Source organism: Sphingobium sp. FG11, from assembly GCF_057809915.1.
This window is the reverse complement of record NZ_JBMDKW010000003.1, coordinates 168,266-266,426: the sequence shown is the minus strand read 5'-3', so window position 1 is coordinate 266,426 and position 98,161 is coordinate 168,266. Positions and strand designations below refer to the sequence as shown.

Here is a 98,161-nt window from a genome sequence, read left to right as displayed (position 1 = left end):
TCCTACCGGCCATCATAGTCGCCGCTCAACCGGCCATCGTAGTTGTCGCCGCGCAAGCGCCGGTTCGATTCCTTCCGTGCCATAGGGAATGCGTTCGGTGATGAGCAGGCCCGTCTTGGTGTCCGCGCTATAATCGCCGAACATGCAACGCGGCACGCGGACCGGAAAGCCGGGGCGGCGCGATAACAGCGCAAAGCGCACTTCGGGGTCCATCACCGGCGAAAACAGCTCGCGCAACGGATCGCCAAATTCGCGGGTGAACTTGGCGAACAGGCGGGTCGGCAGCCCCTCGTCCTTCGCATAAGCGACGTCGATCGCGATCTTGCGGCCCATGCCGCCGCCGAAAAACTCCTTCCAGTGGAGAATGTCTGTCACGCGATTGTCGGCGCCCATCGCGCCGATGTCATGGAACAGCTTCGTCAGCGCCGCCGCCCCGCCTTCCTCCAGCACCGCATAGCTGACCGGAAACGCGATGCCGCTATGGTCTCCGGTCACATATGTAGGATGGCTCATCCGCTCCCTCTCTTCATTGGTTGTCCAGCCCGGAACCGAAAATTTCAGTCTCGCGCCCCGGAGACCGGCTGACTTGAGGTTCGACGGGCGGCAGCCGTGTGAACCCTCTCGCCAAACGGTTCATATATGGTTATCAAGCATATCGTATATCAACAGACCTTATGTCGATCAACGAGGTTTCGCACATGGCCCGTATTCCCCTGTCCGATATTCCCGACACCGGGTCGCATATCGTCGAGATTGCCGGAAAGCGGATCCTGCTATGCCGCGCCCCGGCCGGTATCCGGGCCATGGACGAGATATGTCCACACCAGATGCTGTCGCTGGAAGGCGGTCGGGTGCGCGGCAATTTCATCATGTGCCCGCATCACGGTGCGCGCTTCAGCCTGGACGATGGCAGGTCCCTTTCCCCCCTGACCGCCAATGGCCTTAAACTGATCGACACATATATTGACGGGGATGAACTCGTCGTGGACCTTTGATCCACGAGGGGGACGTTCGGCCCCATTGTCCTTTCCCTACTTGGCGCGCCAGCCCGTTCCGGTTATACGGTATGTCAGCATATGATATATCTGCGGTCTTTAACGCGGCAAGTCATGAACTGGTGAGAGGAAAGCGAATCGTGCCCACGCCCCCCGTCGACGATTATCCCTGGAAGGGTGAATTTCCAGCAACCCCCAACTGGAGCGAGAATTTCCTGCTCGCAGGTGACGACCCGAAAGCGGGCGTCGGTTTCTGGCTGCACCTTGGCCGCTGGCGCAAGGACCTGACCATGTTCCGCGAGACGACCAACGTCCGCCTGCCCGATGGCACGGTGATCGGCAATCGGGCGATCGGCAATGCACGTTCGGCCGTCGAAGGTCCGGGCGGGCCGCATTATGCGATCCGCGTGATCGAGCCGGGCCGCAAGCTGACCTACAGCTATGCGGGCGGCGTCAGGCGTGTGCCGGCCCAGTCGATGCGCGACGGGCTGGTGCTGGAAGGATCGCGGACGCCGATGACCTTCGAACTGACCTTCGAATCCGATGCGGGCATATGGGATATGCACAAGGTCGGCGGGCTTCAGGACTTCCTGCCGGCGGGCCATATCGAACAGATCGGCCATGTCACCGGATGGCTTCAGGTCGGCACGGACAGGTTCGACATCGACACCATCGCCAACCGCGATCACAGCCTCGGCCCGCGCGATAATAAGGACCTGCTCAATCATCAATGGCATCAGGGCTATTTCGAAAATGGCATCCGCTTCCTGCTGTTCGACGCGATGACGCGCGGCGACGGCAAGGTCGTTTTCTCCGAAGCGGTGGTCTATGAGGGCGACAGGCTCTTCGAGGCCAGGCTGGAAATGGGCTGGCGCTGCGATGACGCGACCCGCGATGAAGAGCCGATTGCTTTCAGCATCATTTATGAAAACGGCCGACTCGATATCGAAACTGTGGCCTATACCAGCAATTCCTATTCCTCGCTGACTTCGCCCAACGACCAATATGTCGGCGTCTACCCGTCCGATACGGACGAGCCGACGCTGGTGCTGCTGGAACAGTCGGTGAAGCTGCGTCTCAACGGATCGATCGACGGTTATGGCTGTTACGAGCGGACGGTGAACGGGCGGATCGCCCCGGAGGCATGAGGCAGGCCGGGGACCCGTAGCGCGGCGGGTCCCCCTCCCCGGTCAGCGATCGCCGAGCGGCTTGCCCGATCCGAACGCTTCCGCTCCCCCCGGCAATTCATCCAATCGCGGCATGCGCGTCAGTTGGTTGCCGCCATTCACCTGTAAATTGAGGCCGGTAACGTAGGACGGCCCGGCAAGCCACAGCACGGCGTTTGAAAAATCCGACGGCAGGCCGACGCGGCCAAGAGGGATCTCCCGCTCGAATATCGCGGCGTACGCCGGATCGGCAAAGGCCTCCTTGGCCATGTCGGAATAGATCGCACCCGGCAGGAGTGAGTTCACCCGGATGTTGCGGCCCGCATATTCGAGGCCCGCATAGCGCACGATGCAGTCGGCCGCCGACTTCGCCGCGGCATAAGCGATGTGCGGAAAGACCGGATGGGTGGTCGACATCGATGAGATGAAGATGATCGACCCGTCCTGCCCGATCGCTTCGGCCATATATTTGATGAAGAAGGTCGCGCCGTAAAAATTGACGCGGGCGGCAGTCTCCAGATGGTCGATCGTCATGTCGGAAATCATGCTCATCACCGGCAGGCCCGCCGAATTGACCGCAATGTCGAGCCGTCCATAGGTGTCGATCACCGCCTTTGCGAGCGCCTTGATATCGGCTTCCTCGCCCGCGTCGCAGCGGATCGCCGTGCCGCCGATCTTCGTTGCGAGCCGTTCGAGCGCGGGCAGGGTGCGCGCCGCGACCACGACCTTGGCCCCGTTTGCGGCCAGCGTTTCGGCAATGTCCCAGCCGGTGCCGCCTTCGGCCGATGCGCCGAGTACGACTGCGACCTGTCCGCTCAGATCGATCTTCATCTGCGGCGATAGGGGGACTTTCGTCATTTCAACCTCTCCATTTTATATGCGGATCATATGCTAGCGCACTGTTATGGGACTGGTCCAGCCGTCATTATGTCCGCTCGGCACCGACCGTCATTCATGATGTGGCGGGAGCGGCGGCGACGGGGCATCCCGTCCGTCACGACGAGCCTCAGCTCCGACGCAGACACTGCGTGCTCCTTCTCCCGCTCCATTGCCCCTTCACCCCTTGCGTAATTTGCTGGACGTAATCGGTATGCATGATTACCATATGCTTGCAAGACAAGCCCGACGAGGCATGAGCGCGGGGAATCAGAGGACTGAAATATGGCGACGGAAGTCATTCTGCCAAAGCTTGGATTTTCGATGAACGAAGGCGAACCGCTGTTCGCGCTGGAAAGCGACAAGTCTACGAAGGAGGTCGAAGCACCCGCGCCGGGCACGCTGAAGATTCTGAAACCCGCCGGCGAAACCTATGAGGTCGGGACGATCCTCGCGGAGATCGTCTGACGCTGTCAGCTATCGAACAAGGCGCATATCGCCCATATATACCAACAGGAGGGGCGTGACAGGCGCCGGAAACATATGAAGCGTACTGACAAGGTCATCATCACCTGCGCCATCACCGGGTCGATCCACACGCCCACCATGTCGCCGCATCTGCCGATCACGGCCGACCAGATCGCCACCGACGCGATCGAGGCGGCACAGGCCGGCGCGGCCATGCTGCACCTGCATGCGCGCAATCCGGAAACGGGGCAGCCTTCGCAGGACCCCGAACTGTTCCGCGCCTTTTTGCCGCGCATCAAACAGTCGACCGACGCCATCCTCAACATCACGACCGGCGGCGGGCTTGGCATGAGCCTGGACGACCGGCTGGCCCCGGCCAAAATGTTCCAACCCGAAGTCTGTTCGATGAACATGGGGTCGGTGAACTTCAACATTTCGAGCGCGGGTGCCAAGATCACGCAATGGCAGCATGACTGGGAAAAACCCTATCTGGACATGACGAAGGATTTCATCCTGTCAAACAGCTTCGCCCAGATCGAAGAGGCGATGACCCAATTGTCGGACCAGGGCACGCGCTTCGAATTTGAATGCTACGATATCGCGCATCTCTATAATCTCGCCCATTTCGTGGACCGCAAGCTGGTCGAGCCGCCTTTCTTCATTCAGGGTGTATTTGGCATATTGGGCGGGATCGGCGCAGATCCTGAAAATGTGATGTATATGAAAACCACCGCCGATCGCTTGTTCGGGGATGATTTCATTTTCTCGCTGCTGGCGGCGGGCAAGCATCAGATGCGGCTGACGACCCTATCCGCGCTGCTCGGCGGTTCGGTTCGCGTCGGGCTGGAGGATAGTCTCTACGCCGGCAAGGGGCAGATGGCGACGTCGAACGCGGTTCAGGTCGTGAAGATCCGTCGTATATTGGAGGAACTGAGCCTGACCGTCGCCACGCCCGATGATGCGCGGGCGATGATGCAGACCAAGGGCGGCGATAATGTCGCCTTCTGAGGTCGGCGCTTCGTCGGCGGGGCTGGCCGAAGGCATGGCCCTCGCCCGGGGGCTGCCGCTCGACGATAGCGGCCTCATACTGCCGTCTGAATATGCCAATGTCTTTGCCGCGCAATCGCCCGACAAGACCGCGCTCGTCTTCGGGCCGCACCGCTGGACTTATGCGCAGCTCGATCGCGGTTGCAACGCCGTCGTCACCCTGCTGCGCGACCATGGCATCGGCGTCGGCGGGCGCTTTGCCTATATCGGCAAGAATAGCGATCTGTACTTCCTCATGTTGCTGGGCGCCATGCGCGCCGGGGCGGTGATGGTGCCGGTCAACTGGCGCAACACCGCGCCCGAAACCGGCTATGTGCTGGAGGACGGCGATGTCTCGCTGATTGTCGCGGACGCCGAGTTTACGGACCTGCTGGATGAGGCCGACCGCCGCGGCCTGCCGCGCCTGGTCGTGGACGATGACGGGCCGCTGGGCTTGCGTGCCCGGATCGCCGCCGCGCGCGCCGCCCCGCGCGAACCGCTCGATCCGCATGCGCCCTGCCTGCAACTTTATACCAGCGGCACGACAGGCCGGCCCAAGGGCGTCGTCACGTCGCAATATAATTTCGGCATCCACCGCCATATCGAAATCACGTCGGGCCATTTCGACGACTGGGGTGATGACGAGATTTTGCTCTCGCCGCTGCCATCCTTTCATATCGGTGGCATGTCCTGGGTCTGCACCGCGCTGGTTCGGGGCGGCACCGCGCATGTGATAGCGGATACCAACCCTGCCGTCATTCTCGACAATTGCCTGGACCATGGCATCACCCGCACCTTCATCGTGCCGACGCTGGTGCGCGCGCTGATCGGCGAGATGGACGCGCGCTGCGTGCGCGCACCCAGCCTGCGCGGCATTCATTATGGCGCGGCGTCGATGGACCCGGCGCTGCTGGAACGATCGGTCGACCGGCTCGGCTGCCGCTTCCTGCAATATTATGGCATGACCGAGATTTCGGGCACGATGACCATATTGGGGCCGCGCCAGCATGATGCGAGCCATTCCGCGCTGCTACGCTCGGTCGGGAACCCCCTGCCCGGTTTCGAGATTGCGATCCGCGATCCGCAAGGCGAATTGCTGCCGGTCGACACCCCCGGCGAAATCTGGGTCAAAGGCCCAAGCCTGCTGATCGAATATTGGAAAAAGCCCCAGGCCACGGCCGAGGCGCTGATCGACGGCTGGTATCGGTCGGGCGATGGCGGGCGGCTGAACGCGCAAGGCTATCTGTTCCTGACCGACCGCATCAAGGACATGATCGTGTCGGGCGGCGAGAATGTCTATCCGGCCGAGGTCGAATCCGTACTGCGCGATCATCCTGCCATCCTCGATTGCGCCGTGTTCGGTCTGCCCCATCCCAAATGGGGCGAGGGCGTCACCGCCGCGCTGGAAATCCGGCCGGGCCACAGCATCGATCCGGACGAGGTCATCGCCTTCGCGCGTAAATCGCTGGCGGCGTACAAGATTCCCCGGCGGCTCGAAACCGGCGTCCCCCTGCCACGCACCGCGTCGGGCAAGGTCCAGCGCGCGCTCATTCGCAAGCATTTCGTGGAACGGGACCAGGGCTGACCCATCGGCCCTGGCCTTCGCCACCACTGGAGACACCCATGTATCTGATCGCCCGACTTGAACTATCCTATGCCGGCGTCCTGGATTTCCTGGCCATCGCACCCAAGGTGCGGCAAAAGATGGAGGTGAACGGATGCCGGATGCTGCATGCGATGATCAGCGAGATCGACCGGCTGAACACCGTCACTCACATCTGGGAGGTGCCCGACGCCAACAGCTATTTCGCGGCTGTCGAAGCGCTCAAGGCCGATCCCGATTTCCCGGAGATCGTCGCGGCGCTGGCGAAGTCCGTTGTCAACGAAACCCTCTCCTTCGCATCCGACGCGCCCTATGCGCCGGCGCGTGGCTGAAACCAAAACCGACATGATAGGAGGATGCCGATGGGCAGGCTGAACGACAAGGTCGCGATCGTGACCGGCGGAGCGCGCGGACTGGGCGGCGGTGCTGCCAATGCGCTGTGCGCGGAAGGTGCGAGCGTCGTCATCGCCGACATACTGGACGATGTGGGCCAGGCGCTGGCGACCGATTTGCAGGCGGCCGGGCATCGGGCGCGCTATGTCCATCTGGACGTGCGCGACGGGCAATCCTGGACCACCCTCGTCGATGGCGTCATGGCGACCGAGGGCCGGATCGACTGTCTCGTCAACAATGCCGGCATCAACATCCCGATCGATATCGAGGAAGCGACGGTCGAACAGTTTCAGGCCATCCTCGACGTCAATCTGATCGGCGCGTTCCTGGGCATCAAGGCCGTATTGCCGGCGATGCGCAGCGGCGGCGGTTCGATCATCAACGTCGCGTCCAATTCGACCAAGATGGCGCTGCCGACGACATCGCTCTACGGCGCGAGCAAGGCGGGCATCGCGAACCTCACCAAGACGACGGCAGTGCATTGTGCGCTCAGGGGCGATAATATACGCGTCAATTCGATCCATCCCGGCGCGCATCTCACCGAAATGCTCGAAAATCCGCAGGTGCAGGCCATGCCGCAGGTGCGGGCGCTGGTCGATGCGATCCCGATGGGGCGGATGGGCCTGCCCGCCGAATTCGGCAAGGTCGTGGTCTTCCTCGCATCCGAGGATTCCAGCTATATGACCGCGGCCGAACTGTTCACCGATGGCGGCCTGACCGTCGTGTCCTTCGCCGATCCCGCGCGCGGGTGATCGGTAGAATGGCCGTCATGCAAGATACCCCCGCCTGCGCTATGCGCTCATCCTGCTTAACAGCTGCGATGTGAATGCCGGAATGCGGGCGACCGCTTCGTCCGACAGGCCATACCGCGGCAGGGGCAGCCCGAACAGCCGGCGCAAGCCCGAATCGGACCTGTGCAGATAGCTGATCGTCTGAATAAGGCTGCCGATCTGCCCGCCCGGATGCATGAAGGCTTCGCCGTCCACGAACCGACCGCCGGCCGCTTCCCCCAATGTCCGCACGATGTCGAGATTCTTGCGCCACAACCGGCGGCAGATCACATAGACGCCGAAATCGCTATCGTGGAGCAACGCTTTGCCCTGCGCGCTTTCCAGGAAAGACCGCATCGGCACGCTCGGGTGATCGCCCCATGTGTTGGAGAACAGCAGCACCGCGTCATAGCGATGCGCCATGGCTTCGGGCGGATCATAGGCGAGCGGGACCGTCAGCCCCTTTTGCGCGCCCTGCGTCCATTTCTTCGAATCGACGATCCGCATCGGCCGCACCAGCGCATCCTGCGGCGCGGGCATGGTGATGCGGCACAGCACCGGCTCCCATCCCGCCCTGCGCGCCGCCTTCGCCGCCAGCCCGGCCGCCTTTTCGGCCTGCCCGGTCAGTGAATAATAAAGGAGGAGGCAGCGTTTGCCGCTCATCGCTCCTGTCCCCACGCGACACTCGCGGAACAGCGGTCGAGCACGACATCGTCACGCTCGACGGCGATCGCGCGGAACCGCAAACTACCCTCGCCTTCTTCGAAAAATTCGACGCGGATGGTCTCGCCGGGCATGACGGGCTTGCTGAAGCGCACGAACATCGATTTGAAGCGGGCGACGTCATTGTCGCAATAGGCTGACAAGATCGCGCGATTGGCGATGCCCTTGGTGCATAACCCGTGGAGGATGGGCTTGGCGAAACCCGCCCGCGTCGCGATCTCCGGTTCGGCATGCAGCGGATTCCAGTCGCCGCTCAGCCGATAGATCAGCGCCTGACGGGGCAGGGTCGCGATCTCGACAACCTTGTCAGGCGTCCGCTCCTCGATCGGCTGCGCGGGCGCCATGGGATCGCCAAAGCCGCCCTCGCCGCCATTGCCGCGCATGAACAGGGTCGACCGCACGGTGGCGAGATGATCGCCGGTAGCCACGTCGAACAAATCCTTTTCCTGATGCAGCAGAGCGCCGCGTCCTTCGCCCTTGTCCTCGATGCCCGCCACACGATATTCGCCGCGTACCGTTCCCGTCGCCGGTAGCGGCCGGTGCATCGTCAGATGCTGTTCGGCATGCAATATCTTGACCCAGTCGATGCCATATTGCGGGTCCTGCGCCCAGAAACCGGGATGGCACAGGATATTGGCGAAGGCCGGCACGCAGCGCAGATCTTTTTCATAGACGAACGGCAATTCCGATTCATCCAGCGGATCGGCCCCATATCCCAGCCCCAGCGCGTGCAGGATCGTATCGCGCTTGTCGTAGGCGTGGACGATCGGCTCCATCGCCATGCCGCGAATTTTATCGATATCCATGTGCCTGTCGTTTCCCCCCGCCGGCGCGTAGCCGATTAATAGTTACTCTCCACATGATATGCTAGCAATCTTCCTCCGCGCAAGCCCGGTTGAAATACTATGCTAGCATACGATATTGACTCAAGGACAGGCTGAGCTATGATCCGGCCAGCAAACGACCCGCCGTGACGGGGCAGGCGATCCGAGGAGAAGGATGATGGGAACGGAATTGAAAATCGCGCCCGCATATCGGGACAGCCATCTGCCGCTTTATCAAGAGGTGATCGCGGGCGACCCGGTCGCCGCGCCGTCCGTACTGCGCGAATATTCCGAGACCGACGTGCCCGTCGCCCGCGTGTCGCGCGACGAATATCGCAGCCCCGCCTTCGCCGCGCTCGAAGAAGAGCGGATGTGGCCGCGCGTCTGGCAATTCGCCTGCCGCGAGGAACAGATACCCGAGATCGGCGACTGCGTCGTCTACGAAAGCCCCGGCGCGTCCCTCATCATCATGCGTAGCGCGCAAGACGAGATCCGCGCTTATTATAATAGCTGCCTGCATCGCGGCATGAAATTATGCGCCGGTGACACCAGCGTGACCAAATTATCCTGTCCGTTCCATGGCTTTACCTGGAATCTCGACGGGACGCTGGCTCATGTGCCGTCGCGCTGGGATTTTCCGGGCCTCAAGGATGCGGACATGAACCTGCCGCAAGCTCGCGTCGGACGCTGGCAGGGTTTCGTCTTCATCAACCGCGACCATGACGCTCCACCGCTGGAAGACTATCTCGGCCATCTGCCGGGCCATTTCGCCGACTGGTCCTATGCGGATAAATATCTGGCGACGGTCATCAAGAAGACGGTCGATGCGAACTGGAAAACCGCGGTCGAGGCGTTTCTCGAATCCTATCATCTGGCCGGCATCCACGCGCAGGCATTGCCTTTCGGCGGCGACGCCAGCACCCAATATGATGTCTGGGCCGACGATCCCCATGTCACCCGCTTCCTCGAACCGACAGGCGTGATGAGCGATCAGTTGCCCCGCGCCCTGTCGGAGCAGGAGATATTGAACGCGGCGCTGTCCCTCGTGTTCGCGGGCACGGAACCGCCGGAGCTGGAAGCGGGCATGAAAGCGCGGCATTATATGGCGGCGGGCATGCGCGCGGCCATGTGCGAAGCGGACGGTATCGATTATTCGACCATGTCCGACGCGGAAGCTGCCGACGCGGTACAATATTCCGTCTTTCCCAATATGATCATCTTCCGTTCGCTCGGCTATCCTTATGTCTATCGCTTCTTGCCGGTGCGCGGCGACGTCAACCGCGCGACGTTCGAATTTCTGATCTTCAAGCCCAACCCCCGCGACGGCGGCCTGGTGCCGGAGGTGAACGTCGTAGACCTTGGCGAAGACGATAGCTTCGCGGGCGCGGGCGTGCTGCCGCCATGGCATGGCGAAATCTACGACCAGGACGTCTATGGCCTGCGCCAGTGCCAGGCAGGCATGCGCGACGGCGGTGACAGGGACATCATCTATTCCGCCTATCAGGAAGTGCGTATCCGCCATCTGCACCAGACGCTCGCCCGTTATTTGAGCGACGATCCCGCTCAGGCACCGGGAAGGGCACGGGCATGACGGAAAGCCGCATCCACACCCGTCCCAACCTGTTCATTTCCCGCTGGACGATCGATCCCGCGCGTCGCGACCGGTTTCTGGAAATCTGGGACGGCATGTGGCGCGCGCATGTCGACGCGATCGAGGTGATGACGCATTTCGTCTATTATGGCTGGGCGCGCGATCCGAACCAGTTCGTCGCGATCGAATCCTACCGGGACGAAGCGGTCGTCAGCCAGCTGCGCAAGGATGAGAATTTCCGCAGCGCCGTGCGGGCCATGCTCGACTGTTCGAGCGCGCCCATGACGATGGAATATTTGAGCGGGCTGGACGGGGAAAGGTCGATCTTCGACATATATCCCGCAGGCCCGTCCACCGTCCATCCCACCGACGCGCGCGAACAGGCCGTGTTTCTTTGAGGATTGACGCCGGACCAAAGCCTGCCTAGCATTTGGTAATATAGCGTACCAACTGGACCGGCTCCATGACACATTTCATTCCCGCTTTCACCACGCCTTCGGCAAACCGCCAGATCGTCCTGGCTCGCCGGCCCGCCGGCACCCCCGGTCGCGACGATTTCGCGTCTGATACCGCTCCGGTTCCCACGCCAGGCGACCGCGCATTCCTCGTGCGCAATCTCTATTTGTCGGCCGATCCGGTGCAGCGCGGATGGGCGGCCAACCCCGCGCTTACCCCGGTGGGCGCACCGATGCGGGCGCTGGCGGTGGGCGTCGTGGTCGATAGCAAAGACCCGCAGATCAAGGCTGGCGAAATCGTCTACGGCTTTTTCGGATGGCAGGATTATGCGGTCGCCACCCGCGCCGATCTGCTCTCGCACATCCCCGCCCCCCGTGCGCCGCTGTCCACCTATGCCGGCGTGCTGGGCATGCCGGGTGTCACCGCCTGGCTCGCGCTCCACGACATCGCGCCGCCATCCGCCGGTCAGGCGGTGCTGGTGTCGACCGCCGCCGGAACCGTGGGCAGCGTCGTCGGCCAGATCGCGCGACAGGCGGGCGCATATGTCGTCGGGCTGACCGGCAGCGATCAGAAGGTCGCCGCCTGCATCGATCGCTTCGGCTATCATGAAGCCTATAATTACAAGACGGGCAACCTCGCCGACACGCTCGCCAGGGCGCGGCCGGAGGGATTCAATACCTATTTCGACAATACCGGCGGATGGATATTGGACACCGCCATCCGCGCCATGGCGCGCAACGGGCGGATTATTCAGTGCGGAACCGCCGCGACGCCAGGCTGGACCCCGCCGCCCACCGGCCTGCGTAACGAACGTGAAGTATTGATGCGCGTTTTGACGTGGAGCGGCTTCATCATCTTCGACCATGCGGATCGTTTCAGCGAAGCGGTCGAGAAGCTGAGCGACATGCTGATCGCGGGCCAGCTCGACCGCGACGAAACGGTCGAGGCCGGACTGCCCAATGTCGTGGGCGCGCTGGAGGCGCTGTTCACCGGAGCAAACAGGGGCAAGACGCTGATCTATATCGGCGAGGATTGATGGGCCCGAACGGGCCGGAGATCAATCCCCGCGCCACACGCCGATTGCGGGCCGCACCGGCTGAACCTGAAAGTCGCCGGAAAACACGCCTTCGGTCATGAACGGATCGGCGGCGAGCAGCGCACGGGCTGCCGCTTCATCCGGCGCCTCGATCAGGAAGGAGCTGCCCACGGGGGTGGCGTCCGCACCATCATCACTCAGCATCGCGCCCGCGACCTTGAGCGCATCCCCCTGTCCCACCCAATAATCGACATGCCGCTGGCGATGTTCCAGCCGCCGGTCGAGCATGCCGGGCTTGTCGGGAGCGAGGACCAGAAAAAACATACATAATTGCCTTTATCAGTGGGACGGACGATGTGCGGTCAGGCCAGCGGGTCGTCAACCGCATTATGATGCGGCATCTGCTCGGCCAGGATGGTCTTGAGCTGCTTTTTGGCGCGGCCCAGCACGCGCTCGCACACCTCGATCTCCTCTGGGGTGCAATCCGACAGGATGCGCTGGTTCACCTCCGCCGACACCTCGATCATCAGGCGGATCACCCCATATCCCTGATCGGTGATAAAAACGCGCTTGGCCCGCCGGTCCGTGGCGTCCGCCCGCCGCTCGACCTGGCCCGACGCTTCGAGGCGATCGACGAGCCCGCCGACCGTGACCTTGCCGACCTCCATCAGGCGCGCGAGGTCGACCTGCGTCATGCCGTTATTGCCACCGCGCGACAGCGCACTCAGCACCGACCATTGCGATCGGGTGATGCCATAAGGCCGCATGATCAGATCCATGACGGTCCGGCGGATGCGCGACACGTCATGGACGATATATCCGAAGGTGAATTTCTGTGCGGACGGCAGGTCCAGAGCCGGGTCGGGCTGCGGCGACGGAGCAGCGATGTCGGTCATTGTCGGTTACTTTCATCCATCTTCATGAAGCGAGGATGCGGATACCCGAACATGCCGCACCCCAATCGACATTGCATCAACAATCTACGGCGACGTACGATATCTCAGCTTACTAATGGCGATATCAGCGGAGTTGGCGAAAACAGGTCCTGATTTCGTCGACGAACAGTGCGGGCTGCTCGAACGCCGCGAAGTGCCCGCCCTTGTCGAGGCTGTTCCAGTGGATGATGTTGCTGAACACCGCTTCCGCCCATTTGCGCGGCGGCGCCATGATCTCGGCCGGAAACTGGCTATAGCCCAGAGGAAGGTCGATCCTGTGCGGGCGAAAGCTGCCCATGCTTTCCCAATATAACCGCGCCGAAGACGCGCCGCTGTTGGTGAGCCAGTAGAGCATGATGTTATCGAGCACCTCGTCGTCGGTGAAGATTGTCTCCACCTCGCCGTCGCAGTCGGACCATGTGCGCAGCTTTTCGTAGATCCAGCCGGCCTGCCCCACGGGCGAATCCGCGAGCAGATAGCCGATCGTTTGCGGGCGCGTCGCCTGAAGCCGGGCATAGGCCGATTCCACATCGGCGAAATGCTTCGCTTTGGCGACAGCGGACTTTTCCCGCGCGTCGAGGTCGCTGCCCAGATCGGGCGGCATGACCGTGATCATGTTGAGATGCACACCCGCGAGTCCGGGGGGAGCCTGCACGCCGAGCGACACCGTGACCGCCGATCCCCAGTCGCCGCCCTGCGCGACATAGCGGTCATAGCCGAGCCGTTGCATGAGTTCCGCCCACATCCGCGCGACCGTCTCCACGCCAACGCCGCTATGCGCGGGCTTGCCCGAAAAACCATAGCCGGGCAGCGACGGCACGACGAGGTGAAAGGCGTCTGCCGCGTCCCCGCCAAAGGCAACCGGGTCGCTCAAGGGGCCGATAACCTTGTGAAACTCGATGACCGACCCCGGCCAGCCATGGGTCAGCAGCAGCGGCATGGCGTTGGCGTGGCGCGATCGGATATGCAGGAAATGGACGTCGATAGCATTGATCTGCGTCTTGTACTGGCCAAAACCGTTCAGCATCGCTTCGCACCGCCGCCAGTCATAGCCGTTGCGCCAATAATCGACGAGGCGACGCAGCCGGTCGGTCGGCATGCCCTGTTCCCAGCCATCCACCGTCTCGCGCTCGGGCCAGCGCGTCTGGTCGATCCGCCGGTTCAGGTCGTCCAGCTCGCCCTGATCGATCGCAAGGGTGAAGGGCCTGATATCGGTCACGCCGCGTCCTTCAGGACCGAATCAAGCACGATGGCGATGCGATGCATCAGGCGCTGGCTGAAATGCGCGCCGGCGCTCGCCACCAGCACATCGTCGCTCAGCCCGCCTTCGAACGAATCCCGCCCGCCGGCCACGACCAGACCCATGAGGCGCAGGCCGGCCCGAAGCGCGAAAAACTGGATCTGCCGCTGCGTTACGTCCGCGCCGCCGGCGGCACGATATGCTTCCATGAACTTGGCCCAGTCGGTGACCGCTATCACGACGGGGAAGCAATAGCCCAGATCCTCGCCAGGATGCCCAATGGCGCTCTGTTCCCAGTCGAGCACCGCCGTGATGCGATCGTCCTGCGATAATATATTGTGGAATATCATGTCATTATGCACGATAGTCCGGCGATCGTCGATACATTCCACATTGTCGCGGAGCCAGGCGATGGCAGCGGAGATGTTGATCGAGGGCCAATGAGCGCGGTCGTGCCAGGCCGCGGCGAAACCCTCAATCTCCTCGCGCCAGCTTTGCGTATCATAGCGCTCGCGCGCCTGCGGCAGGCTCCGGCCCACGGTTTCGACGGGCTGGGCGTGCAACAGCGCCATCTGGCGGGCCAGGTCGAGCACGACCGGCTCGCTTGTCGCGGGCAGCCAGTAATCGGGCTGAACCGGCGATCCGGGGGCCTGTTCCACCAGCATGAACGCAGCGTCGAGCCAGTTGACATCCTGTTCGACCAATATCGGCCGCGGCACCTGCATGCCCACCGCAAAGAGTTGTTCGAGCAGATCGAACTGCCTGACCTCGTCGAGGAAGACCGAGGCGACGACCTGTCCCGGAATGCCACGCTGAATGACCATGTCGGCCGGCAGATCCTGTCCGCCCGTTATGGAAAAGAGCGCGGTCTGGCGCGACCGGCCGCCGACGATCAGGCGAAAGGCGGTGACGTCCACATCGGCGCATCCGGGGCGCTGGCGCAGATAGGCCTGCAAGCGCAGTGGATCGATATTGTCGCCGCCCGCGCCCTCTTCCACCGGCGCCGCCCGTTCGACCGCATCGATCCGCGCGATCGCCTGGTCGAGCAGCGTCTTTTCCCAGCGCACGGCGTCCAGCAGCGCGGACGGTTTCGCGCCTTGGTCCAGTTCCCCCGCAAGACGAGCGATGGCCGGGCCGGTCGAGCGCCAGGCGGCGACATTTTCCGGTGGCCCGCCGAGCCGGTCGGTATCGGCGAGCGCCCCCTCGGTCGCAAAGGCGGCGGGAACGTCCGGCCCCGGCTCCAGCGCGTTGGCCATGGTGGTCAGCACACGAATGCCATTGTCGAGCGCATCGCGCGCCGCATTGTCCGTCACATGCGGACGGACACGGCTGCGCATTGCGGTCGCGACGCTCCATATATATCGGGCATTCGACACGATGACTCACCTCTCCGATTAATTACGCATGCTTATCGTCATATTGCGCCCTTGTTCAATGGGCGTCTCTCAGGAAAACGCGCTCTATCCGGCGGTTGGATCGAACAATCGGGTTTTTCCATCCCACGCCGCGCCCGCTGCCTTGATCGCGGCGAACAGCCCCAGCACTTCGGGCTTGAGCGCCGCGACTTCGAGGATGATGGCCTCGTCGCCCGACATGTCATAATAAGCGAGTTCCGATCCATCGCCGAAGCGCGCGCCCTGCAACCGGGCGCCCCCCTTCGACAAAATCCATTCCTCCGTTGCCGCAAGGTCTTGGGTAAAGACGCAGAGATGGTGCACGCCCCTGCGCCCGTCGGCCAAAAACTCCTGAAAGATGGAAGGGCCGCGCGGCTCGATCAGTTCGACCATGATCTCGCCCGAATAGGCGATCGCCGCGCCGAATTGCGCGACATGGGCCTGCCCCCGATAATCGCCCGCCGCCACATCGAAGGCAGGAAAAACGAAGAACGGGCCGACGCCCATCACCTGCGTCCACCAGTCGATCGCCATGTCCAGATCGGGCACCATATAGGCGACCTGATTTAATGCTCCATAGGGGGCCTTGCCCATCTTCCGCTCCTGCTTTTTCACGCTTGCAACGCACTGGTTATGATCGCAACCATATGCTAGCATCCTATCTATGCAACCAGAATCGCGCGGGCGGTCGATATTTGCAGGAGAGACGATGCACGCATCACGACCCACGCGCCGGACGGATCGGTCAGCATGGGGGCTGCGCAGGTCGAACTGTTCATTAACGGCGCTTATCGCCCCTTGTATCGAGCAGTTGCGCCCGATCCGGCGGGGGGCATCAGCTTTTCCAGTCGCGGCCTTGACTAAATACAGTTAGCATATAGTAATGATGCATACCAAGATTGCCGGCGTTTCGCCACGATCACGCATGACCCAGGCGGAGGTCCCATGGACATCAAATTTACCGAAGAGCAGGACGCCATTCGCGAAGGCGTCAAGCGGGTGTGCGACCAGTTTACCGACGAATATTGGTCGAAGCTGGATCAGGAAAAAACCTTTCCGTTCGAATTTCACAAGGCGATGGCCGACGCCGGATGGCTCGGCATCACCATGCCCGAAGAACTGGGCGGCGCCAATCTGGGCGTGACCGAGGCGGCCATCATGATGCATGAAGTATCGTGCAGCGCGGGCGGCTATTCCGCCGCATCCACCCTCCATCTCAACATTTTCGGCCCGCATGCCGTCGTCGTGAATGGCACGCCCGAGCAGAAGGAGCGGATGCTAAAGCCCCTGATCGCCGGCACCGATCGCGCCTGTTTCGGCGTGACCGAGCCGGACGCCGGGCTAGACACCACCAGCATCACGACCTTCGCGACCAAAGTGGACGGCGGATACCGGGTCACCGGGCGCAAGATCTGGACGTCATCGGGGCAGGTCGCCAACAAGATGCTGCTGCTGACCCGCACCACGCCCAAGGACCAGTGCAAAAAGCCGACCGACGGCATGACGCTGTTCTACACCGATCTCGACAAATCGCAGATTGAAGTGCGCCGCATCAACAAGATGGGCCGCAACGCGGTCGATTCCAACGCGACCTTCATCGACGATTATTTCATACCTCAAGAAGACCGGATCGGTGAGGAGGGCAAGGGATTCCACTATATCCTGCACAGCCTTAACCCCGAGCGCATCCTCGTCGGCGTCGAGGCGGTCGGCCTTGGCCGGGGCGCCTTGGCGCGGGCGTCGCAATATGCGCGCGAACGCAAGGTATTCGGCCGCTTCATCGGCGAAAATCAGGGCATTCAGCATCCGCTCGCGGAGAATTGGGCCTATCTGGAAAGCGCTTTCTGGATGATCATGCGCGCCGCCAATCTCTACGACAGCGGACTACCCTGCGGCGCGGAAGCCAATGCCGGCAAATTCCTGGGCGGTCGCGCCGCGTTCGACGCCTGTACCCGCGCGGTCATGACGCATGGCGGCATGGGCTATTCGACCGAATATCAGGTCGAGCGCCTGTTCCGCGAATCCATTCTTCTGCGCATCGCGCCGATCACCGAGCAGCTCATCCTGAGCTTCATCGCCGAAAAGGTGCTCGACCTCCCCAAATCATACTGATCCCCCTTCAAAGGAGGCACTTGTGTCCAATTACCCAAAGCCAGATGCGGCGACGCTTCTGGCCATATACAAAAGTGCCGCGCTCATTCGGCTGAATGACGAGCGCGTCATCAAGGAAATGACCGCCGGGCGGCTGATGATGCCCTTTTATTCCACCCAAGGTCAGGAGATTATTCCCTCGGCGGTCGCGGCGAACCTGACCGACGAGGATTACATCTGCACCATCTATCGCGGCACCCACGACATGCTGGCCAAGGGCTTTCCGCTGGAAGCCCTGTGGGGCGAACTGGCCGGTCGCGTGAACGGATCGTGCAAGGGCAAGGGCGGCCCGATGCATCTGACCTACCCGCAAAAGGGAATGATGGTCACGACCGGCATCGTCGGTTCCTCCATGCCGATCGCGGTCGGCCTTGGCTGGGGTGCAAAGCTCAGGGGCAAGGGTCAGGTGTCGGTCGCCAATTTCGGTGACGGCGCGGCCAATATCGGCGCATTCCATGAATCGCTGAACCTGGCGGCACTGTGGGATCTGCCGGTGATCTTCCTGTGCCAGAACAACCGTTATGCCGAACATACCAGCTTCGCCAATTCAACGAGGGTCAAGACCATCTCCATGCGCGCCGCCGGCTATGGCATGGAAGGCGTGACGGTGAACGGCAACGATCCGGACGAAATCTATGGCGCGGTCAGGATCGCGGTCGAGCGCGCCCGCGCCGGCGACGGCCCGACGCTGATCGAGGCGATGACCTTCCGCTTCAACGGCCATCTGGTCGGCGATGCGGCGGGTTATATCCCGCGCGACGAACTGGCGGATTATAAGGAAAACGACCCGGTGCCCGCCCTACGCAAGCGCCTGATCGCCGACGGCATCGCCAGTGACGCCGATCTGTCGGACATCGAAGCGGAGATCAAGGCCGCGATCGAAACGGCGGTGGCCGCCGGTTATGCCGGCGCGCTGCCCGATATCGCCGAACTGAAGCGCGACGTTTTCGCGTATGAACTCGCCTGAGGCCCGCCATGACGAACCCCAAGAAAATGAATATGATCGAGGCCGTCAACGCGGCGCTCCATGCCGCGTGCGAGGCCGATTCCAATGTGCTGGTGCTGGGCGAAGATGTCGCGGATCGTGAAGAAGGCGGCGTCGTCGGCGTCACCCGTGGCCTGTCGACCACGTTCGGCGACGACCGCGTCAAATCAACCCCGATTTCCGAACAGGCGATCATGGGCGCGGCGATCGGCGCTTCGCTGATCGGCTTTCGTCCGGTCGCCGAGATCATGCTGATGAACTTCGTCACCGTCGCGATGGACATGATTACCAACCACGCCGCCAAGCTGCGCTTCATGTCCGGCGGGCAGACGAGCGTTCCGATCGTCATCCGCACGATGACCGGCAGCGGCTTTTCGCAGGGCGGACAGCATAGCGACTTTCTGGAGGCCTGGTTCGCCCATACCCCCGGCATCAAGGTGGTCATGCCGTCCAACCCGTCGGACGCCTATGGCTTGCTGTTATCGGCGATCCGGGATGACGACCCGGTGATGTTCGTCGAGCCGATGGCACTCTACTGGACGCCGGGCGAGGTCGACTTCCAGCCGGTGCCGCTCGGCAAGGCGCGCATCGTGCAGGAAGGCGCGGATGTGACGATCATCTCCTATTCGATCGGCGCTGTGCACGGTGCCGCCGCCGCAGCGGAACTGGCCAAGGAGGGCATCGCCGCCGAGGTCATCGATCTGCGCACGGTTTCGCCCTGGGATCGCGAAACGGTTCTGGCCTCGGTGAAGAAGACGGGCCGCGCGGTCGTCGTCCATGAGGCGGTGAAGGAATATGGCGTCGGCGCGGAAATCTCGTCGGTGATCCACGAGCAATTATGGAGCGACCTCAAGGGTCCGGTACAGCGCGTCGGCGGCGCCTATTCGCCGGTGCCTTTCGCCAAGCCGCTGGAACAGGCGTTCGCGCCCAATGCGGCGTCGATCGTCGCTGCCGTCCGGGCCGCTCTCGCCTGAACCGGATGAGGAAATACACATGATCGAATCGGCCGAAGACGGCAGCTATCTGGTCGAATTGGCCGATGGCGTGCTGCGCCTGTCCTTCAACCGCCCGCAATTTGGCAACGCCATTCCCAAGACGGCGGTGCCGGGCCTGACCGACCTGTTCCGGGTCGCGCAGGCGACGCCGCAGATACGCTGCATATTGGTGCGCGGCGAGGGGAAGATCTTTTCCGCCGGCGGCGACGTCGCCAGCTTTTCCGAATCGATCAAGCAGGATGTCGCAGCGCGGCAGGCCGATTTCGCCCGCCGCCTGCCGCTCGCGCGGGGCCTGATCGAAGCGATCGCCGCGTTCGACCGGCCGATCGTCGCATCGGTGCGCGGCGCGGCGGCGGGGGCGGGCCTCTTCTATCCGCTGGCCGCCGACTATGCGATCGGCGACGAGACGGCGGCTTTCATATTCGCGCACCAGCGGGTCGGCCTGACCCCCGATGGCGGCGTGACGGCGGTGCTGCCGCAGGTGGTCGGCGTGCGCATGGCGCGCATGTTGCTGATGACGGCGGCCAGGGTCGACGCCGCCGAGGCGCTGCGCCTTGGCATATTGCACCGCATCGTCGCGGCCGACGCGCTGGAGGATGAGGCGCTGAAGGTCGCGAAAAGGCTGGCGCGCGCGCCGCAGACCGCGATCCGGCTGGCCAAGACGATGGTCAACGCCTCGCCCGCCCGCACCTTGAGCGAGATTCTCGACAGCGAAACGAACGGCATCGTCGCCTGTGTCGGTGACGATGATTTTGCCGAGGGCGTTACCGCCTTCATGGAAAAGCGCGCGCCCGACTTTCCCTCGACGCGCTGATCGGGCCGGCGAAGGTCGCTTTAACCTTCGAGCAGATACATGGTCGTACGCGCCCCCGCCCGGCGCGCTTTGGCATAGGGCGCATATTCGGGGCTGGCCATGAACTGCCGCACGATGTCGGCGGATGGAAATTCGAGTATCGCCAGCGTGTCCGGGCCGTCACCCTCCCCCTCCAGCCGCTCGGGCAAAAGCGACTTTGCGAGATAGCGCCCGCCCCAGGCGGCGATCATCGCGGGTACGTCGCGGCGATAGGCCCGCGCCCAGCCCATATCGCCATAACGGACTTCGACGACCAGATATGCCGGCATGATGCCTCAAGCCTCGACCGGTTCGAGACGGACGACGGGAATGCGCCGGTCCGCGCGCTTTTGATATTTGGCATAGACGCGATCCTCGGCCACGACCTTGGCCCACGCAACAGCGTAGTCATCGCCATCGAGGATACGCGCGAACGCCCGCACCAGCGGCGCGCCCACGCGGATTTCGCAGGCGGGGTCCGCTTCCAGGTTCAGGAACCAGATCGGATGGTCGGCATTGCCGCCCTTGGACGCGATCACCAGATAGCCGTCGCCATCGTCCAGATAGCGCAACGGCACATGGCGCGGCTCGCCGCTCTTGCGGCCGGTGCTCGTCAGCAGCAGCGTGGGAACCAGCCGGGGCGTGCCGACCGGCGTCGCGTCCCACATATGGGCGGCCGCCGGATCGGTCAGGTGCAACTTGATATGCGCGGCGATGATCCGGTTGATGTCGGCCGGGATGTCATTGAATGGGGGTACGGACATGGGTTTGGCAAATTTATCGGGCTGGAGCGGGCCGCGCGGGAAGCGCCAGCAGCACGAGGGTCAGGACGATCGGCGCAAAGCCCAATGTGAGGCCCATCGCGGGAATGGGGGCGAAACCCGTCGCCCTGATCGTCAATATGCTCCAACTCGCTACCGCCAGTGCAGCGAGGGCCGCGAACACCCGCAACGGCGCGGGGATCGTCACCGGGGGCAGGCTCCCCGCATGCCGTCCGAGGAAGAAGCGATGCCAGTCGCCATCGGACTGCCATACGGCGCGCAGCACATAGACGCCGACGATGATATTGCCCCACCACATCACCATCCACACCCAGGCGATGGTGTCGATCACCCGTCCGCCCCGTTCGCGCAGGATGATCCACCCGCACATGAAGAACAGGCCGGTGACGAGGTCATTATTGATGAACAACTGCCAAGGGTTCGACGCTCCGGCGGCGAACGTGTCGAAGCCGACGCCATGATCCATGCCGTCATGGATGAGGATATTGGCCATCAGCATGCTCATGATCGCGATCACGAGCCAGCCCAATATGCGCGGCGCCGTCATGTCTTTCCCCTCGATACTTTACGGGCCTATGTGCGGCTTTGCCCCATCCGCCAGACATAGTCGTTCCAATGGACTTCCTGGCTTTCGCCAAAGCCGGTCCGACCATTCCAGTCCCATTTCACAAGGCCCAGGTGACAGGTAGTGTTCGACCAGCCGCCCCATTCGGTCTGCGCGATCAGTTCGCCGGTGATATGATAGGCATCGCCCCGGTCGTCCTCGAAACTATAGTCGTGGGTAACCGGGCTGTTCCGGTCGCCGCGCCGCGTGGTCAGCTTCGACGATTTGACCACGCGCCGCTGCTCGCCGTTCACCACGACCCAGCCATCGTTGAAGATGCGCGCCGGAACCGGCATCACGCCGATCCAGTCGGGATGGCGATCGGGGTCGTCATGCGACCCGACGTTGAAGGCGAAATCTTCGCCGAACGTGCCCGTGACCCAGGTATAAGGCGGCGCGGGATTATGATTTTCCGGGCGCGGTTCGGCCCAGCTACGGTCGCGGACCGGCAGACAGTCGACCTTGTAGCTCTTGCCGCGCAGGATCAGTTCGCCGGTGGCGTGCATCACCTGTTCGAAATGCTTGTTGTTCGCGCGCATGATCGGCACGCCCACCGCGCGCAGATCGACATTCACGCTGGTTTCGCGCTGCGGATCGTCGAAGGTCAGGCGGACATGGTTGAGCGGGTCGACGGCCTGTGCGCGGAAACTGTTGGGAAGATGGATGTCGCTGCCATCGCCGACGACGCTCATCGACATATAGTCGCGATATTCGAACAGCTCGCATTCCAGATGGCTGGCTTTGAGCCCCTGATAGATGAACAGCCCCGACGACACGACCTTGAGCGTCGGGTGGACCCAGCAATAGGCGAAGCAATTGATCGCGGCCTCGGCGACGTGGAAGTTCCAGAACCATGTTTCGGTGAGCGAGTCGACCGGCTCACCGGTGCCGTGGAAAAACTCGTCTCCCGGCTGGTGCTGGCCGAAGCCCAGGCCCAGATTGCTGTTCCAGTCGGTATCCGACATCCACTTCTCCATCCTGCATGCCGCTATTTTCTTAATGCGATGATAGGATGCTCGCACATGATATGCTAGCAAATTGTGACGATGGACGCAGCCCCGGCGATCGGCACGACCGTTTTAAAAACTGGCCCTCTTGAAACAGTCGGGCGACCGGCGTAACGTATTCTAGCATACGAATAAGCTTCGAGGAGAGCATCATGGCAACCGGCTCGCGCGACAGATTGCGCGGATATGGCAGCGCTGACCGTCCGCTGCTGAGCGAATTGTGGGAGCGCGATTCGATGGGCCCGAACGCGGCCATGGCCGAGCGCGGCGATTATGAGCCGGACAACCGGCAGATCGACTATAAATGCTATCATGATCCTGCTTTCTTCAAGCTGGAGCTGGACAAAATCTGGTCGAAACAATGGCTGTTCGCCTGCCGCGAAGAGGATATTCCGCAGGTCGGCGATCGCGTGCCGTTTCAGGTTGGTCCCCACGGCTATTTCATCGTGCGGTCCGCGCCGGAGGATTTCCGCGCTTTCCATAATAGCTGCCTGCATCGCGGCACCACATTATGCGCGAAAAAGGAGTCCGCCGAAACGATCCGCTGCCCCTATCACGCGTGGGAATGGAATATAGACGGGCGCTTGAAGCGCATCCCGAGCCACTGGGACTTTCCCGACATCACGCGCCTGAACGGATCGCTGCCGGAGGTGAAGCTGGAGCGCTGGGGCGGGTTCATCTTCATCAACGCGGACAGGAATGCGCCCCCGCTGGCCGACGCGCTTGGTCCGATGCCGGAGCATTTTCGGGAGTTCGCACCGGAAAAACGCTATACCAAGGCGCGGTTCCGCAAGCTGGTGCACGCCAACTGGAAAACGACGCAGGAAGCCTTTCAGGAATCCTACCATGTCTACGCCACGCACCCCGAAGGCGTGCCGTTCACCGGGGACAGCCAGTCGCAATATGATATCTTCATGACGCCGATGGGCGCGGTCGGTCGCGAGGCAGTGCCATCGGCGGTGCCGAGCATGCATGCAGAAGCCTCCGCCACCGCGGCGGCCGCCGGCATGGCCTTCGCGCAGGTGCAGCAAATCTGGCACTATCCCGATGCGACCATGCCCGAGATCGATCCCCAGGGCGATATCCGCGCTCAAGTCGGCCAATGGGCGCGCGAGACTTACGAAGGGGCTTATGGCCGACCCACGCGCCAGCCCGACGCGGTGATGGTCGATAGCTCGCTCTATTTCCTCTACCCGCACTTCACCCTGTGGCTGTCGGAAGCAGTGCCGTTCGTCTACCAGTTCCTGCCGCACGAGACGGACCCCGATTATTGCTATTTCGATGTCCGTCTGCTGATGCCCTATGCCGAGGGGCAGCCCCGGCCCCCTGCGGCCGAAGCGATCGAGATCGGCGAGCATGAAAGCATCGCGCAGATGGCGCCCGCCTATAGTTTCCTGGGGCTGATCTTCGATCAGGATATGAGCAACCTGCCGCTGGTGCAGCGTGGCCTGAAGGCCGCCGACCCGGCAGCGCCGCATTCGCGGCTGGGCTCCTATCAGGAGGGGCTGATCCAGACCTGGCATGCACTGATCGATCGCGACATCGCACTCTGATCGTCATGCTTTTCAGGAAGGGCGCGGTCTGTTCCGCCGCGCCCTTCCTGTGTCAGCGCATGACGCGTCGGGCGAAATTCTCGACATATTTTTTCTTGTCGTCGAAGGACGAGCGCAGCACGCCCAGCGCATGGTCGATCGGCCCGACATGATGCTGCGTCACGCCAAGATCGGCCGCGCGCTTATACTCGTCCAGCGACGGTAACGAGCCGTCCGCGTTACGGGCAAGGCCGACCATATAGTCGAAGGGTTCATCCAGCCGTCCCGCCTGCGACCGCCCTTCGTCGATAAGCGCGATCTGGCCGGGCAGGTCGGCGAGCTTCGACGTCATGCCCATCCAGCCGTCGGCGATCTGGCCGGTTCGCCGCAGCGCCGCCGGGGCGATCGACCCCATATAGACGGGGATCGGCTTTTCGGGTCGCGGCTCGGCGAAAGTGGCGGGGAAGTCGAAGAAGCGGCCATGATAGTCGACCGGACCCGGCCCCCAGAGCTTGCGCAATATATCGATCATCTCGACGGTACGTGGCACGCGGGTTTCCCATGGCACGCCTGCCAGATCATATTCATCGCGCATCCAGCCGCTGCCCACGCCCATGACGAAGCGGTCCCCGCTGATCCGCGCCAGCGTGCCCGCCGCCTTCGCGACCAGGAAGGGGTTGGTGCGGTTGGCGAGAACCATGATGCAGCTGCCAAAGCGCAACCGGCTGGTGCGCGCCAGCACCGCGCCGCCGAATGCGAAGAGGTCCGGGAAGACATAGTCCATCGGCAGCGGCGCGCGCTCATTGGGGTCCTGATTGCCCGAACCCGTCGGCATGAACCAGTGGTCGTCGCCCAACACGCCCTCGAACCCGAGCCGTTCGGCCATGACGGCCAGTTCCAGCCCCTGTTCTGGCGGCGTATTATGAATGTGCAGCCAATAGTTCATGCCCGTCTTTCCATAAAAAAGGGGGCGGCCAGCAACTGACCGCCCCCATCGCGTTTCATGCGAATTTCAGCTTTCAGAACTTGAAGACCAGCTCGCCGCCATAGGTGCGCGGCGCGCCCGGAGCGGAGGAGAAGGCCGAACCCGAAGCCTGGGCATAATAGTTGAGGTTATATTTGCGGTTCGTGAGGTTCTTGACCCAGGCGCGCAGCGTCACATGCTCAAGCGAAGCAGGCGTGAAACCGATCGCTCCGTCGACCAGGATACGAACAGGTTCCTTGATCAGATTGTCGGCATCCCAGTTGAACTTGCTGGAATAGTTGAGGGATGCGTCGAAATCGAAGGTTCCGGTGCCATCGACCTCATGCGTGTAGTTGACCGCAGCGGTGCCCTTCCACTTCGACGCATAGGGCATGCGATTGCCCGAGCAGTTGGCGACAAGCTGGTCGAGATTGCCCGGCGCGACCGTGGAGTAGGCATAGGTCGGGCAACCCTGGAAGTCGCGGAAGCGCGCGTCGAGATAGCTGCCCGCAAGCCGAAGCGTCAGCCCCTGCGCCGGCGCCACGGTCAGGTCGAACTCCGCGCCCTTGGTCCGCGCCGAACCCGCGTTCGTCAGGAAGACGAGGCCGTTGCGTTGCGCCTGCACCTGCGGATTGGAAATATCATTCCAGAACAGGGCGACGTTCAGACGGACGAGTCGATCGAACAGCTCCGACTTGATGCCGACTTCATAGGCGTCGATGACCTCGGGCTGGAGCGCCGCATTGTCCAGCGGCAGCGTGTTGAACGTGCCCGCCTTATAACCGCGGCTGATGTTCGCATAGACCATCGCGTCCTCGCCGAGCTTCTGATCGATGGTTCCCTTGAAGGTGAACTTCTTGAACTTCTTCTCATGGTCGGGGTTGACGCCGTCGACGATGGTGCGGCCACGCGCTCCGCCAAAGTCATTGGTCGCATCGAACTTCTGGGTGTTCAGGGTGACGGCGCCGGGACCGAATACACCCGGCAGGAAGGTGACGTTGGTCTCGCCATCGCCCCGCACCTTGTCGATCGTGTAGCGAGCGCCCAGCGTGATATTGGTCGTCTCGGTCACCGGATAGGTCAACTGACCGAAGGCGGCGTGAGAAATGACCTTCTGCTTGCCAATGATGTCGATCTGTCGAATACCCAGGCCCTCGACGGCCGGTCCGTGGATCGTCGTCGGGTTAAAGCCGCCATCGGCATTCAGATAATAGAGACCGGCGATCCAGTTCACCTTCGAACTTGCCTTCGATTTCAGCTGGAACTCCTGCGAGATCTGTTTGTCGATAACGTTCAGGTCGTAGCGAGCCCAGTCATAGGGGGAATAGTTACCCGCGGACGCATAAAGCTCATCCGCCTTGCGATAGGCCGTGATGCTGACGATGTCGGCGAAGCCCATTTCATAATCGACGCGGCCCGAGAAGCCATAGCCTTCCGAACTGTCATACATTTTCTGCGTATCGCCCAGGGCGACGTCGTAAAAGCCGAGCGGCGGCAGGACCTGCGACGGGATCGGGAAGACTCCCGGCAGGTTGGCGAAACCGTTGTGCGCGCCATCGGGCGTACCGCCGACGGTGCCGGGGAAAGGCCGGCTGTAGATGCCGATCTCGCTCCGGCTTTTCTCATAATAGCCAATCAGCTTGAGCGACAGCGTGTCGGTCGGCTGCCACAATATCTTGCCGCGCGTGCTAAAGCTGCGGCCCTTCCAATAATCCTCGCCGCCTGCCTTATAGCCCTTGGACGTGTCGAGCGGATCGACCAGGCGCTTGTTCCGGCCCCATCCCTTATCCTGATTATGATAGCTGACCGACAGGTTTGCCGCCAAGCTATCGGTAATCGGCATGTTGCCGTAGAATTTGCCATCCATGGTCTGGAAATTACCGTAGCCCAGGCGCGCTTCCATCGCGGGCGTGAATTCGGGGTCCTTGGTGTAGATCGAGATAACGCCGCCGCTGGCGTTACGGCCGAACAGCGTGCCTTGCGGGCCTTTCAGAACCTCGACGCGCGCAATGCTCGCAAGATCGAAGAAAGGAAAAGCGGCGCGCACGAAGTAGACGTCGTCGATATAAACGGGAACGCTGGCTTCGTTGCCGGCAGTGGTCACGGGGTTGCCGATGCCGCGGATGAAGGTCGTGACCGTCCCGGTCGAATGGCCGATCTGGAGCGCGGGATCGACGCGGTTGAGTTCCTGAACCGTCCCGATGCCCTGCGACGCCAATTTCTCGCCGGAAATGGCGGTCACGCTGAGCGGGGTATCCTGAACGTTTTCAGCGCGTTTCTGGGCGGTGACGACGATATCCTCGAGACCCACATTCTGGGCCTGCGCAGACTGGGCGACGCCGGTCACAGCGGTGAGCGCCGCGCATGACAAAAGAGCTGCGCGGAATCCGCGATAATGCTGAAGCTGGAACATGTGAGACATTTTTCCTCCCCTGTGATCGGGTAAACTGACACGCACTTGAGGGCGCTTTATTATCGGGCGAACAGGCCGGGCCGATGACCGGACCGGCCGCGTTCGCCTGTCGAACGACAGAAACTATGCCTACCATATGTATGAATATGGGCCTGCATGTTACCGTATGCATGCACACTTATATCCGATGATTTTCCCGGTCAATGGCGTCGTGGGAATATCGCCGTTTTACGATAAAATTTCGGCCCCCGTGGCTCAAATGCCGCACAGGTGACGGCGTCACGTCCTGCCCAATATGTCCAGCCACCAGCCCGGAAGGTCCGGCAAGTCCTTACTGACCGAATCAGGGAAGTCGGGCGCGCGCTTGTCGAGAAAACTGCTGACCCCTTCGCCCACATCCTTGGCACGGCTGCGCGTATAAATACCGCGGCTCTCAACCCGATGCGCGTCGAACGGATGCGCCATGCCAAGGCCTCGCCAGAGCATCTGACGAGTCATCGCCACTGAAACGGGCGCCGTATTAAAGGCAATCGCGCGCACCAGTTCATGCGCGGCGGGCAACAGATCGTCGGGTGCATGAAGGCTGCGCACCAGCCCCGCCTCCAGCGCCGAAACCGTCGCGCCGGTGTCGTCCATTCGAGCGCGCGGGCGATGCCGACAATGCGCGGCAGGAACCAGGTCGACGCCGATTCGGGCACGATGCCCCGCCGCGTGAAGGGCAGGACGAATTTTGCGGTGGTCGAGGCCAGCCGGAAATCCGCCGCCAGCGCCATGGTGACGCCCATCCCCGCCGCTGGCCCGTTGAACGCGGCAATAATGGGCTTGTGGCTGTCGAACAGACGCAGCGTGATCAGGCCGCCGAAGTCGCGTGTTTGCGGGTCGGACCAGTCGACCGGACCTTCGTCCGTACCGCCCGCCGCCCCGCCCGACAGCGAGGATTGCCCCGGCGACAGGTCCGCCCCGGCGCAGAAAGCGCGACCCGCGCCCGTCAGGATGATCGCCCGCACGGCGTCATCCGCATCCGCCGCGTCGAGCAGCGCGACCAGATCGCCGGCCATCGATCGTGAAAACGCATTCAGCCTGTCGGGACGATCGAAGGTGATGACTGCGGCGGAACCTTCGCGCTCATAACGAAAACCATCGGGTGCCACGGTCATTATTCAGGCGCCAGCAACTTGCCGATCTCGACATTGGCAAGGCCCTCCTCCCCCGTCGCCTCGCAGCGGACATGGCACATATTCTCGACATTGAGGTAGGTTTGCGCACCCGGCTTCTGCGATTGCAACGGCAGGCGGGCAAAGGCGCCGCCGACATCGGCGACCAGCGTGAAAGGCTCGTTGCTAAAGGTCGTGGTGCGAAAGATCACCTTGTCGGGCATCCCCTCCGGCCCCTCGCCGACATTCTCGATTTCAAGTGTGCGGATCGCCTCATTGCCTTCCGGCAACGCGATATAGCCTTCGGCGGTCATGCTGCCCGGACGCAATATATTGCGCACGCGGAACAGGTGAAAGCCCTTGGTCGGGAAGTTGAAGAAGGACCAGTTGTGGTCCAGCGTCATATGGTCGTTGCGCATGCCCCAGCTATGGTCGCGATAGCCCGAACCGTCGACATCGATGGATGTACCGGCCCATTCCCCCGACTTGAAGCTCACATTGCCCGTGGCGTTCATGCACTGGCCCTGATGGCGGAAGCTGTTGCGTTCGAACGCGGTGTTTTCCGACACCGAAAACCAGTCGGGATTGACGTCGGCGCACGCCTGAAAATCGAACAAATGCATCCGGCGGCTGAAATTGAGGACGGCCGAGACATGCTCGTCCTCATATTCGATGCGAAATTCCGCCTGGGGTTTCAGGAAGTTGAGCGTCAGGCCGCCATATTTCAAGATCTTCTGATGTTCGAAGGGCGACGGCAGCGGCACTTCCTTGCCGGCGATCAGCTTTTGCCCCTTGTGCAGCACGACGAACGACATGAACGCGCGGTCATAGGTCGGCTCGGCTGTGCAGTGCGCGAGGCAGCAGATATCCCGCTCCGGGTCCATGAAAACCCAGAAATAATTTTCCTTCCAGCGCAGCCATGCGCGCGTGGGGACGGTATGGGGGTAATCCTCGTGCAGCAGCATGGCTTGCTCTCCTGACCTGTCGTCGCTATATCATTTAGGTATACTAGCATACGATGTGAATGCAATCTTAGTTCCGCTTGCTGTCGGGCGGTTTGATCCCTTAAGATGCGCCAAAATGGTAGGAATGAATATGGCGCGCAAAAAAGTTGACGAAAACAGCGAACAGGTAAACCGGCCGGTGGTGAAGCCTTTTCGCTTTGGGTTTTTGGTCCATGACGTATCGCGGATGCGTCGGACTTTGTTTGACGAGGTGATGAAATCGCGCGGCGTCACGCGGTCGCAATGGTCGGTGCTGGCGAACCTGACGCGCGCCGAACGCAATGACGGCATGATGCAGGTCGATCTGTCGCGCATCATGGATGTGGGCAAGGTGACGATCGGCGGGCTGATCGACCGGCTCGAAAGCGCGGGGCTGGTGGAAAGGCGGCTGGACGCCAACGATCGCCGGGCGCGCCGCGTGTTCATCACCGACAAGGGGTATGAGGTGATCGCCGAAATGCAGAAGGCGGGGACCAAGCTGAACAAGTCGATCCTCAAGGGCGTGTCGGCCGAACATATGCGCATCACCGAAAATGCGCTGGCGACGGTCAAGGCCAATATCCGGCAGCTGCTGCTGGAGGAATAAGCCGTTTCCGCGCCGGCCGAAAGGAAGTCCGTGTCTCAAGGACGATATTACCGACTGGACATCGACCGCGGCGTCGCAACGGTCGTCATCGATCGCCCTGACCGGATGAATGCGCTTCATCCGGCCGCGCATCATGAATTATCGGACCTGTTTGATGATCTGCCGACCCGGCCGGACGTGCGGATTATCATCGTCACCGGCAGCGGCGACCGCGCCTTTTGCGCCGGCTATGACCTCAAGGACAATCTGGAAACCGGCGTGATGGAGATTGCGTCTACCGGCTTTGCGGGTTTCAATGGCCGCATGCGCTACCCGCTGCCCGTCATCGCGGCGGTGAACGGCATGGCGCTGGGCGGCGGTTTCGAACTGGCACTCGCCTGCGACTTCATCATTGCGGCCGATACAGCAACGTTCGCGCTGCCCGAACCCAGGGTCGGCTGGGCAGCGCTGGGCGGCGGTATCCAGCGCCTTCCCCGCGCGGTGGGTATGAAGCGGGCGATGGACATCATCCTGACCGGACGGACCGTGGCTGCCGCCGAGGCGCTGGCGATCGGGCTGGTGAGCGAGGTCGTCCCCGGCGCGGAGTTGATGGCGGTCGCACGGCGCTGGGCGGCCGACATCGTCGCCTGCGCGCCGATCGCGATTCGTGCGTCGAAAGAGGTCGCCTATGGGGCGTTCGACCTGCCGGACCTGGCTTCCGCGCTGGACATGGACAATTTTCCGATCTCACACGCGGTCATGCAGAGCCGGGACGCCATCGAAGGCAAACGCGCCTTCCTCGAACGACGCGCGCCATGCTGGACCGGAACATAAGGGAGGCAGCGCCTGTGGCAGAGAATATCGAGATCGTACGAGACTTCATCGCGCTGTGGGGCACGCGCGATCTCGAAGCGATCCTGGCGGCGTTGGCAAAAAATTTCAGTCATAGGGGGCGGCAGCAAGGTTGAGGAAGCTCTCGAAGGACAGGATGGTCTTGTCGTAGCGGGTAGGGATGTGGCGCTGTTGCTTGAGTTTACCGAACATCCGCTCGATGCGGTTGCGGTCCCTGTAGCGTCGATAGTCTGGATGGATTGGGGCTTTCCGGTTCGATCGAGGTGGGATGATCGGCAGGATGCCGCGCATGAGCAGGTTTTCGCGGAAGCGATCGCCGTCATAACCCTTGTCGCAAGCAGGGCCTCGGGCTTGGGTAATGGCAAGGCCATCAGATCATCGACCGCTGCATACTCCGAAGCCTCGCCGCCGGTCAGGATGAACCCGACAGGCAGTCGCTGATTGTCGCAGCAGGCGTGACTTTGCTCGTAAAGCCGCCGCGTGATCGACCAAAAGACTGCGCAAGTCCCCCCTTTCCGACCACCGCGGAGACGTGCCGCGAACCGTGGTGCTTTCGATCATGTGCTGCCAGTCATCGGTCAGGCCAGGATCGACCAGCATCTGCAGCAGGGCATCCCAGACGCCCTGTTCGGCCCAGCGCCGGAACCGCACATAGACCGAGTTCCACTTGCCATAGCGCTCGTGCATGTCCCGCCAGGGGCATCCGACCCGCAGAACGTGCGCATGCCGTTGAGAAAACGCCGGTTGTCGCCGGCCGGGCACGCCCATCTTCCGCGCTCGGACAGCAACAGAGGCCCGATCAATTCCCATTCCTCGTCGGATAAATCGCCCGGCCCATGGCTGCTCTCCAAAGAGCAGCCTTGAATCAGAGCCTCACGCGTTTGGGAATCCCTTTTGTCAACGCGATCTAATGACCAGTAAGGTCCAGATCGAGAAGCTCTTCCGATCAGCTCCGCGCCGATGATTCAGATTGCAAACGTCCTAGCCCCTTCCGTGCAAATTCTCAAATCGCGCATTCTCGAGGCGCGCGACCGCTTTGAGGCAATGGACGCGACCGATGATCAGTTAGCGCGTATCCTCGTTCGGGCCGAGCGGCTCGCCGTGCGCATGGCGGCGGCCTTCTCCAAAGCCAAAGTGGCCGATTGGGAACCGCTTGAGCCGACGATGACGATGACCCCCAAGGATCGTCATTTGGCTGCGGCGGCGCTGCAGGCCGAGCGCAGTACATCGTGACGGAGAATGTTAAGGATTTCACATCGCTCCCTGGGGCATGGAAGCATGCACGCCCGATGACTTCTTGCTCGGCCGTCTTCAGGCGATGCCGACGTGCTGGCGGCGCTAAGGAAGCAGGCGAACGGTTATCGCAACCCGCCGACGTCGATCGATGAGCTCGTGGCATGGCTGGAACATGACCTTCGGGACTTCGTCAACGCGGTGCGCGCTACGCTGGCAGTGGAGGGTTCGCGATGAACGCGGATCATCTTTGTCGGTCGGCTGCGACACGGTAGGGCTGACTGATGTATCCTGGGGCATCGCGGACAAATCCGGCAATCGCTTCGAAGCGCGGCAGCTCACGCGCGAGCTGCTTGGACTGATCGATGGCAGCGCCTTGTCGATCACGATCGAGAAAATCGGCGACGACGATGAAGGATTCGAGTACGTCGTCGAGCGCCGGGATATATCCGAATGGCACCAGTGCAAACGCCAGACGTCGGCTATGAGTGGATGATCGCCGCGCTCGGGTGCCGGTGTCATCGGCAATTTCGGCGCGAACTCGCGCCGTCATCTGCGCAGTGCTGCGTTTTTGCGTCGACCGACACCGTCACGCAGATCAAGCTCTTGCAGGAGAAGCGCCAGGTCGCACCGACTCTCAACGATTTTGAGAAAGTTCTCTCCAAGGGCGGAATACCGCACTGGCAGGAATTACAGGCGCAATTGGCCGCAAGGGGCGAGCTGGCGCTCGACTGGCTGGACCGCTGCGATTTCCATGCCCTTTCCGAAGACTTTCTCGAACAGACCGTCGCGGCAGGAATTGCCTATTGGTTCCAGGGCAAGTCCGATCTGATCGTCAGCGCGATCCGCACCTGGGTGGTGGAGGACCGGGCATTCAATAGCCCGATAGATCGGGCCGTGTTCCTGGCGTTCTGCTGAGAAGCAGTTCAAACTCAAGCAATATGAGGTGGACCGAACTTTACCTGGCGTATCGCCGCCCCGACGACTTCCTATACGGCAAGTTATGTACGGGTCGGCGGCGGACTGTTTGCGATCCCACGGCCCGAAACCGACCAGCTGATCGAAGCACTGCTAACCGATCCGACGTCAAGACGGTCGCGCTGGTCGGCCCGGCGGGTTCGGGTAAATCGGTCGTCATCCGCGATGCGGTTGCGCGGATCGGCGCGCTCCACCACGCCCAGTTGGCATTTCGCGTCGATCAGGTCGGCGAGGGCCGACATCATGGACAATATGCGTGTCATCGTGGTATAGAAGCGTAGCGAAATCTGGTGGAGCGACCTTCGGTATGCAGGGTCGCGCCGCCGTGATTATTAACGGCGCACGTAGCCGATGAAGAACGCGCCGAACCAGATATAAGAATGTCGCGGCGAACAGAGGAAGAGAGATGAGAGGACGCCCCCAAGGATGCGCCGATCGGAATTTATCCGATTCGTTGCTGATGGCCGCCGAAAGTCAGCTGCGCGATAAAAGTCATCTCGACCTGACGTCTCGCGAGATAGCGGAAGCCGCAGGAACGCATGCGGGAATGGTGAACTATTATTTCCAGGGCAAGGACGGATTGCTGCTGGCGTTGCTCAAAAACGCCGCCAGGGACGTTGATAAACACCTGGATGCGATGGAAGCCGATATAGAAAGCAGCGATGACGATCCCACCGAACGCATCGTGCGCGGGCTTATCGCTGCCTATCAGCAAAAAGCGGCGGTTATCTCGATATTTTACATCGAACTGTTTCGCGTAGGCACGCCCGTCAACACCTTCTATTCGCAGCACCGCCAGTTCAATTCCGTTCGTATCGAGGGGATGATACGCAAACTCGTCGCCAAGGGCATCTACCGGGCGGACCTTGATGCTGTGGCGGTGACGTGGATTTTGTTGAGTCTGGTGATCGGCCCTTCAATGCCCATGTGTCCGGTACAGCTGAGCGGTTCGATCGGGACCTTGCCAACCGAAGTGTGGATCGAGAATATAGTGTGCATGTTGCGCAAGGATCTCCTGGCGAATGTCGCTGAACACTAGAGCATTTTCGAAGCAGCTAGAATGATCTGCTGATTCTGAGGCGCGGGCGAGCGCTGCTAAGATCCGGGACATAAGACAAATGTCGCATGATCCGATTCAATCGGATTGAATCATGCTCCAGACCCCGCGGACAAATTCAGTCGAACATATCGATGCTACGACTTCGATGCCGCCGTCGAATGCCCAATGCCGGCGTAAATATTGTCCGATAAATTTTCCATAAATTATCACCTCCAGATTGTGATCGCTTCGACAGCAAGCCCCGGTGAAGTGGTGCACCGCTTCCTCGCTTTCTGCGGGAGCCCATGGCTCTCCATTGTGATGCGATATGCCAATGAATTTGAAGCACTTTATCCAGAAATTCGCCTTCGTTTACCAGGCTCGCGGCTCGACAGCGGGCGGGCGGGAAATAGGAACTTGATCGAGGCGCTTTTAGCCGGGAACGCGATAGTGGCGACGTTCGCGAACACGTCGCAGCCGCTCCCGATCCATCTCCACGACCGCATGGCCACTTCTCAGTACAAACGGACCCGCCCTTAAAACGGCGGTTCAATTAATCTGCTAGACCGCCTCAGCGTTGCGGCACATATTTCCCTAATGAAGCCTTGTGGTGGTGATCGGAATCGAATCCATCGGCACAAGTATCAACAAGATTAGGGTGGAATCGTGGCAATAACATTCGATGACCTGTATGAAGATCCGGAGAATTTCATTCGCCTCAGCAGCGATGAACTTTATGCGCTTGATTATGATGAAGTCTCCAAAATTCAGCTGCATCATTTTAAGAAGCGGTTCGATAAGTTGCGCTCGGAACTTAAGTCGCTGGATCGGCTGGCTGACGATGTTGATATCGATTCCGTTACCAGCTTCGATGATCTGGCGAGTCTTGGCTTCCCCCATACCATGTATAAATCCTACGCCACTGGCGACGTCGACAATGGTCGCTACGAGCGCATGACGCGCTGGTTGCAGGGTCTGACCACGCATGATCTTTCCGGCGTCAATCTTGAAGGCGTCGAATCGCTGGACGACTGGCTGGACGCGATCGAGGCGCAGACGCCGCTTCGCCCCGCCGCATCGTCTGGCACCAGCGGGAAGATTTCGCTGTTCCCGCGCAGCACGGTGGAAGTGCCGTTTTTCCTGGAACATGTGCTGCGCATGTACGGTCCCCATCGCGATATGCTGGAAAGCGGCAAATATCCTTTCATCTGCGGCTATCCCGGCCGTAGCGGTCGGCAGGGCACTGCGATCATGCTCGATCTGATGCGCAAGCATATCTATGGCGACCGCGAAGAGATGATCATCACGCTGAGCGACGGTTTCGCCGGCGCCAACGAACTGTGGCTTGCCGGCAAGCTGCGCCGTGCCGAAGCGCTGGGCGAGAAGCTGGAACTGACGCCGCGCGAAGTGGCGCTCGGTAGAGAGATTGCCGCCAAGGCCAAGGACAGCGCCAAGCGCTGGGACGAGTTCATCGAACGCGCCGTGATCGCCCAGAAGGGCAAGACCGTCATTTATAACGGCTTCTGGGTGCAGCTTTATCAGATCGCGCTGGAATGCATCAAGCGCGGCATCAAGGTCGAATGGTCGCAGGATTCGGTGCTGGTCGCGGGCGGCGGCACGAAGGGCTACACCTTCCCCGAAGACTGGATGGATACGGTTCAGAGCGTGTTTCCGTTCAAATATCCGAGCCAGATCCGCGAAGTCTATTCGATGACGGAGACGAATGCCGTGTCGTTGCGCTGCGACGAGGGGCATCTGCATCCGCTGCCCTGGGGCATTCAGCATGTTTCGGACCCGGAAACCGGCTTGGCTTTGCCGCGCACGGGTGTGCAGCGGGGGCGTATGCTGGTCATGGACCTGCTGCCGACCACCTATTGGTCGGGCACCGCGACGGGCGACGATGTCACGATCAATTGGGACGGCGGATGTGCGTGCGGACGCAAGGGTCCTTACATTCTCAACGAGATCAAGCGCTTGGCCGACACGCGCGGCGGCGATGACAAGATCACCTGCGCCAAGACGCCGCAGGCCTTCGATCGGCTCGAAGAATATCTCACGGCCTGACTCGCCATGACAAGGAATTTGTGATGCTTGAATATACCATCCCCCTTATCATCCGTGGCCGGATCATCGAAGATAATCTGGTGCGGTTCGAGGCACGTCGCGGCGTGGTCGCGTTCCAGACGCCGGACGTCAATCAGTATATCGACGAGATCGTCCTGAAGGATCCGTCGAAGATCGGCGACCTGTACGACATATCGCTCGCGGAGATCATCGACTATCTGGTCGAGCTGGGTCCGCGCCTCTCGCCCGACACCAACCCCTATATCGCCCAGTCGCTGGACATCGCGGTGCAAACCGCGGGTCTGAAGCGCGAGCAGCTCTATGGCGCCTATCTGGCGCTGAGCGCCAGCCTCAACCGCGAATTCCTGATGGACATCGTCGAACAGAATATCGGTTCGCGCTATCTGGAAGGGTGGGACACATATAAGCTCCACGATCGCGAGATCGCGGTCCGCGCCTTTGGCAGCCGGATCGTCCATCTTAATGCGGGCAATTCGCCGATCCTCACGCTGTTCGCCGTCATCAACGGCTCGATCCTGCGCTGTGACAATATCGTCAAGAGTCCGTCCAACGACCCTTTCACCATGTTCGCCATCGTAAAGACCATGATCGATATGGCGCCCGATCATCCGATCACCCGCCATTTCACCGTCGGCTACTGGAAGGGTGGCGATGTGGAGTTCGAAAAGCGCCTCTATGGCGGCGGCGCGATCGACAAGATCGTCGCCTGGGGCGGGATGGCCTCGATGAAGAGCATCCGCGGCTATATCGGCCCCGGCCTCGATCTGATCGCGCTCGATCCCAAGATCAGCGCCTCCATCATCGGCCCCGAGGCGCTGGCTTCGGAAGCGTCGATGGACGAGGCGGCAAGGCGGCTCGCCATGGATGTCGGTTTCTATAATCAGGAAGGCTGTGTCAGTTCGCGCGTCGCCTATATCGCCAGCGGCACGCAGGACGACGACATCGACCGGCTCAACAAGTTCGGCAAGAAGGTACAGGCCGCGCTCCAGGCGCTGCCGTCCAACCTGAGCACGCCCCATCCTTCCTTCGACGCGCATCTCAAGGACGAGATCGACGGCATTCGCTACAGCGATTCCTATCGCGTCTTCGGCTGCAAGGCGAACGAAGGCGGCGTCATCGTTTCGCAGACCAACGACCCGGTCGATTTCCGCGACTATCTCGCCTGCCGCGTGGTCAATCTGGTGCCGCTCGACCATGTCGAAGAGGCGCTCGATCATGTCACCGTCCACACCCAGACGCTTGGTGTGTATCCGGCGTCGCTGAAAGCCGAAATCAGGGATCGCTGCCTGCTGCATGGCGCACAGCGCATTACCGATCTTGGTTGCGCGGTCGCGGAGGGCATGGCGAACCCCCATGACGCGATCGAGCTGCTGCGGCGCATGGCGCGCTGGGGCATGATGGAAACCTTTACACCCGAAATGATCGAGGCGGGCGCCGGCTGGGCCATCAGCGATGCACAGCGCAACCCGCAAAATGATGACAAGCATCCGGCTGCGGTCGTTCACCAGATGGCTGAGCACTGATGGACATATGATTTCGTTATCAAGGTCATAAGTCACTGAGGTTGTTCAGCAACATTCCTGAGCAACTTTGAAATAGAGTCCAATAAAACTGGGCCTGCAAATAAAAAGGGGAGGATTTTTCCATGAGTATATCTACCAGCAGATCCGCGCTGCTCGCCACCTGTGCGCTGGTCGCCTGCGTGCCGGGCATGGCCGCAGGACAGGAGAGCGCCGGCGCGCGCAGTTCCGTATCCGCCGAAGACATCATCGTCACAGCCCGCCGGCGTGACGAAACATCGATAGCGGTTCCCGTCGTGCTGACGGCGGTGACGGGCGAAGAGCTGGGGCGACGCGGGATCAACAGCCTCGACGCGATTGGCCAGATTGTCCCCGGCCTGACGATTTTCGGTTCCGGCGGCAGCAGGCAGGGCGGTTCGATCGCGCTGCGCGGTGTGGCGGGACCCGAAACCAACGCGCTCGGCGACCAGGCGGTGTCGTTCAACATCGACAGCGTCCAGGTGGCGAAGGCGACCGTTCGTCGCCTGGCCTTCATGGATCTCCAGCAGATCGAGGTGCTCAAGGGACCGCAGTCGCTGTTCTTCGGCAAGAACAGCCCCGGCGGCATCATTTCGCTGCGCACGGCCGACCCGACGCCGCAATTGGCGGCCAAGGCATCGCTGGGCTATGAACTCAACGCCCATGAGTGGCGCGGCGAAGGCTTCGTGGCCGGTCCCCTGACCGACACGCTGGGCGCGCGCCTTGCCTTTTTTGGTTCGGACATGCGCGGCTGGGTGAAGAGCATCGCGCCCGAAAATGGCATTTTGCCGCCATTCCATCGCTACGGTCCGCGCAATCGCGAATATGCGTTGCGTGGCACGTTGAAGTTCGACCCGAGCGATTCCTTCAGCGCGCGGCTCAAATTGTCCTACGGCAATATCAAGGGCTCATCCAGCAACACCAATGCCCAGACCGTCAACTGCCCCACGGGAAGCTCGCAATATCCAGGGGTGGTCAGCGACTGTAAGCCGGACAACCGGACCAATCGCACCGATAATATCGGTACGGCTTTCACCCCATATGACGCGCGGTTCGGCAACGGCCAGACTTATGGAAAGGGGCACCAGATTCTCGCCGGGCTGGAACTGAACTATAAACCCAGCGACACGATCGATCTGACATCGGTGACGGGATTCTATCAGAGCAGGTTTGAAAATCTCGATCATTTCCTGGTCTATCCTGTCGTACCGATGACCTTGTTCGGCAGCTTTGGTCTGCCGCAGGTCGCCGCCTTCACCCTGTATAAAAACCGGGAGATTTCGCAGGAACTTCGCGCGAACAGCAGCTTTGACGGTCCCTTGAACTTCACGGTCGGCGGTATCTATTCGGATACCAAGTCATCGCTCGAAACCCATACCTTCATCAATCTCAGCAACCCGACCGAGTTTCTTCAGTCCGTGGTCGGCCAGGAAGGCACCGCCTATTCGGTGTTCGGCCAGGCTCGCTTCGACGTGACGCCGCAATTCGAACTGTCGGCGGGCGGCCGCTATTCGCACGAAAAGAAACGGCTCCCCGTCACGCTCGCGGATTTCGGGCGTTCGCTCGTCAACGGGATGACTCCTTACACGACCCCGGTCGACAAGATTTCGTTCAACGATTTTTCGCCGGAACTGACGGCGACCTACCGGCCCACGGACAAGCTGACCCTGTTCGGATCATACAAGAAGGGCTTTTTGTCCGGTGGCTTCAACGGCAGCGTCGCGACTTCCGTCGTCCCGCTCAATTATGGCCCGCAGAAGATCAAGGGCTTTGAAGGCGGTGTGAAAGCCTTGTTGTTCGATGGCAGGCTGCGTGCCAACCTGTCCGTCTACGACTATAAGGTGACCGGCCTTCAGATCACCGCGTTCGAAGCGAACGGAACAGGCACGATCCGCAACGCCGGCGCGGCGCGGACCAAGGGCATCGAGTTCGACATGAACTACCGCGCCCCGATCGACGGACTGACGCTCAGAGGTGCGATCGCCTATAACAAGGCACGCTACGGTGAATATTTCGGGCCATGCTGGGCGGGTCAATCGCAGGCGCAGGGCTGCGATTTCCGGGCGCTGGGCGGCGGTGCTTCCCGTCCGATCCTGCCGGGCGAGACCGGCAACAATCAGGACCTCGCAGGAGGACGCCTCATCAACGCGCCCGACTGGTCCGGGAATGCGGGCGCAAGCTACGAAACCCCGCTGGGTTCGTCGCTCAAGCTTGGCCTCTCGGCGGACATGACCTTCGCCAGCAGTTCGCCCACCGATGCGTTCCTGACCCCGGCGCTGACTTCGCCGAAGCGCGTGCTTCTCGATGCCACCGCGCGCATCGCCGAAGCCAAGGATCGCTGGGAAGTGGCGCTGATCGGTCGCAATCTGACCGACAAATTCTACTGGACCGGCGGGCAGCAGTTTATCGGCACGGGAGGAGCCTCGGGTACGCCAATCGCCAATACCCGTGCTGATACCTACGCCGTCCTTAATCGCGGACGGGAGATCATGATCCGTCTGACGGTCGCCTTCGGGCAGTAGCATCGGCGCGCCAGCGGGGGGCGTTTGAGGTCTGGTAATCAGGCTTCGATGCGTACCCGGACCTCCGCTGGCGCGGTTCGGTTGGTTGCACCGGCTTATATAAGCTGGAAGAATGGAATGAATTGACCATGGATAGAGGAATAGGATGACCCGTTCGCTTGAGAGTAAGACAGCCCTTGTCACCGGCGCATCCGGGGGCATCGGCCGCGCAATCGCTCAGCGTCTGGGCGCCGCTGGCGCGACCGTGGCCGTCCATTTCAACAGCGGCGAAGATCGCGCGCGCGAGACGGTCGACCTGATCGAGCAGGCCGGGGGCGAGGCCTTCATCCTGCAAGCAGATTTGACGAGCGTCGCCTCCATCGGGGCGATGTTCGATCAACTTGATGCCGGGCTGGCCGAACGCGGGCGCTCGGGTCTCGACATCCTCGTCAACAACGCGGGCCAGGGCAATGGCGCGTCGATCACGGACATCGACGAGGCCCTCTTCGATCACATCGTCGCGTCCAATATGAAGAGCGCGTTCTTCGTCACCAGGGCCGCCCTGCCGCGGATACCCAACGGCGGACGGATCATCAGCCTCTCGTCGATGGTCTCGGTGTCCGCCACGCCGCAGGGCATCGTCTATTCTCTGGCGAAGGCGGCCTTGAATGCCTTCACCCGGTCGCTCGCCGCCGAACTTGGTCCCAGGCAGATCAGCGTCAACGCCATCGCGCCGGGCGCCACGGATACGGCGCTGATGGCGCCCATCATGGCCGATCCGGCGATGGCGACATGGATCGAGCAGATGACCGCCATGGGCCGGATGGCCCATCCCGACGAGATCGCCGCTGTCGCGTTCTTCCTCGCGTCGGAGGGCGGGTGGATAACCGGACAGACCATCCAGGCGAGCGGCGGAATGCATCTTTAAAATATCCGCGATGATCGAGCGCGAGTTGCGGCCCAAAGCGACCGGCTTGAGGAGATAATCTAGAGCATTTTCTAAGCAGATGGGATCATCTTCTGGCTCGGAAAATGCGGAAAACAAAAGACAAATGAGCATGATACGACTCAATCTGATCGGATCATGCTCTCATCACTGGAAATGTCGGCATGGACGCATTCATGGCCCGCACCACATAATGGGAACGACCAGATGTCAGGCAAAGTAACCTTCGGTTACCATTACGACTTCCGCAATCCGCAGCAGTGGCACAAGCCCTGGGAGCATGTGTACGAAGAGACGATCGACGTCGCGGTCTGGAGCGAACAGGCCGGTTTCGAGTTCGCCTGGGTGCCCGAGCATCATATGTTCAGCGACGGCTATATGCCCTCGCCGCTGGTGGCGCTCGCAGCGATTGCCGCGCGCACCAAGACCATCAGGATCGGCTCGTGGGTTGCGCTCGCCCCGTTATATCACCCGACCCGCTTCGCCTCCGATTGCGCGGTGCTCGACATCATCGCCAAGGGGCGGCTCGAACTGGGCCTCGGCATCGGCTACCTGCCGCAGGAATATGCGGCGATGGGCGTCGATTTCACCAAGCGCGGCCGGCTGTTCGATGAATGGCTGGAGATCGTCACCCGGCTTTGGGCGGGCGAAACGCTCGATTATGCGGGTCAGCATTATCAGCTGGACAGCGTCCGCATGATGCCGCCGGCTCCGCGCGGCCGGGTCCCGCTTTACATCGGCGGCTTTGCTCCGAAGGCGATCGAACGCGCCCTGACTTATGGCGACGGCTATGTCGGCACTCCCGAGGGGGCTGACATCTATGTCGAGCAACTGCGTGCGTCCGGCAAGGATGTCAGCCAGGGCAAGGTGCGGATCGGCGATCTCTTCGCCGTGGTTGCCCGCGACCCCGAAAAGGCGATGGAAGAACTGGCCCCCCATTATTACCATGTCCTCAAAGTCTACGCCGAACTGGGTGGTGAAGGCATGGAGGCGATGAGCCTCGAAGAATTCAAGGCATCGGGCAAGATGCAGGTCATGACGCCGGAGGGCGCGATCGCCAAATATAAGGCGATGCAGCAACGCATGCCGCTGGAGCATGTATCGATGATCATGCCGCCGGGCATCTCCGCCGAACAATTCATACCCTATGCGCAGTTGTTCGCGGATGAGGTGTTGCCGGCGTTCAGCTGAGTGGGGAGGCCATTGGGCGTTCACACGCGCCCGGCCCTCGGCAAGCTATATGTAAAGAAACGGGTCGGTCCGCGTGCTGCCCACGGGAGAATATCATGAAAGTCGGCACACTTGCGGTCTGGGCCCATATCGATGGACCGATCAGCTTTTTCGAGAATGAAAAGTCCGGCGAACTGGGACCGGCTACGGCGCAACGCCTCGCCCACTTCGCCCGCCGGGTTGAGGAAATGGGCTATGATTCGATCTGGATGCCGGGGGCCTTCGGGCGCGACCCGCTGATTCTGTCGTCCTGGCTGCTCGCGAACACGAGCAAGCTGAAAATCGCGACCGGCATCGTCAGCATCTATACGCGCGATCCGATCGCCATGCGCGGCGCGGCCGATGCCCTGAACGAGCAATCGGGCGGACGCTTCATCCTGGGCCTGGGCGTGTCCCATCGCGAAACCGTGGAAGACCGGCGCGGGCATGAATATGGAAAGCCGATTCCGACGATGCGGGCCTATCTCGATGCCATCGCGCAGGCGCCCTATATGGCTGCGGCGCCGGCCGCGCCCACTCCGATCGTCCTGGCCGGTCTGCGCGAAAAGATGATCGGGCTGGCGGGCGAGCGGACGCAGGGTGTGCATAGCTATCTCGTGACGCCCGGACATACCGCGCAGGCGCGCGCCATTCTTGGCCCCGACAAGCTGCTGTGCGTCGAACAGCCGATGGTGCTGGAGACCGACCCGGTAAAGGCGCGGGCGATCGGTCGCGCCGAAGTCGAATATTATCTTTCGAAGCCGAACTATCAAAATTCGTGGAAGGCACTGGGCTTTTCCGACGACGATGTCGCCAATGGCGGCTCGGATCATTTCATCGACTCGATCGTCGGCTGGGGAGACGAGACGGCGCTGCGCAAGCGCATCGATGAACATCTGAGTGCGGGCGCGACCCAGGTCTGCATCAAGGCGCTGGCGCCGGACGGCGGCACGGATATGCGCCTCCTCCAACTGCTCGCCCCCGGCGCGTAGGTCTTCGTCGGCCAGATGCCGTGGATTGAATAGGAGTAATGCCCGTGCGTGCAGTGATCGCCGATTTCGCCAATGTTGCCAATTCGCCCCGCATTGCGGATATAGATCAGCCGCAGATATCTAATGACGAAGTGCTGGTGGCCATTGCCTATGGCGGCATGAATGCCGCCGACTGGCAATATTCACAGGGCATGACGAAATCTATCCCTGCCGGCGATATCAACATTGTGGGCTTCGAGGCTGCTGGCGTGGTCGCGCGCGTGGGGGCTAACGTCACAAACTGGCGTGCAGGCGATCGCGTCATGTTCGCGCGTCCTCACACGAGCGGAGAGGCGGGGACCTTCGCGGAATATGTCCCCGTTCCCGCCAATCTGTTGTGCCGGGTTCCGGACTGGATGTCGATGGAAGAGGCGGCGGCGACGCCCATCTGCTTCCTGACCTCCTATATCGCGCTGTTCGCCGATGATCTGGGCAATGCGAAGCCGGGCAACAAGATCTTGATCCATGGCGGCTCCGGCGGCGTCGGCAGCTTCGCCATCCAGCTTGCGAAATTTGGCGGGCTTTCGATCGCCGCGACCGGCCGGGCGGTCAATCGCGACTATATGATCGACATGGGCGCCGATCTCGCCATCGACTATACCGATCCGGACAAAGGGATCGTGGCCCAGACGCGCGCTTGGGCGCCCGAGGGTGTCGATATCGTGTTCGACGCCGTGCGGCAGAATACCCTGCCCGATGCGCTGGCGGCCTTGAAGCCGGGCGGAACGCTGGTCAGCATCTCGACGGGTCTCGACACCAGCAATCTGGACGAACAGATGCTTGCGTCGCAAGCGCGCGGTTTCAAGCATGTGCGTTGCTTTGCCCATTGGCCCGAGCGGATCGGGAAATTGCCGCTGGTCACTATTCTGGAGCGCAAGGGCATCCGCATTCCCCCCGTCGAGGTGGTGGAACTGGCCGATCTTCCATCCGCGATAGCGCGGCTGAAGGGCGGTCATAATCGCGGCAAGCTCGTGCTGAAGATGGCGAGCGCATAAGGCTGCACCGGCGGGACGAGGCTTACCCGCCGCAATCGGATAAATCGGGTTCGGCACCATCGATTAGGAGGCTCGCGTCGCCTGGCGGGTTTCAAAGATACCTGCCGCCCGGAGTTCGATACGGTGGCGACGACCGGCAAAAGGAAGCGCGGTTAAAACGGCGGTTCAATTAATCCGCTAGGTCGTGCGCGCCGAGTCATACATTGTCCGTGGATCAAGCTACCGGGCGAAAATGGCCAGACCGGCAGGAGGCCGATGCAGCGATGGATCATATCAGGCGGAAAATCTTGAGGCGGAACACCGCGATACCCCGTGTGACGGCCTGGTAAACGGTTCCGGAGCATCCCCGGATATATTGGTCGTTATACCGTCACGGAGAAACGACCCCGTACAGATAAGGGCGTGCCAACAGTTTCGGCGAAGCCTCATAGGATCATCATAAGACTGCGAATGCAGCTAGGGAGAGAAGAGAATGCACGCATCAATCGCCACTCGTGCGTCCAGGTCAGGGGATGCCGGCGTTGGACCATGGTTGGTGCTCGCAATGTTGTCGGTCCTTTATACATTTTCGCTCATCGACCGGAATATTCTCGTTCTGCTGATCGGCCCGATCAAAACGCAGTTTCAGATCAGCGACGTACAGATCGGCTTACTGGTCGGCACCGCCTTTGCCATCGTCTATGCATTTCTGGGGATACCGGCGGGTCGCCTTGCCGATCGGGGCAACCGCAAAATGCTTGTCGCCGCAGGGGCGATCATCTGGTGCCTTTGCACGATCGCATCGGGTTTCGCCGGCAGCTACGTCCTGCTGGTCCTGTTGCGACTGGGCCTCGCCGCCGGTGAAGCGGTGCTGACGCCAGCCGCGCATTCGATGATCGGCGATCTTTTCCCCCGCGACAAGCGCAGTCTGGCCGCCAGCCTGTATACATCCGCCGGCCTGCTCGGCCCGTCATTGGCGTTTTCGGGCGGCGCTCTTGTCATTTCGGGCATCGAAGCGGCGAAGGCCGGCGGTGTTCAAACCGATATGCAAACCTGGCAACTGGTGCTTTTTGCGGTGGGCTTGCCATCCCTGGCGTTGGCCATCCTCTTTTTACTGACGGCGCGGGAACCGAAGCGGACGAGCGAACCCGGCCACGCCGCTGCGCTTGTAAAAGGGGACGTGCTGCGCCAGATATTATCCCGCAAAAAACTGTATTTTGGCCTTTTTTTCGCCTGCGCGTTTGCAGGTGGATGCTGCTACGCGCTCAATTACTGGACGATCGAATCGCTCATGCGGGATTTTGGCTGGTCTGCGGTAAAGGCCGGATCGGCACTGGGACCTGTCAACCTGGTGGCGAGCGTGATCGGGGTGATGGGCGCGCCGTGGATGACGGCCCGCCTGAAAGCACGCGGGCGCATGGATGCCGTCATCCTGGTCTGCCTGGCATTTATGGCCATAGCCCTGTTCTCATTGGCCATCGGCCCGCTCCTGTCCCCTCCCCCGCTTCGCCTGGCGTTGATCGGATTGGGTGTGGCCGCGGCGTTGGGTGGCACCACGAACATCGTCATTTCCATGCAGGAGGTAGCGCCCGCCCGGATGAGGGCCACCTTTGTGGCGTTGTTATACATGGGCATCACATTGCTGGGCGCAGGCGCGGTTCCGGTCGCGGTTCCGATGGTCGGCGATATGATCGGATCGACCGGCCTGAGCGGGGGGCTGGCAATCGTCTGCGCGTCGCTCAGCGGACTGAGCATGTTGCTGCTCTGGTGGATACGCGCCGATTTCGAACGGGAAGCGCTCGCCGGATTCCCTGTCGTCGGTGCCGCGTCCGCCGGATAGCACGGGACGATTGGATCGGGGAATTTCCGGCAGGCTGTGCTGACGATGTAAGCCCCTGCCCGTCGTCCCGCGCGCGACACAGGCGTTAGTCGGATATCCCTTTCGCCATTCACTCAGGCGAACTGATCGGCCGCACTTTCACCGGAATCGCCGACATGCGCGGCATGGCGTTGATCGGTTCTACGTTTCGATCGGTGCCGATAAGCAAATTCGTGTTGGCGCCGACCTGCGTATAGGGGCTCTTGTCCTCGGGTAATCCGCCCCAGCACTGCGTCATCGATATGGCCCCCGCACGCATGGTATCATCAGGCTTCGCGATCGCCTGAAGTCGGCCATGATCGGATTCGATCTCCACCCAGTCGCCCGATCCGATGCCGATCGCCGCCATGTCCTGCGGATGGAAATAGGCGGGATTATAGGGTTCGCGCGTCCGGCATACGGGGAAATTCTGGCCCACCGTATTGAGCATTTCCCGCATTCTGCGCGAGATCAGCCGATAGGGATATTCCGATGTCGCCACTCGTTCGGCCCGCACCGCTGCCAGCTCCTCGATGACATCGGCGGGCGCGACCTCGAACCGGGCGGCAGGATCGTCGCCGCCGGGCTGAACCACGGTCGGCGGTACGTCGATGAACGTACCGCGCGGATGCTGTTTCAGATGATCGAGCGACAAGGGGCCATCTGCGATGATCTGTTCGATCAGCGCTTCGGTGCTCGGCGTCACCTCCATATCCATCGGACTGCCGCAGAACTGGAGTGGCGTGCCGAGCCGCTTCGCCAGCTCATAAAACACGCGCCAATCCTCGATCAGGTCCGACCCCGCCGGAGGCGTTGCGACCGCCGGCAGGAATTGCTGATAGGGTTCGGGGTTCATAAGCTCGCTCTCCTGCCCGAAGAGCAAGTCCCACCGCTCATATTGCATCGTGGGGGGCAGGATATAATGCGCAAGCCGCGCGGTCTGCGTCATGAAAGGTTCGACCGTCACCAGCAGATCGAGCGCCTTCAACGCCGTCACCGTCTTTACATGATCCGGAAAAGCCGCAGCCGGATTGCCCCCGACCACTATCAGGGAGCGGACGCGGCCGACGCCGGGCGTCAATATCTCGTCCGGCAACGCGGCCGTCATCATCTCGCCATTCAGCGTGCCATAGCCCGTCGCGCGCATCTTCGGCTCGCGCTGCCAGCTGCGACGGGGCGGATACACCTGCGCCACCATCGTGCGCGGGCGCATCAGCCCCGCGCCGCGCACGATGTCGCCCTCGCGATTATAGCGGCCGCACACGACGTTGAGCACCTGCATCAGATGTTCCGACAGGTTCGAATGCGGCGCCATCGACGGCCCCGTGCCGCTGAACGCGCCGCCTCGGCTGGCGTCATGGGCGAACATGCGCGCGGCGACGCGCAGGTCGTCGGCAGACAGGCCGGTCCGGTCCGAAACCATGGCGATGGTGAAGGGTTCGACCGCGTCGCGCAAGGCGTCCATCTGGATGACATGAGCCGCGCAAAATTCCTTGTCCTCCCATGCGTTGGCCAGGACTTCCCGCAGCAATCCCGCAAACAGCGCCACATCCTCGCCCGGCCGGATCTGAAGGTGCAGATCGGCCAGCACCGCCGTTTCCGACCGCCGGGGATCGACCACGATCAGCTTCATGCCCCGCGCCTTGGCGGCCTTGAACTGCTTGGTGACGTTGGTGGGGGTCACGCCCATCATACCGATCGAGACGAGCGGGTTACCGCCGACGAGCATCATCACGTCGGATTCGAGCATATGATGGGCATCGCCGCCCCAAAAGCCCAGTCGTTCTGCGGCGACAAACTTGTTCGACTGGTCGATCGTCCAGGTCGTGAACATGCAAGGCGACCCAATCGCCTCCAGAAACCGCCGCACGATCTCCAGCAGCGGCGCATGGGTGAAGCCTTGCGTGCCCTTGTACACCGCCACCGACTTCGGCCCATCCTCGGCGATGCAGGCTTGCATCCGCGCGGCGATCTCGTCCAGCGCCTGTTCCAGCGGAATCTCGTCGAAGCCGCCCTCCTCATTGCGTTTCAGCGGACGTAAGACGCGGTCCGGCGCGTTCAGGGCATAGACGCCCTGTAGTCCCTTGATGCAGGCATAGCCCTTGGTCAGCGGATGGTCGCGGTCGCCGCGCAGCCCCACCGCTCGCCCGGTCTCGGCATCCACCTCGACGATCACGCCGCAATTGCCCACGCAATAGCGACAGGCGGAAAAGCGGTGCTCGACCTTCTTGTCCAGAAGCTGATCCAATTCCCTCTCCTATCTTGTCCGGCGGGCTACTCAGTCTCCGTGGAGACCCTGACATTATCCTGCCGAAATTTCGCGATTTGCCCGCGTCTGGCCCCGGCCGGGTCCCACCCGCCCGCCTGCGGTCTTTGCGCATGTCATGGGCGTGATCGGGTGATCCGACGTTCGATTGTGGTCACGAAGCTATGCCCCGGCGCCAGCGAGGTCAAGACGAATGAACGTTCACAACTTTGCGGGATATGTCCGGGTGCCGCTGCCCTAAAAGCTTACCGGCCCTGACCGAAGGGCGTCGCCGTAGAAAACGATCGTCGCGCAACGCAGACTTTGATCCTTCAGTCGTCCCCGGTCCGGGCAAACGCGTCGTAGAAGTCGTAGAAATCGATCGCCCACATCATGCCCGTTCAGCGCGACCGCGATATGCCAGAAAAGGCGCATGTCTGCGCCGCAACAGCCCACTTCAGAAGCAGCGGCGCAGAAAATCGAGACACCCGTCGTTAAAGGCATCATTGCTGTCGCCCACAACCATATGCCCTACGCCCGGCACGTCCATGATCTCCAGTTGCGGCAGGGCTTCGATCATCATGTCGACGCCGCGATCATCGACGATATCGCTGCGCCCGCCGCGTAACAGCAGTATGGGCAAGGAAATCCCGCCGCTCAAATGGTTGAGCTCGTCCAGCCAGCCTTCGCCGGTCGCGTCCAGAACGCGCGGGTCCCAGTGCCAGTAGAGCCGCCCGTCAGCCCGCTTCCGCAAATTCCGGGCCAGGCCGTTCGGGTTGGCGCGTCCGGGCCGGCCGGGCTTGAACGCGGTGACTGCCTGCGCCGCCTCTTCCAGCGTGGCGAAGCCGTCGAGATGGGCGGTCATGAACCTGTTGATCTTTTCGACCCCCTCATCCGCCGGCTGCAAGGTGATATCCACCATGACCAGCGCCTGCGCCACCGGCCCCGCCGATCCCACCGCATGGAAGGCGGTCAGCCCGCCCATCGACGCACCGATCAGCGCCGCCGGCTGATCGAGCGCCGACAAGATCAGCAGCAGATCGTCCGACAGCGTCGAAATCGCATAATCGCCCGTCGGCGACCAGTCGCTGTCGCCATGGCCGCGCGCATCATAGGCGAGGACGCGATAGCCATTTTCGACCAGCACCTTCAGCGTCTTATTCCAGGAATGCCGGGTCTGACCGCCGCCGTGCAACAACAACACGGGCCGCCCGTGCGACGGCCCGGCCACCACGCCCCGCAAGGTCAGGCCATCCTTCGTGACGATCTCATAGGGGGTGGAATTTGGCACGACATCTCTCCAGGCGACGATGCCACTCCCGATCCTGTAGACCGCGCATGTCAGAGCGGGCACTAGATAGCCCGTGATCGCGCTATCGCAACTGCCAATCGATCGGCAAATGCTCCCATGCACTCCGGGGCCGACCGCCTAATTCCCGATCAGCGACCGCGCGGCGTCCCGGCCCGCGCGCAAATGCCCTCGCCTTTGTCGCGCTTCCGGCGCTACCCCTCTATTGCGCGACGAAGGCGGCAGTGCCTTCCAACACGCAGTCGTTGCGGTTCCAGGCCGAAAATGCGGGCGCGGAGGTGATCGAGATCAGGCCGGGTCAGGCGAACCTTCTTGCCCGGATGCGCCGCATCGCCCCCGGCTTCATCCACCGTCCGTTCTGGAAGGTATTCAAGGGGATGGTCCCCGCGCGATGAGCAGGGCGGCCGTGGCGTCGCCCTTCAGCGTCGCCTACGGCCTACTACCCAGCATGGTTCCCGCTCAGCGCAACAGGCCGGTCAACCGGGCGAGGCCGTCCCAGTCGGGGTCGACGTCCCGTTCGCCGCCGACCGGCTCGCCTTCCGCCGCGCTGATCGGGTTGATGATGACGCGGCTGGCCCCGGCGGCGACATATTCATCCACGCGCGCCTGAATCTTTTCCGGGCTGCCCCATGCGACGATCGCGTCGATCAGCCTGTCGCTGCCGCCATTTTCGAAATCTTCGGGGCCAAAGCCGATTTTGGAATAGGCCGCCTGATAATAGGCGATGGGGATGTAGAAGGTCAGGAACGCGCGCGCGATCCTGCGTGCTTCGGCGGGATCTTCATTGAGGATGACCGGGAAATTGGCGGTCACTTCGAAATCGGGGCCGACATGCGCGCGCGCCTGACGGACATTTTCGACCGGCAGGATCCAGGTGAGGATGCCCTGACCATGTTTGAGCGCCAGATTCTGAAGGCCCGGCGCGTGAGCGGCGAGATGAAGCGGTGCAAGATCGGCCGGCTTGGGATGGGCGAGTTCGACCGCATCCATCTCCGCGAGATAGGCGGTCATCTTGGGCACCGGCGGCACCCACTGCCCGTTGCGCATGTTGACGATGAACTCGTTCGATGCACCAAGACCCATCAGGAACCGGCCGGGATAATATTCGGACAAGGTTTCGCGCGCCTGCGTCGCGGCCATGGCGTCACGGCTAAAAACGGTGGCGACGCCGGTGCCTACCTTGAGGGTCGTCGTGTTGCCCAGGATGAAGGACGCGGCGAGAAAGGGATCGCGGCTGAAGGAATCGAGCAGCCACACGCTTTCATAACCCAGTTTCTCGATCGATTGCGCCAGCGCCGAAAGCGCCGGAGCGTCCAGATCATAGGCGTGCTGGCTGAGAAGAACCCCGATATGCGGCATGGCGGACTCCGATAGGCTCGATGTGAAAGATCAGACACGTGGGGCCGAAACAGATTGGCCCGGTAATAAAGGTGCGATCGGCGCCGGCAACCGCCAGCGCCGATCGCGCCGCTTCCATCAGAAGCGATATTCCGCACGCACACCATAGGTGCGCGGCTTGGCCGCGTTGAAGTTCACGCCATAAGGCGCGCCCGTCGTGCGGTTGGTAGCATATTGCTTGTCGAACGCATTATCCAGGTAGAAGCCCAGACGCAGCGATTCACCCGGAGGGCTGACATAGCCCGAGAAGTTGGCGACGACATAGCCCTTCTCCTGATCCAGGCCCAGCGGACCACCGGCGCCCGGCCAGAACAGGAAGCGCGAACGATATTGCGCAACACCCGCCAGATTGGCGCTCCAGCTGCCGATATCGAACGTATAGCTGCCGTTGAGCGACGCGGTGATGCGCGGCGCATGCGGCACCCGCGTGCCGGACAGGTCGATCGAGCAGGGAAAGAGCGTGGCGCCCGGCGAGTTCACGTTGGACGTGCCGGTCGGATCGAAGCAAATCTGCGAAGCGCCCTTATAGCTTTCATATTTGGCGTGCAGATAGGCGAACGACGCGCCCATGACGAGGCCGCGCATCGGATCGCCATTGATTTCGAGTTCCGCGCCATAGCCTTCGGCCGCGCCGACATTCTCGGTCCTGGTGCCAGCGCCGGTCGCATCGATGATCTGCTGCTGAAGGCCCTTGTTCTTATAGTAGAACACCGCGAGGCTGCTGCGCAGCTTGCCACCGAAGGCAGAATTCTTGACGCCGACTTCGTGGTTGAACACCTTTTCCGGGTTGATCGGATCAGCCGGCGATGGAGCGGGCGTCGAGAAGCCGCCCGCCTTGAAGCCGCGCGTGAAGCTGTAATAAAGGTTCAGCGGCCCATTGTCCCATGCCAGCACGAAACGCGGCGTGAAGGCGCGGAATGCGGCGGAATTGCTGAAAGCCGCCGGGAATCTCTCGGGATGGCCGGTAAAGATACCGAATGCCTGGAAGCCCGTGCTGTTGGTCACAGACAGATCGCGCTCATCATAGGTATAGCGGCCACCGGCCGTTATCTTGATCTGGTCGGTCACCTTGTAGGTGCCCTCGACGAACGCGGAGACGGACTGCGTCGTAACATTGGCATTGTTGCGCGGATAGGATCCCGCGAACGCCTTGACGCCATCATAGTCGCTTCCGGTCAGTTCGATGTCGAGGAAGCTTTTGTCGAAGAAATAATTGACGCCGAACAGATAGTTGAACGGGCCTTCCAGATTCGATGTGGCCTGGAATTCCTGCGAGTAGGACTTGCCGCCATTCCGCGGTACGCCGAACGTGAAGGCGTTGGACGATACGAAATCGTTATCGGCAAATTGTTCGCTGTAATTGGTGAAATAGGTGGTCGTGCTGCTCAGGTCGAAATCGCCCAGTTGCAGCGTGGCGCGCAGGTCGGCCCGGAACACACGGTTATAATAGGGTCCGGTATCGGTCTGGATCGCCTCGTAGAAGCCCGGAGGGGTTTCGCCGCTGGTCTGGCACACGTAGCAGGTTGGCGCGCCCAGCGCGAGCGCGTCATTATAGTTGCGCGCCTTGCTGCGCTGCCATTCGACACCGCCCGTCACGCTGAACGCATCGCTCGGGTCCCATTTGAAACGGCCCCGCGCCGTGTAATTATTCTGCGCGGCCAGCTTCGTCCCGTCGACATTGGTGACGTAGCCGTCTTCCTTCTTGTACCGGCCGGCAAAGCGGACGGCCAGCGTGTCGGAGATCGGCACGTTGAGCATGCCGTCGAACTGCTTGTGATCGAAACGGCCATATTCGGCGAGAAGCTTGCCCTCGAACTTGTCCGTGGGCGCGGCGCTGTTGATACGGACGACGCCGCCGGTGGCATTGCGGCCGTATAGCGTACCTTGGGGACCGCGCAGCACTTCGATCGTGCCGGGATCGACGAGGTCGAGCAGCGAATTCACGCCGCCCGCGCGCGGAATATAGGCGCCATCAAGATAGATCGCGACCGGCGATTCAAGGCCGGGCGTCGAATATTGAATGCCGACGCCGCGAATGAACAGCGACAGGAAGCCGCTCGCCTGCGTGAAATCGGTGCCCGGCATCGCCAGCTGAATGTCGCGCATGTTGCGCAGGCCAAGCTGCGTCGCCGCTTCGGGCGTGACTGCGGTGATGGCGAGAGGAACGTCCTGCAAGCGCTCGGAGCGGCGCTGCGCGGTGACGATGATGTCGCCCGACACCGGCGCCGCATCGGCCGCCTGTGCGTCCTGGGCGTGAGCCGGTGCGATCGCGGCCGTATACAGAAGCGCGGAAACACCGCACCACAATGTGGATTTGAATTTCATGTCCATGACATCCCTTAATGATCATTATCAATGCCGGCGTCTTGGTGACGCCAGGATGATCCTCTCCACGGCAGACCGCGCCCCATTCCGGGGTGTTCTCCCTGCCTCTAGTCAAGCGCCGGGGACGCTTGCCGCGCCCATACAGTGTCCGGTATCTAAATCCTAGCCATTAAGGCCAGAACCAAAAAATTCATCCGCAACTCCCTCAACTGTTGCAGACCTGTCACAGAAACGCTCTTCATCTTCCGTGATGAGGCGCTGAAATTCTGGATCCTGACCGATTTTAATTAGTTCTTCCAGCGCTTGTTCGTCTTTGATCGTGTAGACCGCAACTGCGTCATAGCGCGTACCACCTTCACGGCCCGCCGCCGCATCAGGTCGCCCGTGATAGAGATTATTGAGATTCTGGGGATAATAGCGCCGGAAATCCTGAATGAGATGCCCGATCCGCTCGCCGCACAGCGGCACATGCACATTCTCATAATGATCGCGGAAGTCCTCGAACGACATTCCCTCTTTCTTCTTGATGAACAGGATCATTTTTTTCATGAGGAACTCCGTTGATAGCATGGCGCGATAGGCTGCATGGCAGCCGGTGCGCTCATCCCGATAGCGACCCTATGGCGACGCCCTCTTCTTCATCCGGCGACCAGTCCTGTTGTGCGGCCCATGCGCGCATCGTGATCAGAGACACGGGAATCTCGGCCAGCACGGCTTTCATATCCACCTCGAACGGACGATGGGGCGATTCATTGTTGAAAGTGTAGAAAGCGCCCATCGCCTCGGCATAGACATCGCGCGGCATCAAGGCCGCCAGGCCCACTTCTTCATGGACCCGCGCGCCCCATTCATAAGGATCTTCATATTGATAGCGGATCGGGCGGTTCAGCGTATCGGACAGGATTTCGACCACTTCCTCCACGGCCAGGGTTTCGGGGCCGCCAATCGCGATGCGCCGGCCGGCGAGGTCGTCACGAAGCACCGCCGCGACCATGAATTTCGCGACATCGTCCATCGCAATCCAGTCGGCCAGCATACCGGGGCGCTGGCAGTAACGATAAAGGCCGTGACGGAGCAGATTGGGTTTGGCAAAGCGCGTGAGCATATTATCCATGAACAGGACGGGACGAAAGATCGTCACATCAAGGCCCGAGCCGGCGATGATATTTTCCAGGTCGAGCACGGCATCGTAAAAGGGCTGACCACAAGGGGAATCCGGCGCCCACATCATCGAATTATGGATGATGCGCCGAACGCCCGCCTGCTTCGCCGCCTCAACGAGATTATGGGCATATTGGGGCGACTTTTCGCCTGCCAGCGAAGGAATGGCGCTAAAGATCGCATCCGCGCCGGCAAAAGCTTCGGCGAGGGCGGCCACGTCGGAAAAGTCCGCGCTGACCACTTCCGTCCCGCGAAACTCGTCGCGCTCGAAGATAGCGCTGGTCCGCGAGATCGCGCGCGGCGCATGGCCTGCCGCAAGCAGTTCGCGTACCTGCGCCTGACCCATCCGGCTGCTCGCGCAGAGAATGGCGATTGTCTTTCCTTGGGTCATGACTTGCTCCTTTGACCGATCAGACCGTCGCGCCCGCGAGAAAACCTTCCCGGATCGCGGTTTGAAGATAGCGGGGCGAACCGGCGTCGCCGACGAGATGAAGATCCGCGACGCGATCGCGCAGGCCGTCGAAGACGTCGCGGATCTGGCGGTTGCTGGACACCAGCACCACCGTATCCGCTTCCAGCACGGTCGAATCCTGCAAGGTGGCCTGAAGATGGGCAGGGCCGACGACGACCCGCCCTTCCTCGATCGCGATGCCGCGCGTGCGATCCATATAGCGGAACGGCTTGCCCTGCATCCGCTGCAGGAACGGGTCGAGCATCAGCGTCGGCCAGACGTGCGGCGAAAGTTCGCGCTTGGGCGTCACCAAAGTGACCTCCAGCCCCTGATTAATCAGGAACTCTGCCGAACCCAGCGCTTCATGATGACCGACATCGTCGATGACGACGGCGGTCCGTCCAAGATTGGCGGGGGTCATCATGAACAGGTCGGTCGAGGAGATGACGCCCTTGCGGTCAACGCCGCTGATCGGCTCGCCGGGATGCGAAATCTGCATGCCGTCCATCCGCTCCATTGCCCCGGTCGCGACGATCACGGCGTCCGCGCCGATGGCGAGAACGTCGTCCGCATCGACATAGGTGCTCAGCTGAACATCGACGCCGAGGCGATAGACCTCTTCTTCCAGCCAGGTGACGATGTCGATCAGCTGATGCCGGGTCGGCGCTTTGGCCGCTGCACGCATGGCCCCGCCCAACTGGGAGTTGGCTTCCATCAACGTCACCGCATGCCCGCGCAGCGCCGCGACCCGTGCCGCTTCCAGCCCCGCCGGGCCGCCGCCGATGACGACGACCTTGCGCGCGACTGGCGCGGGTTCCAACAGATGCTCGCCGCGCTCCAGTTCATGCCCCGCGCCGGCGTTGACCGCGCATTCGATGGGCAGGCCGAACATCTGGTTCGCGGTGCACGACTGGTTGCAGGCGATGCAGGGGCGCACCCGGTCCGCCTGACCCGCCAGGCTCTTGGCCACCAGTTGCGGGTCGGCGATCGTCGCGCGGACCAAGCCGACCATGTCGGCATCGCCCGCACGGATGACCTGATCACATTCCTCCAGCGTCCGGAACCGGCCGGTGACCAGCGTCGGCACCTTGACATTATGAGTGATCGGAATGCTGGTCGGCAGCTCATATCCCGCCGGCTCGTTCATGCCGCCGATCATCTTGTCGTTGCGGTTGTAGCTGCCCACCGACAGGTTCACATAATCGATCAGGCCCGCGTCTTCGAGCATATGCGTCAGCTTCAGATAGTCGTCGATGCTGAGGCCGTTCTCGATCAGATCGGTGCCGACGCGAATGCCGACGACGAAATCCTTCGACACCGCGCCGCGGATCGCCTGCATCATTTCCATGATGAAGCGCGCGCGGTTTTCGAAGCTCCCGCCATATTCGTCTTCGCGCTTGTTGCTGTTGGGGGAAAAGAACTGGGCCGGCAGATAGCCATGCGCGCCATGGATATCGACGCCATCCAGCCCATATTGCTCCATGCGACGCGCGCACTCGGCATAAGCGCCGATAACCTCGTCGATCATGCCTTTGGTCATGGGGGTGGGCACGATGCCGATGGCGACATTGGGAATGTCCGAAGCGCTCCACGGCGGCGACCTGTCGTGCGTGGGGAAAGCGGCGCCGGCGTGCCAGAGCTGCTGGAACACCTTCGTACCGTGCACATGCATGCGATCGGCGAAGGCGCGCATCCCGTCCTCGATCTCGGGCTTGTAGATGTTGAGGGTATGCTGGCTCGAGGGGTGGACCGACCCGATTTCGCTGATGATGAGGCCGACGCCGCCACGCGCCCGCTCCTCATGATAAGTGATCAGCGCCTCGGTCATCGCGCCCCAGCCGATTCCGGTGCCGTGCGCCGGCCGGAACGTGCGGTTCTTGACTTCGATATTGCCAAGCCGGATCGGCTTGTCGACATGCGTATAGCTCACCATGCTCTCCTAATCCTGCTTTTTGGGCGGTCAGGCCGAAAAGCCGCCGTCGATCGTCAGCGTCGCGCCTGAAATATAAGCCGCGGCGGGACTGACGAGAAAATCGATCAGGCCGGTCATTTCATCCAGCTCGCCAAAACGCTGCACTGGAATGCCGCCCCTGATCCGCGCCTTGTCGGCTTCGGGCATGCCATGCGCCATTTCGGTGCTCATCATGCCCGATTCGACCACATTGACGGTGATCTGGCGTGACGCGAGATCATGCGCCGCGCCGCGCGAATAGCCGCCGATGGCGGCTTTGGAGCCGCAATAGTCGGCCGCTCCCGGCATGCCCGCTTTTCGCCCGCTGACCGAACCGATCGTGACGATGCGCCCGCCGTCCGCCATCACATGGGCAGCGGCCCGGATGGTGGCGACGACGCCCAGCGTATTGACGGCCCATACCTGGTCGAGCGCAGCATAATCATGCCCGTCGCCCAGACGCCCCAGATTCGCGATGCCGGCATTATTGATCAATATATCGAGCCGCCCGAAGGCCTCGATAACCGCGTCGACCAGTCGAGGCGCCGCAGCGGGATCGCCCTGTTCCGACTGGATGGCCTTGCCGCGCACGCCCAGCCGTTCGAGTTCCCCCAGAACCTCTTCGGCCTGCGCGATGGACGAGTGATAGCTGAACGCCACGTCGGCGCCCTTGGCGGCCAGAGCCAGCACGATAGCCCGCCCAATGCCCCGCGTTCCGCCTGTCACCAGCGCGCATTTGCCCTTCAGTCCGTCCATTGCCTCTCCACCCACCTTGCGCCTGCTGGCGATCATCGCGTCGCCGCCTGCCATTTTAAGGCATATACCCTAAAATCGCGCATAGTCTCGGTTCAGGCAGGAGTCAATGTCCAACGCGTGTCGAGCTGCGCCTTTCGTCAGCAGTGTAACCCGCCTACATGCCGATCAGCTATCGAGAAATATCATATATACCGAGGTGCGCAGCGCATCTTCGAACAACTGCTCTGCCAGAACCGTATCGGGACCAGCAGCGGAGGGATTGTCATCCTGATCGGTAGCCGCACCGTAGCAGATTTCGTTCACAAGCCTTATCCGGGCGTCGAACAAATTCTGCGGCAGATGGGGGACCAGTTGCCGCAACAGGCCCAGCACATAGAAGGCGAGCGGCGCATGTTCCTGCATCGCGCGTTGGCCATCCCACAGGGAATAATGGTTTACGGCGCGCAGAAGCGCGGCAAAGCGGTGGCGACCATCGCCGTCGACGGCATGGAACACCGGCGCAAATGTGATCCGCAGCAGCGTGACGGGGTCGTCGAGCCTGCCCTCCGCCCTGGCGGCGGCGAGAAGCGGCTCGCGATGTTCTTCAAGCGCCGGAATGCGCGCCTTGAAGATCGCGCCGATCAGGCCATGCTTGTCGCCGAAATGATAGCCGATCGACGATTTGTTGGCGGAACCGGCGGCGATGCTGATCTCGCGCAACGACGCGCCCTCCATGCCATGGTCGCCCCACAGGCGCTCGGCCGCATCGATGATCGCCTCGATCGTCCCGATGCCCCGCGTGGGCGGGGTCAGTACCGGCGACTCCTCATCGGCCGGCTTTCGTCTCCGGCGCGACTTTGCCTCCGTCATTGCGCGTTCACCATCCATGCCCCCCATTTATACCGCCCGATCACCATGCATTCAAAAGGACGGCACCGCCACCGGCCCGGAATAATCATAAAAGCCCTTGCCGCTCTTACGCCCGAGCCAGCCGGCCTCGACCATCTTGAGCAGGATCGGCGCCGGGCGATATTTGGGATCGCCAAAATCGCTTTGATAAACCCGCAGGATTTCCACGATGGTGTCAAGGCCGACAAGGTCCGCCAGCGTCAGCGGACCCATGGGATGCCCCAGACCAAGCTTGATGCCGGTGTCGATGTCGGGGATCGAGGCAAGCCGTTCGCCCACGGCGAAACAGGCCTCGTTCAGCAGCGGCAGCAGGATGCGGTTGACGACGAAGCCGGGGCTGTCGGCCGCGACGATGATCTGCTTGCCGATACGTTCGCCAAAGGCGCGCGCGACGGCCACGGTCTCATCGGCGGTGGCAAGGCCGCGGATCAGTTCGAGCAGCGGCATCAGCGGCACGGGATTGAAGAAGTGCATGCCGATGAAGCGCTCAGGCCCCACGATCGACTGCGCCAGCCGAGTAATGGCGATGGACGACGTGTTGGTCGCCAGCACCACATCCTGGCCCACCGCCTCGCAAAGCTGCGCGAAAATCTTGCGCTTGACCGCCTCCTGTTCGGTCGCGGCCTCGATGATGATCTGTGCGGACGCCATGGCGGAAAGGTCAGCGACCGGCTCGATCCGTTGCATGGTGGCGTCGCGCTGCGCCGCGTCCAGCTTGCCGCGCGCCACCTGCTTGTCGAGGATGGCGGCAATGCCGGCCTTGCCTTTCTGCGCCGCTTCGATCGAGATATCGGACAGGCTGACCTTCAGCCCCGCCTGCGCCGCGACCTGCGCGATGCCCGCGCCCATCTGACCCGCGCCGATAACCCCCACATGCTCCATCATCGCCCCCAATATCCGTAGCGGCAACCCGCTGATTCCCGTGCGGTAGCAGGTCGGGCAGCGCCGCGCATCAGCTTTGGCGTCGCAAGGGACGGGACAGACTTACCGGCTCATCGCGCGCTCAGGCACCGCCGCCGATGACGCCGCGCCTGATCTGGTCCAGCTCGATGCTTTCGAACAGGGCCTGAAAATTGCCGGTGCCAAAGCCCTCATTGCCCTTGCGCTGGATGATTTCGAAGAAAATCGGGCCGAACAGGGGTTCGGTGAAAATCTGGAGCAGCAGGCCCTCTCCCGTCCGCACGCTGCCGTCGATCAGGATGCGGTTGCGCTTGAGCCGCGCCAGATCTTCGCCATGGCCGGGCACGCGGGCGTCGACCAGCTCATAATAGGTGTCGATCGTGTCCTGCAATCGCACCCCGCGCGCGCGCAGCTTTTCCACCGTCGCGTGAATATCAGCGGTGGTCAGCGCGAGATGCTGAATGCCCTCGCCATGATATTGGCGGATGAATTCCTCGATCTGGCTCTGGTCGTCCTGGCTTTCGTTGAGCGGGATGCGGATCGCCCGGTCGGGCGCGATCATCGCCTGACTGAACAGGCCGGTCGCCTGGCCCTTGATGTCGAAATATTTCTGCTCTTCGAAGGCGAAAAGCGTGCGGTAAAATGCGCTCCATACCCGCATCTGGCCGCGCCGGACATTGTGGGTCAGGTGATCGAGCAGGTCGAGGCCGACATTGTTGGCCGCTTCCGCCTCACGCCAGCCGGGAAACGCCGCCCAGTCGGCGTATATGTCCGCTCCGTCCTGCACGAAATAGAGATAGGAGCCGCCAATCCCCTGAATGACCGTATCATCCTCCTCGGTCGGCTTTGCGCCATGCGCCAGCGCCCAGGTCATCGCGGCGTGCGGGTCGGCGACGCGAAACGCCATCGCGCTCGCCGACGGGCCGTGTTCGCCCCGAAAGGCGGCGACCCGGCCCGCATCGTCGCGATTGAGCATCAGGTTGATGCGGCCCTGCTTGAACCGGGTGATATTCTTGGCCGGATGCCGGTGCGTGGGCACAAAGCCCAGCTGTTCGAACTGCGCCGCCATCGCTTCAGGATCGGGCGAGGTGAATTCGACGAACTCGAAGCCGTTGAGGCCCAGCGGATTGGCGCTGTCGGTCACGGGTTCTTCGCTCCTGCATGATAAGCCTGCGTGCCGCGCGAATAGAGCCGGTCCTCCGGCAGCACCGTGTCCGGCTCCAGATCTTCCTGCCCGTCGAGCGCGCGATAGAGCGGCGCGAGGTCCGTCTCCACCGTCGCGCGCAGCAGCGCCTCGAAACTGTCGATGACGAAATAGCTCTGCTGATAATCGTCGATCCGGTAGCGGGTGCGCATCACCCGCCGCAGGTCGAAGCCGATCCGGTGCGGCGACGGATCGTCCAGCGCAAAGACCGACTCGCCATAGGAAGACAGGATGCCCGCGCCATAGAGCTTCATGTCGCCATCCCGCCGGATCAGTCCGAATTCGACCGTATACCAATATAGCCGGGCCAGCCGGTCGATCGCGCCAAGGCTGTCGGCGCGCAGCCCGCCCTGGCCATAGGCCTGCATATAATCGGCAAAGAGCGGGTTCGCGAGCAGCGGCACATGGCCAAAGACATCGTGAAAGACGTCCGGCTCGGCCAGATAGTCGATCTGGTCGGGGGAGCGGATGAAGCGCCCCGCGACGAAGCGGCGATGGGCCAGATGTTCGAAGAATATCCGGTCGGGAACAAGCCCCGGCACCGCCACCACCTGCCATCCGGTTCGCCGCATCAACTGATCGGACAGCGCGGCGAAATCGGGGATGCCGGGACTGGTCAGGCGCAGCATATCGAGACCGTCGAGAAATTCGGGCGCGGCGCGGTCGCGCAGCATCCGCGATTGCCGTTCGAACAGCCGGTCCCATGTCGCATGATCCTGCGCGCTATAGGACGCCCAGTCCTGGGGAATGGTCCAGTCGGACGCCGCCTGTCCGGGCCGGTCGAGGGTCATGTTCGCCATATGGCGAGTATCGCATGGCGGTGCCGAAAATCCGTTTCAATATTGATGGAACATGCGCTAAATATGATACAAGCCATGCACTAGATGGATATATATGAAACAGGATCGTCACATCGACGAACTCGATCGGCGCATCATTTCGGCGCTTCAGGCGGATGCGGCGATCAGTCATCAGGACCTGGCCGACCGGGTCGGCGCGTCGGCGGCATCCTGCTGGCGGCGCATCAGGGCGCTGGAAGCCGCCGGTGTGCTTGGCCGCACGGTGCGGCTGGTCGACGCCGCCTCGCTCGGCAAGGGCGTCAACGTCCTGTGCAATATCCGCATGCGCAGCCACGCGCGCGACGCCCGCAGCGCCTTCGAGCAATTTGTCGATGGACAGGCGGAGATCGTCGAATGCTTCTCCATGTCGGGCGAGTGGGATTATCTGCTCCGCGTGATCGTGGCGGACGTCACCGACTATAATGATTTCCTGATGAACCGGCTGCTCGGCCACCCCTCGGTCGCTGGCGCCGCGTCGCATTTCGCGCTGGCGATGACCAAATATACGACCGCCATTCCAGTCTAGCGGCCATCATCCGCAGCCCGCATCTTCCCTTTCATGCGCGCGCCGCTTAAGGCCCCTCGAGTCCTATGGCAGCGCGACGGGAGAGCTTTTTCATGTCCTACGAAACCATCCTCGTCGAGCAGCGCGATGCTGTGACGCTCATCACCCTCAATCGGCCGCAGGCGCTCAATGCGCTCAACAGCCAGGTGCTCGATGATCTGGCCGACGCCTTCGCCCGCTATGACGCCGACCCGGCCCAGCGCTGCGCCGTGCTGACCGGCAGCGAAAAGGCGTTTGCCGCCGGGGCGGATATCAAGCAGATGGCGGACAAGCAGGCCGCCGACTTCTTTCTGGAGGATTTCTTCGCCGGCTGGCAGAGCAAGGTGGTGGCGACGCGCAAGCCGTGGATCGCGGCGGTGGCGGGCTTTGCGCTCGGCGGCGGGTGCGAGCTGGCGATGATGGCGGATTTCATCATCGCCGCCGACACGGCGAAATTCGGCCAGCCCGAAATCAAGCTCGGCGTTGCCCCCGGCATGGGCGGGTCGCAGCGGCTGACCCGCGCCGTGGGCAAGGCGAAGGCGATGGAAATGTGCCTCACCGGCCGCATGATGAACGCGGAGGAAGCGGAGCGCGCCAGCCTCGTGTCACGAATCGTGCCCGCCGCCGACCTGCTCGACGACGCGCTCAGGACCGCCGCCCAGATCGCGGCGATGCCGCCCATGGCGGCGATGGTGAACAAGGAGGCGGTCAACCTCGCGTTCGAAACCAACCTGTCGCAGTCGATCCTGATCGAACGGCGGCTGTTCCAGATTTTGACCGGCACACAAGACCGGACCGAAGGCATGGCGGCATTTGTCGACAAGCGGCCCGGTGTCTGGAAAGGACGCTGAACCGTCGCCGGTCCCGCGCCTGAGTTCCGCTTCAGATCGAGGCGTCGAGCCGTTTCATGATCTCGCGACGGCGGCGGAACGCTTCAAACCGCGCGCGTTCCGGGTCGGAATCGAGAATGGCGGAAATGATCGCGCGCTTGTCCCGCTTCCAGCGCTGCTTGCCGTCCGCGCCGCCATAGACCGGCGCGCGCGGATATTCCGCATAATGGTGGACGGCGGTGCGCGAGAGCAGCTCCATCAACGGCCGCTCGACCATCAGATAGAGGATGTCGAGCATGTCCTGATCGAATTGCGCGCGCGATCGGGCGGTGTTGCGATCGTCGATCGACTGGGCGAGCAGCGTCAGCTTGGCCCGCATCGCCTTGTCCTTCACTCGCGCCGCCGCCGCCATCAGTTCGCAATCGAGCAGGGTGATGATGTCCATCGCCTCGGGATGGGCGGAATGATGCAGCGCCAGATAGCCCGATATCGCCCGGCTCAAACCCTCCGCCTCGGGCCGGGTGCCATAATAGCCACCGCCGGGGCCACGGCGCACCTGTAGCAGCCCTTCATGCTCAAGCACCCGCGCGGCCTGCTGCACGGTGACGATGCCGACGCCCAATATTTTGGCAAGGTCGGGCAAGGAGCCGATCTGCGTGTCGGGCGGTTGCGCGACGATCATGTCGCGCAGTTGCGCGACGGCGGCTGTCACCAGCCCTTCGCGGGATTTTGGCTTGCGGACGCTCATCATGCTCCTCGATCGACCCTCCAACCGCCCTTAGCCCCTTTCACCGGGAAAGGCACGGTTTCAACGGGCGCACCTATTATATGCACATTAATTGCTACAATTCGCCAAAACAGGCTTTTCTCCTTCTTGCATTCTTGGATAATAGACATATTAAGGGGCAGCTAAAAAGCAGAATCCGTCTTGGACGCAATGCGCCCGGACGACCCGTCATGCTAGGAAGGGGGGATGCAGTGAATATCGGCATTTTGCAGGAAAGATCGCCGGGCGAACATCGCGTAGCGACAACGCCAGTGAACGTGGCGCGTTTCGTGAAACTTGGCCTGCCGATTCTGGTCGAATCGGGCGCCGGCAAGGATGCGGGCTTTTCCGACGCCGCCTATGAAAGCGCCGGCGCGACCATCGTGTCGCGGGCCGACGCTCTGGCGCGCGCCGACATCCTGCTGGCCGTGCGGCCACCGGCCGCCGCCGATCTCGCCGGTATTAGGGCGGGCACCAAGCTGATCGGCGGACTTTCGCCCTATGCCGATCCGGCACGGCTGGAAGCCTATGCCGCGCTCGGCGTCGAGGCGATGGCGCTCGAACTGCTCCCCCGCACGACCCGTGCGCAGGCGATGGACATATTGTCGAGCCAGGCGAACCTCGCCGGCTATCATGCCGTCGTGCGCGCCTCGACCGAGCTTAACCGCTGCCTGCCGATGATGACCACGGCTGCCGGTTCGATCCCGGCGGCCAAGGCGTTCGTCATGGGCGTGGGCGTTGCCGGTTTGCAGGCGATCGCGACCGCGCGCCGTCTGGGCGCGATCGTATCGGCCACCGACGTGCGTCCCGAAGTGCGCGAGCAAATCCAGTCGCTCGGCGCCAAGCCGATCTTCGAGGAAATCGGCGAAGGCGACGAAGTGACGAAAGCCGCGGGCGGCTATGCCGGCGAGATGAGCGAAGCCTATCGCACGCGGCAGGCGGCACTGGTTTCCAGCCATATCAGCAATCAGGATATCGTCATCACGACCGCGCTGATTCCGGGCCGTCCCGCTCCGCGCCTCGTCAGCGACGCGCAGATCGCGACGATGCGGCCGGGCAGCGTGATCGTCGATCTCGCCGCTGAAAATGGCGGCAATGTCGAAGGCGTGGTCGCCGGCGACATGGTCGAACGCCATGGCGTGCTGATCATCGGCCTGACCAACGGCGCGACGCGCCTCGCGGTCGATGCGTCGAACCTGTTCGCGCGCAACTGCTATAATTTCATCGAAGCCTATTGGAACAAGACGGACAAGGCGATCGCCATGCCCGCCGATGACATGCTGGTCGAAGCGGTGACGCTGACGCGCGGCGGACAGATCGTCCATCCGCGTTTCTCGCAGACCCAAACGGCCTGAAGGGGGGAAACATCATGAGCGCTCTCAATCCGGACTATCTGTTCGTCTTCATCCTCGCCGCCTTTCTGGGCTTGCAGCTCATCAAGAAGGTGTCGCCGCTGCTCCACTCGCCGCTGATGTCGCTGACCAACGCGATCGCTGCGGTCGTCATCGTCGGCGCCATCGCCATTACTGGTGAGGAAGGCGCGACGCCGCTCGCCAAGACGCTGGGCTTCATCGCCGTGTTCTGCGCGACGGTGAACCTCGTCTCGGGCTTCATGATCACCGATCGTATGCTCAAGATGTTCAAGCGGAAGGAGGGCTGATCCCATGAACGCTTTCGTTCCCTTCGCGGCGATCGTCGCTTCCGCCCTGTTCATCCTGTCGCTGATGTGGATGAGCCACCCGACCACCGCCCGCCGTGGCGTCCGCGCGGGCGAGGCCGGTATGGTCATCGCCATCATCGGCGCGCTCGTCAGCCATGAAGTCGTCAGCTACGACCTTATCATCATCGCCATGGTCGCCGGTGCGGCCGTCGGTATTCCGATGGCGCTGCTGATGCCGATGACGGCGATCCCGCAGCGGACCGCCATCTCCCACGCTTTCGGCGCGCTCGCCGTCGGCCTGATCGGCGCAGCCGAATATTATAAGCACGCCCATGCCGAATATGCCGGCGGGTTCGTGCTGTGGGCGCTGATGTTCGAAATGCTGCTGGGTTTCCTGACCTGCACCGCGTCGGTCGTCGCGTTCGGCAAGCTTCAGGAAATCCTGCCGACCAAGGCACTCGTTTTCCCCGGCCAGCGCATCGTCAACGGCCTCGTGGCGCTCGCCACGGTCGCCATCGGCGCCAGCCTGGCACTCGATCCGACCCAGACCTTCCTGTTCCCCGTTTTCGTGGCGCTGGCGCTGCTGTTCGGCGTGCTGCTGGTGATCCCGATCGGCGGCGCGGACATGCCCACCGTCATCGCGCTGCTCAACAGCTATGCGGGTCTGGCCGCGTCGGCGATGGGCTTCGCGCTCGGCAACAAGCTGCTGATCGTGGCCGGCGCGCTCGACGGCGCATCGGGTTTCATCCTCGCCCTCATCATGTGCAAGGCGATGAACCGCAGCTTCGCGAACGTCATGTTCGGCGGCTTCGGTGCGACCGCCGCCAGCGCGGCCGGTGGCAAGGACGATCGCGTCGTCCGTTCGGCTTCGGCCGAGGAAGCGGCGCTGCAACTGGAGAATGCCGCCAGCGTCGTCGTCATCCCCGGCTATGGCATGGCCGTCGCCCAGGCGCAGCATAAGGTGGCCGAACTCTATCAGGCGCTCACCAAGAAGGGCGTGGACGTCAAGTTCGCGATCCATCCGGTGGCGGGCCGTATGCCGGGCCATATGAACGTGCTGCTCGCGGAGGCCAATGTGCCCTATGAGCAGCTCGTGGAGCTGGACGACATCAACCCCGAACTGCCGCAGACCGACGTTGCGCTCATCATCGGCGCCAACGACACGATCAACCCGTCGGCGCGCGACGATCCCAACAGCGCGATCGCGGGCATGCCGATCATCGAGGCCGATCGCGCCAAGTCGGTGTTCGTCATCAAGCGGTCGATGAACGCGGGCTTCGCCGGGATCGACAATCCGATCTACTATAACGCCAACACGCAAATGCTGTTCGGCGACGCCAAGGAAATGGTCGGCTCCATCGCCAAGGAACTGGCGGGCGGCGGCGGCGGCTTCCACTAAGACGCCCACGCAGCATAACCTCGAAGGCCCGCCCTCACCGGCGGGCCTTTTTGTTTGGGCGCGCTATCCTCCACCGCCATGATCGATTCTGCGACTTTCTCTGATGAAGGGACTTTGTTTCCAGCCCGCGCGCTCGCGGCCTATGGTCCCATCACAAAGCCCCTGAGGAGTGAATGACATGGATGCGAAAACAGGCAGCCCCCTGAGCGATCCGGCCAAGGAGCCGGCCGCGCTGCGATCGCTGCTCGGGCGGACCAACCGGGACTGGTGGCCTAATCAGCTCTCGCTCGATATCCTCGCCCAGCACGGCGAGACCAGCAATCCGCTGGGCAGTTTTGATTACGCCCGCGCCTTCCGCTCGCTCGACCTCGCCGCGGTCAAGGCGGATCTGACCGCGCTGATGACCGATAGCCAGCCCTGGTGGCCCGCCGACTATGGCCATTACGGTCCCTTCTTCATCCGCATGGCGTGGCACAGCGCCGGCACCTACCGCACCGGCGACGGGCGCGGCGGCGCGTCGTCGGGGTCGCAGCGGTTTGCGCCGCTCAACAGCTGGCCCGACAATGGCAATCTCGACAAGGCGCGGCGCTTGCTGTGGCCGATCAAGCAGAAATATGGCCGCAAGCTTAGCTGGGCCGACCTCATGATCCTCGCTGGCAATGTCGCGATCGAATCGATGGGCGGGCCGGTGTTCGGCTTTGGCGGCGGCCGCGCGGATGTGTTCGAACCGGAAAAGGATATTTACTGGGGCACCGAGGAAGAGTGGCTGGGCCAGACCCGGATCGAGGAGGAATCGGGCCGCGCGCTCGAAAATCCGCTCGCCGCGATCCAGATGGGCCTGATCTACGTCAATCCCGAAGGTCCCGGCGGTTGCCCCAGTCCGCTCGGCTCCGGCCGGGACATGCGCGAAACCTTTGCACGCATGGGCATGAACGATGAAGAGACGGTGGCGCTGACTGCCGGTGGCCACACGTTCGGCAAGGCGCATGGCGCGGGCGACGCATCGCTGGTGGGCGTCGAGCCGGAAGGCGCGGACATCGCCGCGCAGGGCTTCGGCTGGGCCTCCACCCATGAAAGCGGCATCGGCGATCACACGATCACCAGCGGCATCGAAGGATCGTGGACGCCGACGCCGACCACCTGGGACAACAGCTTTTTCCACATGCTGCTCGATTATGACTATGCGCTGGTGAAAAGCCCGGCGGGCGCACATCAGTGGCAGCCGGTGAGTGTCGCGCCGGACGATCTGGCGCCGGGCGCGCACAGCCCCGACCGCCGCGTGCCGACGATGATGACGACGGCGGACATGGCGCTCAAGATGGACCCGCACTATCGCGTCATTTCCGAACGGTTCCGCGACGATCCCGCCGCCTTTGCCGATGCCTTCGCCCGCGCGTGGTTCAAGCTGACCCATCGCGACATGGGGCCAAAGCCGCGTTATCTCGGCCCGGATGTGCCGGCGGAGGGCCTGATCTGGCAAGACCCGATCCCGGCCGGAAAGACCCTGAGCGACGCTGATATCGCGGCGCTGCGCAGCAAGATTGCGGCGTCCGGCCTTTCGATCGCACAGCTGGTTCGCACCGCATGGGCCTCCGCCTCCACCTTCCGGGGGTCGGACAAGCGCGGCGGCGCCAATGGCGCGCGCATTCGCCTCGCCCCGCAAAAGGACTGGGCGGTCAATGATCCGGCCGAACTGGCCGCTGTGCTGGACGTGTATGAAGGCATCAGGGCCGGTTTCGGCGACGGCGTCAGCATCGCGGATCTGGTCGTGCTGGGCGGCGCGGTCGGCATCGAACAGGCGGCGCGGGCGGCGGGTCATGAACTGACGGTGCCCTTCACCTCCGGCCGCGCCGACGCTTCGGCGGAACAGACCGATGCCGAAGGTTTCGCCCCGCTCGAACCCAAGGCGGACGGTTTCCGCAATTATCTGTCGGTGCGATTCAGCGTCCCGACCGAAGAGTTGCTGATCGACCGGGCGCAGCTATTGGGCCTGAGCGCGCCTGAAATGACGGTGCTGGTCGGCGGGCTGCGCGTCATCGGCGCCAACCATGGCGGCTCGCCCCATGGCGTGTTGACCGACCGGCCGGGGCAGCTCACGAATGATTTCTTCGTGAACCTGCTCGACATGGGCACGGCGTGGAAGGAGGTCGACGATCGCGGCGACGAGGTTTTCGTCGGCACCTGCCGCGCGAGCGGCGAGGAGAAATGGACCGCGACCCGCACCGATCTGGTGTTCGGCTCCAATTCGCAGCTGCGCGCCCTGTCGGAAGTCTATGCCGCCGCCGATGCGGAAGGGGCGTTCGTCGCCGACTTCATCGCCGCCTGGGCGAAAGTGATGGATGCCGATCGGTTCGATCTCATCCACGACTGAGGCAGGCAAGTCAGGCGGGGCGGCGAGATCGCCGCCCCGTTCTGCATTCAGGCGAGGCGCTGTTCGAGCGCGCGCTGTTCATCCCAGATGGCCGGCGGCAGATCGCCGAGCTTTTCCAGATCGCGGGCATTGCCCACCGCTTCCTGCCGCCAGGTCACCGGATCGACGCGCAGCAGTTCGGCGAGGTCCGCGTCCCCGATCGTCAGCCCGTCGAGATCGAGCGCGCCGGGGGCCGGAATGCGCCCGATCGGCGAATCCACCGCTTCCGCCGTGCCTTCGCAGCGTTCGACGATCCACTTGAGCACGCGCGCATTATCGCCGAAACCGGGCCACAGGAACTTGCCGTTGGCATCCTTGCGGAACCAGTTGACGAGGTAGATGCCGGGCAATTGCGCCGCGTCGCTCTCCGCCGCCGCGCCGATGCGGGTCCAATGCTCGATATAATCGGCCATGTTATAGCCGCAGAAGGGCAGCATCGCGAAAGGATCGCGCCGTAGCGCGCCGACCGCATTTTCCGCCGCCGCCGTGCCTTCCGACGCGATATTGGCGGCGAGATAGACGCCGTGATTCCAGCTATTGGCTTCCGTCACCAGCGGCACGGCGGTCGCGCGCCGTCCGCCGAACAGGATGGCGGAAATCGGCACGCCCTCGGGCGAATCCCATTCGGGCGCGATCGACGGGCATTGCGCCGCCGGCACCGCGAAGCGGGCATTCGGGTGAGCGGCGGGCTTGCCGCTGGCGGGGTCATAGGGCTGCCCCTGCCAGTCGATCAGATTGGCGGGGGGAGAATCGGTCAGCCCTTCCCACCAGATGTCGCCGTCGCTGGTGAGCGCGGTGTTGGTATAAATCGCGTTCGAATGCAGCGTCTCCACCGCATTGCGGTTGGTCGACGGGCCGGTGCCGGGCGCGACGCCGAAAAAGCCGGATTCGGGATTGACCGCATAGAGCCGCCCGTCCGCGCCGAACCGCATCCATGCGATATCGTCGCCCACCGTTTCGGCTTTCCATCCGGGGATGGTCGGTTCCAGCATCGCCATGTTGGTCTTGCCGCAGGCCGAAGGGAAGGCGGCAGCGATATAATGGGTGCTGCCCTTGGGCGAAGTCAGCTTGAGGATCAGCATATGTTCGGCCAGCCAGCCCTCGTCACGCGCCATCACGCTGGCGATACGCAGGGCGAAGCATTTCTTGCCGAGCAGCGCGTTACCGCCATAACCCGACCCATAAGACCAGATTTCCCGCGTTTCGGGATAGTGGACAATCCATTTGTCATCGTTACACGGCCAGGACACATCGGCCTCGCCGGGCGTCAGAGGGGCACCGACGGAATGGACGCAGCGCACGAAAAAGCCGTCTTCACCCAGCGCTTCGAGCGCGGGCGCGCCCATGCGGGTCATGACCCGCATCGACAGGACCACATAGGCGCTGTCGCTGATCTCGACGCCGATCGCGCTGTTGGCCGACCCGATCGGACCCATGCAATAGGGGATGACATACATGGTGCGGCCGCGCATGCAGCCATCGAACAGGCCCTGCATCGTTTCGCGCGTGTCAGCAGGGTCGCGCCAGTTGTTGGTCGGACCGGCGTCGCTTTCGCTTTCCGAACAGATGAACGTGCGGCTCTCCACCCGCGCGACATCGCGCGGATCGGAACGGGCATAGAAGCTGTTGGGGCGTTTGGCCGGGTCGAGCGGGATGAGTGTGCCCGCGTCCACCAGTTCGGCGGTCAGCTCCTGCCATTCCGACTCGGACCCGTCGCACCAGCGGATCGCGTCCGGCTTCGTCAGGGCGGCGATCTCCGCCACCCAGGCCCTGAGCGCCTGATGCGTCGTGGGCGCAGCAGCGCTCTCCTGCACGGCTTCGGCCGTCATACCCCTTGAGTCACTCATTCAAGCTCTTTCCTAATATACCCGTTCGGCCGCCATCCTTTCCACATCAGGAAAGCAGCCGAGTGTCGTAGAATGGCATTCCATCCTGCCAATAGCCATTCTTTCAGACTCCGCTACGCGTTTTTGTCAACCTTTGCATGCGTAAAGGTCAGACAAGCGCAAGAACATTGTCAGGCGCCGGTACACCAGTTCCGGCGGGGCCGCGCGCGCTGCCTTTAACATAAGTTTTCTTCGTGCAATTGCGTACGGCTTCCAACGCGATGCGTCACATCCTTGTCCGGGGGATGGCGCGGGTGCACGCGGGCGGCTATGCAAGCGGGATCGGCCCGGCATCGCCCGGCTTTGGTCGCCAACAGGAGAAACTGGCATGTCCGCCACCGGCAACTGGAAGATCACCCTCGCGACGCCGCTGGGGCCGCAGGAAGCCACGGCGCAACTGCTGGAAAATGGCGGCGCCTTGACCGGCACGGTCGACAGCCCGATGGGTTCGGAAACGATCAACGGCACCGTGAACGGCAACAAGCTGCACTGGATCGCCAGGGTTTCGAAGCCCATGCCGCTCGATCTGGAATTCGATGTTACGGTGGAGGGCGACGCCCTGACCGGCACCGTCAAGCTCGGCATGTTCGGCAGCGGCGCCTTGTCGGGCGAGCGTATCTGACGCCGCCGTCCTAGGGTTCGGACCAACCTGGCCGGCTTCATCGACCGGACAACCGGGCGACCGGCAAACCACAACATGGCAGTGGATGTGCCGGAAGAGATGTGACGAGCCTCAGCGGAATTTCCCGCTCGAATAAAATCTCGTAAAATGCCTAGCTGGTGTCTCTTTCGACCAGCGCCGGATCGAGAATGACCGACGGGCTGGATTCGCCTGCCAGCCGGCGCGCCAGCGCGTCGACCATCGCCGCGGCGCCTGCGGCGATATCCTGCCGGATGGTGGAGAGCCGGGGCACCGTCTGCGCGGCCAGCGGCAGGTCGTCATAGCCCACCACCCGCATCATATCGGGCACCACGACGCCATGATCGGCGAGGCCGCGCAGCGCGGTCATGGCGATCATGTCCGACGCGGCGACGATACCGTCGATCCTGCCGGGCATTTCGCCGAAATGCGCCGCGATGTCGCGCTCCATATCCTCTTGCGCCAAATGGGTCTTGAGCAGCTTTACCTCCGCCAGGCCCGCGTCCGCCGCAGCCGCGACGCATCCTTCAAACCGGGCCGCGACTTCGGGGGCGGCAATGTCGCCCAGAAAGGCCAGCCGCCGCGCCCCGCGCCGGATCAGATGGTCCGCCGCCAGAAAGCCGCCCGCGCGATTGTCCGTACCCACAGAGCAATGGACCTGCCCTTCCCGGTGGACACCCCAGACCACAAGCGGCCGGTAGCGACCGGCGATGCGCTCGATCGTGTCGAACTGGTCCGACTGACCGATCATCAGCACACCGTCGAGCATGCCGGAATCGACGATGCGATCGAGCCAGTCGGGCGCTTCGGGAATCACGCGGGACAGCATCAGCTCATGCCCGGTTTCGGTGAGCAGATCGGCAAGATGACCGAACATCGTCATGAAGAACGGGTCGGAAATATGCTGTCGTCGCTCATGGCCGAGCGGCACCACGATGCCGATCACCCCGGTTCGCTGCGTGCGCAACCGGCGCGCCATTTCATTGAGGCGGAAGTCATGTTCACGCGCGAGCGCCTGAATATGGTCCCGCGTCTTGGCACTGATCAGCGGGCTGCCCGCCAGCGCGCGCGACACCGTCCCCGCGGTGACCCCGGCCAGTCGGGCGAGTTCGGCCATAGTGCGCGCGCGGACGGGCCGCTCCGCCGCTATGCCCCCCGTTTCACCCTTGCCGTTCGAAGACGCTTCTTCGTCCACCAATCACCCCTTGCGACGCCGGGACCTCTATTCGCCAGCCCGGCCAGCCACTTGCGTTACCGCAGTGCCGGGCCTTTGTCTGTGAGAAAGAAAGCATCCAGCGCCGCCGCGCCGAGGGCGATCGCGCCCAATGGCCCGGCGTCGGCCCCCAGCCCCGGCTGGACGATGATGTCCTGCCCAGAGCGGGCCGTGATATGCGGCAGGTAGCCCGCGAGCAGCTCCACCACGTGCGATCGGATGACCGGCAACAGGAAGGATCGGCTCAGCCCCACCCCGCCGCCGATCAGGATCCGGTGCGGCGCGGTCGTCAGCAGAAGGACGCAGGCGAGTTCCGCCAGATCCTGCGCCACGAAAGCCCAGCGCGGGTCGTCATCGGGCACCGCGTCGCCGGGCAGGCCAAAGCGGGCCGCCAGCGCGGGTCCCGAAACAAGCCCTTCCACACAGTCCCCATGAAAGGGGCAGGCGCCCGCGAAATCGTCGCCTGTCGCCCGGCGCAGACGCATATGGCCGAGTTCTGGATGGAGCATGCCATGCACCGGCTCGCCCCCGATCAGGACGCCCCCGCCGACGCCCGTTCCGATGGTCAGGTAACAGAGGCTGGCGCATCCCTGTCCCGCGCCCCAGCGCCACTCTGCCAGCGCCGCGCCATTCACATCCGTGTCGATCCGCCAAGGGCCGTCGAACGCGGCCGCCAACTCGCCCGCGATATCCGCGCCGGTCCAGCCGGGCTTGGGCGTGGCGAGCATGTGGCCGAAATCGTCGGCCACCGGGTCCAGCCGCAGCGGACCGAATGACGCAATGCCCAGCGCGGCGACCGGCTTTGCCGCATGCCAGCCGAGCAGCGTTTCGCGCAGGATGCCCAGGGTCTGCGCCGGGTTGGTCGTCGGCACGGTCCGCTTTTCGACGACGCGCCCGCCTTCGACCACCAACGCGATCGCTTTGGTGCCGCCAAGTTCGATCCCCGCAATCCGCGCGCTATTCTCCATCGATCTCCTCCAGCCCGGCATGGTCGCCGGCAAGCCGCAGCTTGAGGAAGGGGGCGAACGTCCCGCCAAACCGTCGCGGCGCGACGGCGGGTGCATCCGTGCCCCACTGGTCCACGAAGCTGGTCACCGACAAATCCGGCAGCACCAGCCAGCTATAGGCCTGTGCCGGTGCTTGTGGCGGATTTGCAAAGACCAGGCCAGTGCTGTTCAACGGCGTCCAGCCATCGAGCAGGCGGGACGAAACCATGCCATACAGGCCCGTGGGACCCGTATTTTCGGGATGAAAGACGTGGCTCTGCGTCGACCAGAAGAGATAGTAGCGCCCGTCATGGTAGATGATATGCGGCCGCTCCAGCTCATTGTTGAGACTGTCGGCGCTGATCACCGGCGGCAGCGACCGCCAGCTAGAGGGCGCATCGGCGGGCGCGGTCGCTACCCCGACGACACCGTTGAACGCGGATTGCGAACCGGCGAGCGATGCCGCGAAAAACAAATAGTGACGGCCATCGGCCGGATCGCGAAAATAGGCGGGGTCGCGAAACGCCTTGATCGCGCCGATCACGCCGCCGCCCTGCGTCGTCATATAATGGGCCGGGTCGCGGGTGATGATTTCGCGAAGATCGCGCCAGTCCGTCAACGCCGCCCTTTCACCTTCAAGGCGCAGCGTGGCGCGCGCCGCGAACAACCGTTGTTCAAAACTAACCGCCGTTTCGCCTCGCCGTCCCGCCGCCGTGAAGTAGAGCGTCAGGGCACGCCCGTCTGCCTCGATGACGGCTGAACCGGACCATTCGCGACTGCCCGGCGCGAAACCGTCCGGCATGGCGGGGCCGAGATGCGTCCAGCGCGTGCCTCGTCGCAGGAACAGGTGGATGCGGGCATGGCCATGGCGATCGTCCGGATCGGCAAAGCGGGGGGCGGCCAGCGCCATCCACAGCGTGTCGCCCGCGCCGGAACTCCACGGCGTCCCATCCGCCTCCTGCACGGGCCACGCATCCCACACGCCCAGCCCGTCCGCCAGCGGAACCACATCGGCTTCACCGATGAGCGGCGCATGGGACATCTCCGGCCCCGACAGGCGTTCAAGATGGCGCGACGTCCATCGGGCGGGGTTACTCATAGTGGCGGAAAACCTTGAAACGGGAAGAGGCTGGGATAGTGGCGGCCGCTATTGCCAGACGGGTAGCTCCAGCAGCATTTTGAACCGCTCCAGCACCTGCCGATATGCCTTTTCCGCCGCCGGCACGATGGCGGCGAAACTGAAAAACCCGTGGGTCAGCATATCGAATTCCATCAGCGCGACCGGCACGCCAGCGGCTTCCAGCCGGGATGCGAACGTCACCGCCTCATCGTGGAGCGGATCCACTGTCAGGATCACGACGATCGCCGGTGGGAGCGCCGACAGATTTTCGGCCGCCAGCGGGGATATCCGCCAGTCACCCGGATCGGCTTCCGCGACATAGGCCTCGAAAACCTGGCGCATCGTATGAGCGGGGAGGGTCGGGTCCGCATCGCTGATCCGCGACGGCAGGCCCCAGGCGGGGTCGCGCAGATCCAGGGCCGGATAGAGCAATAGCTGGGCGTCGAACAAGGGGCGCGGATCGCCGGCGTTCCCGATGCCCACCGCGACATCATCCCCTTCGCGCAGGCCGATGCAGATCGCCGCCGCCAGATTGCTGCCCGCGCTGTCGCCACCGATCGCCACGGGTTTGTCGCGGCCCCCCAGTTCAGCGGCATGGGCATGCACCCAGCAGGCGGCGGCCAGACCGTCATGATAGGCCGCGGGGAAGGGATGCTCGGGCGCGAGCCGATAAGTGCTGGTGACTACCACCATCGACAGATCACGGCACAAGCGCCGCGCCACCGGATCGATCGTCGGCAGGTCGCCGATGCTCCACCCACCGCCATGGATAAAGTGAAGCGTGCCGGTCGCTTCGCCGAGCGGCCGGTAGATGCGGATCGGAATCTCGCCATCGACCCCGCCGATCATCCTCTCGGCGATATCGCCCACTTCGACGAGGCCGGCGGGACCGACCATGAACGGCAGCATGTCGGCCGCCTGCTGGCGGAGTTCGGGAAAGTTCAGCGGCCCCGGCTCAACCGTCGGAATATTCGCAACGAGCTGTTGCAAAACGGGATCAAGCGGCATCGGGTTTCTCCACGGGAAAATATTCGGCGGGGTCGAGGTCAAGAGAGCGGGCAAGGGGCGCGATCACCCTGTAGATAGGGCGATCCATCACGCCCGGCTGACCCATGCGATTGCGGACATAGGCAAAGCTGATGCCCGTCGGCGGATGCGCGAAGGCGATCGAGCCACCGGCGCCGTCATGACCGAAGGAGCCGGGTCCCAGCATCGGCTGGTAGGAAAAGGGCAGCATGATCCCGCTGCCCCAGGCCGGACCGGCCGACGGCACGCCCCACATTGTCCCCGATGAAACCAGCGTGCACGCATCGGCCATCACCCTTTCGGATATCAGCCGGGTCCCGTCGACCGATCCGATCGCGGCCGCATAGAGCCGGGCGAGCGAACGGGCGTTCGACAGGCCGTTGGCCCCGGCCAGTTCGGCCGCCTGAATGACGGGGTCGTTCATGGCCCTGGCAAGCCCTGCCAGCGTCGGCGCGAACAGGCCGTTCAGGGAAATAGCGCGAGCTGACGGACTTTCGGGATCGAGCGGCGGCACATCCAGTTCCGGCGGCGCCTCGATCAGCGCGACCTCCGCCGCGTCGTGATGGGGACGACCGATCCACAAGTCGAGGCCGAGGGGCACGCTGATCCGGTCCCGAATAAAGCCACCGATGCTCTGACCTGTCGTCCGCCGCACCAGCTCGCCCGTGATCCAGCCGATCGTGATGGCGTGATAGAGATGGTCCGAACCCGGCGCGAAGAGCGGGACCTCGTCGGCCAGTCGGGCCGCCATCGCCGAACTGTCGGCCAGATCGGCGAACGTAACCGGGCCGCTCAGCATCGGGACGCCGGCGCGATGTGCCAGCGCCTCCCGCACGCTGACACGCTCCTTGCCGTGCGCGGCAAATTCGGGCCAATAGGTCGACACGGGCTTGTCCAGGTCGATCAGGCCCTTTTCGACCAGCATCAGCACGCACAGCGCTGCAACACCCTTCGTAACCGAAAACAGCGGCGCCAGCGTATGACGCTGCCAGGGGGTCGCGGTCGGGCTGCGGGCGATCCCGCCCCACGCCTCCATCACGGGCTGCCCCCGCCAGTAAATGGCGCAGGCCGCACCGAGTTCGCCGCCATCCTCGAAATTCGACCTGAATGCATCGAGGCACGATTCAAAGGCGGGGGTGGCGAATCCCGTCACCGTCGCATCCGATATCATCGCTTTATCGCTGGTCATGTTGCACTCTGGACATCCCCTCACCGCCGGAACGTAATCACCCCAAGCGCATTATGCAATCGATTGTTATATTCGTTGCCGCATGCACCCGGTCGTCCTAAGGAGCAACGCAGACCGAGGCGACTACAATCGATTGCAATCGCCTTGCAGGACGGCACCTGGCTGTTATGCCATTCCCAAGCAACAAGGGGCGAGGATGATGAACGAGCATCGCGAGCGGCCTGCGCCGACCACCCAGCGGATCGATCGCCGCTTCAAGCTGGCATATGGCTCGGGCCAGATGGTGGATGCGGCGACGCAGGCGGCTCTCGGCACATTCCTGCTATTCTACCTCACGACGGTATGCGGGATGGCCCCGGATCTTGCCGGGACCATATTGTTTCTGTCGCTGGCGGTCGATGCGGTCGCCGACCCCCTGATCGGCGCCCTTTCGGATCATCATCGCTCGCGCTGGGGCCGCAGACTGCCTTTCATGACCGGCGCGCTGATCCCGCTGGCGGGCAGCACGATCGCACTCTTCTCCTTGCCCGCCAGCCTCGGTGGAACGGCCTTCTTCGCCTATGTTCTGGGCCTGAACATCATCCTGCGCATATCGCTTTCGGTCTTTACCCTGCCCTATTCGGCGTTGGCGGCCGAAGTATCGAGCGATTATGGCGAACGCTCCGGCATCATGGCCTATCGTGCGATCTTCATCGTGCTGGGGACCGCCGCATGCCTTGGCCCCGCGTTCAGCCTCCTATTCTCCGGTCCATCCGGTTTACAGAGCCGAGCGGCTTATCCGTGGCTGGGGCTTCTCGTGGCGTTGCTGGCGACGGTTTCGGGCCTGATCTGCATCCTGGGCGTGGCGCGCATGGTGAAGGCGCTCCCGCAAGCGCCCGAACAGCAGGGCGCCAAAGGCGTGCGGCTTTTCGTCCAGGATATTGCGCAATTGCTGCACAATCCGACCTTCGTGAAGCTGTTCACGGGCGCTATCATCGTGCTGGTCGGCTCGGGCAGCGCGCTGGCGCTCAACCTGCATGCCTATCGTTTTTACTGGCATTTGCGCCCCGAGCAGATTCAGCTTCCCACCCTGGCCCTGCCCGTCGGCATGTTGATCGGCACGCCCTTTGCCATTCAGCTGCTCAAACATGTCGAAAAGCGCAGCGGGGTGCTGGTGGCCGTTCTGCTGCTCGCCGTGAGCCAGGGATCGTTGCCGCTCCTGAAGATGGCGGGCGCGCTGCCGGTGGGCGATCCGCTCCTCGCCATCCTGATCGCCAACGGGATCGTCTTCGGGATGTGTTCGAACCTCTGCTTCATCTGCTTCTATTCGATGGCGGCCGATGCGGTGGACGAGCATGACCATCTCTTCGGCGTGCGCTGCGAAGGTCTCTACTACGCCTCCCTGACCTTCGGCGCGAAGGCGGCCACCGGCCTTGGCTCGATGCTTGCTGGCATCGGCCTCACATGGATCGGCTTTCCCGCGGGGCAAACGCCGGCGGATCTGGCCAGCCTGTCGCCGGATACGATCAGCGGGCTGGGCTTGCTGTGGGGACCAGGCCTTGCAATATTGTTGCTGCTGGGCGCGCCCTTCTTCCTTTTTTACCGGCTGGACCGCGATAGCCATGGTCGCCTGGTCGAGCAGCTCAGTGCAAGAAATGCGATGACTACAGACGGGGATCGGACCTAGCGAAGGATCGTGCATACGATTGCACTTGCATTATTCCGGGCATCGCCGTATTACGCAATCGATTGCAGAGCGCTTTAGGCGTCGGGTTTGGGGAGGATTGCATGATGTCTGTTCGGTTTCTAATGTCTGTGGCTTCGGTGGCGGTGCTGGCGTCGGCCAGCGTGGCGCAGGCTCAAGCGACAGCCGATACCTCGCCCCCCAGCGCCGCTGACCGCGATAGCGACATCATCGTCACCGCGTCCAAACAGGGTGCGCAAACGCTTCAGAAATCGCCGCTCGCCATCCAGGCGTTCAGCAGCGAAACGCTCGCCGCCAAGGGCATCAACGACACAGGCGGTCTGGTCGCGATGATCCCGGGCGCTGCCCCGCTGGAGCAGGTCGGCTCGATCATCAAGGCCTATTCGCTGCGCGGGTCCGGCGCGGGCGGCGGCGTCGGCGATTCACTGATCGGCTATTATCTGGACGATGCGCCCTTCGCCATTCCCAATACCGGCTTCGCCCCGCCGGTGCGGTTCATGGATCTCGACCGGGTCGAGGTTCTGCGCGGTCCACAGGGTACGCTGTACGGCCAGGGGTCGATGGGCGGCACCTTCATCTACCACACGCGCGATCCCAATCTCAGCCATTCGGAAGTGCAGGTGGACACCAACGCCTCGACCAGCAAGGGCGCGGGCGGGTTGAACTATGGCTTCGCGGCCGCCGTTTCCATCCCGATCGTGAGCGATACGCTCGCCCTACGCGTCAGCGGCGGTTACGATCATCGCGCCGGCTATGTCGATGTCTACAGCGGCGCGGCGGTCGGTACGCCGCGCGTCAAGGACGCCAATCATATCAACAACAGCGATATCCGCGCGACGCTGCTGTGGAAGCCTTCGGAGCGGTTCCAGGCACGCGCCCAAATCTGGCATTTCGAAGGGAGGCAGGGCTATACCCAGAGCCTCAATTCGCTCGATCCGGCCGTCATCACCAATTATGGCGGCGTAGAGGGGTTCGAGAAGACCAATTTCGAACTCTACAGCCTCAGCCTCAAATATGATGTGGGTTTCGCCACCCTGTCGAGCAGCACCTCCTATCTCAAGGGCAGCACTGGCTATCTCGCCGCGATCGCCCCGGATTCGCCGCTGATCAACCAATATCCTTCCTATAATTTCTCGCAGGAAACCCGGCTGACGTCCAATGGTTCGGGTCCGCTGCACTGGTTCATCGGGTCGATCTATTCCAAGGCGAAGGGCGATTTCCACTTCGACCTGAATCTGGGCGGCATCCCGTTCATCTTCGGCGACACCATCGTCCGCACCGAAAACTGGGCGATATTCGGCGAGACCAGCTACGATCTGTTCGACGGCAAGCTCGTTCCGCTGGTCGGCCTGCGTTACTATGATGATAATCGCAAATCGATCAACGACCAGACGGTCCTTGGCACGAGGGCGATCAATCCGGGCGGGGCCAAGGCGAAAATCACGACCTGGCGGGCCAACCTGTCCTATTATCCGAACGACGATCTCACCATCTTCTTCAATGCCGGCACCGGGTTCCGCAGCGGCATCGTCCAGTCCCAGTTCCAGGTGGATGCGCTGGCCAAGGACGGCATAACCTCGGCGCAGGGCGTCCGGCCCGATCGACTGGCCAGTTACGAGCTGGGCCTGAAATCACGCCTCGCCGGTGACGCGTTGCAGGTCGGGCTGAACCTCTATTCCGTCAAATATAAGAATCTTCAGTCGGGCCTGAACACCTCGACCGCCTTCATTCCGGGCTTCGCCACATTGGGCGATGCACGGTCGAACGGAGTCGACCTTGAACTCCGCTGGAAAACGCCGGTCGACGGCCTGTCGCTTGGCTTTACCGGCAATCTCAATCATTCGAAGTTCCTCGACGTCAATCCGCTGGTCGCGGCGGGGACCGGCGCGGTGCGGGACGGCGGACGCATGCTCAACACCGCGAAATTCAACAGCCGGGTGGATGTGGACTATAGCGGGTCCATCGGCGACGATATGAAGCTGGTCATGAACGCCTCTGCCTCCACGGGCGGCAATCGCCTGATGAACGACGGCTATATCGTGCCGTCTTCGACCTTGTTCGCGGGGTCGATCGGCGTGCGTAAGGGCGATCTGCAACTGACGCTGTTCGGCGAGAATCTGGGTGACAGCCGCCGCCCGACATTCGCCCGCAATTCGACGCTGTTCGCCGGGCCGTTCCCCCGGACCATCGGACTGCGCCTGACCGCCAACTTCGATTAACGTGCGGGATTCTCGTCGCCTGAAGATCACCTAAAGGAGGTCCGATCCTCGCTCGCTCCTCTGAGCGGGCGAGGTTCAGACGTCCCTGGCGGCGCCGGTACCTGCACGTCCGGCGCCGCTTTTTATTGTGCCTCTGTTTAAAAGCTCGCCCGCGCCGTCACCCGCAGATCACGGCCAGCAAGGGGCGCGAAATCCTTGAGGAAAGAGGCGTGCCGCCGCGCGTCGACATCGAAGATATTATTGGCCGAAAGCGCGAAGCTGAGCGGCCTTTCATTGCCCCATGGCCGAAAATTGACCTCCGCATTGACCAGCGTGAAGCCGCTCGTGGGGGTTTCGAACGCCGCAACCCGATTTTGCGCATCGGTCCATTCGACCTCGCCCCGCACATCCACCTTGGGGCTGTTGACGCCCAGCCCGCCCAGCAGACGCAGCGGCGGGATGCGCGGCGCGGGGCCTGCGCCGACGATGGTCGCGTGAACATAGTCCGCCAGCGCGTCGGCCACGATTTTCGCCGTACCGATACTGGCTAGGTCAACCGACCCCTGCGCTTCGAAGCCGTAATAGCGGGCGCTCGCCTGATCGAACCGATAAACCGGCAGGCCATCTTCCACCGCGCCGGTCGGGCCTTCATAGATGAAATTGGAAAACCAGTTATGATAGGCCGACGCCTCGAAACTATAGCCCGCGCCCTTGCCGCGCAGGGTCGCTTCCACGCCATAGGCCCGTTCCGTCTTGAAATCGGGATCGCCCACTTCAAACGCCTGAGTGCCGCCATGCGGGCCATTGGCGAATAATTCCTCCGCCGATGGCGCGCGCACCGTGCGGGAGAGATTCACCCCCACGCGCCAGTCGGAACTCAGGCCATAGGACGCGCCCGCCGAGACCGACACGGTGTCGAAGCGCCGCTGGCCCGAGAAGAATTGCGGCTGGTTCGCCTGCGGGCTGGCCTGCAATTCGCTATGCTCATAACGCCCGCCAGCCTCCAGCTTGAACGCGCCATAATCCAGCGTCTGGAGCGTGAAGAGGCCGAACTGCTGCGTACTGTTCTTCGGCAGCGAGGCTTCATCGCCCACGACATCGAAGTCGCGCGAGAAATATTGGACGCCGCTCGCCCCTTTCCACGATCCATGATCCGCCTGCACCAGTTCCATCCGGGCTTCGATGCCCTTGTTGTAGAAGGCGGTGCCGACCGAACCATCCTCTTCCAGTTCAAAATGCCGGTAGCTGGCATAGCCCGCCCGCACCCTGATCGCCTTGAGGATCGATCCGCCCGTATTCACTTCGGCCCGCAGGTCGAGCCGATCCTGCGCCAGGTCGAGACGGGGCGACTCCTGTCCTTGCCCCGGCAGCGTGGCGTAGCGCACGGGCACGCCATACAGGCTGTCATAATGGCTGTAGGACACGCCCAGATTGCCGGTGTCGGTAATCAGGGCCGCGCCGACCCCCGCCGTCCACGTTTTGCTCGCGGTATTGGGCAGCCGGTCTTTGATCCCGGCCGCAGCGGCGAAGTCGGTCGGCTCGGCCGATTCCGAATCGCCCGCCAGCAGGCTGGAGGCGATCGCCTGCGCGCGGGCGACCGGGGCCAGCGCATAGCCGCCGATCCGTAAATCGTCAGTCTTTTGATAGCTGCCGTCGGCATGAACGACGAAATGCTCGCCGATCGGCACATCGACCGCGCCCGCGCCGGACCGTTCATTGGCGGCGCTGCCATAGCTGCCGGTCATATCGACATGGACCGGCTCATCCGGCACCGCGCGCGGAATGCGCTTGTCGATAACATTGACGACGCCGCCGATCGCCGAGGACCCGAACAGCAGCGAGGCAGGCCCTCGCAACACTTCGATTCGTTCGGCCAGCAGCGGATTGACCACTACGGCATGATCGACGCTGGTGTTCGACACATCGATCGATCCGATGCCGTCGGTCAGCATGCGCACCCGCTCGCCCTGCAAGCCGCGCAGCACCGGGCGCGAGGCGTTGGGACCAAAGGAGGTCGCCGAAACGCCCGGCAGATGCTGCAACGTCTCGCCGATGGAAGGCCGCAATTGCTGGGTCAGCGCCGCGCCCTGAACCACGGACACGCTCGACAGCACATCGGTGCGGTCGCGCTCGAACGGTGCGGTTACGACGATGTCGGATGATGGCGACGCATGATAGGCGCCGCTACGGGTATCGGCGGGCGCATCCGCATCGGTCGCCATGGCCGGCGCCGTGATGCTGAAAGTGGCGACGAGTGAGCAGCTTGAAAGGAAAAACCAACGACGCATAGACAGACCCTTTTAATGTCATCCCAGTCCTCTCCCTGTCCATGACGCCTTTGAGCGCTTGCCCCCGTGGGGTGGACTTAGCCGGGGAACATGAAAGAGACAAGATATCATATCGTTTCCGTTGATGGGTTTGGGAAGAAATCCAGTCATTGCGCCGGGAGTGCGGCAGGAAGGACACAGATTTCGTCAAGGACTCTGTGCGATAAGGCGCGCATGACATGCCCCGACGCCATTTTTTCGAGCGCCCGTCGATGATCCGCGCCCGCTTCGGCACGCTGCGCGGCCTCATCCGTCTGGCCCTGTCCTATCCCCAGCTCATCCTCGGCCTGTCCGCGTCGCGCGCGCCGGATGCCGATGCGGTGCGCAGGCTGGTTTTCGTGTGTCAGGGCAATATCTGCCGCAGCGCCTTTGCCGACATCGTCGCGCAAAAGGCCGGTCTGCGCGCTTCATCCTTCGGCCTGTCGACCACTACGGGGCGCGCGGCGCATGGCCCCGCCATCGCCGCCGCCCGCGCGCTAGGCCATGATCTGTCGCACCATCGAGCGGTCGATCTGGCCGTTTATGCGCCCGAGCCGGGGGATTTGCTGCTCGCGATGGAGGTGCGGCAACTGCATCGACTGGCCACCGATCCCCGCCTCGCGCATCTGCCGCGCATGCTGCTTGGCCGCTGGACCCGGCCGATATTGCCCCATCTGCACGATCCCTACCAACTGGACGATCGCTACATGGCCCAGTGCCTGCGCCGGATCGACCGCGCCGTCGCCGCGCTTGTCACCGCTTTCCCCGCCGCAAGACTTTGCGCGCCATCTGCCACAGATCCCGCGCCCAGGGACGCGGATCGGACCAAGTGAACACATAATAGCGCATGCGCGGATCGAAAAAGCCGGTCACATAGCCCAGGAGCGCCGCCAGCGGGCGAGCGTTGAAAAACGGATCGCGAATCCGCCCGCGACCCAGCCACAGACGGACAAGACGCTTGGTTTCGGGCACCATATAGCGGGCGTGCAGATCGTGCCGGGGCAGCGGCGGCGGATCACGCTGGCCCAGCACCGCGCGCCGGTAGTTTTCCCATGCGAAATGCGCACCGCAATGCCATGCCAGCGGCAGGCTGCCCCAGAACCGGCCATTGACCTCCATCAGCCAGTAACGATCCGATTGCGGTTCATACCGATATTCGACCATCGCCGGTCCCTGCCAGTCGAGCGCGCGCAGCAGCGCTTCCGACAGAAGCATCTGCTCGCGATGGCGATCGGGCGGCTCGGCTTGGCACAAGGTCGAAATCCCGCCTTCGGGTGGCCATTCATGCAACCGCCGGTGCTGGAAGCGCAGCGTCGCCTGCCCCGCCTCCATGTGGATCATCTGCCCCACGCCGACGCCGCCGCAATATTGCTGGATCAGCGGCCAGCGCCCGATCGGCCGGTAACGCTCGATCAGCGCCAGCAATTCCTGCGGCGAGCGGAGATATTCCGTCTTGAGCCATTCTAGCCCGACCCGTTCGAGCAGCGGCAGGATTTCCGGCGGGTTGGACCATTTGGCGACCAGCGGATAGGTTTCCGCCGCCGCACGCGCGGCGAAATCGTCGGTCGCGCGGGGTTGCCAGCTACGCGGCACGCGCAAACCGATGTCGGCGGCGATGGCCAGCGTCCGGCTTTTATCCAGCGTCCGGCCAAGCGGTTCGGCGCGCGGCGTCAGGATGTGGCAATCGCCGATCATGGGCGGCAGTTGTGCCAGTGCGACCAGATCGGTTTCGGATATGGCGAACACCGCCCCTGCCCCCGTGCGCGCGATCATAGCGGGCAGCCATTGGGACAAGGGTCCCTCTGGCCGGTCAAGCGTTCCCACACAAAAACGCGACGCGCCGCCAATGCCGCCTTCGTGCGTGACGGCATGCACCGGCACGCCATGCCCGCCCAGTTCGCGCACCAGCGTCAGGCCGATCGCACTGTCCGCGCCCAGAATGAGCGCGCCGGGCAAAGCCGTCATGCAGGGGCCGCCCGGCGTTCGTAGCGCCAAGTCGCCCACGCCTGTTGCGCCATGCGTTGCGCGGTGCGCAGCCGGCTGGCTCCCGCGCGGGTCTGGTCCCGTCCCGCCGCGCGCTCGGGCAGGTCAGCAGGCAAGTCGGCAAAGCCGGCGGAATGCACCTCGGGGAGCCGCTCCGCCAGGCGGCACAGATGTTCGAACCGGCGCATCACGGCCAGATTGGGGCGCTGCCGGTCCCGCGACTGCATTTCGAAACTATGGGTCACGACGACGAAGCTGTCCTGCCCACAGCGCGCGGCGTGGCGCAGCCCCGCCGTCATCTCGCGCGCGGACATGGCGCACACCTGCGCCGGGCGGAAACCGCCGGGCCGGTCGGCGATGCCCGAAACCGGCAATTCCGCCACGCCGAGCCGCCGCACTGGTCCCACTATGTCCGGCGACAAGCCGATATCGCAGCCTGATCCGAGATAGGCCGGATTGACGCTGCTGTCCCAGGACAGGCCGAGCGTGGCGAGCGCGCGCAGCGTATCGTCATTCGCGCCATAATTACCGGCGCGAAAAGCGGTGATCGGCGGCGCGCCCGCTTCTTCCAGCATCGTTCGCGCCAGACCGAGCAGTACGACCTGATCCTCCAAGGAGAAATCGCCGATGTTGCCCCCCTGCCGCCCGCCCACCGGCGAGTCGGCGGCCCAGGCGAGCCATTCGCTATGCGCATGCAATTGCACCTCATGCCCGCGATCGACGATCGCGCTGACGATCGGGCGCAGAAATGCCGCGCCATGCACCAGCGCGGGCAGCGGATCGAGGAAGAAAACGCCCTTCAAGCCATGGCGATCCATCACGTCCATCTGCCAGCCGATGCCGACATCCTGCCCGCCCTGACGGCCCCAGATGGAGCTAGCGACATTGGCGTCGAGACTTGCCCCGCGCTGGTGCAGCAAAGCGGACAATTCCGTATCCACGGTGATGAGCAGCGCAGTCATGAATCCATCCGGGGCGCGAGGCAGTGGGTGGTTTATGGCCCAGATGTTATGAATTATTGCTATCTACGCCAGATCGAAAGCCGAAAATTCGCCATAGGCGCCCTGAAAGAACAGCAAGGGCCGCCCCGGCGCTTCGACACCCAGCGCCAGCACACGGCCGACGACGATATGATGATCGCCCGCGTCGTGAACCGCGTCGAGCGCGCAGTCTATCCACGCCAGCGCGCCGTCCAGAATCGGCGAACCATTGGCCGAAGCGCGATGCGAAACACCGGCGAACTTGTCGCCACCGCGCGCGGAAAACTGGCGGCACAGCGCCTGTTGTTCGCTGGTGAGGACGTTCACGCAAAATTTGCCCGCTGCGGCGATCGGCGGCCAGCTGGTCGAGCTTTTTGCCGGAAAGAAGGCGACGAGCGGCGGATCGAGCGACACGGACGTAAAGGAGCCGACGACCAGGCCCAGACCTTCATCGTCCGGTCCCGTTGCGGTCACGACACAGACCCCCGTGGGATAATGACCCAATACATGCCGGAATGTCGCGCTATCGATCTGTGTTGCTATGGTCATGGCGACTTCATTCTAGAAATGGTCGTGCGTGGCAAGCCTTCAGCGCGAATCGCGCCCATTTCTCATAGGAAATCATCCGCCGCTAATGGATAAAGACTGGCCGCTCCCGCCGTCGCAGACGCCGCCAGCCCTGCGGCCTGCGGCACGATCCGATCCAGATAAAAGGCGACGCTCGCCCTCTTGAGCATCGCAAAATCATCGGTCGCCTCAGCCGATAACGCCGTCGCCTGCCGTTCGAGCAACCAGCCGCATACCGCCGTCGACAGCATCGTGAGGAAGGGCGCGCTACCGGCGAGTCTGTCCGGCATGTCCGCACGCGCCAGCTCTTCGCCGATCGCCCTGCACTGCGCCGACAGGCTCCGCAAAGCCGCGTGCTGCGCATCGGCGTCGATCTTCGCAATCAAATCGGCAAAGACCTGCCCGCCCGCCAGATCGAGCTTGCGCCCGACCAGATCGGCGGCCTGAATGCCGTTCGTCCCTTCATAGATCGGAAACACGCGGGCATCGCGATAATATTGGGCGACACCCGTCTCCTCGATGAAGCCCATGCCGCCATGGACCTGGATACCGATCGAGGCGACCTCGCACCCGATGTCGGTCGCATGCGCCTTGGCGAGCGGCGTCAGCAGCGCGACCAGATCGGCGGCGGTGGCATCGCCACCCGGCGCGCGATCGGCCTGCCCCGCCGTATAATAGACCAGCGCGCGGGCGGCGTCGGTCTGCGCGCGCATATGCAACAGCATGCGGCGCACATCGGGATGCTCGATGATCGCCACCGGCGTGCGATCGGCCGATCCGGCGCGCGACGACTGGATGCGCGCCTTGGCATAGGCGACCGCCGCCTGCGTCGCGCCCTCCGCCACATGGACACCCTGAAGCCCCACGAACAGGCGGGCATTGTTCATCATCGTGAACATCGCCCGCATGCCGCCATGTTCCGGGCCGATCATCTCGCCGATACAGTCGCCCGCCTCGCCAAAGCTCATGACGCAGGTCGGCGATCCGTGCAGCCCCAGCTTATGTTCGATCGACACGGCCTTCGCATCGTTGAACGCGCCAGGCGATCCATCCTCTTCCAGCCGGTATTTGGGGACGAGAAACAGCGATATGCCGCGCGTCCCTTCCGGCGCGCCGGGCGTGCGGGCCAGCACGAGATGGACGATATTGTCGGCCATGTCGTGATCGCCGAACGAGATGAAGATCTTCGTGCCCTCGATCGACCATCGGCCATCGGGACGTGGCGTCGCGCGCGCCCGCAACGCGCCGACGTCCGATCCGGCCTGCGGCTCGGTCAGGTTCATCGTTGCGGTCCATTCGCCCGAGACGAGTTTCGGCAGATAGCGCGCCTTCTGCTCCGCGCTGCCATGATGCGACAGCGCCTCGACCGCGCCGCTGCTCAGGATCGGGCACAGCATCAGCGCCGTGTTGGCGCTGCCCAGCATGTCATAGACCGCGACCTGCAACGCGAACGGAAGCCCCTGCCCGCCGAGCGCTTCCGGCACGCCGATGCTGCTCCAGCCGCCTGCCACGAAATCGCGATAGGCTTGCGCGAAGCCGGGCGGCGTCACGACACCTTCGGGCGTCCAGCGCGCGCCCTGCACATCGCCGACGCGGCGCAGCGGCGCCCATTGTTCCACCGCGATCTGACCGGCCCCTTCGAGCACGGCGTCGACCAGATCCCCGTCCAGCGCATCCAGCCCGACGATATGCTCAAGGACGAAGCGCTGTTCGGCGAGGAGCGGGGCAAAGGTCATCGGAAACTCCAGCACGCGATCAATTGACGTAAACGTCAACCAACCCTCGATACAGGCTTCCGGTCCCCTATGCTATATCAATCGCAGCCGTCCTCCAGCTTCATGTCAAAGCGCCACCCCGCCCGCCGCCAGCACCGCCAGCGTCAGCAATTCCGAAGCATTCGACGCCATCGTCGCGATCTGCACCGATTTTTCCATGCCCACCAGCATCGGCCCGATCAGCGAAGCACCGCCCAGCTCGCGCAGCAGCTTGGCGGAGATGTTGGCCGACTGAAGCCCCGGCATCACCAGCACATTGGCCGCGCCGGACAGGCGGCTGAACGGATAGCTTTTCATCACGGCCGGATTGAGCGCGACGTCGGCGGCCATTTCGCCTTCATATTCGAAATCGACGCTGCGGCTGTCGAGAATGGCGACGGCTTCCCGGATATTTTCGAGGAAAGCGCCGGGCGGATTACCGAAGCTGGAGAAGGATAAAAACGCGACTCGGGGGTCATGGCCCATGCGGCGGGCGACGGCGGCGGTGCCCTCGGCAATGTCGGCCAGCTCGCTGGGGCTAGGCCGTTCGTTGACGGTGGTGTCGGCGATGAACACGGTCTGGCTCTTCGTGACCATGACATGGATGCCGAACGGCGTGCGATCCGCCGCCGGATCGATGACGCGCTTCACTTCGCGCAGCGTCTGCGCATAGGGGCGGGTCATGCCGGAAATCATTGCGTCGGCCACGCCCATCTTGACGAGCAGCGCGCCGAAAATGTTGCGATCGCGGTTGACCATGCGCTCGCAATCGCGGCGCAGATAGCCGCGCCGCTGAAGTCGCGCGTAAAGCAGATCGACCATTTCCTCCACCAGCGGCGAATTGACGCTGTTGTGCAGTTCGAAGCTGTCGGGATCGGCGACGCCCAGTTCCCTGAGCTGGTCGCGCACCCCATCCCGGCCGACCAGAACCGCCGTGCCATAGCCCAGATTCTGGAACTGGATCGCGGCGCGCAGCACCACTTCCTCCTCGCCCTCGGCAAAGACGACCCGCTTGGGATTGGCCTTGGCGGTTTCATAGGCCGTCGTCAGCACCGTGGTCGTCGGATTGAGGCGCGCCTTGAGCGACTGGCGGTAGGCGGCCATGTCGGCGATCGGCTTTTGCGCCACGCCGCTGTCCATCGCCGCCTGCGCGACGGCGGCGGGCACGACTTCCATCAGGCGCGGATCGAACGGCGCGGGGATGATATATTCCGGGCCGAAGCTTTGCGACTTGCCATAGGCCTTGGCGACTTCCTCGGGCACCTGTTCGCGTGCCAGTTCGGCGATAGCGCGGGCGGCGGCGATCTTCATCGCTTCGTTGATGGTCGTGGCGCGTACATCGAGCGCGCCGCGGAAGATGAACGGAAAACCGAGGACGTTGTTGACCTGGTTGGGATAGTCGGAGCGCCCGGTGGCGACGATCGCGTCCGGCCGCACCGCCTTGGCATCGGGCGGGGTGATTTCGGGATCGGGATTGGCCATCGCGAAAATGATCGGCTTTTCGCCCATGTCCTTGACCATTTCCGGCGTCACCGCACCGGCGACCGACAGGCCCAGAAACACGTCCGCGCCCTTGAGCGCCTCGGTCAGCGAACGCAGGTCGGTCTTGACCGCATGCGCGGACTTCCACTGGTTCATGCCGTCGGTGCGGCCCTGATAGATCACGCCCTTGCTGTCGCACATGATGACATTGTCGTGGCGCACGCCGATCGACTTGATGAGTTCGGTACAGGCGATGGCGGAAGCCCCCGCGCCGTTCACCACGACTTTCAGATCCTTCAGGTCGCGGCCCGTGAGCAGCGCGGCGTTGATGACGCCCGCCGCCGCGATGATCGCGGTGCCATGCTGGTCGTCATGGAACACCGGAATGTTCATCCGCTCTTTCAGCGTCTGTTCGATGATGAAACATTCCGGCGCCTTGAAATCTTCAAGGTTGATGCCGCCGAAGGTCGGCTCCATCAACTCGATGGCGTCGATCAGGCGATCGACATCCTCGGTCTTGAGTTCGATATCGATCGAATCCACATCGGCAAAGCGTTTGAACAGGACGGCCTTGCCTTCCATCACCGGCTTGGAAGCGAGTGCGCCGAGATTGCCGAGGCCCAAGATCGCGGTGCCGTTGGAGATGACGGCGACCAGATTGCCCTTGGCGGTATAGTCATAGGCGGTCGCGGGATCGGCGGCGATGGCGAGGACGGGCACGGCGACGCCGGGCGAATAGGCAAGGCTCAGGTCGCGCTGCGTCGCCATCGGCTTGGACGCGATGATCTCGATCTTGCCCGGCCGTCCGGTCGAGTGGAAGAACAGCGCCTCGCGCTCGGAAAATTCCACATTCGACTTGTCGCTCACCGCGCATCCCCTGATCGATGGTTTGGGGTGGCCCTAGCGGCAAGCGGGGCTTGGGGGCAAGCGCGAGAAGCCCTTTTTTCGCGCTCTTTCCTCGCGTCCCGCTTGCCGCTATCGCCACGCACGCCATGCCAGCGCCATCCGAACCCGCCTCCTCCGCACCGACGCCCATGATGGCGCAATATCTGGAGTTGAAAGCGCAGGCCGACGGCTGCCTGCTTTTTTACCGCATGGGCGATTTTTTCGAGCTGTTCTTCGACGATGCGAAGGCCGCCGCCGCGACGCTGGATATCGCGCTCACCAGCCGGGGCGAGCATGACGGCGCGCCGATCCCGATGTGCGGCGTGCCCGTCCACAGCGCCGAAGCCTATCTCGCGCGCCTCATCAAGGCGGGACATCGCGTCGCCATCGCCGAACAGGTCGAAACCCCCGCACAAGCCAAGGCGAGGGGTGGCAAGACGCTCGTCGCTCGCGCGATCAAGCGCTACGTCACCGCCGGCACGCTGACCGAGGATACGCTGCTCGACGCGCGCAGCGACAATATGCTGGTCGCACTGGCGCGGATCGGCGGAGATGGAGACGAGATCGGTCTCGCTGCCGCCGATGTGTCCACCGGCAAGTTCGAAACGCTGGCCTTGCCGCTCGCCGATCTGCCCGCGGAACTGGCGCGGCTTCGCCCGAGCGAGATCATCGTCGCCCAGGGCGCGGACTTCGCGCTGGACGAAGCCTATCCCTTTGATCGCGCCGCTTTCTCCAGCGGGCGGGGCGAAGCGGCGTTGCGCAGCCTGTTCGGCGTCGCAACGCTCGATGGCTTCGGTGCGTTTAGTCGCGCCGAACTGGCGGCGATGGGCGGTCTGATCGGCTATCTCGACCATGCGGGCAAGGGCGCGCTGCCGTTCCTCGCCCCGCCCGTGCGCAAGAACCGGGGCGGGCATGTTGCGATCGACGCGGCGACGCGCGAAAGTCTGGAAATCGTGACGACCATGAGCGGCGCGCGGGTCGGCAGCCTGTTGTCCGCGATCGACCGCACCGTGACCGGCGCGGGCGCGCGCCTGCTGGCGCAGGATCTGGCCGCGCCGCTGCTCGACGAAGCGCTGATCGAGGAGCGGCTGGACCTGATCGCGCTGTTCCATGACGATGGCGGGCTGCGCGAGCAGTTGCGCGGGGCGTTGCGCGCGCTGCCCGATATCGGCCGCGCGCTGGGGCGGATCGCGCTCGACCGGGGCAGTCCGCGTGATCTGGGCGCGTTGCGCGATGGCCTTGGCGAAGCGCGGATGCTGCGCGAACGGCTGGGGCGCATGGATGCGCAGCCGCTTTTGCTGCGTGCGTTGCTGCCAGCGCTTGACGGCCATGGCGCGCTGGTCGATTCGCTCGGCCGCGCGCTGGTGCCGACGCCGCCGACCGAGACCGCGAACGGTGGCTATATCGCCGATGGCTATGATGCTGCGCTCGATGAACTGCGGCGGCTGGGCGGCGACGGTCGCCGCGCGATCGCCGCGCTCGAAGCGCGCTATCGCGAACAGACCGGCATCGGCGCGCTCAAGATCCGCCATAATGGCGTGCTCGGCTATCATGTCGAAGTGCCCGCCCGCGCGGCGGACTCGCTGATGCAACCCGATAGCGGCTTCACCCATCGCCAGACGCTGGCCGGGGTCGTGCGCTTCAATTCGATCGATCTGCACGAACAGGCGAGCCGCGTGGCGCAGGCGGGCGCGCATGCGCTGGTCGCGGAAGCCGCGCATCTGGAGGAACTGATCGGCGCGGTGCTGGCGCGCAAGGCGGAGATTGCGCAGGCCGCCGCCGCGCTCGCCCGGCTCGATGTCGCGGCGGCGCTGGCGGAACGCGCGGCGGAGGGCGGCTGGGCGCGGCCCCGCTTCGTGCCCGGCCGCTGCCTCGACATCATCGGCGGCCGCCATCCGGTGGTGGAGGACGCGCTGCGCAAACAGGGCCAGGCGTTTGTGGCCAATGACTGCCGATTGGGCGAGGATGACCGGCTGTGGCTCGTCACGGGTCCCAATATGGGCGGCAAGTCGACGTTTTTGCGGCAGAATGCGCTGATCGTCATCCTGGCGCAGGCGGGCGGCTTCGTACCGGCGAGCGCGGCGACGCTGAGCCTGGTCGACCGCCTGTTCAGCCGGGTCGGCGCGTCCGACAATCTGGCGCGCGGGCGATCCACCTTCATGGTCGAGATGGTCGAGACCGCCGCGATTCTGGCGCAGGCGACAGACCGCAGCTTCGTCATTCTGGACGAGGTCGGGCGCGGCACGTCAACCTATGACGGGCTGGCGCTCGCCTGGGCGGTGGTGGAGGCGGTGCATGAGGTCAACCAGTGCCGCTGCCTGTTCGCGACCCATTATCATGAGCTGACCCGCCTCGCCGAGACGCTGGGCGCGCTATCGCTGCACCATGTTCGCGCGCGCGAATGGAAGGGCGATCTCGTGCTGCTGCACGAACTGGCGCAGGGTCCGGCCGATCGCAGCTACGGCCTTGCCGTGGCGCGGCTTGCGGGGGTGCCGTCCGCCGTGCTGAAGCGCGCGAAGGATGTGCTGGCGCGGCTGGAGGCGGGCAAGGCGAAAACCGGGGGAATCGCGGCGGGCCTCGACGATCTGCCGCTGTTCGCCGCCGCCATGGCCGCGCAGGAGGAAGCAGTCGATCCGCTGCGCGCGGCGCTGGACGGGATCGATGCCGACAGCCTGTCACCGCGCGAGGCGCTCGAACAGCTATACCGGCTGAAACAACTGGCCGCAGCGCGCAACGACGATTAGCGCTTTTATTCTCCGCATTTTCCGAGCCAGCAGATGATTACATCTGGTTTGAAAATGCTCTAGACGAGCGCCATGGTCATGCAATTCCCCGCTCTGGGATCGCGCCGGGCGATCATCGACCGGCGCGCGATATCCGACAGCATCAACGCTCTGGCCCACACGCACAGGGGCGATCCGATGCTGCTGCGCGGGCTGATCGTCAGGGAACTCAAGGCCGCACTCGATCAGGGGCGGGTGGAGGTCGCGCGGCGGCTGGACGCCAAGCCGACGCGCGGGCGCGAGGCGGTGAGCGCCTTCGCCTTTCTGGTCGACCAGATATTGCGGCTGCTTTACGATGCGACCACGCACCATCTTTATCCCTCCGGCAATCGCAGCACAGGCGAGCGGATCGCCCTGATCGCGGTCGGCGGCTATGGCCGGGGCGAGATGGCGCCGCATAGCGATGTCGACATCGCCTTCATCACCCCGTGGAAGCCGACCGGATGGACCGAGCAGATCATCGAATCGATGCTCTATTCGCTTTGGGACCTGGGCCTCAAGGTCGGGCACAGCAGCCGGTCGATCGACGAGACGATACGGATGGCGAAGGCCGACCTGACGGTGCGCACCGCCCTGCTGGAAGCGCGCTTCGTCTGGGGTGATCGGGCGCTGTACGAGGAAATCGCGACCCGGTTCGACGCCGATATCATGCAGGGCACGGCGCGCGCGTTCGTGACCGACAAGCTCGCCGAGCGCGAGGCGCGGCACAAGCGCATGGGCGACAGCCGCTATGTGGTCGAACCCAATGTGAAGGAAGGCAAGGGCGGGCTGCGCGATCTGCATACGCTGTTCTGGATCGGCAAATATGTCAATCGCGTCCGGTCCGTCGCGGAACTGGTCGACGCCGGCCTGTTGACGACGAGCGAATTGCGGCAGTTTCAGCGGGCGGAGGATTTTCTGTGGGCGGTGCGATGCCACCTGCACATGATCACCGGCCGCGCCGAAGACCGGCTGACCTTCGACCTCCAACTCGAAACAGCGACCCGCATGCATTTTACCGGCCGCCACGGGCGATCGGGCGTCGAGCGCTTCATGCGCTATTATTTCCTGAACGCGAAGATCGTCGGCGATCTGACCGCGGTGTTCCTCGCCCATCTGGATGACCAGATGGCAGCGCGCGGGCGGCGTTATATCCCCCAATTTCTGCGCCGGCCCAAGAAGCTCGACGGCTTCACGCTCGATCGCGGTCGCCTGTCCTTGCCGAGCGACGATTTTTTCCGCGCCGACCCGGTACGGCTGATCGAAATCTTTGCCGTCGCCGACAAGCATGGCCTGTCGATCCACCCGAGCGCGATCCGCGCCGCGAGCCGGGATGCCGGCCTCATCACCGCGAAAATCCGCAAGGATGCGCGCGCCAACGCCGCTTTCATGGAAGTGCTGACCTCGCCGCGTGACCCGGAAACCGTGCTGCGCTGGATGAACGAATCCTCGGTATTCGGCCGTTTCGTGCCCGACTTCCGCCGGGTCGTGGCGCAGATGCAATTCGACATGTATCATCATTATACGGTGGATGAGCATACCATTCGCGCGGTCGGCCTGCTGGCGCGGATCGAAAAAGGCGAACTGCGCGAAGATCATCCGCTGGCGAGCGAATTGATGAGCAAACTGCTCTCACGCCGGGTCCTCTATGTTGCGGTTTTGCTGCACGATATCGCCAAGGGGCGCGGTGGCGACCACAGCCAGTTGGGCGAGGAAGTCGCACTGCACCTGTGCCCCCGGTTCGGCCTGACCCCGGCCGAAACCGAAACCGTCGGCTGGCTGGTGCGCTATCATCTGCTGATGTCGGCCACGGCGTTCAAGCGCGATCTGGCCGATTACAAGACGATCCTCGATTTCGTGGAAGTGGTGCAGAGTCCCGAGCGGCTGCGGCTGCTACTGTGCCTGACGGTGGTCGATATCCGCGCGGTGGGACCCGGCGTGTGGAACAGCTGGAAACGACAGTTGCTGGGCGATCTTTATGAAGCGGCGGAGGAATTGCTGCGGCTCGGCCACAAACAGAAAGGTCGCAGCGACAGGGTGATGGCCAAGCAGCAGACGCTGCAACGGGCGCTGGGCTTGCCTGACCCCGATTTCGATACGCTGCGCCGGCGCTTGCCCGAATCCTACTGGATTGCCGAACCGGAAGATATTTTGATCCATAATGCGCAACATATCCTGGCATCCGGCGACTCCCAGCTCGCCATTGCTGCGCAATATTATCCGCAGCGCGGCGCAACATTGGTGACGGTCTACGCCGCCGATCATCCGGGTTTGTTCTACCGGATCGCGGGTGCGATCCACCTGGCTGGCGGCAACATCATCGACGCGCGCATCCATACGACCCGCGATGGCGTCGCGATCGACAATTTCCTGGTGCAGGACCCGTTGGGCGGCGCATTCCACAGTCCCGAACAGCTCGCCCGGATCAAGGCGGCGATCACCGATTCGCTCGCCAACCGGCACCGGATGATTACCAAGCTGGAAGCCCGTCCCCTGCCTCGCACCCGCGCCGAGGCGTTTCATATCGTGCCCAATGTGCTGATCGACAACAAGGCGTCGAACCGTTTCACCGTGCTGGAAATCAACGCGCGCGACCGCCCTGCCCTGCTCTTCAGCCTCGCCAACGCCCTGTTCCAGTCGAAGGTCACGGTGCACAGCGCGCATGTCGCCACCTATGGCGAGCGCGCGGTCGACACATTTTACGTGACCGACCTGCTGGGCGGTAAAATTGAAGGCAAGGCCCGGCTCCAGACGCTCGAACGGCGCATGCTGGAAGCGGCAGGCAGTGAAGTCAGCGAATCGCTCGAACGCGCCTGAGGTCCGCTCAGCCGATCGTCATGACATCGCCGGGCGCCAGCAGGGGCAGCAGGCGCAGCATGTCCGCACGGTCGATCGCGACGCAGCCAGCGGTGGGCCGTCCTTCCGACAGATGGAAGAAGATGGCGCTGCCATGGCCCGCCACGGGCGGCGCATCATTATGGCCCAGCACCACGATCACATCATAAGCGCCATCGTCGCGGCACAGGCTTTCGGCAGAAAAGGGCCGGGGCAGCCAGACCGGGCGGTTATAGGCGGGATCGGCAGGATCATCCGACCAGCCGTCATCGGGCCGAATCCAGCGCCATGGCAGTTGCAAATCCAGAGGAGTGGCTGCCCCCGGCCGCAATAACACACCCCGCAACGGCCAGATGCCGACCGGCGTGCAGCCGTCGCCCTCGCGCTTGTCCCCCGCCACGCACAGGCCGCCGCGACCGATCGTGCAGGCCATGTCGAGATCGCCCAGCCGCAGGCGGCCAGCGCCGCCATCGACCCGGATCACGCTCATAGCTGGTGGCCGGTCCGGTCGCGCTTGGTCGCGAGATAGCGTTCATTATGGGGATTGGACGGCAGGATGATCGGCAGGCGCTCCTGCACATGGATGCCCGCCGCCTCCAGTCCCGCCACTTTATTGGGATTGTTGGTGAGCAACCGGACCGTGCCGATGCCGAGCAGGTCCAGCATCCGCGCCGCGACCGAAAAATCGCGCGCGTCGATAGCGAAGCCCAACCGGACATTGGCATCGACGGTGTCGAAGCCCTGATCCTGCAAGGCGTAGGCGCGCAGCTTGTTGACGAGGCCGATGCCGCGTCCCTCCTGCCGCAGATAGAGCAGGACGCCCCATGGCGCGTCGGCGATCTTATGCAGCGCCTCGTGCAATTGCGGCCCGCAATCGCATTTGAGGCTGCCGAGGACATCC

The 98,161-nt window shown here is 63.0% G+C and carries 90 protein-coding genes and 1 pseudogene (1 of these 91 only partly in view); 44 read left to right on the top strand and 47 right to left on the bottom strand.

Annotated features, from left to right (window positions below):
- Positions 1–12: 12 nt before the first annotated feature.
- On the bottom strand, positions 13–513 hold the full coding sequence (locus tag ACODSN_RS04270; RefSeq protein ID WP_489053400.1) for a hypothetical protein: 501 nt from the start codon (positions 511–513) through the stop codon (positions 13–15).
- A 185-nt stretch (positions 514–698) separates the two neighbouring features.
- Between ACODSN_RS04270 and ACODSN_RS04265 the strand changes: the two genes are divergently transcribed.
- The gene (locus ACODSN_RS04265) at positions 699–995 is read left to right on the top strand and encodes a Rieske (2Fe-2S) protein (RefSeq protein WP_489053399.1); all 297 of its coding nucleotides are present in this window, start codon (positions 699–701) and stop codon (positions 993–995) included.
- 140 nt (positions 996–1,135) lie between these two features.
- Positions 1,136–2,143 (top strand): DUF7064 domain-containing protein, encoded by a 1,008-nt coding sequence (locus ACODSN_RS04260; protein ID WP_489053397.1) that lies wholly within the window; start codon positions 1,136–1,138, stop codon positions 2,141–2,143.
- A gap of 42 nt (positions 2,144–2,185) precedes the next feature.
- Here ACODSN_RS04260 and ACODSN_RS04255 read toward each other — a convergent pair whose 3' ends face one another.
- The gene (locus ACODSN_RS04255) at positions 2,186–3,019 is read right to left on the bottom strand and encodes an SDR family NAD(P)-dependent oxidoreductase (protein WP_489053395.1); all 834 of its coding nucleotides are present in this window, start codon (positions 3,017–3,019) and stop codon (positions 2,186–2,188) included.
- Positions 3,020–3,322: 303 nt separating this feature from the next.
- Between ACODSN_RS04255 and ACODSN_RS04250 the strand changes: the two genes are divergently transcribed.
- The 5 genes from ACODSN_RS04250 (at position 3,323) to ACODSN_RS04230 (ending at position 7,279) form a co-directional block, all read left to right on the top strand.
- Complete coding sequence (locus ACODSN_RS04250) at positions 3,323–3,505, top strand: biotin/lipoyl-containing protein (protein ID WP_489053394.1); 183 nt, start codon at positions 3,323–3,325, stop codon at positions 3,503–3,505.
- 75 nt (positions 3,506–3,580) lie between these two features.
- Positions 3,581–4,513, top strand: coding sequence for a 3,5-dioxohexanoate:acetyl-CoA acetone transferase (gene kce, locus ACODSN_RS04245; protein ID WP_489053392.1), 933 nt, complete (start codon positions 3,581–3,583; stop codon positions 4,511–4,513).
- Positions 4,500–6,116, top strand: a complete 1,617-nt coding sequence (locus ACODSN_RS04240) for a class I adenylate-forming enzyme family protein (protein WP_489053390.1) — start codon at positions 4,500–4,502, stop codon at positions 6,114–6,116. The genes kce and ACODSN_RS04240 overlap by 14 nt, the downstream gene beginning before the upstream one ends.
- A 38-nt stretch (positions 6,117–6,154) precedes the next feature.
- Entirely contained in the window at positions 6,155–6,466 is a 312-nt protein-coding gene (locus ACODSN_RS04235; RefSeq protein WP_489053389.1) for an NIPSNAP family protein, read from the top strand.
- Positions 6,467–6,496: 30 nt separating this feature from the next.
- The gene (locus tag ACODSN_RS04230) at positions 6,497–7,279 is read left to right on the top strand and encodes an SDR family oxidoreductase (RefSeq protein ID WP_489053387.1); all 783 of its coding nucleotides are present in this window, start codon (positions 6,497–6,499) and stop codon (positions 7,277–7,279) included.
- A gap of 39 nt (positions 7,280–7,318) precedes the next feature.
- Here ACODSN_RS04230 and ACODSN_RS04225 read toward each other — a convergent pair whose 3' ends face one another.
- Both ACODSN_RS04225 and ACODSN_RS04220 read right to left on the bottom strand, forming a co-directional pair.
- Entirely contained in the window at positions 7,319–7,960 is a 642-nt protein-coding gene (locus ACODSN_RS04225) for a hypothetical protein (RefSeq protein ID WP_489053386.1), read from the bottom strand.
- The gene (locus tag ACODSN_RS04220) at positions 7,957–8,826 is read right to left on the bottom strand and encodes a MaoC/PaaZ C-terminal domain-containing protein (protein ID WP_489053385.1); all 870 of its coding nucleotides are present in this window, start codon (positions 8,824–8,826) and stop codon (positions 7,957–7,959) included. The genes ACODSN_RS04225 and ACODSN_RS04220 overlap by 4 nt, the downstream gene beginning before the upstream one ends.
- Before the next feature lie 193 nt (positions 8,827–9,019).
- Between ACODSN_RS04220 and ACODSN_RS04215 the strand changes: the two genes are divergently transcribed.
- The 3 genes from ACODSN_RS04215 (at position 9,020) to ACODSN_RS04205 (ending at position 11,927) form a co-directional block, all read left to right on the top strand.
- The gene (locus tag ACODSN_RS04215; RefSeq protein WP_489053383.1) at positions 9,020–10,435 is read left to right on the top strand and encodes an aromatic ring-hydroxylating oxygenase subunit alpha; all 1,416 of its coding nucleotides are present in this window, start codon (positions 9,020–9,022) and stop codon (positions 10,433–10,435) included.
- Positions 10,432–10,833, top strand: a complete 402-nt coding sequence (locus ACODSN_RS04210; protein WP_489053381.1) for a putative quinol monooxygenase — start codon at positions 10,432–10,434, stop codon at positions 10,831–10,833. The genes ACODSN_RS04215 and ACODSN_RS04210 overlap by 4 nt, the downstream gene beginning before the upstream one ends.
- A gap of 65 nt (positions 10,834–10,898) precedes the next feature.
- Entirely contained in the window at positions 10,899–11,927 is a 1,029-nt protein-coding gene (locus ACODSN_RS04205) for an NADP-dependent oxidoreductase (protein WP_489053379.1), read from the top strand.
- 21 nt (positions 11,928–11,948) lie between these two features.
- Here the strand turns inward: ACODSN_RS04205 and ACODSN_RS04200 are convergent, their stop codons facing one another.
- The 5 genes from ACODSN_RS04200 to ACODSN_RS04180 all read right to left on the bottom strand — a co-directional run bounded on the left by ACODSN_RS04200 (position 11,949) and on the right by ACODSN_RS04180 (position 16,090).
- Positions 11,949–12,251, bottom strand: a complete 303-nt coding sequence (locus tag ACODSN_RS04200; RefSeq protein ID WP_489053378.1) for a YciI family protein — start codon at positions 12,249–12,251, stop codon at positions 11,949–11,951.
- A gap of 38 nt (positions 12,252–12,289) precedes the next feature.
- Positions 12,290–12,823, bottom strand: a complete 534-nt coding sequence (locus ACODSN_RS04195) for a MarR family winged helix-turn-helix transcriptional regulator (RefSeq protein WP_489053377.1) — start codon at positions 12,821–12,823, stop codon at positions 12,290–12,292.
- A gap of 124 nt (positions 12,824–12,947) precedes the next feature.
- A complete protein-coding gene (locus tag ACODSN_RS04190) occupies positions 12,948–14,081 on the bottom strand; it encodes an epoxide hydrolase family protein (protein WP_489053376.1) in 1,134 nt (377 codons plus the stop codon).
- The gene (locus ACODSN_RS04185) at positions 14,078–15,439 is read right to left on the bottom strand and encodes a phosphotransferase family protein (RefSeq protein WP_489053374.1); all 1,362 of its coding nucleotides are present in this window, start codon (positions 15,437–15,439) and stop codon (positions 14,078–14,080) included. Before ACODSN_RS04185 ends, ACODSN_RS04190 begins: the two co-directional genes overlap by 4 nt.
- A 123-nt stretch (positions 15,440–15,562) precedes the next feature.
- Entirely contained in the window at positions 15,563–16,090 is a 528-nt protein-coding gene (locus tag ACODSN_RS04180) for a VOC family protein (RefSeq protein ID WP_489053373.1), read from the bottom strand.
- Between the two features lie 351 nt (positions 16,091–16,441).
- Between ACODSN_RS04180 and ACODSN_RS04175 the strand changes: the two genes are divergently transcribed.
- Genes ACODSN_RS04175 through ACODSN_RS04160 form a run of 4 tightly spaced genes read left to right on the top strand, consistent with a single transcriptional unit; the run spans position 16,442 to position 20,441 of the window.
- Positions 16,442–17,608, top strand: a complete 1,167-nt coding sequence (locus ACODSN_RS04175) for an acyl-CoA dehydrogenase family protein (RefSeq protein ID WP_489053372.1) — start codon at positions 16,442–16,444, stop codon at positions 17,606–17,608.
- Positions 17,609–17,630: 22 nt separating this feature from the next.
- Positions 17,631–18,614 (top strand): thiamine pyrophosphate-dependent dehydrogenase E1 component subunit alpha, encoded by a 984-nt coding sequence (locus tag ACODSN_RS04170; RefSeq protein ID WP_489053370.1) that lies wholly within the window; start codon positions 17,631–17,633, stop codon positions 18,612–18,614.
- Positions 18,615–18,646: 32 nt separating this feature from the next.
- Positions 18,647–19,606, top strand: coding sequence for an alpha-ketoacid dehydrogenase subunit beta (locus tag ACODSN_RS04165; RefSeq protein WP_489053369.1), 960 nt, complete (start codon positions 18,647–18,649; stop codon positions 19,604–19,606).
- Positions 19,607–19,625: 19 nt separating this feature from the next.
- Positions 19,626–20,441 (top strand): enoyl-CoA hydratase/isomerase family protein, encoded by an 816-nt coding sequence (locus ACODSN_RS04160; RefSeq protein WP_489053368.1) that lies wholly within the window; start codon positions 19,626–19,628, stop codon positions 20,439–20,441.
- A 20-nt stretch (positions 20,442–20,461) separates the two neighbouring features.
- On the opposite strand, the gene ACODSN_RS04155 is transcribed toward ACODSN_RS04160, so the two are convergent.
- From ACODSN_RS04155 to ACODSN_RS04140, 4 genes are read right to left on the bottom strand one after another with little or no spacing between them, the layout of a single operon-like run.
- Positions 20,462–20,749, bottom strand: coding sequence for a DUF1330 domain-containing protein (locus ACODSN_RS04155; RefSeq protein WP_489053367.1), 288 nt, complete (start codon positions 20,747–20,749; stop codon positions 20,462–20,464).
- 6 nt (positions 20,750–20,755) lie between these two features.
- Positions 20,756–21,223 carry a nitroreductase/quinone reductase family protein gene (locus ACODSN_RS04150; RefSeq protein ID WP_489053366.1) on the bottom strand — a complete coding sequence of 156 codons (468 nt, stop codon included), beginning with the start codon at positions 21,221–21,223 and terminating at the stop codon, positions 20,756–20,758.
- A 13-nt stretch (positions 21,224–21,236) separates the two neighbouring features.
- Positions 21,237–21,788, bottom strand: a complete 552-nt coding sequence (locus tag ACODSN_RS04145; RefSeq protein ID WP_489053365.1) for a hypothetical protein — start codon at positions 21,786–21,788, stop codon at positions 21,237–21,239.
- A 26-nt stretch (positions 21,789–21,814) separates the two neighbouring features.
- Positions 21,815–22,810, bottom strand: a complete 996-nt coding sequence (locus ACODSN_RS04140) for a DUF7064 domain-containing protein (RefSeq protein WP_489053363.1) — start codon at positions 22,808–22,810, stop codon at positions 21,815–21,817.
- A 194-nt stretch (positions 22,811–23,004) separates the two neighbouring features.
- On the opposite strand from ACODSN_RS04140, the gene ACODSN_RS04135 reads away from it, so the two are divergent.
- Positions 23,005–24,405, top strand: a complete 1,401-nt coding sequence (locus ACODSN_RS04135) for an aromatic ring-hydroxylating oxygenase subunit alpha (protein WP_489053362.1) — start codon at positions 23,005–23,007, stop codon at positions 24,403–24,405.
- 52 nt (positions 24,406–24,457) lie between these two features.
- Here ACODSN_RS04135 and ACODSN_RS04130 read toward each other — a convergent pair whose 3' ends face one another.
- From ACODSN_RS04130 to ACODSN_RS04110, 5 genes are all read right to left on the bottom strand, one after another.
- Positions 24,458–25,330: an LLM class flavin-dependent oxidoreductase gene (locus ACODSN_RS04130; protein WP_489053361.1), complete on the bottom strand. Its 873-nt coding sequence runs from the start codon at positions 25,328–25,330 to the stop codon at positions 24,458–24,460.
- Positions 25,331–25,403: 73 nt separating this feature from the next.
- Positions 25,404–27,770 carry a TonB-dependent receptor gene (locus ACODSN_RS04125; RefSeq protein ID WP_489053359.1) on the bottom strand — a complete coding sequence of 789 codons (2,367 nt, stop codon included), beginning with the start codon at positions 27,768–27,770 and terminating at the stop codon, positions 25,404–25,406.
- A gap of 270 nt (positions 27,771–28,040) precedes the next feature.
- The gene (locus ACODSN_RS04120; RefSeq protein WP_489053358.1) at positions 28,041–28,247 is read right to left on the bottom strand and encodes a hypothetical protein; all 207 of its coding nucleotides are present in this window, start codon (positions 28,245–28,247) and stop codon (positions 28,041–28,043) included.
- Between the two features lie 8 nt (positions 28,248–28,255).
- Positions 28,256–28,918, bottom strand: coding sequence for an enoyl-CoA hydratase-related protein (locus ACODSN_RS04115; RefSeq protein WP_489053357.1), 663 nt, complete (start codon positions 28,916–28,918; stop codon positions 28,256–28,258).
- Positions 28,918–29,880: a DUF7064 domain-containing protein gene (locus tag ACODSN_RS04110; protein ID WP_489053355.1), complete on the bottom strand. Its 963-nt coding sequence runs from the start codon at positions 29,878–29,880 to the stop codon at positions 28,918–28,920. Before ACODSN_RS04110 ends, ACODSN_RS04115 begins: the two co-directional genes overlap by 1 nt.
- Positions 29,881–30,010: 130 nt before the next feature.
- Between ACODSN_RS04110 and ACODSN_RS04105 the strand changes: the two genes are divergently transcribed.
- Together ACODSN_RS04105 and ACODSN_RS04100 are read left to right on the top strand one after the other, a co-directional pair.
- On the top strand, positions 30,011–30,505 hold the full coding sequence (locus ACODSN_RS04105) for a MarR family winged helix-turn-helix transcriptional regulator (protein ID WP_489053353.1): 495 nt from the start codon (positions 30,011–30,013) through the stop codon (positions 30,503–30,505).
- Between the two features lie 30 nt (positions 30,506–30,535).
- Positions 30,536–31,318, top strand: coding sequence for an enoyl-CoA hydratase-related protein (locus ACODSN_RS04100; protein WP_489053351.1), 783 nt, complete (start codon positions 30,536–30,538; stop codon positions 31,316–31,318).
- A 105-nt stretch (positions 31,319–31,423) separates the two neighbouring features.
- On the opposite strand, the pseudogene ACODSN_RS04095 reads toward ACODSN_RS04100, so the two are convergent.
- A pseudogene (locus ACODSN_RS04095) lies at positions 31,424–32,187 on the bottom strand (IS5 family transposase).
- 109 nt (positions 32,188–32,296) lie between these two features.
- On the opposite strand from ACODSN_RS04095, the gene ACODSN_RS04090 reads away from it, so the two are divergent.
- From ACODSN_RS04090 to ACODSN_RS04075, 4 genes are all read left to right on the top strand, one after another.
- Positions 32,297–32,569 carry a hypothetical protein gene (locus ACODSN_RS04090; protein ID WP_489053349.1) on the top strand — a complete coding sequence of 91 codons (273 nt, stop codon included), beginning with the start codon at positions 32,297–32,299 and terminating at the stop codon, positions 32,567–32,569.
- Between the two features lie 93 nt (positions 32,570–32,662).
- Positions 32,663–32,806, top strand: a complete 144-nt coding sequence (locus ACODSN_RS04085) for a VapC50 family PIN domain-containing toxin (protein WP_489053348.1) — start codon at positions 32,663–32,665, stop codon at positions 32,804–32,806.
- The gene (locus ACODSN_RS04080) at positions 32,745–33,065 is read left to right on the top strand and encodes a hypothetical protein (protein ID WP_489053414.1); all 321 of its coding nucleotides are present in this window, start codon (positions 32,745–32,747) and stop codon (positions 33,063–33,065) included. The genes ACODSN_RS04085 and ACODSN_RS04080 overlap by 62 nt, the downstream gene beginning before the upstream one ends.
- Positions 33,062–33,487 (top strand): hypothetical protein, encoded by a 426-nt coding sequence (locus tag ACODSN_RS04075; RefSeq protein ID WP_489053347.1) that lies wholly within the window; start codon positions 33,062–33,064, stop codon positions 33,485–33,487. The genes ACODSN_RS04080 and ACODSN_RS04075 overlap by 4 nt, the downstream gene beginning before the upstream one ends.
- 83 nt (positions 33,488–33,570) lie before the next feature.
- Here ACODSN_RS04075 and ACODSN_RS04070 read toward each other — a convergent pair whose 3' ends face one another.
- The gene (locus ACODSN_RS04070; protein ID WP_489053346.1) at positions 33,571–33,792 is read right to left on the bottom strand and encodes a hypothetical protein; all 222 of its coding nucleotides are present in this window, start codon (positions 33,790–33,792) and stop codon (positions 33,571–33,573) included.
- 161 nt (positions 33,793–33,953) lie between these two features.
- On the opposite strand from ACODSN_RS04070, the gene ACODSN_RS04065 reads away from it, so the two are divergent.
- The 10 genes from ACODSN_RS04065 to ACODSN_RS04020 all read left to right on the top strand — a co-directional run bounded on the left by ACODSN_RS04065 (position 33,954) and on the right by ACODSN_RS04020 (position 46,710).
- On the top strand, positions 33,954–34,586 hold the full coding sequence (locus tag ACODSN_RS04065; protein WP_489053344.1) for a TetR/AcrR family transcriptional regulator: 633 nt from the start codon (positions 33,954–33,956) through the stop codon (positions 34,584–34,586).
- Positions 34,587–34,787: 201 nt separating this feature from the next.
- Positions 34,788–35,126, top strand: a complete 339-nt coding sequence (locus ACODSN_RS04060; protein WP_489053343.1) for a hypothetical protein — start codon at positions 34,788–34,790, stop codon at positions 35,124–35,126.
- 126 nt (positions 35,127–35,252) lie between these two features.
- Positions 35,253–36,650, top strand: a complete 1,398-nt coding sequence (locus ACODSN_RS04055; protein ID WP_489053341.1) for a LuxE/PaaK family acyltransferase — start codon at positions 35,253–35,255, stop codon at positions 36,648–36,650.
- A 23-nt stretch (positions 36,651–36,673) separates the two neighbouring features.
- Positions 36,674–38,194, top strand: coding sequence for an acyl-CoA reductase (locus ACODSN_RS04050; protein WP_489053340.1), 1,521 nt, complete (start codon positions 36,674–36,676; stop codon positions 38,192–38,194).
- Positions 38,195–38,316: 122 nt separating this feature from the next.
- The gene (locus tag ACODSN_RS04045; protein WP_489053338.1) at positions 38,317–40,731 is read left to right on the top strand and encodes a TonB-dependent receptor; all 2,415 of its coding nucleotides are present in this window, start codon (positions 38,317–38,319) and stop codon (positions 40,729–40,731) included.
- 145 nt (positions 40,732–40,876) lie between these two features.
- Positions 40,877–41,638, top strand: coding sequence for an SDR family NAD(P)-dependent oxidoreductase (locus ACODSN_RS04040; protein WP_489053336.1), 762 nt, complete (start codon positions 40,877–40,879; stop codon positions 41,636–41,638).
- Positions 41,639–41,863: 225 nt separating this feature from the next.
- A complete protein-coding gene (locus tag ACODSN_RS04035; protein ID WP_489053335.1) occupies positions 41,864–42,847 on the top strand; it encodes an LLM class flavin-dependent oxidoreductase in 984 nt (327 codons plus the stop codon).
- Between the two features lie 95 nt (positions 42,848–42,942).
- The gene (locus ACODSN_RS04030; RefSeq protein ID WP_489053334.1) at positions 42,943–43,857 is read left to right on the top strand and encodes a TIGR03620 family F420-dependent LLM class oxidoreductase; all 915 of its coding nucleotides are present in this window, start codon (positions 42,943–42,945) and stop codon (positions 43,855–43,857) included.
- Between the two features lie 44 nt (positions 43,858–43,901).
- Entirely contained in the window at positions 43,902–44,891 is a 990-nt protein-coding gene (locus ACODSN_RS04025) for a quinone oxidoreductase family protein (RefSeq protein ID WP_489053333.1), read from the top strand.
- 544 nt (positions 44,892–45,435) lie between these two features.
- Entirely contained in the window at positions 45,436–46,710 is a 1,275-nt protein-coding gene (locus ACODSN_RS04020; protein ID WP_489053412.1) for an MFS transporter, read from the top strand.
- 109 nt (positions 46,711–46,819) lie between these two features.
- Here the strand turns inward: ACODSN_RS04020 and ACODSN_RS04015 are convergent, their stop codons facing one another.
- Positions 46,820–48,976 (bottom strand): molybdopterin-containing oxidoreductase family protein, encoded by a 2,157-nt coding sequence (locus ACODSN_RS04015; RefSeq protein ID WP_489053332.1) that lies wholly within the window; start codon positions 48,974–48,976, stop codon positions 46,820–46,822.
- A 454-nt stretch (positions 48,977–49,430) separates the two neighbouring features.
- Positions 49,431–50,264: an alpha/beta fold hydrolase gene (locus ACODSN_RS04010; protein WP_489053331.1), complete on the bottom strand. Its 834-nt coding sequence runs from the start codon at positions 50,262–50,264 to the stop codon at positions 49,431–49,433.
- Between the two features lie 242 nt (positions 50,265–50,506).
- Here ACODSN_RS04010 and ACODSN_RS04005 point away from each other — a divergent pair, with 242 nt between their 5' ends.
- The gene (locus ACODSN_RS04005; protein ID WP_489053330.1) at positions 50,507–50,677 is read left to right on the top strand and encodes a hypothetical protein; all 171 of its coding nucleotides are present in this window, start codon (positions 50,507–50,509) and stop codon (positions 50,675–50,677) included.
- 64 nt (positions 50,678–50,741) lie between these two features.
- On the opposite strand, the gene ACODSN_RS04000 is transcribed toward ACODSN_RS04005, so the two are convergent.
- The 10 genes from ACODSN_RS04000 to phhA form a co-directional block, all read right to left on the bottom strand.
- Complete coding sequence (locus tag ACODSN_RS04000) at positions 50,742–51,641, bottom strand: LLM class flavin-dependent oxidoreductase (protein ID WP_489053328.1); 900 nt, start codon at positions 51,639–51,641, stop codon at positions 50,742–50,744.
- A gap of 117 nt (positions 51,642–51,758) precedes the next feature.
- Entirely contained in the window at positions 51,759–54,005 is a 2,247-nt protein-coding gene (locus ACODSN_RS03995) for a TonB-dependent receptor (RefSeq protein ID WP_489053327.1), read from the bottom strand.
- A 162-nt stretch (positions 54,006–54,167) separates the two neighbouring features.
- Positions 54,168–54,554, bottom strand: coding sequence for an EthD domain-containing protein (locus ACODSN_RS03990; protein WP_489053325.1), 387 nt, complete (start codon positions 54,552–54,554; stop codon positions 54,168–54,170).
- 52 nt (positions 54,555–54,606) lie between these two features.
- Complete coding sequence (locus ACODSN_RS03985; protein ID WP_489053323.1) at positions 54,607–55,557, bottom strand: SDR family oxidoreductase; 951 nt, start codon at positions 55,555–55,557, stop codon at positions 54,607–54,609.
- Positions 55,558–55,576: 19 nt separating this feature from the next.
- Complete coding sequence (locus ACODSN_RS03980; RefSeq protein ID WP_489053321.1) at positions 55,577–57,550, bottom strand: oxidoreductase; 1,974 nt, start codon at positions 57,548–57,550, stop codon at positions 55,577–55,579.
- Between the two features lie 27 nt (positions 57,551–57,577).
- Entirely contained in the window at positions 57,578–58,360 is a 783-nt protein-coding gene (locus tag ACODSN_RS03975; RefSeq protein WP_489053319.1) for an SDR family NAD(P)-dependent oxidoreductase, read from the bottom strand.
- Between the two features lie 129 nt (positions 58,361–58,489).
- Entirely contained in the window at positions 58,490–59,173 is a 684-nt protein-coding gene (locus ACODSN_RS03970) for a TetR/AcrR family transcriptional regulator (protein WP_489053317.1), read from the bottom strand.
- A gap of 51 nt (positions 59,174–59,224) precedes the next feature.
- A complete protein-coding gene (locus ACODSN_RS03965) occupies positions 59,225–60,094 on the bottom strand; it encodes a 3-hydroxyacyl-CoA dehydrogenase family protein (RefSeq protein ID WP_489053411.1) in 870 nt (289 codons plus the stop codon).
- 121 nt (positions 60,095–60,215) lie between these two features.
- Positions 60,216–61,256: a 4-hydroxyphenylpyruvate dioxygenase gene (gene hppD / locus ACODSN_RS03960; RefSeq protein ID WP_489053316.1), complete on the bottom strand. Its 1,041-nt coding sequence runs from the start codon at positions 61,254–61,256 to the stop codon at positions 60,216–60,218.
- Positions 61,253–62,116 (bottom strand): phenylalanine 4-monooxygenase, encoded by an 864-nt coding sequence (phhA, locus tag ACODSN_RS03955; RefSeq protein WP_489053314.1) that lies wholly within the window; start codon positions 62,114–62,116, stop codon positions 61,253–61,255. Before phhA ends, hppD begins: the two co-directional genes overlap by 4 nt.
- A 94-nt stretch (positions 62,117–62,210) precedes the next feature.
- On the opposite strand from phhA, the gene ACODSN_RS03950 reads away from it, so the two are divergent.
- Together ACODSN_RS03950 and ACODSN_RS03945 are read left to right on the top strand one after the other, a co-directional pair.
- Positions 62,211–62,681: an Lrp/AsnC family transcriptional regulator gene (locus ACODSN_RS03950; protein ID WP_489053312.1), complete on the top strand. Its 471-nt coding sequence runs from the start codon at positions 62,211–62,213 to the stop codon at positions 62,679–62,681.
- A 92-nt stretch (positions 62,682–62,773) separates the two neighbouring features.
- A complete protein-coding gene (locus ACODSN_RS03945) occupies positions 62,774–63,550 on the top strand; it encodes an enoyl-CoA hydratase-related protein (protein WP_489053311.1) in 777 nt (258 codons plus the stop codon).
- Between the two features lie 31 nt (positions 63,551–63,581).
- Here the strand turns inward: ACODSN_RS03945 and ACODSN_RS03940 are convergent, their stop codons facing one another.
- Positions 63,582–64,280 (bottom strand): FadR/GntR family transcriptional regulator, encoded by a 699-nt coding sequence (locus ACODSN_RS03940; RefSeq protein WP_489053310.1) that lies wholly within the window; start codon positions 64,278–64,280, stop codon positions 63,582–63,584.
- 227 nt (positions 64,281–64,507) lie between these two features.
- On the opposite strand from ACODSN_RS03940, the gene ACODSN_RS03935 reads away from it, so the two are divergent.
- The 4 genes from ACODSN_RS03935 (at position 64,508) to katG (ending at position 69,725) form a co-directional block, all read left to right on the top strand.
- Positions 64,508–65,650 (top strand): Re/Si-specific NAD(P)(+) transhydrogenase subunit alpha, encoded by a 1,143-nt coding sequence (locus ACODSN_RS03935; protein WP_489053309.1) that lies wholly within the window; start codon positions 64,508–64,510, stop codon positions 65,648–65,650.
- Positions 65,651–65,664: 14 nt separating this feature from the next.
- Positions 65,665–65,955, top strand: a complete 291-nt coding sequence (locus tag ACODSN_RS03930; protein ID WP_489053307.1) for an NAD(P) transhydrogenase subunit alpha part 2 — start codon at positions 65,665–65,667, stop codon at positions 65,953–65,955.
- 4 nt (positions 65,956–65,959) lie between these two features.
- Positions 65,960–67,354 (top strand): NAD(P)(+) transhydrogenase (Re/Si-specific) subunit beta, encoded by a 1,395-nt coding sequence (locus ACODSN_RS03925; protein ID WP_489053306.1) that lies wholly within the window; start codon positions 65,960–65,962, stop codon positions 67,352–67,354.
- A gap of 178 nt (positions 67,355–67,532) precedes the next feature.
- Positions 67,533–69,725 carry a catalase/peroxidase HPI gene (gene katG, locus ACODSN_RS03920; RefSeq protein ID WP_489053305.1) on the top strand — a complete coding sequence of 731 codons (2,193 nt, stop codon included), beginning with the start codon at positions 67,533–67,535 and terminating at the stop codon, positions 69,723–69,725.
- 47 nt (positions 69,726–69,772) lie between these two features.
- Here katG and ACODSN_RS03915 read toward each other — a convergent pair whose 3' ends face one another.
- Positions 69,773–71,611: a phosphoenolpyruvate carboxykinase (GTP) gene (locus ACODSN_RS03915; RefSeq protein WP_489053304.1), complete on the bottom strand. Its 1,839-nt coding sequence runs from the start codon at positions 71,609–71,611 to the stop codon at positions 69,773–69,775.
- Positions 71,612–71,978: 367 nt separating this feature from the next.
- Between ACODSN_RS03915 and ACODSN_RS03910 the strand changes: the two genes are divergently transcribed.
- A complete protein-coding gene (locus ACODSN_RS03910) occupies positions 71,979–72,272 on the top strand; it encodes a hypothetical protein (protein ID WP_489053303.1) in 294 nt (97 codons plus the stop codon).
- A gap of 151 nt (positions 72,273–72,423) precedes the next feature.
- Here the strand turns inward: ACODSN_RS03910 and ACODSN_RS03905 are convergent, their stop codons facing one another.
- The 5 genes from ACODSN_RS03905 to ACODSN_RS03885 form a co-directional block, all read right to left on the bottom strand.
- Positions 72,424–73,407 (bottom strand): LacI family DNA-binding transcriptional regulator, encoded by a 984-nt coding sequence (locus ACODSN_RS03905; RefSeq protein ID WP_489053409.1) that lies wholly within the window; start codon positions 73,405–73,407, stop codon positions 72,424–72,426.
- A 134-nt stretch (positions 73,408–73,541) separates the two neighbouring features.
- Positions 73,542–74,471 (bottom strand): ROK family protein, encoded by a 930-nt coding sequence (locus tag ACODSN_RS03900; RefSeq protein ID WP_489053301.1) that lies wholly within the window; start codon positions 74,469–74,471, stop codon positions 73,542–73,544.
- Positions 74,461–75,588: a glycoside hydrolase family 68 protein gene (locus ACODSN_RS03895; protein ID WP_489053300.1), complete on the bottom strand. Its 1,128-nt coding sequence runs from the start codon at positions 75,586–75,588 to the stop codon at positions 74,461–74,463. The genes ACODSN_RS03900 and ACODSN_RS03895 overlap by 11 nt, the downstream gene beginning before the upstream one ends.
- Before the next feature lie 48 nt (positions 75,589–75,636).
- Positions 75,637–76,617, bottom strand: coding sequence for an alpha/beta hydrolase (locus ACODSN_RS03890; protein WP_489053299.1), 981 nt, complete (start codon positions 76,615–76,617; stop codon positions 75,637–75,639).
- Positions 76,607–77,824: a serine hydrolase domain-containing protein gene (locus ACODSN_RS03885; RefSeq protein WP_489053298.1), complete on the bottom strand. Its 1,218-nt coding sequence runs from the start codon at positions 77,822–77,824 to the stop codon at positions 76,607–76,609. The genes ACODSN_RS03890 and ACODSN_RS03885 overlap by 11 nt, the downstream gene beginning before the upstream one ends.
- 196 nt (positions 77,825–78,020) lie before the next feature.
- Between ACODSN_RS03885 and ACODSN_RS03880 the strand changes: the two genes are divergently transcribed.
- Complete coding sequence (locus ACODSN_RS03880) at positions 78,021–79,490, top strand: MFS transporter (protein ID WP_489053297.1); 1,470 nt, start codon at positions 78,021–78,023, stop codon at positions 79,488–79,490.
- A 101-nt stretch (positions 79,491–79,591) separates the two neighbouring features.
- Positions 79,592–81,727 (top strand): TonB-dependent receptor, encoded by a 2,136-nt coding sequence (locus tag ACODSN_RS03875; protein WP_489053295.1) that lies wholly within the window; start codon positions 79,592–79,594, stop codon positions 81,725–81,727.
- A gap of 137 nt (positions 81,728–81,864) precedes the next feature.
- Here the strand turns inward: ACODSN_RS03875 and ACODSN_RS03870 are convergent, their stop codons facing one another.
- Positions 81,865–83,994 carry a TonB-dependent receptor gene (locus tag ACODSN_RS03870; RefSeq protein WP_489053294.1) on the bottom strand — a complete coding sequence of 710 codons (2,130 nt, stop codon included), beginning with the start codon at positions 83,992–83,994 and terminating at the stop codon, positions 81,865–81,867.
- Positions 83,995–84,245: 251 nt separating this feature from the next.
- On the opposite strand from ACODSN_RS03870, the gene ACODSN_RS03865 reads away from it, so the two are divergent.
- Positions 84,246–84,845 carry an arsenate reductase/protein-tyrosine-phosphatase family protein gene (locus ACODSN_RS03865; protein ID WP_489053408.1) on the top strand — a complete coding sequence of 200 codons (600 nt, stop codon included), beginning with the start codon at positions 84,246–84,248 and terminating at the stop codon, positions 84,843–84,845.
- Here the strand turns inward: ACODSN_RS03865 and ACODSN_RS03860 are convergent.
- The 5 genes from ACODSN_RS03860 to ACODSN_RS03840 form a co-directional block, all read right to left on the bottom strand.
- Complete coding sequence (locus tag ACODSN_RS03860) at positions 84,766–85,977, bottom strand: carboxylate--amine ligase (RefSeq protein ID WP_489053292.1); 1,212 nt, start codon at positions 85,975–85,977, stop codon at positions 84,766–84,768. The genes ACODSN_RS03865 and ACODSN_RS03860 overlap by 80 nt on opposite strands.
- Positions 85,974–86,957 carry a polysaccharide deacetylase family protein gene (locus ACODSN_RS03855; protein WP_489053291.1) on the bottom strand — a complete coding sequence of 328 codons (984 nt, stop codon included), beginning with the start codon at positions 86,955–86,957 and terminating at the stop codon, positions 85,974–85,976. The genes ACODSN_RS03860 and ACODSN_RS03855 overlap by 4 nt, the downstream gene beginning before the upstream one ends.
- 63 nt (positions 86,958–87,020) lie before the next feature.
- Complete coding sequence (locus ACODSN_RS03850) at positions 87,021–87,524, bottom strand: flavin reductase family protein (protein ID WP_489053290.1); 504 nt, start codon at positions 87,522–87,524, stop codon at positions 87,021–87,023.
- 62 nt (positions 87,525–87,586) lie between these two features.
- Positions 87,587–89,278, bottom strand: a complete 1,692-nt coding sequence (locus ACODSN_RS03845; RefSeq protein ID WP_489053289.1) for an acyl-CoA dehydrogenase family protein — start codon at positions 89,276–89,278, stop codon at positions 87,587–87,589.
- A gap of 105 nt (positions 89,279–89,383) precedes the next feature.
- Complete coding sequence (locus ACODSN_RS03840; RefSeq protein ID WP_489053288.1) at positions 89,384–91,645, bottom strand: NADP-dependent malic enzyme; 2,262 nt, start codon at positions 91,643–91,645, stop codon at positions 89,384–89,386.
- Between the two features lie 125 nt (positions 91,646–91,770).
- Here ACODSN_RS03840 and mutS point away from each other — a divergent pair, with 125 nt between their 5' ends.
- Positions 91,771–94,407 carry a DNA mismatch repair protein MutS gene (gene mutS, locus ACODSN_RS03835; protein ID WP_489053286.1) on the top strand — a complete coding sequence of 879 codons (2,637 nt, stop codon included), beginning with the start codon at positions 91,771–91,773 and terminating at the stop codon, positions 94,405–94,407.
- Between the two features lie 72 nt (positions 94,408–94,479).
- On the top strand, positions 94,480–97,242 hold the full coding sequence (locus ACODSN_RS03830; protein WP_489053285.1) for a [protein-PII] uridylyltransferase: 2,763 nt from the start codon (positions 94,480–94,482) through the stop codon (positions 97,240–97,242).
- Between the two features lie 7 nt (positions 97,243–97,249).
- Here ACODSN_RS03830 and ACODSN_RS03825 read toward each other — a convergent pair whose 3' ends face one another.
- Together ACODSN_RS03825 and ribA are read right to left on the bottom strand one after the other, a co-directional pair.
- Positions 97,250–97,750 carry a L,D-transpeptidase family protein gene (locus tag ACODSN_RS03825; RefSeq protein ID WP_489053283.1) on the bottom strand — a complete coding sequence of 167 codons (501 nt, stop codon included), beginning with the start codon at positions 97,748–97,750 and terminating at the stop codon, positions 97,250–97,252.
- On the bottom strand, positions 97,747–98,161 hold the final stretch of the coding sequence (gene ribA / locus ACODSN_RS03820; protein ID WP_489053282.1) for a GTP cyclohydrolase II. It continues 647 nt past the right edge of the window; 415 of the gene's 1,062 nt are visible here — the last part of the coding sequence; its start codon lies beyond the right edge, outside the window; it ends in the stop codon at positions 97,747–97,749. Before ribA ends, ACODSN_RS03825 begins: the two co-directional genes overlap by 4 nt.

Bases quoted from the DNA above. Each gene is read 5' to 3' on its own strand.
- ACODSN_RS04165 (WP_489053369.1), top strand. From the start codon at position 18,647: ATGATCGAGGCCGTCAACGCGGCGCTCCATGCCGCGTGCGAGGCCGAT.
- ACODSN_RS03965 (WP_489053411.1), bottom strand. From the start codon at position 60,094: ATGGAGCATGTGGGGGTTATCGGCGCGGGTCAGATGGGCGCGGGCATC.
- ACODSN_RS04175 (WP_489053372.1), top strand. From the start codon at position 16,442: ATGGACATCAAATTTACCGAAGAGCAGGACGCCATTCGCGAAGGCGTC.
- ACODSN_RS03980 (WP_489053321.1), bottom strand. From the start codon at position 57,550: ATGGTGAGCTATACGCATGTCGACAAGCCGATCCGGCTTGGCAATATC.
- ACODSN_RS03995 (WP_489053327.1), bottom strand. From the start codon at position 54,005: ATGAAATTCAAATCCACATTGTGGTGCGGTGTTTCCGCGCTTCTGTAT.
- ACODSN_RS03850 (WP_489053290.1), bottom strand. From the start codon at position 87,524: ATGACCATAGCAACACAGATCGATAGCGCGACATTCCGGCATGTATTG.
- ACODSN_RS04130 (WP_489053361.1), bottom strand. From the start codon at position 25,330: ATGAACTATTGGCTGCACATTCATAATACGCCGCCAGAACAGGGGCTG.
- ACODSN_RS04020 (WP_489053412.1), top strand. From the start codon at position 45,436: ATGTTGTCGGTCCTTTATACATTTTCGCTCATCGACCGGAATATTCTC.
- ACODSN_RS04220 (WP_489053385.1), bottom strand. From the start codon at position 8,826: ATGGATATCGATAAAATTCGCGGCATGGCGATGGAGCCGATCGTCCAC.
- ACODSN_RS03940 (WP_489053310.1), bottom strand. From the start codon at position 64,280: ATGATGAGCGTCCGCAAGCCAAAATCCCGCGAAGGGCTGGTGACAGCC.
- ACODSN_RS03845 (WP_489053289.1), bottom strand. From the start codon at position 89,278: ATGACCTTTGCCCCGCTCCTCGCCGAACAGCGCTTCGTCCTTGAGCAT.
- katG (WP_489053305.1), top strand. From the start codon at position 67,533: ATGGATGCGAAAACAGGCAGCCCCCTGAGCGATCCGGCCAAGGAGCCG.
- ACODSN_RS04075 (WP_489053347.1), top strand. From the start codon at position 33,062: ATGATCGCCGCGCTCGGGTGCCGGTGTCATCGGCAATTTCGGCGCGAA.
- ACODSN_RS04215 (WP_489053383.1), top strand. From the start codon at position 9,020: ATGATGGGAACGGAATTGAAAATCGCGCCCGCATATCGGGACAGCCAT.
- ACODSN_RS04210 (WP_489053381.1), top strand. From the start codon at position 10,432: ATGACGGAAAGCCGCATCCACACCCGTCCCAACCTGTTCATTTCCCGC.
- ACODSN_RS03895 (WP_489053300.1), bottom strand. From the start codon at position 75,588: ATGAGTAACCCCGCCCGATGGACGTCGCGCCATCTTGAACGCCTGTCG.
- ACODSN_RS04240 (WP_489053390.1), top strand. From the start codon at position 4,500: ATGTCGCCTTCTGAGGTCGGCGCTTCGTCGGCGGGGCTGGCCGAAGGC.
- ACODSN_RS04265 (WP_489053399.1), top strand. From the start codon at position 699: ATGGCCCGTATTCCCCTGTCCGATATTCCCGACACCGGGTCGCATATC.
- ACODSN_RS04255 (WP_489053395.1), bottom strand. From the start codon at position 3,019: ATGACGAAAGTCCCCCTATCGCCGCAGATGAAGATCGATCTGAGCGGA.
- ACODSN_RS04185 (WP_489053374.1), bottom strand. From the start codon at position 15,439: ATGCGCAGCCGTGTCCGTCCGCATGTGACGGACAATGCGGCGCGCGAT.
- ACODSN_RS04150 (WP_489053366.1), bottom strand. From the start codon at position 21,223: ATGTCCGTACCCCCATTCAATGACATCCCGGCCGACATCAACCGGATC.
- ACODSN_RS03865 (WP_489053408.1), top strand. From the start codon at position 84,246: ATGATCCGCGCCCGCTTCGGCACGCTGCGCGGCCTCATCCGTCTGGCC.
- ACODSN_RS04065 (WP_489053344.1), top strand. From the start codon at position 33,954: ATGAGAGGACGCCCCCAAGGATGCGCCGATCGGAATTTATCCGATTCG.
- ACODSN_RS03975 (WP_489053319.1), bottom strand. From the start codon at position 58,360: ATGATCGCCAGCAGGCGCAAGGTGGGTGGAGAGGCAATGGACGGACTG.
- ACODSN_RS04145 (WP_489053365.1), bottom strand. From the start codon at position 21,788: ATGACGGCGCCGCGCATATTGGGCTGGCTCGTGATCGCGATCATGAGC.
- ACODSN_RS04140 (WP_489053363.1), bottom strand. From the start codon at position 22,810: ATGTCGGATACCGACTGGAACAGCAATCTGGGCCTGGGCTTCGGCCAG.
- ACODSN_RS03905 (WP_489053409.1), bottom strand. From the start codon at position 73,407: ATGGCCGAACTCGCCCGACTGGCCGGGGTCACCGCGGGGACGGTGTCG.
- ACODSN_RS03855 (WP_489053291.1), bottom strand. From the start codon at position 86,957: ATGACTGCGCTGCTCATCACCGTGGATACGGAATTGTCCGCTTTGCTG.
- ACODSN_RS03890 (WP_489053299.1), bottom strand. From the start codon at position 76,617: ATGCCGCTTGATCCCGTTTTGCAACAGCTCGTTGCGAATATTCCGACG.
- ACODSN_RS03910 (WP_489053303.1), top strand. From the start codon at position 71,979: ATGTCCGCCACCGGCAACTGGAAGATCACCCTCGCGACGCCGCTGGGG.
- ACODSN_RS04110 (WP_489053355.1), bottom strand. From the start codon at position 29,880: ATGCTGCTGCACGAGGATTACCCCCATACCGTCCCCACGCGCGCATGG.
- ACODSN_RS03885 (WP_489053298.1), bottom strand. From the start codon at position 77,824: ATGACCAGCGATAAAGCGATGATATCGGATGCGACGGTGACGGGATTC.
- ACODSN_RS03970 (WP_489053317.1), bottom strand. From the start codon at position 59,173: ATGACGGAGGCAAAGTCGCGCCGGAGACGAAAGCCGGCCGATGAGGAG.
- ACODSN_RS04135 (WP_489053362.1), top strand. From the start codon at position 23,005: ATGGCAACCGGCTCGCGCGACAGATTGCGCGGATATGGCAGCGCTGAC.
- ACODSN_RS03830 (WP_489053285.1), top strand. From the start codon at position 94,480: ATGGTCATGCAATTCCCCGCTCTGGGATCGCGCCGGGCGATCATCGAC.
- ACODSN_RS03880 (WP_489053297.1), top strand. From the start codon at position 78,021: ATGATGAACGAGCATCGCGAGCGGCCTGCGCCGACCACCCAGCGGATC.
- ACODSN_RS04070 (WP_489053346.1), bottom strand. From the start codon at position 33,792: ATGATGTCGGCCCTCGCCGACCTGATCGACGCGAAATGCCAACTGGGC.
- ACODSN_RS04250 (WP_489053394.1), top strand. From the start codon at position 3,323: ATGGCGACGGAAGTCATTCTGCCAAAGCTTGGATTTTCGATGAACGAA.
- ACODSN_RS04230 (WP_489053387.1), top strand. From the start codon at position 6,497: ATGGGCAGGCTGAACGACAAGGTCGCGATCGTGACCGGCGGAGCGCGC.
- ACODSN_RS04115 (WP_489053357.1), bottom strand. From the start codon at position 28,918: ATGACCGTGGCACCCGATGGTTTTCGTTATGAGCGCGAAGGTTCCGCC.
- ACODSN_RS04225 (WP_489053386.1), bottom strand. From the start codon at position 7,960: ATGAGCGGCAAACGCTGCCTCCTCCTTTATTATTCACTGACCGGGCAG.
- ACODSN_RS03875 (WP_489053295.1), top strand. From the start codon at position 79,592: ATGATGTCTGTTCGGTTTCTAATGTCTGTGGCTTCGGTGGCGGTGCTG.
- ACODSN_RS04195 (WP_489053377.1), bottom strand. From the start codon at position 12,823: ATGACCGACATCGCTGCTCCGTCGCCGCAGCCCGACCCGGCTCTGGAC.
- ACODSN_RS04160 (WP_489053368.1), top strand. From the start codon at position 19,626: ATGATCGAATCGGCCGAAGACGGCAGCTATCTGGTCGAATTGGCCGAT.
- ACODSN_RS03950 (WP_489053312.1), top strand. From the start codon at position 62,211: ATGAAACAGGATCGTCACATCGACGAACTCGATCGGCGCATCATTTCG.
- ACODSN_RS03930 (WP_489053307.1), top strand. From the start codon at position 65,665: ATGAGCGCTCTCAATCCGGACTATCTGTTCGTCTTCATCCTCGCCGCC.
- ACODSN_RS04270 (WP_489053400.1), bottom strand. From the start codon at position 513: ATGAGCCATCCTACATATGTGACCGGAGACCATAGCGGCATCGCGTTT.
- ACODSN_RS04105 (WP_489053353.1), top strand. From the start codon at position 30,011: ATGGCGCGCAAAAAAGTTGACGAAAACAGCGAACAGGTAAACCGGCCG.
- ACODSN_RS04080 (WP_489053414.1), top strand. From the start codon at position 32,745: ATGACCTTCGGGACTTCGTCAACGCGGTGCGCGCTACGCTGGCAGTGG.
- ACODSN_RS04205 (WP_489053379.1), top strand. From the start codon at position 10,899: ATGACACATTTCATTCCCGCTTTCACCACGCCTTCGGCAAACCGCCAG.
- ACODSN_RS04155 (WP_489053367.1), bottom strand. From the start codon at position 20,749: ATGCCGGCATATCTGGTCGTCGAAGTCCGTTATGGCGATATGGGCTGG.
- kce (WP_489053392.1), top strand. From the start codon at position 3,581: ATGAAGCGTACTGACAAGGTCATCATCACCTGCGCCATCACCGGGTCG.
- ACODSN_RS03925 (WP_489053306.1), top strand. From the start codon at position 65,960: ATGAACGCTTTCGTTCCCTTCGCGGCGATCGTCGCTTCCGCCCTGTTC.
- ACODSN_RS03825 (WP_489053283.1), bottom strand. From the start codon at position 97,750: ATGAGCGTGATCCGGGTCGATGGCGGCGCTGGCCGCCTGCGGCTGGGC.
- ACODSN_RS04200 (WP_489053378.1), bottom strand. From the start codon at position 12,251: ATGTTTTTTCTGGTCCTCGCTCCCGACAAGCCCGGCATGCTCGACCGG.
- ACODSN_RS04125 (WP_489053359.1), bottom strand. From the start codon at position 27,770: ATGTCTCACATGTTCCAGCTTCAGCATTATCGCGGATTCCGCGCAGCT.
- ACODSN_RS04035 (WP_489053335.1), top strand. From the start codon at position 41,864: ATGTCAGGCAAAGTAACCTTCGGTTACCATTACGACTTCCGCAATCCG.
- ACODSN_RS03990 (WP_489053325.1), bottom strand. From the start codon at position 54,554: ATGAAAAAAATGATCCTGTTCATCAAGAAGAAAGAGGGAATGTCGTTC.
- ACODSN_RS04045 (WP_489053338.1), top strand. From the start codon at position 38,317: ATGAGTATATCTACCAGCAGATCCGCGCTGCTCGCCACCTGTGCGCTG.
- ACODSN_RS03870 (WP_489053294.1), bottom strand. From the start codon at position 83,994: ATGCGTCGTTGGTTTTTCCTTTCAAGCTGCTCACTCGTCGCCACTTTC.
- ACODSN_RS04235 (WP_489053389.1), top strand. From the start codon at position 6,155: ATGTATCTGATCGCCCGACTTGAACTATCCTATGCCGGCGTCCTGGAT.
- ACODSN_RS03985 (WP_489053323.1), bottom strand. From the start codon at position 55,557: ATGACCCAAGGAAAGACAATCGCCATTCTCTGCGCGAGCAGCCGGATG.
- ACODSN_RS03945 (WP_489053311.1), top strand. From the start codon at position 62,774: ATGTCCTACGAAACCATCCTCGTCGAGCAGCGCGATGCTGTGACGCTC.
- ACODSN_RS04050 (WP_489053340.1), top strand. From the start codon at position 36,674: ATGCTTGAATATACCATCCCCCTTATCATCCGTGGCCGGATCATCGAA.
- mutS (WP_489053286.1), top strand. From the start codon at position 91,771: ATGCCAGCGCCATCCGAACCCGCCTCCTCCGCACCGACGCCCATGATG.
- ACODSN_RS03860 (WP_489053292.1), bottom strand. From the start codon at position 85,977: ATGACGGCTTTGCCCGGCGCGCTCATTCTGGGCGCGGACAGTGCGATC.
- phhA (WP_489053314.1), bottom strand. From the start codon at position 62,116: ATGGCGAACATGACCCTCGACCGGCCCGGACAGGCGGCGTCCGACTGG.
- ACODSN_RS03915 (WP_489053304.1), bottom strand. From the start codon at position 71,611: ATGAGTGACTCAAGGGGTATGACGGCCGAAGCCGTGCAGGAGAGCGCT.
- ACODSN_RS04040 (WP_489053336.1), top strand. From the start codon at position 40,877: ATGACCCGTTCGCTTGAGAGTAAGACAGCCCTTGTCACCGGCGCATCC.
- ACODSN_RS04000 (WP_489053328.1), bottom strand. From the start codon at position 51,641: ATGCCGCATATCGGGGTTCTTCTCAGCCAGCACGCCTATGATCTGGAC.
- ACODSN_RS04090 (WP_489053349.1), top strand. From the start codon at position 32,297: ATGATTCAGATTGCAAACGTCCTAGCCCCTTCCGTGCAAATTCTCAAA.
- ACODSN_RS04030 (WP_489053334.1), top strand. From the start codon at position 42,943: ATGAAAGTCGGCACACTTGCGGTCTGGGCCCATATCGATGGACCGATC.
- ACODSN_RS03900 (WP_489053301.1), bottom strand. From the start codon at position 74,471: ATGGAGAATAGCGCGCGGATTGCGGGGATCGAACTTGGCGGCACCAAA.
- ACODSN_RS04180 (WP_489053373.1), bottom strand. From the start codon at position 16,090: ATGGGCAAGGCCCCCTATGGAGCATTAAATCAGGTCGCCTATATGGTG.
- ACODSN_RS04120 (WP_489053358.1), bottom strand. From the start codon at position 28,247: ATGCTCTGGCGAGGCCTTGGCATGGCGCATCCGTTCGACGCGCATCGG.